The sequence below is a fragment of the Ensifer sp. Root278 genome (assembly GCF_001429285.1).
In the GTDB taxonomy this organism is placed as follows: Bacteria; Pseudomonadota; Alphaproteobacteria; order Rhizobiales; family Rhizobiaceae; genus Ensifer.
In genome coordinates this window covers 450,404-565,746 of the sequence record NZ_LMJJ01000023.1, presented here as the reverse complement: position 1 = coordinate 565,746, position 115,343 = coordinate 450,404, and the positions used below count along the sequence as shown (strand labels likewise).

The following is a 115,343-nucleotide window of genomic DNA, read 5'->3' as shown; positions in this document are numbered from 1 at the left end:
CTTGCGGTGATCGCGATCACAGCACTTGCCTTCTCGCCTTTTCCACTGCCCTGGTATCCGGGCACGGTTCTCCTGATGCCGCGGGTTTTGACCGCCGGCATCTGGTTTGCGATCGTCTCGATGACCGCCTTTGCCGCCTTCTACACCTACCGCGTCTCCCTGGAAGCGAGCGAACTGTCGGAGGCTCTGACGGCGACAGAACTCGTGCTGCAGCGGGAAAAGCACCTGTCGCAACTCGATGGACTGGCGGCAGCGGCCGCTCACGAACTCGGCACGCCGCTGGCGACCATCAGTGTCGTCGCCAAGGAGATGGAGCGCGAGCTTGGTAACGATCCACGCTTCGGCGAGGACGTGCATCTGCTGCGCAGCCAGAGCGAACGCTGCCGCGATATCCTGAAGCGGCTGACGACGCTCTCCTCCGAAAGCGAGGAGCACATGCGGATGCTGCCGCTGTCGTCGCTGATCGAAGAGGTGATGGCGCCGCACCGCGAGTTCGGCATCCACATCAATCTCGTCGAGAAAGGTGACCGCGCCACCGAGCCGGTCGGCAACCGCAATGCCGGCATCCTTTATGGGCTCGGCAACCTGCTCGAAAATGCTGTCGACTATGCCAAGAAGGAAGTTGCCGTGACGGTCGAGCACACCGCGGACCGCGTGAAAGTGACGATCGAGGACGATGGCGACGGCTTCGCCCCGGATATCCTGCAGCGCATCGGCGAGCCCTATGTGACGCGGCGGCAGAAGGACGACAGCGCCGGTGGCCTCGGGCTCGGCCTCTTCATCGCCAAGACCCTGCTTGAACGTTCGGGCGCGCGCCTGCGCTTCGAAAATGGCGGACCCGACAGGCCAGGCGCCCGGGTCAGCGTCGAATGGCCGCGCGCCCTGATGGATACGAAACTGGCGAAATGACATTTCGCAGTTTATTGAACGAGACCAGAAGAAACCTATAATCTCGGCGAAAGCGCAGGTTTTCGCTCAAGGATTCCAGAATGACCGACAAATCGACAGCTTCGCCCAGCACACCCGCACAGGACGCCGAACTGATCGGACCGGACCGCACCCTGCTGCTCGTCGACGACGACGCACCCTTCCTCAGGCGCCTTGCCCGCGCCATGGAAGCCCGCGGCTTTTCAGTCGACATTGCCGAATCAGTGGCTGAAGGCATTGCCAAGGCCAAGGGCAACCCGCCGAAATATGCCGTCATCGACCTTCGGCTCGGTGATGGCAGCGGTCTCGACGTGATCGAGGCGATCCGCGGACGGCGCGATGACACGCGCATGATCATGCTGACCGGCTACGGCAATATTGCCACCGCCGTAAACGCCGTGAAGCTCGGCGCCGTCGACTATCTTGCCAAGCCGGCCGATGCAGACGACATCTTTGCGGCGCTCGTTCAGCGCCAGGGCGAGCGCGTCGAGCCGCCGGAAAACCCGATGTCGGCCGATCGGGTTCGCTGGGAACACATCCAGCGTGTCTATGAGATGTGCGAGCGCAATGTTTCGGAAACGGCGCGCCGCCTCAACATGCATCGCCGGACGCTGCAACGCATTCTTGCAAAGCGCGCGCCGAAGTAACGGCGTCAGCCGCCGCTGTCGCGGTTGCCCGTGAGGATGTCGCCGATCTGATCGCCGAGTTCGCCGTTGCGCTCGGCTGCCCACTCCGCAAGCATCAGGCGCTGCGCCGCCGTGCGGGCAAAGAGCTGCAAGACCGATTTGCGCGTCGCCGGCGGCAGTTTGTGTTCGGGCGCCTCGCGAACGATGTGCCCTTCATAACCATCCGAAAGCAGCAAGCCGCATTCCTCGGGGAAGATATCGAGCGGCACGCCGGCATGGGTTGCGAAGAACAGCCGGTCGCAATGCTGCCGGTAATCCGGCCATTTGCGGTCGACGCGAAAGTCCTCGATCGAGGTCTTGATCTCGACAATCCAGATTTCGCCCTTGACCGACAGCGAGATCAGGTCGGCGCGCCTCCCGCTCGCCAGCGTCAGTTCAGGCAGGACGGAATGGCGCAGTTCAGCGAAAAGCCGCTGCACGCCGCGACGCACCATCATCGCGCGATTCGACTGTCGGCCGTCGATCAGCGGGTTGTCGTCATGGATGGAGAGGATGGTCATGCGCCCGGTGTCCCTTTGGGCCGGTCATTTTGTTGCAAAAAAACAAGGGTCATGGAATTTGCACTTTCCAGCCAAATTGTAGCCGCGCAATCTCTTGCATAGCACAGACTAATCGAAAATAACCGTAGTCACTGACGGTCGCGGCGACCCAGTTTTTACTTCGCTTCTTTTTTAAGAGACTCCCATGCGCTTCCGCAATGCCTTCCTCTTGTGCGGCCTCGCGGCGACACTCGCTGTTGCCGGCTGCTCGACGACATCGTCCAAGCCCGAAACGGCTGCGAACGAACCCGCTCCCGTAGCGCAAACGGTCGCTACGAATCAGATTTTCAACGGCGATTATGGCGCAGTTGAGGATCACGGTTACGCGCTGCCCGCCATTCCGATCAACAAGGTCGATACCCGGTTCCATCGCCAGATCGTCGACTACACCACCAGCGAGCGCCCTGGAACGATCGTCGTCAACACGCCGAATCGTTTCCTCTATTACGTGCTGCCCGGCGGCAAGGCCGTTCGTTACGGCATCGGCGTCGGCAAGGCCGGCTTTGCATGGGAAGGCGAAGCCTACATTGCCTGGAAGCAGGAATGGCCGATGTGGCATCCGCCGAAGGAAATGGCCGAGCGCAAGCCGGAAGTCGCCAAGTATGTCGAGGAAGGCATGGGTCCCGGCCTCAAGAACCCGCTCGGCGCCCGCGCACTCTATCTCTTCAACGACCAGGGCAAGGACACGCTGTTCCGCCTGCACGGTACGCCGGAATGGTCGTCGATCGGCACCGCCGCTTCGTCCGGCTGCATCCGCCTGATCAACCAGGACATCATCGATCTCTATTCGCGCGTTCGCCCCGGCAAGAACGCCCGCGTCGTCGTCCAGCAGTAACCGGGCTGCATCAGCCATCCGAAGCCGCCGACACCAGTCGGCGGCTTTTTTTACGTCGTTACTCAACCACCATTTGCCGGTGATGCGATGCTGCAACGGAGCGCTTCAACCACGCACAGTTGCCGTTCGAAAACACCCTCAAATCAGGGTCGCGAAAACCGGCTGCGTGACGCGGAAAAGTTCAAATTCGACTTAAATTCAGCCGCTTATTAAGTAAGCGTTATCTAAACAAACGAAAGAGTGTGCCCAGAAATTCCGCTCGGGAGGGACTGGCATGCTGATCAAGACCAAGCTTATCGGCGCGATTGCGCTTCTGTCATCCATAGCCATCGGCATCGCCATTTACAGTCAGAGCACGCTGTCGGAAACCGGCGACATGATGGATGCGGTCTATGCCGATCGCATCGTGCCGCTAAAGAACCTCAAGGCGACTTCCGATGCCTTTGCAGTCTCGATCGTCGATGCTGCACACAAGGTCCGCAACGGCAACGAAACGATGGAGAGCGGGCTTGCCTCGGTCAATGCCGCGCGAGAGACGATCAAGACCAACTGGGATGCCTATGCGGCAACCTCGATGACCGATGAGGAACGACGGCTCGTCGACAATGCGCGGAGCCAGATGGTCGTTGCGATGGATTCGATCATGGCGCTGACGCAAATTCTCTCAGCCAAGGACGAGAAGGCACTCGATGCCTTCGTGCGCGACAAGCTCTATGCGACAATCGATCCGCTGACGGCGACGATCTCCGAGATCTCGGACCTGCAGGTCGAACTTTCCGGCACGGCCTTTGAAGCCAAGCATCGCGAGTTCGAAACGGTGCAGACGCTCAGCATTGCCATCATCGTTCTCGTCATGGCGCTTGCCGGCGGCACCTTCCTTGTGGTGCTGCGCGGCGTCGTCGGACCGCTCGGGCGCCAGATCGCCGCCATGCGCCGGCTGATCGACGGCCACGTCGAAGATGCCGACGAGCCGGTAAACGGCAAGGACGAGATCGCCGACATGGCCCGTGCCATCCAGTCCTTCCGGGAGGCCGCGCGATCGAATCTGCGGCTGCAGGCGGAGGCCGAGGAGACTCGCCGCACCGGCGAGGCCGAGCGCGTTCGCGTGCAGAGACAGGCGGAACAGGACGCACAGCAGCGGCTGACGCAAGCGACCGCCGGTCTTGCCGCCGGGCTGCAGCGGCTTGCCAATGGCGATCTCGCCGTTCGGCTGCACGAGCCCTTCGCCGCCGAGTTCGAACAGCTGCGGCATGACCTCAACAAGGCCGCCGGACAGTTGAACGACGCGCTGCTGGCTGTCGCCGACAGCGCCGGCAACATCGGCATGGGCACGCGCGAGATCAGCCAGAGCGCCGACGATCTCTCCAAGCGGACCGAACAGCAGGCCGCGGCGCTCGAGGAGACAGCCGCCGCGCTCGACCAGATCACCGCCAATGTCAGCAACTCTTCGAGACGGACGGAGGAGGCGCGCGACGTCGCCGGCGAGGCGAAGACCAGCGCGGCCCAGTCGGCCGTCGTCGTCGCCAATGCCGTCGAGGCGATGCGGCGGATCGAAGAATCCTCCAGCCAGATATCCAGCATCATCGGCGTCATCGACGAGATCGCCTTCCAGACGAACCTCCTGGCGCTGAACGCCGGCGTCGAGGCGGCGCGGGCCGGCGAAGCGGGCAAAGGCTTTGCCGTGGTCGCCCAGGAAGTGCGCGAACTTGCCCAGCGCTCGGCCAAGGCCGCGAAGGAAATCAAGGATCTCATCCGCACATCGAGCCAGGAGGTCGAAAACGGCGTGCGCCTGGTGCGCGACACCGGCGAAGCGCTGCAAACGATCGAGGCGCATGTAATCACCATCAACGAACATATGGCTGCGATCGCCACGTCCGCCCGGGAACAGTCCGTGGGCTTGAGCGAGGTCAACACGGCCGTCAACCAAATGGATCAGGTGACGCAGAGGAACGCGGCGATGGTCGAGGAAGCCAATGCCGCCTCCGCCACCCTGGCGCAGGAAGGTACCAACCTGCGTAACCTGATCGGACGCTTCATCCTCGCCGGCGAGACGCAGGCAAAGGGCGGATCGAGGCCTCCTGCCCCGGCAGCCGCTGCAACCGCAGTCCGCGACCAGGGGCGGACTGTTGCCCAGGCAGCCCGGCGACCAGCCGTCTATGCAACACAGGGCAACGCCGCACTCGCCACAGACGGCTGGGCCGAATTTTAGGCCACCGGCGGAGACGACTGGCGGGCGCATGGAGGCTGGGACCGCGCTTGAAAAAACAGAGCCGTGCGTTCAGACGAACACACGGCCCTGCACCAATATTCAGACGTCAGGGATGAATCGGGCGGCGTTCAGCGCCTTCAGCTCCAGCCGACGGCGGTGGAGGACTGGCTCGGTGTAGCCGTTCGGCTGCTCGCGACCCTTGAGAACCAGGTCGAGGGCCGCCTGGAAGGCGATCGAGCCGTCGAAATTGCCGGCGATCGCGACATAGAGCGGATCGTCGGCGTTCTGTCCGTCGACGACGGCGGCCATGCGCTTCATCGTGTCGACGACCTGGGCTTCGGTGACGACGCCGTGGTGCAGCCAGTTGGCCATGTGCTGGGCGGAGATGCGCAGCGTCGCGCGGTCTTCCATCAGGCCGACATTGTTGATGTCGGGCACCTTCGAGCAGCCGACGCCCTGGTCGACCCAGCGCACGACGTAGCCCAGGATCCCTTGAGCGTTGTTGTCGAGTTCGCGCTGGATCTCCTCCGGCGTCCAGTTCGGCCGGACCGCAACCGGCACCGACAGAATGTCGGAGAGCTTGGCGCGGGTGCGGCTCTTCAGGCTTGCCTGGACCTCGGCGACATTGACGCGGTGGTAATGCGTCGCATGCAACGTCGCGGCCGTCGGCGACGGAACCCAGGCGGTGTTGGCGCCGGCCTTCGGGTGGGCGATCTTCTGCTCGAGCATCGCTGCCATCAGATCGGGCATGGCCCACATGCCCTTGCCGATCTGGGCGTGGCCGGAAAGGCCGCACTCGAGGCCGATATCGACGTTCCAGTTTTCGTACGCGCCGATCCAGGCGGCCTGCTTCATGTCGCCCTTGCGGATCATCGGGCCGGCTTCCATCGAGGTATGGATCTCGTCGCCGGTGCGATCGAGGAAGCCGGTGTTGATGAAGACGACGCGCTCGCGGGCAGCGCGGATGCATTCCTTGAGGTTGACCGTGGTGCGGCGCTCCTCGTCCATGATGCCCATCTTCATGGTGTTGGCTGGCATGCCGAGCGCCTTTTCGACGCGCGTGAAGATCTCGCAGGCAAAGGCGACTTCTTCCGGTCCGTGCATCTTCGGCTTGACGACATACATCGATCCCTCGCGGGAGTTCATGCGGCGGCCGCCGTTGCCGATATCGTGCAGGGCAATCAGCGCGGTGACCATGGCGTCCATGATACCCTCGGGCACTTCCTTGCCGTCGCGGTCGAGGATAGCCGGATTCGTCATGAGGTGTCCGACATTGCGGACCAGCATCAGCGACCGGCCGGGGAGCGACAGCGTGCCGCCTGAAGCGGCCTGATAGGTGCGGTCGGCATTGAGGCGGCGGGTGAAGGTCTTGCCGCCCTTGGCGACTTCTTCTTCGAGGTCGCCCTTCATCAGGCCGAGCCAGTTGCCGTAGACGACGACCTTGTCTTCGGCATCGACGGCCGCGACCGAATCTTCGCAATCCATGATCGTGGTGATCGCCGATTCGAGGATGACGTCCGAGATACCGGCCGGGTCCTCCTTGCCGATCGGCGTGGAGGCGTCGAGGACGACGATCGCATGCAGATTATTGTGCCGGAGAACGATCTCCGACCGCGTGCCTTCGGCGCCGGAATAGCCGGCGAATTGAGCGGCGTTGCGCAGCGTCGTGTTCGAGCCGTCCTTAAGGCCAATCTCCAGCGCGCCACCCGCAACCTTGAGCGAGGTGACGTCGGCCCAGTTACCCTTCGCCAGCGGGGCGCTGGCATCGAGGAAGTCGCGTGCCCAGGCGATGACCTTGGCGCCGCGCTTTGGATTGTAACCGCGGCCCTTCTCGGCGCCATCGGCGTCCGAAATCGCATCCGTGCCGTAGAGCGCGTCATAGAGCGAGCCCCAGCGCGCATTGGCAGCGTTGAGCGCATAGCGCGCATTCATGACCGGGACGACGAGCTGCGGACCGGCGATCGTCGCGATTTCCGGATCAACATTGGCGGTCGAAACGCTGAAGTCGCCACCTTCCGACAGCAGGTAGCCGATATCGCGGAGAAAGGCCTGGTAGGTCTCGATGTCGCTGGGGGCGCCGTTCTGCCTGTACCAGGCGTCGAGTTTGGCCTGCAGCTCGTCGCGCTTGGCGAGCAGCGCCCGGTTCTTCGGCGCCAGATCGTGCACGAGGGCGGAAAGCTGCTCGAAGAAATGTTCTGCATCGATGCCGGTGCCCGGCATCGCCTCTTCCACCAGGAAGCGATGGAGACCCGCATCTATCTTCAACCCAAACTTCTCAATGCGGTCCATCTGCCAACTCCTTGAAATAGACGTAAGGAGCGTCACCGATCCGGACGGATGCGATGAGAACGCCCCAACATGTTGATCTTGCGCCTGTAGCCGATCGCGGACCAGCCCATGCGCAACGCGCGCGTGAAACGGCCGCAGTTTCTCACCAATTCATTCCCTGTCAATTCTGCAAGGATGCGAAGAATTGTTTCCGAAATGGAAAAGATCAGTCGTGGGCAATGCGCGGACGTCCGCTGGCGGACGCGATGAACCGGGCCTCGATCAGCTTGCGGCTGCCCTCGACTTCCGGCGCATCGATTTCCTCGCGCAGCATCGAAGCGGGATCGTCCGCTCCATTGGTGCGCGCCGTTTCCAGCGCCACGGCTTCGGCTCGCCGCCGGGCGGCGCCGAAAGCCTGTTCCTGGTCGAGAAACCGTTCGCTGGCCCCGGCACCGTTGACGACGAAGATGCCTTCCTCCGGCATCGTCACGAAAACCGTGACCGTAGCGCTGACCTGGCCGACCACGGCGCCAACGGCATTGGCGACGCCGGCCTCTTCGGGAATGGCGGCATCCGTTCCGAGCATCTCGGCGATATCAGGGTAATAAACCGGCGCCGAAGCGCCGAGGCCGACGAGCGGACGGTCGAGACCAAGCGAGAAGCGGACGATGCCCGGCGTGCGCGTGAGCGCCCGGTCGACGGCCTGCGAAACGGCTGGATCGATGGCACCGGCACCATCCTCGCCGAGACAGGCCTGCAGGATGACCTCCGAGGATTGCCGCGTCAGCCGGTCGACGATCATCTGCGCCATGGCTTCCGGGGAGGAAGCGATTGGCTGACCGGAGCCGTCGCGGGTGCGCGCTGCAAGCTGAATGCCGAGCTGAGCCGCTTCAAGGTTCCATTGCGATTGCCGGCCGAGCACATGCATGGCGTCCGACGGCGTCAGGCCACAGATATGCACGAGTCCGCGCCCCACCAGCCGATCGAGCGTCGCCTTCTGCGGGGTCGAGACCAACAGGGTCTCCAACGCCAGCGGAACCGCACCGATGCGCTCATAGAGCGCCTGCTCCTGCGGTTGCAGGCCGCTGGCAAGATGATCCGGCAGGCCGGTGCGGACCGCAAACCGGCCATTGTTGCGCCCGGTATGCTGGGCGCGCATCTGCTTTTCGAGCACCGAGATGACGGCGTCGCCATGCAGGGCGGCCGCGAGGCTGAGCGGCATCAGCCGGCGCGGGCCGAGATCGATCTTCGCCTTCAAGCCGCGGTCGTTGATGCGCACTTCCGAATCGCCGCCCAGGCCGTAGGTCCGCATCGCCACCGCCTCGACCATGGTGCGGAAGCCGCCGACAACGGCGCCTTCGGCATCGAGCCGCGGACGCCCGCCCTCGAGTACCGCGACATCGGTCGTGGTGCCGCCGATGTCGGAGACCACCGCATTGTCGAGGCCGGTCAGATGCCGCGCGCCGACAAGGCTTGCGGCCGGACCGGAGAGGATCGTCTCGATCGGGCGCAGCCGCGCCTCCTCCGCCGAGATCAAGGCTCCGTCGCCGCGCACCACCATCATCGGCACGTCGATGCCGCGCGCCTTCAGGAAGCCTTCACAGGAGCCGATCAGCCGGTCGATCATCGACACCAGCCGGGCGTTGAGCAGGGTCGTCAAGGCACGGCGCGGGCCGCCGAGCTTCGAGGACAGTTCATGGCTGCAGGTCACCGGCAGATGCGAGACTTCACGAATGCGGTCGCGGACGCGCTTTTCATGATCCGGATTCCGAACGGCGAAGTAGCCGGCAATGGCGAAGGAGGAGACCTGGCCGGCAAGCGCCGGCAGCGTGGCATCGAGCTCGCTCATGTCGAGTGGGGTTTCGCCGCCGTGCACATTGTGGCCGCCCGGCAGGAAGATCACCGGATCGGAGCCCAGCGCCTCCAAGAGACCATCGCGCTTCAGATCGTCGGGGCCAAAGCCGATCATGACAAGACCGGCGCGGCCGCCCTGCCCTTCGACGAGCGCATTGGTCGCAAGCGTCGTCGACAGCGAGACCATGCTGATTGCAGAAACCGGCACTTTCGCCTGATCGAGCACCGCTTCGACCGCGCCGGAAATACCGACTGCGAGGTCGTGGCGGGTCGTCAGCGCCTTGGCTTTGGCGACCACCCCTTGCGTTTCCGAGAAGAGAGCGGCGTCGGTATAGGTGCCGCCGGTGTCGATGCCGAGAAGAAAATGAGAGGTCAATTCGCGCAGTCCGGAATTCGCGCGGGGCGCAAGGCCCCGGGTTCAATGGGGATCGATGCGGTGATATGACATATTTCAAGAGAAAACCATCGTGCCGCAGACATAGATGATCAACTGGGCGACACGGGTCAAAAGATGGGGACACCTGCGCATGCTCGAAGGCCGCCGTCCGTCTATTTTCGTCTGGCTCCCGTTTGCCGCTTTCATCTGGTTTCCGCTGAACCTGGCCCAAGCACAGGACGCGGAGGAAGAAGAGTACAAGCCGCAACTTCCGGATGTCGCGATCTACAAGGCGATGCTCGACGCCAACAAGCAGACCGGCTGGGTGCAGTTTCGCGACTATGACGACCGGCAACTGATCTACTTCACCGCATTGCAGACGATGCATTGCCGGCTATCGGAAATTCGATATTCGATCAATTCGGACACGCTCGATCAGCGCTTTCCGCTGGCGAAGTGCAATCCGCAGATCCCGTTCAACCTGCCGGCCGATGAGACGGCCGAGTATGTCTATATCTCGCTGCCGGCCGACACCGCGAAGACGCTGACGATCCAGGCGGTGTGGGACGATGGTGCCGGAAGCGAGATTGTCGTCTACAAACCGTGCGACAATGTCGGCGACGCCACCTGCGCCCAGATCAAGACGATCAAGAAACCGTCGAAGATACTGCAGCAGCCGAAGCCGGCCGACTCGCCGGTGCGCTCGGTACAGTCGCCGATCCCCGGCAAGACCTTCAGCGAACCGACACCTTCATCGGCAACCCGCCCCGCGGTTGAGTAGTGAGGCGCTGCACCGGCCAGGGATTTGTCTCCTCGGTCAGATCGAAACGGTAGCGATGCATCATCACGGCGAGCGCGATCACGGCTTCCTGTAGCGCGAAAGTGGCGCCGATGCAGACGCGCGGGCCGGCGCCGAAGGGCAAATATTGGTAACGATGCAGCTTCTCGCGGTTCTCCGGCAGGAAACGCTCGGGCATGAACGCGCGGGGCTTATCCCAGTAAAGAACGTGGCGGTGCAGCGTCCACGGCATGATCAGCACCGCGATGCCCTTGGGGATGCGTACCCGCTTTCCGGTGGGGGAAGTCCACTCGTCCTCTTCGATCGCGGCCCGGTTGATCGACGGCGCCGGCGGATAGAGCCGCATCGCCTCCTCGAAGGCGGCAAGGACATGCGGCATCAGGCCGAGCCATTCGACCGGATCGGCACCGCTTGCGATCGCGGCATCGATCTCGGCCTCCATCGTCTCGCGATAGGCCGGCGTGTTGGCGATGCAATAGAGCGTCCAGGCGAGCGCCCGGGCGGTTGTCTCGTGCCCGGCACCGATGAAGGTCAGGATGTTATCCTCGATCTCCGCAGTCGAAAGGCCCTGACTGCCCTCGATCTCCAAAAGCAGGGTCAGGAAATCCTTGGGCGTGCCCTCGGGATCCGCCGCCATCTTGCGCCGCCGGATCGCCATGGTCTCGGACACGATCGAGCGGAACCGGTTCATCACCTTCTTGCCGCCGATCCGGGTTGGGCGCGGTATCCATTCCGGCGCGAGCAGAATGTCCATGGGATCGACGCGGCCCATGCGGTGCAGGAGTTCCTCGACGCTCTGGACAAACCCTTCCCGCTCCACCGCCACCTCACCGGAAAACAGCGTTTCGGCAAGAATGTCGAAGGTGAGTTCCGTCATGTCGTTGGCGATGTTGGTCGTGAACGGAGCTGTCTTGGCGCCGGCATAGCGCTCGACGAATGCTTCCGAGCTTCGCAACATCTGGCCTGCGAAACCCTTGGCGTGGCGCGGTGTGAACACCGGCGCCATGGCTTTCCGCGAGCGCTTCCAGACCTCGCCTTCGGCCGTCAGCAAGCCGTCGCGCAGGATCGGCCTGAGGATCAGCCGGCGAACCTTCGACATTTCGTAGTTGCCGACATTGTCGACGAGGATGTGACGGATGAGACCGGGATCGTTGACGATCAAAGTGCGCTGGGTGACGAACTTCGTCTCGATCCAGGGCAAGGTGTAGGATGGCTCGCCCCACAGTTCGAGCGGATTGCGTAAGACCGTCCTGATGATCTGCAGGTAGGAAGGGATGCCCACTCGAGGAACGGGAGCCGGCGGTTCGAAGGGCTCCGGACGCATGTCCATGGTGATTGCCTTTCTCGATTGCGCCAATGATTTCAGGTTTTTACGGCGCAATCAAGGAAAGTGCTTCACGTGAATCACAACAGGCTTTCAAGCTCCGAAAGCTTGTCGTTGACGAGCCAGCCGTAATAATTCTCCTCCGGCCATTGCGCTTGTCCGCTCTGGATCTTGGCGGCAAGGGCAGCTGCGCGGCCGTCCGGATTGCCGACATTGTAGAGCGTCGCCGTGATGCCGGGATTGTCGGAAATGTCGAGGCCGGCGATCGACTTGTAGGCGTCGATCGAATGGCGGATCGAGGCCGCCATATAGGCGAGCGACACATCCGGATCCATGATCGCCTCATAGACGCCAGCGGCGTTGTTTTCATCGAGGCGGTCGTAGCCCGACGTCTTTGCGACGATGTCGGTCAGCATCAGCGCCGTCAGCGGGTTGATCTGGCCGAGGCCGAAGGTCTGGCCGGCAAAGAACGGCTGGAAGAAAACGGCGCTGAAGCGGTTGTTCGGGAAGGACTTGCCGCCAACCGACTTGCCGCGGAAGTCGTTGTCCCAGACCCGCTCGCGGCAGCTCCAGAGCGCATAGGCACCCTTCTTGGCACCGCATTCGGAAAATTGCGGCCGGGCGACGAACTCGGCGACCGTTTCGCCATCATAGCCGAACTGGAAGCTGTTGCCGGCGTAAGCGGCCGCCTTGACGTAATAGGACTGCAGCCGGTCATAGGCGTCGACATTGTAGGTATGCTCGCCGACGATGGCGCCGACCATGTGGATCGGCGCGATGCCATAGGCGCGCGACACGGACTTGATCTTGCTGATCAGCTGTTTGTCGGTCGCCAGCAGATCCCGGACTTTCTCGAACTTGGCATCGAAGGAGGTGCGGCCGGCCTTGGTTCGGCGCACGGAAGCGCCGGGGATACCGGGCTGCTCGACGTTGCGGTTGCCCGGCGGAACGGCGGTCGCCGCGATTGTCTGGCTTGCGGTCAGGCAAAACGTGGCGATAGCGAGCATGCAGGCGGTAAAACGCACGATCTCTTCTTCCTGTGACTGGTGGAGGCTGCCTCGGTCGGCGGGGCGGCTCTTACGCCAAGATCATGTCGGAAAGATGCCCGGGCCACGATCAATTTCCGTGTCCGTGTTAGAAAAAATGCGGGCGCCTGTCGAGAGACAGGCGCCCGGTCTATTCTGGGTTGCGGGCGTTTGCGCGCCTCGACGACCGAAATGTCACAGGATGTAGCGCGACAGATCGGTGTTGGCAGCGAGATCGCCGACATGCTTGCGCACATACTCCGCGTCGATCGTCACCGCCTGTCCGGCGCTGTCGGGCGCATTGAACGAGATCTCGTCCAGTACGCGCTCCATCACCGTCTGCAGGCGGCGGGCGCCGATGTTCTCGACACTGGCATTCAGCTGCACCGCGACATCGGCGAGCGCATCGATCGCGTCGTCGGTGAAGTCGAGCTTCACCTCTTCCGTGTCCAAGAGCGCCTTGTACTGGCGGATGAGGCTCGCTTCGGTTTCCGTCAGGATCCGGCGGAAATCTTCCTTGGTGAGCGCACGGAGCTCAACGCGGATCGGCAGACGGCCCTGCAATTCCGGAAGCAGGTCCGAGGGCTTTGCCACATGGAAGGCGCCGGAAGCGATGAACAGGATGTGGTCGGTCTTGACCGGTCCATACTTCGTCGCAACCGTCGTGCCTTCAACGAGCGGCAACAGGTCGCGCTGCACGCCTTCGCGCGACACGCCGGCGCCCATGCCGCCCTCACGCGAGGCGATCTTGTCGATCTCGTCGAGAAAGACGATGCCGTCGTCTTCGGCCGCGCGCATTGCCTCGCGCTGGATCTGCTCGTTGTCGAGCAGTTTGTCCGACTCGTCGTTGATGAGCAGCTCATAGGAGGCCTTGACCGTCGTCTTGACCTTCTTGGTGCGGGCACCCATCGCCTTGCCGAACATTTCCGAAAGGTTGAGCACACCGATATTGGCGCCCGGCATGCCCGGAATTTCGAAACCACCCGGCGCACCGGTCTCGGCGAGGTCGACCTCGATCTCCTTGTCGTCGAGTTCGTTGGCGCGCAGCTTCTTGCGGAACGAATCGCGCGTCGCCGGCGAGGCCGTGGCGCCGACCAGTGCATCGAGCACGCGCTCTTCGGCGTTCTGGTGCGCCTTGGCCTTGACTTCGGCGCGGCGTTTTTCGCGCACGAGGCCGATCCCGACCTCGACGAGGTCACGGATGATCTGCTCGACGTCGCGGCCGACATAGCCGACCTCGGTGAACTTGGTCGCCTCAACCTTGACGAAGGGCGCGCCGGCGAGCTTGGCCAGACGCCTGGAAATCTCGGTCTTGCCGACACCGGTCGGGCCGATCATCAGGATGTTCTTCGGCATGACCTCATCGCGCAGCTCGTCGCCGAGCTGCTGGCGGCGCCAACGGTTGCGTAGCGCAATGGCGACGGCGCGTTTAGCGTCGTTCTGGCCGATGATGAAACGGTCGAGTTCCGACACGATCTCTCTGGGTGAAAACGTACTCATGTAGTCCTCTCAAATTCGGTCCGCGTCAGTTCCATCAGGAGCGTGCGACCAGATACATCTATCCATTCTGCGTAGGGCACGAAGCCGGCCTTGGTGTAGGCGCTGACCGCCCGGCGGTTGCCCGCATCAGGGTCGATCACGATTCGGGGCGCGCCGGCGGCAAAGAGCCGTTCGGCAAAAGCTCGCAGCGCCAGCGAGGCGACACCCCTGCCCGTCAATTCCGCAGGGCCGACGAAGATATCGATACCGGGCACATCGGCCGGCAGATCCTTCGCCCAGGGCTCCTCGTCCGGGTACTGAAAAGGCATCCAGGACTGGATGTAGCCAGCCGGCTCGCCGGCCACGTGGAAGATGAAGCCCTCCACCTCTCCGGTCGCGCAGCCTTCGCGGATCAGTTCCACTTCCTTGTCCGGATCGCCCCACCATTGCCGCACATGCGGTTCACTCAGCCAGGCATGCAGCAGCGGCAGATGGTCATCAACCACCGGCGCGAAGCTGACATGCTTGGGCTCATTCGGCATCCAACGTCTCCACCACGATATTGTGGTTGGTATAGACGCAGATGTCCCCGGCGATCTGCAGCGCCCGCCGGGCGATATCCTCGGCCGACTTGTCGCTGTCCATCAGGGCGCGCGCTGCGGCAAAGGCGTAGTTGCCGCCGGAGCCGATGGCGATGGTGCCGTGTTCCGGCTCAAGTACGTCGCCATTGCCGGTGATCGCCAGGGTTATCGACTTGTCGGCGACCAGCATCATCGCTTCGAGATTGCGCAGATACTTGTTGGTGCGCCAGTCCTTGGCAAGTTCGACCGCCGCGCGCATCAGCTGGTCGGGGTACTGTTCAAGCTTGGCCTCGAGCCTTTCGAGCAGCGTGAAGGCGTCGGCGGTCGCGCCGGCAAAGCCGGCGATCACGTCGCCCTTCGCGAGACGCCGCACCTTGCGCGCATTGCTCTTCATCACGGTCTGGCCGAGGCTCACCTGGCCGTCGCCGGCCATCACCACCTTGCCATCCTTGCGTACCGTGATGATGGTCGTCGCATGCATCGTTCCGTAGGGATTGTGTTCACTCATGAAGATACCTGTCGGCCCCTGATACTTGGGGGCGTTTACTTGGGGCGTTGCGGCTCGTGACACGAGCCTGGTTGCTTGAGGCCTATGTAAGTACGGCAGACACATTTGCAAATGGCAACCGCCCGAGGGTGCAATCTTCGTTCAGGGCCCGGTGTCGGATGATTCGAATCAACGCTCAAGTTCTGGATATTTCAGCATTTGCCTGATAAGGAGCGGCCGAGATCGCAAGCGAGCGCGAGATGAGGAAACCGCACAGACTTTCCTCCCCCCGCACTGGCGCATACAGGAGAGCCCGATGGCAGAAGCCACGTCCAGCCGCACCGCACAGGTTTCGCGTAAAACCAACGAGACCGCGGTGTCCGTATCGGTCAACATCGACGGCACCGGCGTTTCGAAGATTTCGACCGGTGTCGGCTTCTTCGACCATATGCTGGACCAGCTCGCCCGCCATTCGCTCATCGACATGGAGATCAAGACCGACGGCGACCTGCATGTCGACGACCACCATACGGTCGAGGACACCGGCATTGCCATCGGCCAGGCGCTCGCCAAGGCGCTCGGCGACCGGCGCGGCATCGCCCGTTACGCCTCGCTCGACCTTGCCATGGACGAGACGATGACCCGCGCGGCAGTGGACGTTTCCGGCCGGCCGTTCCTCGTCTGGAACGTTGCCTTCAGCGCGCCGAAGATCGGCACCTTCGACACGGAACTCGTGCGTGAGTTCTTCCAGGCGCTCGCCCAGCATGCCGGGATCACGCTGCATATCCAGAACATCTACGGCGCCAACAACCATCATATCGCCGAGACCTGCTTCAAGTCCGTCGCCCGCGTGCTCCGCACCGCAACCGAAATCGACCCGCGCCAGGCCGGCCGCGTTCCCTCGACCAAGGGGACCCTTGCCTAAGCGGCCAGTCACTGGCTGAACCCATGGCTTCTTACCTGATCCTCACCCCGCCGGGTGCGCGCGCCGACGACGAGCGAACACGCTTCGTTGCCGACGGCTTCTCCTGGGGCGCCTTTCTCTTCCCGGCGCTCTGGCTTCTCTTCAAGCGGCAATGGGCAATCGGAATCGCAGTTGCTGTTCTGCAGATTTCGTTAATCTCCCTGTCGAGTCTCGCAGGCGGTTTCCTTGCATCGGTGCTGGTGCAGCTCGCGCTGCGGCTGCTCGTCGCGCTGGAAGGGCCAGTTCTGGTGGCACGCAGCCTGACGGCTCGTGACTGGACGCTTCGTTCCATCGTGCCGGCACCCAATCTGGAGACGGCGGAAGAGATCTATTTCACGAGCGTGGCACCGGGCGAGACAAAGCCCGCCACCCCTTCCCCGGCCGATTGGACCGCGCGCAAGCCCTCAAACGGCGGACCCGGCCTCGGCCTTTTTGATTCCTACGGAGAACGCTGATGCGCGTCGCCATCATCGACTACGGCTCGGGCAACCTGCGCTCAGCCACCAAGGCCTTCGAACGGGCCGCTCGCGAAGCCGGCATTTCAGCCGAGATCGACCTCACCGACAAGCCGGAGCGGGTGGCGAGCGCCGACCGCATCGTGCTTCCGGGTGTCGGTGCCTATGCCGACTGCCGCCGTGGCCTTGCCGCCGTCGACGGCATGGAGCAGGCGCTGACCGAAGCGGTGGAACAGGCCGCCCGGCCGTTCCTCGGCATCTGCGTCGGCATGCAGCTGATGTCGTCGCGCGGGCTCGAAAAGACCATCACCCACGGCTTCGGCTGGATCCCCGGCGATGTCGTCGAAATGGCGCCTGCCGACACCTCGCTGAAAATCCCGCAGATCGGCTGGAACACGCTCACGCTCAAGCGCGAACATCCGCTGTTTGACGGCATCCGGGTTGGCGAAGGCGGCCTGCACGCCTATTTCGTGCATTCGTACCATCTGGCCGCCGAGAACGCCGGCGACGTGGTCGCCGAAGCGGATTACGGCGGTCCGGTCACCGCCTTCGTCGCCAACGGCAACAAGGCCGGCTCGCAGTTCCACCCGGAAAAGAGCCAGGCCCTCGGCCTTGCCCTCATCTCGAATTTCCTGCGCTGGAAGCCCTGAGCTTTCGCCTCTCTCGATTGGACAGACCTATGATCCTATTTCCCGCCATCGACCTGAAAGACGGGCAATGCGTACGCCTGAAGCTCGGCGACATGGACCAGGCGACGGTTTACAACCCCGACCCGGCGGCCCAGGCCCGCGCCTTTGAAGAACAGGGCTTCGAATGGCTGCACGTGGTCGACCTCAACGGCGCCTTTGCCGGCGAGACGGTCAACGGCGCGGCCGTCGACGCCATCCTCAAGGCGACCCGTAACCCGGTGCAGCTCGGCGGCGGCATCCGCACGCTTGACCATATCGAAAACTGGCTGTCGCGCGGCCTTGCCCGCGTCATCCTCGGCACGGTCGCTGTGCGCGATCCGGCACTCGTCATAGAAGCCTGCCGCAAGTTCCCCGGCAAGGTCGCCGTCGGCATCGACGCCAAGGGCGGCAAGGTCGCCGTGGAGGGCTGGGCCGAGGCCTCCGAGCTCGGCGTGATCGAGCTTGCCAAGAAGTTCGAGGGCGCCGGCGTTTCGGCGATCATCTATACCGACATCGACCGCGACGGCATCCTGACCGGCATCAACTGGACCTCGACGCTGGAGCTGGCGGATGCGGTTTCCATTCCGGTCATCGCCTCGGGCGGTCTTGCCTCGATGGACGACATCCGCCGCATGGTTGCGCCGGACGCACACAAACTCGAAGGTGCCATCTCCGGCCGCGCGCTCTATGACGGCCGCATCGACCCGCAGGAAGCGTTGGATCTGATCCGCGCCGCGAGAAAGGCCTGACCATGTCCCTCAAAGCCCGCGTTATCCCCTGCCTCGACGTCAAGGACGGCCGTGTGGTCAAGGGTGTCAACTTCGTCGACCTGATCGACGCCGGCGACCCGGTTGAGGCGGCACGCGCCTATGATGCCGCCGGCGCCGACGAGCTCTGCTTCCTCGACATCACCGCGTCCTCCGACAATCGCGAGACGATCTTCGACGTCATCGCCCGCACCGCCGAACAGTGCTTCATGCCGCTGACCGTCGGCGGTGGCGTGCGCCAGGTCTCCGACATCCGCAAGCTGCTGCTTGCCGGCGCCGACAAGGTGTCGATCAATACCGCTGCCGTGAAGAACCCTGAATTCGTTGCGGAAGCCGCCGACAAGTTCGGCAACCAGTGCATCGTCGTTGCCATCGATGCCAAGAAGGTGTCGAAGGACGGCGAAACGGATCGCTGGGAGATCTTCACCCATGGCGGACGCCAGCCGACCGGCATCGACGCGATCGAGTTTGCCCGCCGCGTCGTCGATCTCGGCGCCGGCGAAATCCTTTTGACCTCGATGGACCGCGACGGCACGAAGAGCGGCTATGACATTGCGCTCACCCGCGCGGTCGCCGATGCCGTTCGTGCCCCGGTCATTGCATCGGGTGGCGTCGGAAACCTCGACCACATGGTAGCCGGCATCCGCGACGGTCATGCGACCGCCGTGCTCGCCGCCTCCATCTTCCACTTCGGCACCTATAGCATTGGCGAAACCAAGCGCTATATGGCGGAGCATGGCATCGCCATGCGCCTCGACTGAGCTTCAGGATCTTCCATGGCTGACTTCACACTTTCCGATCTCGAAGCCATCGTCGCGACGCGCGCGAAGGCGGCGCCGGACGAATCCTGGACGGCAAAGCTGGTCGCGAGCGGCCAGCCGAAGGCGGCCAAGAAACTCGGGGAAGAGGCGGTCGAGACGGTGATCGCGGCCGTCAGCAACGACCGCGCGAATCTCGTCGCCGAAAGCGCCGATCTCATCTATCATCTGATGGTCGTATTGAAGATCGCCGACGTTCCGTTGCAGGATGTGCTGAACGAGCTCGCGCGGCGAACCAACCAATCTGGCCTGCAGGAAAAGGCAAATCGGCAGACCCCATGACGATAGCGGCCAAAGACATCGAAGCGGCGGACCTGCCGGACAATCTGCAGCAGCGGGACTATTCGCCCTATCATTTCTTCACCGCCGAGGAATGGTCGCGCTTTCGCGCCGATACGCCGCTGACGCTGACGGCCGACGAAGTGCAGCGGCTGCGCTCGCTGAACGACCCCGTCGATCTCCGTGAAGTCCGGCAGATCTACCTGTCGCTGTCGCGCCTGCTCTCGACCCATGTGGAATCGTCCCAGATGCTCTTCGAGCAGCGCAAGCGCTTCCTCAGCATGTCCGAAACGAAGACGCCCTTCGTCATCGGCATTGCCGGATCGGTCGCCGTCGGCAAATCGACCACGGCCCGTATCCTTGCGCAACTCCTGTCGCGCTGGCCATCAAGCCCGAAGGTCGATCTGGTGACGACCGACGGCTTTCTCTACCCGAACGCCGTGCTCCAGCGCGAAAACATGATGGATCGCAAGGGCTTTCCGGAAAGCTACGACGTCGGCGCGCTCCTGCGCTTCCTGTCTGCGATCAAGGCGGGCCAACCGAACGTCAAGGCGCCGAGCTACTCGCACCTGACCTATGACGTGCTGCCGGACCAGTTCACCGTCATCGACCGCCCGGATATCCTGATCTTCGAGGGCATCAACGTGCTGCAGTCGCGCAACCTGCCGGCCGACGGCAAGATCGTGCCGATGGTCTCGGATTTCTTCGACTTCTCGATCTATATCGATGCCGAGGAGAGCCTGATCCATAGCTGGTACGTCAACCGCTTCATGCGGTTGCGCGAAACCGCCTTCAAGAACCCGGAATCCTACTTCCATCGTTATGCCACGATCAGCGAGGATGCGGCGCGCGCAATCGCCGAGGGCCTGTGGCACAACATCAACCTGAAGAACCTGCACCAGAACATCCTGCCGACGCGCCCGCGCGCCGACCTGATCCTGCAAAAGGGCCCGAACCACCTGACGGAAAAGGTGGCGCTCAGAAAACTCTGAGCGCTCGATAAGCCCGTCATGGATTGACGCGACGCAGCGTCAGGTTGACCCGACCACCGTTCTTCAGCAGCGTCGACGTGTTCGGATAGATCCGGTCGACGCCATGGAACGCGAGCCGCCCTTCTCCACCGAGCACGACGACATCGCCGCTTTCGAGCCGGAAGGACATGGTCTGTCCCCCGCGCTGATTGCTGCCGACGCGGAAAAGGCAGCTGTCGCCGAGCGAGATCGAGACGACGGCCGTTTCCAGATCACGCTCGTCGCGATCCTGGTGCAGACCCATGCGGGCCTCCTCGGAATAGAAGTTCACAAGACAGGCTTCCGGCATCTTTTGGCTGGCGGAAACCGCCTGCCAGATCTCGAGCACTATGTCCGGCATCGGCGGCCAGCGCCGGCCGGTCACCGGATGCTGAGCCTGGTAACGATAGCCGCGATCGCGATCCGTGACCCAGCCGAGCAAGCCGCAATTGGTCATGCGAACCGACATGGGTTTTCCGGTCTTCGGCATTTCCGGCACGAAGAGCGGTGCTTCGGCAACGACACGACGAATCGCTTCGACGAGTTGTTCCTGCCGGGTGCGATCGAGATAGCCCGGGATATGTCTGATCCCTTTCGGGAGCACCTGCATTGGAAGCCCCTATTGCTCCAGGCCGAGAAGTGCTGCCGGCACGCCGTAGCGAAGCGGCCAGCCGGCATAGGCGACATCCGTCGGCCCGACCACGTGATCGACGAGGTTCCAGCGGCTATTCTGGAAGCTGACCAGTGCAAACACCGTCAGACCATCCATCATGTCAGCCTCGTCACGCAACCCGGTTTGCGCAAGGTCGATAGTGCCGCCACCGGGACGTTGCGGCTCGACCTGCAGGAAGGCCCAGTTGGGTGCTGCACGTATCGTCGTGGCGACGAACTCGACCGGACCGCGCATTTCGGCCTCCACCGCCGGACGGATCGCGTCGAGGATGGCGGCACGCTCAGTACTGCCCTTGGCCGGTTCACGGAACGGTTGCGCCAGACAAGCGCCGGCAAGCCAAAGGCTCGCCAGCGTCGCGATTGCAAGAGGACGCGTGAACGACACGCTCAAGCGGCGTCCAGATCCGGAATGCGCAGAACCTGGCCGGGGTAGATCTTGTCCGGATGCGTCAGCATCGGCTTGTTGGCTTCGAAAATGACGGTGTGCTTGGCACCCTTGCCCTTGCCGTACTGTGCCTCGGCGATCTTCCAGAGGTTGTCGCCCTTTTTGACCGTATAGAAGACCGGCGCCTTGGCGGGTGCCGGTGCAGCACCAGCATCGGCAACCTTGAGCTCCGAGGCTTCAACCGCCGAGACGCCGAGCGTGTTGCCGACGGCGACCACGGCCTTTTCGAAGACGCTCTGGTCCTTCACGACACCCTTCAGCACGACCTTGTCACCGGCCACTTCGACCTGCACGTCCTTTGTGCCGAGATCGTGGGATGCAAGTTCCTTCTGAACGCTTTCGGCATCCGGGGCGTCATCGTCGCCGCCGATGCCAAGCTTCTTGCCGGCGTTCTTGATAAAGCTGAAAAGACCCATGAATATCTCCTTTTGCGAAAACACTGCTCGGTAAGAGAGGGCGCCGCCTGCCAAAGGCAAGGAGCGGCAAAAAAGAAATCAGTCGCCGGCCGGCCGCCCCCGAAGCTTCTTGATCTCGCCGCGCCCGGACTTCTCCTTGAGACGGCGCTCGACGGAGCCGCGGGTCGGTTTCGTCTTCTTGCGTGGCGGTGGTGGCGGCTCCGCGGCCTTGAGAATCAGTTCCTTCAGTCGCTCGCGCGCATCTTCGCGGTTGCGCTCCTGGCTGCGAAACCGGCTGGCCTCGATCATCAGCACGCCCTCTTTCGAGGCACGACGCCCAGCAATCTTCAGGGCGTTGGCCTTGATGCGATCGGAAAGCGCCGGAGAGGCCAGCACGTTGAAGAACAGCTGAACGGCGGTCGACACCTTGTTGACGTTTTGCCCACCCGGCCCGCCGGCCAGCACGAATTGCTCCGTCAGCTCCCAGCCGGCAATCATTATGTTGTCGTTTATGTAGAGCGGATCGCTAGCCATGGTTCACCTCGCCCCGATCTATGGCACAGAGCGAACCTCTTGAAAACATTCGCCACGAAAACGAAAAACCCGGCCGTGGGAGGCCGGGTTTCACGTGAATCATAGCTGACGATATTTATTCGGCGGCAAGCTTGGTGCCGGGAGCCGCATCGCGAACGCTGCCATCAACATGTTCTTCGAACTTGGCGAAGTTGGCGATGAACATATCGACGAGGCGGCGCGCCTGCGCGTCATAGGCCGCACCATCGGCCCAGGTCGAGCGCGGATCGAGGATGCCGTCGTCGACGCCGGGGACCGAGACCGGAACGGCGAAGCCGAAGTTGGCGTCGGTGCGCAGTTCAGCGGCGTTCAGCGAGCCGTCGAGTGCTGCGGCGAGCAGAGCGCGGGTCACCTTGATCGGCATGCGGCTGCCGGTGCCGTAGGCGCCGCCGGTCCAGCCGGTGTTGACCAGCCAGCAGGTGACGCCGTTCTTGGCGATCAGGTCCTTCAGGAGATTGCCGTATTCCGACGGATGCCGCGGCATGAACGGCGCGCCGAAGCAAGTCGAGAATGTGGCTTCCGGCTCGGTGACGCCCTTTTCCGTGCCGGCAACCTTGGCGGTGTAGCCGGAGAGGAAGTGGTACATCGCCTGTTCCGGCGTCAGCTTGGCAATCGGCGGCATCACGCCAAAGGCATCGGCCGTCAGCATGATGATCGTGCGCGGCTGCGGCGCGGTGCCGGTGGCGCTGGCATTCGGGATGAAGTCGAGCGGATAGGCGCAGCGGGTGTTTTCCGTCAGCGAACCGTCGTCGAAATCCGGAACGCGGCGCTCATCGAGCACGACGTTTTCCATGACCGTGCCGAAGCGGCGGGTCGTCGCGTAGATTTCCGGCTCGGCAGCTTCCGACAGACGGATCGCCTTGGCGTAGCAGCCGCCTTCGAAGTTGAAGACGCCGTGCTCGCCCCAGCCGTGCTCGTCGTCGCCGATCAGCGTGCGGGTCGGGTCGGCCGAAAGCGTCGTCTTGCCGGTGCCGGAGAGACCGAAGAAGATCGCCGTGTCGCCTGCCGGGCCGACATTGGCCGAGCAATGCATCGGCATCACGCCCTTCTTGGGCAGCAGGTAGTTGAGAACGGTGAAGACCGACTTCTTCATTTCGCCGGCATAGGACGTGCCGCCGATCAGGATCAGTCCGTTGGTGAAGTCGCAGGCAATGACGGTCTCCGTGCGGCAGCCGTAGCGCTCCGGGTCAGCCTTGAAGCTTGGGAGATCGATGATCGTCAGCTTCGGCAGGAAGGAGGCAAGCGCTTCGTGTGCCGGACGAATCAGGAGATTGCGGATGAACAGCGAGTGCCAGGCATATTCGGTGACAACGCGGGTCGGAAGGGCGTTGTCGGCATCGGCGCCGCCAACGAGATCCTGCACATAAAGCGACATGCCCTTGGCGTGATCGAGCATGTCCTTTCGCAGCAGGGCGAAATGCTCCGGAGACATCGGCTTGTTGTTGTCCCACCAGATCTGGTCGTCGGTGTTCGCATCGCGAACCACGAACTTGTCCTTCGGCGAACGACCGGTGTGCTGGCCGGTACGGGCAACAAGCGCCCCGTGTGCCGTCAGTTCAGCCTCGCCGCGGCGAAGAGCTTCCTCATAAAGCTCTGCGGCTTCGAGGTTGTACCGAACCGTTTCCAGGTCGGTAAAGCCGAGTTTTTCCAAGCCGTTCGCGAGATTGCGAGTGCCGAGTTGCTCCATGGTCAAGCTTCCTTCGTGTTTGGCCATTGGCGTTGAATTTCGCCGGACCATACTTGCATGCTCGCTCAAAAACAAGGCGGCGTCAAAAAAAGAATAATGATTTCAGTATATTAATCGATTTAAAGAAAATTATCGTTTTTTTAATCGGTTGAATTCGGCCTGCCGAACACCGATCTGACAGGACCTATCCTATCGTTACGACAGGTACTTTTTGGGCTTCGCCACAATTTGTTCCACCTTTATACTCACTAACGCACCCGTGACTCGCGAATGCCGGAGTTTTCGGGGACGAGACCGGCACCTCAAAAGACGGAGTTGAACACGATGCAGACCATCGCGCTTGTCGATGATGACCGGAATATTCTGACGTCCGTATCCATCGCCCTGGAGGCAGAAGGCTACAAGGTCGAGACCTATACCGACGGTGCTTCCGCGCTTGAGGGCCTGCTCGCCCGGCCGCCGCAGCTTGCGATCTTCGACATCAAGATGCCGCGCATGGACGGCATGGAATTGCTGCGCCGCCTGCGACAGAAGTCCGACCTGCCGGTGATCTTCCTCACCTCCAAGGATGAAGAGATCGATGAACTCTTCGGCCTGAAGATGGGTGCCGACGACTTCATCACCAAGCCCTTCTCGCAGCGCCTGCTGGTCGAACGCGTCAAGGCGATCCTGCGTCGCGCCGCAAACCGCGAAGCGGCTGCCGCCAACCCGACGAATCCCGCCAAGGCCTCCGACACGCCGTCGCGCTCGCTCGAGCGCGGGCAACTGGTGATGGACCAGGAGCGCCACACCTGCACCTGGAAGAGCGAGCCGGTAACGCTGACGGTGACCGAATTCCTCATCCTCCATTCGCTGGCGCAGCGCCCGGGCGTGGTGAAGAGCCGCGACGCGCTGATGGACGCCGCCTATGACGAGCAGGTCTATGTCGACGACCGCACCATCGACAGCCACATCAAGCGGCTGCGCAAGAAGTTCAAGATGGTCGACAACGACTTCGACATGATCGAGACCCTCTACGGTGTCGGCTATCGTTTCCGCGAGACAGCCTGAGCCGCGGGACTTGCCATCGCGCCGATTGTGGCGCATTCAGAAACGGCGCGACGGGAGCACGGCCAAGGCTGCCTTTGAAACCCCGCCGCGCCATCGGACCTCTGGGCCGGAACCACACAAAGTGAACGACGGCGTCGCGCCCGGCACTCGGGCCGTGTCAGCGTTGCAATCGAGAGAACGTGACGGAAGTCCGCGCGGGAGCGGGACATTTGGTAGAAGTCTTGCAGGGCGACATCGAAGACAGTGACGGACGTGCGCAGGCACATATGGGCCAGCGCCGCTGGGCACATCCTTTCACGCTGATTCGCCGCCTGTTCGGCAATGCCGTCTTCTCGAGCCTCACCCGCCGCATCGTCTTCTTCAACCTGGTGGCACTCGTCGTCCTCGTCGGCGGCATCATGTATCTCAACCAGTTCCGCGAGGGGCTGATCGACGCCCGCGTCGAAAGCCTGCTGACCCAGGGCGAAATCATCGCCGGCGCCATCTCAGCTTCCGCCTCGGTCGATACCAACTCGATCACCATCGATCCCGAAAAGCTGCTCGAACTGCAGGCCGGCCAGAGCATTACGCCGCTGCCCAGCGACGAGGATCTCGATTTCCCGATCATCCAGGAACGTGTTGCGCCGGTTCTCAGGCGGCTGATTTCGCCGACGCGCACCCGCGCCCGCCTCTTCGATGCCGATGCCGACCTGCTGCTCGATTCCCGACACCTTTATAGCGGCGGCCAGGTGCTGCGCTTCGACCTGCCGCCGATCGAGCCGGAATCGACGGGCATCGGCGGAAAGCTCAACAGCTGGCTGAACAAGCTGCTGCAGCCCGGCAATCTACCACTCTACAAGGAACCGCCCGGTGGCAACGGCTCGATCTATCCTGAGGTCACCAACGCGCTGACCGGCGTGCGCGGCTATGTCGAGCGCGTCACCGAGAAGGGCGAGCTCATCGTTTCGGTGGCCGTCCCGGTGCAGCGGTTCCGCGCCGTGCTCGGCGTTCTCTTGCTTTCGACGCAAGCCGGCGACATCGACAAGATCGTCCAGGCGGAGCGCCTTGCCATCATCCGCGTCTTCGGCGTGGCTGCCCTCGTCAACATCATCCTGTCGCTGCTTCTCTCCTCGACGATCGCCAATCCGCTTCGAAGGCTCGCAGCGGCGGCAGTCCGCGTGCGGCGCGGCGGTGCCAAGGAGCGCGAGGAGATCCCGGATTTCTCCTCTCGCCAAGACGAGATCGGCAACCTGTCCGTCGCGCTCCGGGAAATGACGACCGCGCTCTACGATCGGATCGCGGCGATCGAGAATTTCGCGGCCGATGTCAGTCACGAGCTGAAAAACCCCCTCACCTCGCTGCGCAGCGCCGTCGAGACCCTGCCGCTTGCGCGGACCGACGAATCGAAGAAGCGCTTGATGGACGTCATCCAGCATGACGTCCGCCGTCTCGACCGTCTGATCAGCGATATTTCGGACGCCTCGCGCCTCGACGCCGAGCTTGCCCGCAGCGATGCCAAGATCATCGACCTCGAAAGGCTTCTGGGCGACCTCGTCGATATTTCGCGCCAGATCCGCAGCAAGAAGAAGGCGGTGCTGCTCGACTTCGTCATCGACCGCAAGGACAGTCCCAGGGCCCGCTTCGCCGTCAACGGCCACGACCTGCGCATCGGCCAGATTATCACCAACCTGATCGAGAACGCCCGGTCCTTCGTTCCCGAAGACAGCGGGCGGATCGTCGTGCGCCTCACACGGTCGCGATCGCGCTGCCTCGTCTATGTCGAGGACAACGGCCCCGGCATCCAGGCGGAAGACATCGACCGCATTTTCGAACGCTTCTACACCGATCGGCCGGAAGGAGAGGATTTCGGCCAGAACTCCGGCCTCGGCCTGTCGATTTCCAGGCAGATCGCCGAAGCCCATGGCGGCACGCTGAAGGCGGAAAACATCGTCGCGCAGGACGGCCACGTCAGCGGCGCGCGCTTCATCCTGTCGCTACCCGCCGAGCCGCACGCGTGACGACGGGCGCCAATGTCCACGGCACTGCCATCGTGCTCGGGACGCGCGGCTTCCTGATCACGGGCCCTTCCGGCATCGGCAAATCCAGGCTGGCGCTTGCATGCATCACGGCCGCACGACAGGCCGGGCACTTCGCGGCACTCGTCGCCGACGATCGGGTGGATCTGAGCCTGGAACACGACAGGATCGTCGCCCGCTGTCCGCCCTCCATTCACGGCCTGATTGAAATACGCGGCGCCGGAATCGGCAAGATCGAAACCGTGCCTGCCGCGGTGATGGACTGGGCCATGCTGCCCGTGAGTGCGCCTTTCGACCCGCGGTTACCGCTGGAAGACGAGACGTTGCGCCTGCCACTCGGGCGAGTACTCCCGATTGTTCGCGTTCCCGTTGAAGAGGGGGCGTATGTTCTCAATATTTTGCATGCGCTCATCGCCGAAAAAATAGGATCCTAGCCCGATTTACCGTCAGCAAGGCTGGTTTTTCAGCATTTTTGGCTTGCACTTCCCCTTTTCCTTGCCAAGATGGCCGCCCCAACAGGTGGACGAAATTGCTGCATTGCGATATCTGGCCATCAGTGAATTGCGCGTGCAGTTGGAGCGAAGATACCCATGATCGGACTTGTGCTTGTCACCCATGGCAAGCTGGCTGAGGAATTTCGACTTGCACTCGAGCATGTCGTCGGTCCGCAAAAAGCTATAGAGACCGTCTGCATCGGTCCCGAGGACGACATGGACCAGCGTCGGCAGGATATCCTCGACGCGGTCACCAAGGTCGACGAGGGCCACGGCGTCATCATCCTGACCGACATGTTCGGCGGAACGCCCTCCAACCTTGCCATCTCGGTCATGCGCAGCGGCTCGGTCGAAGTGATAGCCGGCGTCAACCTGCCGATGCTGATCAAACTTGCCGGCGTGCGCGGCGAGAGCGACATGGACAAGGCGTTGGTCGAGGCCTCGGAAGCCGGACGGAAATACATCAACGTCGCCAGCCGTGTCCTGAGTGGCAAGTAATGGATCATCGCCCCGACATGTCGCTGACGCGCGAACTGCTGATCATCAACAAGCGAGGCCTGCACGCGAGGGCATCTGCGAAGTTCGTACAGACGGTCGAGGCCTATGAAGCCGAGATTACCGTGTCGAAGGACGGCATGACGGTCGGCGGAACGTCCATTATGGGCTTGATGATGCTGGCTGCCAGCACCGGCTGCAGCGTATGCGTGACCGCGAGCGGCGCGCAGGCCGAAGAGGCGTTGAACGCGCTTGATGCACTGGTCGCCGACAAGTTCGGCGAAGAAATGTGACGGACAATATAAAGATATAAAGACTTCTTTATATCGATATTGCCCTCTCCCCTGATTCCTGATAGATCGGTCGCACTCTCACCGCGTCGGTAGGCGCGGGAGGCATAATCGCGCCGCAGTTCGGTTGAAGCCATGCGGCTTGAAGAGATCAGCCCGGAGAATTCCATGACCACCACTCAGGACTATATCGTCGCCGACATCGGTCTCGCCGATTTCGGGCGCAAGGAAATTGCGATCGCCGAAACGGAAATGCCGGGCCTGATGGCCTGCCGCGAAGAGTTCGGCGCTGCAAAGCCGCTGAAGGGCGCGCGCATCACCGGCTCGCTGCACATGACCATCCAGACCGCCGTTCTGATCGAGACGCTGGTTGCCCTCGGCGCCGACGTGCGCTGGGCCTCGTGCAACATCTTCTCGACCCAGGATCACGCTGCCGCTGCCATCGCCGCAAGCGGCGTTCCGGTCTTCGCCGTCAAGGGCGAAACGCTCGAAGAATACTGGACCTACACGGACAAGATCTTCCAGTGGGCCGATGGCGGCGTCTCGAACATGATCCTCGACGATGGTGGCGACGCCACCATGTACATCCTGCTCGGCGCCCGCGCCGAAGCCGGTGAAGACGTGCTCTCCAACCCGGGCTCCGAAGAAGAAGAGATCCTCGTCGCACAGATCAAGAAGCGCCTCCAGGCTTCGCCGGGCTGGTTCACCAAGCAGCGCGACGCCATCAAGGGCGTGACCGAAGAAACCACCACCGGCGTCAACCGCCTGTACCAGCTTCAGGCCAAGGGCCTGCTGCCCTTCCCGGCGATCAACGTCAACGATTCGGTCACCAAGTCGAAGTTCGACAACAAGTACGGCTGCAAGGAATCGCTCGTTGACGGCATCCGCCGCGGCACCGACGTGATGATGGCCGGCAAGGTCGCCGTCGTCTGCGGTTACGGCGACGTCGGCAAGGGCTCGGCAGCTTCGCTTTCCGGCGCCGGCGCCCGCGTCAAGGTCACCGAAATCGACCCGATCTGCGCGCTCCAGGCGGCGATGGACGGTTTCGAAGTCGTTCAACTCGAAGACGTCGTCTCGTCGGCCGACATCTTCATCACGACGACCGGCAACAAGGACGTCATCCGCATGGACCACATGCGCGAGATGAAGGACATGGCGATCGTCGGCAACATCGGCCACTTCGACAACGAAATTCAGGTCTCCGCACTGCGTAACCTGAAGTGGACGAACATCAAGCCGCAGGTCGACATGATCGAGTTCCCGAAGGGCAACCGCATGATCCTGCTCTCGGAAGGCCGCCTGCTGAACCTCGGCAACGCCACCGGCCACCCGTCCTTCGTGATGTCGGCTTCGTTCTCCAACCAGGTCCTGGCGCAGATCGAGCTCTTCACCAAGGGTGAGAAGTACAAGAACGAAGTCTACGTCCTGCCGAAGGCGCTCGACGAGAAGGTCGCTCGCCTGCACCTGAAGAAGCTCGGCGCTAAGCTCTCCGAACTTTCCGAAGAGCAGGCCGACTACATCGGCGTGAAGACGCAGGGCCCGTTCAAGGCTGAGCACTACCGGTACTAATCCTTACCCGGGCAATCCACAACATCTTGTGGCCGCGTTCTTGACAAGAGAGCGCGGCCGCTTTTTTGGGCCTCTCCCTTCCCGACGATTCGACTAGGAAGTATGCTCTAACCCATTGATTCGTGATGTCGGTGCGGACCTTGGACATCGCGGATGGGATGTCTTGTCGATAAGCGGCAAACAGACGGAGACAGACCGGGGATGCAATCGGAACTGACGCAGGCCCTTGACCAGGGCCTCGATGGAACTGTGCAAGGCGCAACAAGGCCGGCAGCACCCTTCGGACAGACGGGGATGGCAGCGCCATGAACAGAGACCAAACAGCTATTCCGGGCACCCGCCGCAAGGGCCCGAAGTTCCTGCGCCACCTTCTGGCCGGTACCACTCTCTTTGCAGCAACAGATGCGCTCGCCCAGGTCGCGCCGCAGAAGGCAAATATCTTCGGCTCGTCGGAGGTCGTCACCTTCTCCGTGCTCATCGGCGTCGTTTCCGCAGCGATGATTTCGGCGATCTGGCTGATCCGCCAGCGCGGCAATATCGAAGCCGAGAACCGCGAATTGCGCTCCGATCTGTCGGACGCCAACCAGCGCCTCTCGCGCTATCAGGCGCTGGTGGCCGACAAGAACCGCCGGATCGTCGTCTGGGACGGGCTGCTCGAGCGGGCTGAGCTGCTCGGCCAGCTGCCGCCCGAAACCGGCGCGCCGGCAGACGACCGCGAGTTCCTGGCCTTCGGCCGCTGGATCAAGGCGCAATCCGCCGGGGAACTGGAAAATGCGATCGACGCGCTGCGCACCCAGGCGCGCAGCTTCGACCTGGTGCTCGAAACGCAGCGCAACGAAGTCCTGGAGGCCCAGGGACGGGTCTCGGGCGGGCGCGCTTTCGTACGCTTCATCGCTCTCAACAATATGCGCGCAGAACTCGCTGAGCTGAAGCTTGAGCACGATCGGCTCAATACTGCGCTCGTGTCCTTCCGCACCCTTCTCGACGCCATCGATCTGCCGGTGTGGCAACGCGGCACGGATGGCGCCCTCACCTGGGTCAACGAGGCCTATGCCGACGCCGTCGAGGCTCCTGATGTCGCGGTCGCGGTTGCCGAAGGGCGCGAGCTGCTCGCAACCGTCGCGCGCGAAAAGATCCGCGCGGTTTCCACCTTCGACACACCGTTCCGCGACAAGGTTTCGACCGTCGTCAGGGGTAACCGCACCTTCTTCGAAGTCGTCGATGCCCGCAGCCCTGCCGGCTCGGCCGGCGTCGCCGTCGACGTATCCGGCATCGAGGCCGTGCGCGAGGAACTCAACCGGACGCTCAAGAGCCATGCCGAAACGCTCGATCATCTGGCGACCCCCGTCGCGATCTTCGACGGCAATCAGCGCCTGCAGTTCTACAACCAGGCCTTCCAGCGTCTGTGGAACCTCGACATCGGCTTCCTCGAGCGCAAGCCCGACAACGGCGAAGTGCTTGACCGGCTGCGCGCCGGCGGCCAGCTGCCGGAGCAGCTCAACTGGAAACAGTGGAAGGCCACCGCGCTTTCCGTCTATCAGGCGCTCGACACGCAGAGCGACCTCTGGCACCTGCCGAACGGCCAGACGCTGCGCGTCTTCGCGACCGCCCGCCCACAGGGCGGGGTCACCTGGGTGTTCGAGAACCTGACCGAGAAGGTCGATCTCGAAACGCGCTACAATACGCTCGTTCAGGTTCAAGGCGAGACGATCGACCATCTCGCGGAAGGCGTAGCTGTGTTCGGGCCCGACGGCCGCATTCGTCTCTCGAACCCGGCGTTCCGGGCGATCTGGGGCATCAGCGAGGCGGAGGCCAAGCCCGGCACCCATATCCGGGCGATCGAGCAGGCCTGCCTCATCTCCTACGACCAGCCTGACGGGTGGAAACGTTTCACCCACATCATCACCAGCTTCGACGACGAACGGCCCTCCAGCCGCGGCATCCTTGAGCTTCGAACCGGACTGATCCTCGACTACGCCGTCATCCCGCTGCCGAACGCGCAGACGATGCTGACCTTCGTCAACATCACCGACAGCGTCCGGGTCGAGCGCGCGCTCACCGAAAAGAACGAGGCGCTGCGCAAGGCGGATGCGCTGAAGAACGACTTCGTGCACCACGTTTCCTATGAACTGCGTTCGCCGCTCACCAACATCATCGGCTTCGCCGACCTGTTGAAGACGCCGGCTTTCGGCGATCTCAACGAGCGGCAGGCGGAGTATGTCGACCACATCGCCACCTCCTCGTCGCTGCTGCTGACGATCGTCAACGACATCCTGGATCTCGCGACCGTCGATGCCGGCATCGTCCAGCTCGACATGTCCGAGATCAGTCTCACCGACTTCCTCGATGATATTGCCCACCAGATGGCCGACCGGCTGCTCGAGAGCGGCGTGACCCTCAGGATCGCCGCCCCTGACAATCTCGGCCGCATGGTCGCCGACCAGCAGCGGCTGAAGCAGATCTTCGTCAAGCTGCTCACCAATGCCGCAAACTTTGCGCCCGACGGCAGCGCCATCGACCTGAAGTGCCGCCGCGAGGGCAGCGACTTCATCTTCTCTGTCTCAGACAGCGGCCCCGGCATACCGCAGGACGTGCTCGATACAGTGTTCAACCGCTTCGAAAGCTACGGCCAGCGCGGCGGCGCAGGCCTCGGCCTTTCGATCGTCGAGAGCTTCGTCAGCCTGCACCACGGCACCGTCTCCATCCGCAGCAAGGAAGGCGAAGGCACGGAAGTGACCTGCCGCATACCCTCGGCCGAAGTGCCGGCGATCGTCGCGGCCGAATGATGTCGGCGATCGAACGCTTCCTGACGGACGAGGCGGCAACGATCGAGCTCGGCGAAGATCTGGCGCTGGCCCTGAAGCCCGGCGACTGCGTCGCGCTCTCGGGTGATCTCGGAGCCGGCAAGTCGACCTTGGCGCGCGCCTTCCTTCGGGCGCTTGCCGATGACGACGGGCTGGAGGTCCCCAGCCCGACCTTTACGCTGGTCCAATCCTATGAACTGCGCATTCCGGTCGCGCATTTCGATCTCTATCGGCTGGCTGATTCCAGCGAACTGGACGAACTCGGCTTCGACGAGGCGCTATCGCTAGGCGTCTGTCTCGTCGAATGGCCGGAACGGGCTGACGACGCCCTACCCACCAGCCGCATCACGCTGAGCATCACCCATGAAGGCGATGGTCGCCGCGTCGAAATTTCCGGTCCGGACGAAAAGCTGCAGCGCATCGCCCGCACGCTGGCGATCCGCGACTTCCTCGATCAGAACGATCACCCAAACGCACGGCGCCGGCACCTCAGCGGCGACGCCTCGATCCGGGCCTATGAGCGCATTTACCCGGCAGACGGCTCCGTTAGCCGGATTCTGATGGATTCGCCACGACACAAGCCCGGCCCCGTCCTCCAGGACGGAAAATACTACCAGCAGCTCGCGCATATCGCCGAAGACGTCGTTCCCTTCGTCGCGATCGACCAGCTGCTCATTGCACGCGGCTTTGCAGCGCCGACGATCTACGCCCGCGATCTCGACCAGGGCATCCTGCTGATCGAGGACCTTGGGTCGGATGGCGTTCTCGACGCGGCCGGCCAGCCGATCGACGAGCGCTACATCGAAAGCGTACGACTGCTCGCCCGCCTCCATGCCAAGCAGACCGACAGGGAGATCAACCTCGACAGAGCGGTCATCCACCGCATTCCGGATTTCGACCGGACGGCGATGAAGATCGAGACGCGGCTTTTGACCGACTGGTACCTGCCGTGGAAGCGCGGTGCGCCGGCAAGCGATGACGAAAAACGTGAATACGGAGAGATCTGGGACGGGCTGATTGATCTTCTCCAGACCTCCGAGACGAACCTGCTCTTGCGAGATTTTCACTCGCCGAACATCATCTGGCGCGGAGAGCGCCAGGGATTGGACCGGATTGGCCTCATCGATTTCCAGGACGCGATGATCGGCCCGACGGCCTATGACGTGGCATCGCTGGTGCAGGACGCGCGCGTGACCGTCGCGCCTCCGCTCGCCAACCGGATGATGGAAACCTATCTCGCCGAACGGCAGGCAAGCGGCAACTTCGACGAGGCGACTTTCTTGCGCGACTGGCATTTGATGTCGGCGCAGCGCAACTGCAAGCTCGTCGGCATCTGGGTGCGGCTGATGCAGCGGGACGGCAAACCCGGCTACATGAAACATATGCCCCGCACTTTCGCCTATCTTCAGGCGGCGCTCACACATGAATCGCTGAAACCCTTGCACGACTGGTGTATGAAGACCGGAATCCTAGATTCCGAATCAGCGAACTGACAGAGAAGCAATGTCGATCAGCAATGCGATGGTGCTCGCCGCGGGCCTCGGCACCCGGCTCCGCCCGATCACCAACACCATGCCGAAGCCGCTCGTAGAGATCGCGGGCAAGCCGATGATCGACTACGTGCTGGATCTGCTGGCAGAGGCCGGCATCACCAAGGCCGCGGTCAACGTGCATCATTTCGCCGACCAGATGGAAGGACATCTCAGCCAGAGAAGAAGCCCGGAGATCCTGATTTCCGACGAGCGCGATGCGCTGATGAATTCCGGCGGCGGCCTGGCCAAGGGCCTGAAACTGCTGCCGGAAGGCCCCGTACTGGTGATGAATGCCGACCTCTTCTGGGTCGGGGAACCGGTCGGCGTTCCCAGCAACCTGACGCGCCTCGCCGCAGCCTTCGATGCGGACCGCATGGACATGCTGCTCCTGTGCGTGCGCGATGAGGACACGACCGGTCACAACGGCAAGAAGGACTTTTCGCTCGGTGCCGACGGCAAGCTGACGCGATACACCGAAGGTCTGCCAAACCCGGTGGTCTATGCCGGCGCGATCGCGCTTCACTCCCGGCTCTTTGCCGACGCGCCTGATGATGCCTTCAACCTCAACATCTACTTCGATCGCGCTGCCCAAAAAGGGCGCCTCCACGGCCTCCTGCTCGATGGCCACTGGATGACGGTCGGCACGCCCGACGCGATCGGCGAAGCGGAAGCGGCGATCCGCCGCCACCAGCCAGGAGGATGAGCGTGCGCGGCCGCCGGTCCAACGTCTTCACGATCCCGCCTGGCCTCCCCTTCCTGAAGACGCTCGCCGAAAAGCTTTGCGACGGTATCCTGACTCCGGACTTCCGCTACGATCCGGCCGATCCCTTGCCGCTTGCCGGCGTCACGATCTTCGTGCCGACGCGGCGTTCGGCCCGTGTGCTCAGATCCGAATTCGTCGACCTGCTCGGCGGCCGCTCCACCATCCTGCCCACCATCAAGGCGCTCGGCGAGACCGATGATGACAGTGGCTTCTTCGACGCCGAAGTACCGGCAATCCTCGATCTCGCGCCGCCGCTGCCGGGCACGGCACGGCTGATCGAGCTTGGCCGGCTGATTCTCGCCTGGCGCAACCGGCTACCAAAGGTCGTGCTCGACATCCATGCGGAAAGCCCGCTGATCGCGCCGGCAAGTCCTGCCGATGCGATCTGGCTGGCACGCAATCTTGCCGATCTCATCGATGCGATGGAGACGGAAGAGCTGGACTGGGACGCGCTCGACCGGCTCGACGCCGGCGAGCATGCGCTGTGGTGGCAGCTGACGCTCGAATTCCTCAAGATCGCCCGAACCTACTGGCCGGAACGGCTCGAGGAACTCAAGCAATCCTCGCCCGCACGCCATCGCAACGCCATCCTTCAGGCCGAAACGCAGCGCATCGCCGGCGGCAAGATCGAAGGCCCGATCATCATCGCCGGCTCGACCGGTTCCATTCCCGCCACGGCCGCGCTGATTGCCGCCGTGCAGAAGCTTCAGAACGGCACGATCGTGTTGCCTGGTCTCGACCAGACGATGAGCGATGCCGAATGGGACATGATCGTCGCCGACGCTGCCTTTGACGGCAGGCCGGACCCGGCAAGCCGCAGCCACCCGCAATACGGCTTCTACAGGCTGCTGAAGCGCATGGGCGTCATCCGCTCGGATGTGGGCGCGCTAGCCGGCGCCCAAACCGACGTCGATTTCCGCGCGGCGATCCTCTCGCACGCCCTTTTGCCGGCAAAGGCCACCGATGCCTGGACCGAAATGCGCAGCGAACTCGACGGCGAATTGCTGCGCGCTGCCTTCGGCGATACGGCTCTCATCGAAACCGCCAACGAACGCGAGGAGGCGGCGGCGATTGCCGTTGCGCTAAGGCTTGCGCTGGAAGGCAGCGAGGATAGCCAGGCGGCGTTGATCACGCCCGACCGAAATCTCGCGCGGCGGGTCGGCGCCGAGCTCGCCCGCTTCGGCATCGAGGCGGACGATTCCGCCGGCACGCCTTTGTCCTCGACGCCCCAGGGCAGCTTCATGCGTCTGCTTCTGGAGGCAAGCCTGCGCCCCGGCGATCCCGTGCCCTTCGTTGCGCTGCTCAAGCACCCGCTGGCGCGCTTCGGGCTTTCGCGTGATGAGATGCGCCAGGGCGCCGACGCGCTCGAACGCATGGCGCTGCGCGGCAGCACCGCAACCGTCGATATCCTCGCCCTGGAGCCGTTGCTCGATGCGGCGATTGCCGGCCACAAGGTCGATCGCCACCCGCCGGAATGGCGTGCCGGCATCGGCGCCGAGGAGCTTCAGGCAGCACGCGATCTGGCGATCAAGATCGGCCTCGCGGTGGCGCCGCTGGCTTCCGCGCTCACGCGCAGCAAGGACGGCAGCCGCGTGTTCTCGGACGAATTCACCTTTGCCGACTGGGCGACGCGTACCGGCCAGGCGTTGGAAGCGGCCTCGGCCGACGAGCGCGGCGATCTCGGTGGGCTCTGGTCCGGCGAGGCGGCCGATACGCTGGCGACCCTGCTTCGCGGCATCATCGAAACCGATGGCCAGATGACGGCGGACGGGCCGCAATGGTGCGACGTCATGGAGGCGCTTGCTGCAGGTGCCGCGGTCAAGCCGCGGTCCATGCGCCATCCGCGGGTCTTCATCTTCGGCGCGCTGGAATCACGCCTGCAGAGCATGGATCTCGTGGTGCTCGGCGCCATGAACGAGGGCAATTGGCCAGGCCAGACCGCCAACGACCCGTTCCTGTCGCGCACGATGAAGACGGGCATCGGTCTCGAGCCCCCCGAGCGGCGCATCGGCCAGCTCGCGCATGACTTCCAGATGGCCTGCGGCACACGGCGGCTGATCTTCACCCGCTCGATGCGCCAGGGCGCAACACCCACCGTTGCCTCGCGCTGGCTACAGCGGCTGCTCGCGCTTGGCGGCGAACGGCTGACTGCGGCCTTGCAGGCCAATGGCGCCGACTATCTGGCCTGGGCCCGGATGCTCGACGACGGAGGGCGGCAGCCGCTTGCCGAACGCCCCGCGCCCAAGCCACCGGTGGACCTGCAGCCGCGCAAATATTCCTTCAGCGAGGTCTCGCGGCTGAGGCGCGACCCCTACGCGATCTACGCCCGGCGCATTCTTCGCCTGCATCCGCTGCTGCCGTTCAACAGCGATCCCGGTCCGGCGGAGCGCGGCACGCTCTATCACCAGATCGTCGAGCGCTTTATTCGCGGCGGCTTCGACCTCATGTCGCCCGCGGCCGAAGAAGCGATGCATCGGCTGCTGAACGAGGCTTTCGACGAGGCGCGGCTGCCCACGCATATCGACACGATCTGGCGGCCGCGCTTCGCCGCCGTCGGCTTGGCTTTCATCAAATGGGAGCGGGACCGCGCACGCTTCATCCGCCGCTCGCGCACGGAAGCTCCGGCATCGATGGAGCTCGGCGTCGCCGACATGCGGCTGACGGGCATTGCCGACCGGCTCGATATGCTGACCGACGGCAGCGTGGAGATCATCGACTACAAGACCGGCTCCAGCCCATCGGTCAAGGAAGCCCGTGTGCTGCTTGACCCGCAGCTCGCACTCGAAGCCGCAGCCCTCAAGGCCGGCGCCTTCAAGGACCTGCCGCCGAGCCATCCGCAATCGCTGCTCTATGTCCGGCTGAAGCCCGGATCGCGTTTCAAGCAGGAGACCGTGAACAACGAGGGCAGCAAGGCGAAGGAAACCAAATCCGCCGACCAGCTCGCGGACGAATCCCTCACCGAGCTCAGAAAACTGCTGAGTGCGCTGCTTTCGGGCAAGCATGGCTTTGCATCGCGCGTGATTGTTCAGAAAGAGCGCGACCACGGCGGCGAATACGACCATTTGGCACGCGTGGCCGAATGGTCGACGGCCGATAGCGAGGAGGAGGACGGCGATGAGGGATGACAGCCTCGGCCCCGAACAGGCGACGCCGCAAGCCTGGCTCGACTGGACCTCGCATCGGCAATCGCTAGCCTCCGATCCCGAGCGTTCTGCCTGGGTTTCGGCCAATGCCGGATCCGGCAAGACACATGTGCTGACCCAGCGGGTGATCCGGCTGCTGCTCGCCGGCTGTCGGCCGTCGGCGATCCTCTGCCTGACCTATACCAAGGCGGCGGCATCCGAAATGTCGAACCGCGTCTTCGAACGGCTGGCCGAATGGGTAACGCTCGACGACGCGACGCTCGAAAAACGGATCGAGGCAATCGAGGGCGAGCGGCCTGGTCTGCTGAAGCTGCAGGAGGCGCGGCGCCTGTTCGCCCGGGCGCTCGAGACGCCCGGCGGCCTCAAAATCCAGACGATCCACGCCTTCTGCGAGGCGCTGCTGCACCAGTTTCCACTGGAAGCCAATGTCGCCGGGCATTTTTCGGTTCTCGACGACCGCGCTGCCGCCGTGCTGCTTGCCGATGCGCGCCGCATGCTGCTGACGGCGACGGCCGCCAAGGACGATCCGGAACTGGCGCGCGCCTTCGCCATCGTGCTCGACCTTGCCGACGACACCGGGCTTGAAAAACTGCTCGCGGCGATCGTCGAGAACCGCACCGCGATCCAGACCTTTTTCGAACATGCCGACGCGCTCGGCGGCACCGAGGCCGAGTTGCGCCGCGCCCTGAAGCTGGCGCCGAGCGAAAGCGTCGACAGCGCCATGGCCGCGATCTGGCCGTTGGCGGGCCTGAACGGTGCGTCCCTGGAACGTTACTTCTCACTCGCCACGAGCGTCGGCGGAACGAAGGTTCTGGAATTTGCAGAGGGACTTCGGACCGTCTCCAAGCTCACGGACTTGGACGCGCGCTATGACGGTCTCAGGCATTTGTTCTTCACCGGCACCGGAAAACCCCGGGCACAATCCGCCTTCCTCAACAAGGCGATGCAGCAGGCGGCACCCGATCTCATAGACCTGGTGGACGAAGCCTACCGCCATGTCGTCGCCTGCATCGATCACATCAGCATTCTTAGGATGTTCGAGGCGACGCTGGCGGCTCTGACGCTCGCCGAACGGCTCAACGTCGACTACGAGGAGCTCAAGCGGCGACGCAGCCAGCTCGATTTCGAGGACCTGATCAACCGCACGGCGGCGCTCTTTGCCCGCGGCGATGTCAGCGCCTGGGTCCACTACAAGCTCGACCAGGGCATCGACCATATCCTCGTCGACGAGGCTCAGGATACCAGCCCGGCGCAATGGACCATCATCCAGGCGCTGGCGGCTGACTTCTTCTCCGGCGAAAGCGCCCGTGGAACCAACCGCACCATGTTCGCCGTCGGTGACGAGAAACAGTCGATCTACTCCTTCCAGGGCGCACGGCCGGAACGGTTCTCGCATGAGAGCCAGGAAACGGAACGGCGGGTGCGCGACGGCGGCAAGGCCTTCGAGCCCATCCGTCTTCAGCTCTCCTTCCGCTCGACCGTCGACGTGCTTTCGGCCGTCGATACGGTCTTCGCCAATCCGGCGCATGCACGCGGCCTCAGCGCCCGCAACGAGCCCGTCGTTCATGCTTCGAACCGTATCGGCCATCCCGGCGCCGTCGATATCTGGGACGTGATTGCCGCCGAACCGATCGATACGGACGAAGAATGGACCGCAGCCTTCGACGCAACGCCTGAGAGCGCACCGGTCAATATCCTCGCACGCCGGATCGCCGGCGTCTTGGAGAGCTGGATCGGCAAGGAAACGATCGTCGAGAAGGGTATTCGCCGACCGATGCGTCCGGGCGACGTGATCGTGCTGGTCCGTAAGCGCGACGCCTTCGTCAATGCGCTGACCCGGGCGCTCAAGCGCCGCAACAACATTCCGGTCGCCGGCGCCGACCGGCTGGTGCTCACCAAGCATATTGCCGTTCAGGACCTGCTCGCGCTCGGGCGCTTCGTCCTCTTGCCGCAGGACGACCTGTCACTCGCCGCGCTGCTGAAAAGCCCGCTGTTCAATCTCGGCGAAGACGCGCTGTTCGAGCTCGCGGCGCGGCGCAAGGAAGGCGAAAGCCTCTGGCAGAGGCTCCAGGCCGAGGCGGCCGAGGGCATCCTGTTCCACCAGGCAGCAAGGGCGCTGAAAAGCTATGTGGCGCTCGCGAACGCGCTTGCACCGCACGATTTTTATGCCCGCATCCTTGGCGTTCATGGCGGCCGGGCGGCCTTCCTGGCGCGGCTCGGCACCGAGGTCAGCGACATTCTTGACGAGTTCCTCACCTTCGCCCTCGATCAGGAAAGAAGCGGCCTCCCCGGTCTGCAGGCCTTCGTTTCGACGCTCGAAATGGAAGCGCCGACGGTCAAGCGCGAGCAGGACAAGGAACGCGACGAAGTCCGGATCATGACGGTGCACGCCGCCAAGGGTCTCGAAGCGCCGGTCGTCTTCCTCGTCGACGGCGGCGGTGCGCCGTTCAGCAACCAGCATGTCCCTTCCCTTCGCTTCCTCGAGCTCGCTCAAAGGGATGGCGCCGTCCTGTCGTTGCCGGTGTGGCGCGCACCGGGCTCGGAATCGAATACGCTCGTGACCGCCGACAGCGATCGTCTGAAGACGCTTGCCGAGGAAGAGTATCGACGCCTGCTCTATGTCGGCATGACCCGCGCCGCTGACCGCCTGATCGTCTGTGGCTATCGCGGACAGCGGGCCGTCGCCGAAACATGGCATGCCATGGTTCAGGCGAGCCTTGCCGGGGACGAAAATGGCCGCGGCCATCCGAAGACCTTTCACGCCGGCGGCGAGGAATGGTCCGGCCATGCCTGGCGCGAGAAGCAGCTCGAGCGCGACCTTCCCTCCAAGGAAGCGCCCACGCCGGACGCCAACCGCCCGGCCTCCGGCCTGCCGAAGGCGCTTTCGACGCCGCTGCCACCGCAAAAGCGGCTGCCGCGGCCGCTCAGCCCCTCCGGCGTCGGTATCGCCATCGACGAGGACGACGGCGATGGGCTTGTCGGATCCGCCCTGTTTTCTGAGAAGGCACCGGCAAATCTCTCGATGTTGCGCGGTGCCATCCTGCACCGCCTGCTGCAGGTCCTGCCCTCCATTGCGGGCAATGATCGCCGCGCCGCGGCCGAGCGCTATCTCGTGCGTTCGGTGCCCCGCTGGGCGCCCGCGCAGCGCGCCGCGCTGATTGACGCTGTCGAGAATGTGCTCGACCATCCCGATCTTCAGGCGCTCTTCTCGGTCGGCAGCCGCGCCGAAGTCTCGGTCATGGGCACACTGACCCTCGGCACGCGCGAGCACGCGGTCTCCGGCCGCATCGACCGGCTCGCCGTCAGCGACGGGATCGTGACCATTGCCGATTTCAAGACGAACCGGCAGGTGCCGGCTTCGCAGGGTGACATACCCTTCGCCTACAGGGCACAGCTTGCGATCTATCGCGAGCTGTTGCGGCCGCTCTATCCCGGGCACGCATTCCGATGCGTGCTGATCTTCACCGAAGGACCGGCAATCCACGTGGTTACGGATCAGGCGCTCGACAGGAGCCTTGAAGACCTCGCGACAAAGTGAGATACCGGATATTGAAAATCCAGCGGTGCCATCTCACATGAGACACAACATCTGGATACTGCCATTCCGAACGCAAGGAGCAGCCTATGGCTACTGTAAAGGTCGATACGTCCAATTTTCAGCAGGAAGTGCTGAACTCCGCCGAGCCGGTGGTTGTCGATTTCTGGGCTGAATGGTGCGGCCCGTGCAAGATGATCGCGCCGAGCCTCGAGGAAATCTCGAACGAGCTCGCCGGCAAGGTCAAGGTCGTCAAGCTCAACATCGACGAAAACCCGGAACTGGCTGCCCAGTACGGCGTTCGCTCGATCCCGACGCTCGCCATGTTCAAGGCCGGCGAAGTGGCCGACATCAAGGTTGGCGCTGCGCCGAAGACGGCCCTTTCCTCGTGGATCTCCACGGCGGTCGCCTGAGACCTTCGCTGACTACCGCAGCAGAAAGCCCGGCATGCCGGGCTTTTTTCTTGTCTTGAACTTGGCTGCTATCGGGATGGCGGCGCCACCTCCGGATCACTTCGGCGGCGTACCGTTGTCGGCGAGAACGTCGCCCACCAGATAGAGCGAGCCGCCGATCAGGATGCGCGGCGGCGCCGGATCCTCATCGACCAGATTGGCAACGATCGTCAACGCTTCGGCGACGGAAGAGACAGCCGAAGCCTCAAATCCGATAGCAGCCGCGTCGCTTGCAAGCGCCACCGGATCAAGACCTGCATCGGAACCACGGATCGGAACGGTGAAGACCTGTTCGGCAAGATCCACAAACGCCCGGAAATAGCCGACCGGATCCTTCGTGTTGATCATGCCAATGATCAGGAACAGGGGGCGCGATTCGCGTTCTTCGAAGGTCGCCATCGCTTCGGCGATCACCTGGCCGGCACCCGGATTATGGCCGCCGTCGACCCAGATTTCCGCATCGGCCGGGCCGTAACGCGTAAGTTTGCCGCTGGTCAGGCGCTGCAGGCGCCCGGGCCACTCGACGCCGGCAAGCCCCTTCTCGATCGCCGCCTCCGAAACGTCGAAGCCCGCAGCCCGCACCGCGCGAACGGCCGCGGCGGCATTGGCGTATTGGTGCCGTCCCGGCAGCTTCGGCAGCGGCAGGTCGGCGAGACCGCTTTCGTCCTGATAGACAAGGCGGCCGAATTCCTCATGCGCCATGAAGTCCTGGCCATAGACGAACATCGGGCAACCGAGCCGCTCGGCCGTCGAGATCAGCACATCGCGCGCAGCCTCTTCTTCCTGCTGACCGATCACGACGGAGCAGCCGCGCTTCATGATACCGGCTTTTTCCGCGGCGATCAGTTCCACCCGGTCGCCGAGATAGGCCTGGTGATCGAGCGAGATCGGCATGATGACGGATACGGCCGGTCGAGCAATGACATTGGTCGCGTCGAAGCGGCCGCCGAGGCCAACCTCGATGATCGCGACATCGGCCGGGTGCTCGGCAAAGAGAAGGAAGGTGACGGCGGTCAGGATTTCGAAGACGGTGATCTTCTCGCCGCCATTGGCTTCGGCGACGCGACGCACCGCATCGGCCAGAACGGGGTCGCTGACGAGCCGTCCCTTGCCGCCCTTGACGCCGAGGCGGTAACGCTCGTGCCAATTGACGAGATGCGGCGACGTGTGGACGTGAACGCTGAGACCGGCCGCTTCCAGGATCGCCCGCGAAAACGCGGTTGCCGAACCCTTGCCATTGGTGCCGGCGACATGGATCACCGGTGGCAGGCGGTCCTGCGGATTGCCGAGCGCGGCGAGCAGCCGGGTGATCCTGTCCAGCGACAGATCAAACCCCTTGGGGTGGAGGGCAAGGAGTTTTTCGATCTCATAGCCCGCTTCGCTGGCTTCCACCGCTGTCATCTCTCACCCCGACCCGACAAGCTTGACTGCCAAACATCTCCGGTCTGGCGGAGATGTTTCATTCTTGTTCTGCACAACTGCGGGAAAACCGGTTTACGCTTTTCCCGCAATAGCCTTTAAGCGCTTGCCGCGACCGGCAAGGCAGCCGGCTGCGTGCCGCCGTTGAGCTTCGAGGCTTCTGCCGGCTTCTTCATCAGGATCTTCAGGACCCGGGCAAGCGTCGACGGCAGATCATGGCGTTTGACGACCATGTCGACCATGCCGTGCTCCAGCAGGTATTCAGACGTCTGGAAACCTTCCGGCAGCTTCTCGCGCAGCGTCTGCTCGATCACGCGCTTGCCGGCAAAGCCGATTTCGGCGCCAGGCTCGGCCATATGGATATCGCCAAGCATCGCATAGGATGCGGTGACGCCACCGGTCGTCGGGTTGGTGAGCACGACGATATAGGGAAGACCGGCTTCCTTCAGCAGGTTGACGGCAACCGTGGTGCGCGGCAGCTGCATCAGCGACAGGATGCCTTCCTGCATGCGGGCGCCGCCCGATGCCGGGAAAATGACCAGCGGGCACTTCTCGGCGATCGCTCTTTCGAAGGCCTTGATAATCGCCTCGCCGGCAGCCATGCCGAGCGAACCGCCAATGAAGTTGAACTCGTGCACGACGGCGACGAGCTTGACGCCCTGAACGCGGCCGAGACCGGCGACGATCGTGTCTTCGAGCTCGGTCTTCACGCGGCTGTCGCGCAGACGGTCGGAGTACTTCTTGGAATCGCGGAACTTCAGCGGGTCCTGAGCAACCTTCGGCTGCGGAAACGCTTCATAGATGCCGCCGTCGAACAGGTCCTTCAGCCGAGCCTTGGCCGGCATCTTCATGTGGAAGCCGGACTGCGGGATGACCCACTTGTTTTCTTCGAGATCGCGGTGGAACACCATCTCGCCGGTTTCCGGGCACTTGATCCAGAGATTTTCCGGAACTTCCCGGCGGCCCAGCATCGAGTTGATCTTCGGCCGAACGTAGTTTGTGATCCAGTTCACTTAGTAACTCCTGAAGATTTCCTTCGGGTTGTGCGCGCTAATATAGGCAATTATTCGGCTGCTGCGAGGCGTGCGGACCGCACGCCTGCCGAGAGCCCTCTGACCAGCGCTTCAACACCCGGAACCGTCGCGTCCGTCGCCTTGCCCTCTTCGGTCAGGCTCGACGCGATCTGGTTGACGATCGCCGTACCGACGACCACGCCATCGGCGGATGCTCCGATGGCCCTTGCATGCTCCGCCGTCTTGACGCCGAAACCGACGCAAACCGGCAGGTTGGTGTGCGCCTTGATACGGCCGACTGCGCCGGCAATCAACGACGGATCGGGCAGAGCCGAACCTGTGATGCCGTTCATCGATACGTAATAGACGAAACCGGAGGTGTTTTCGAGCACCTTCGGCAGGCGACGGTCGTCCGTGGTCGGCGTCGCCAGGCGAATGAAGCTGATGCCCTTCGCAAGCGCCGGGATGCAGAGTTCATCATCCATCTCCGGCGGCAGATCGACGACGATCAGGCCGTCGATGCCGGCGGCGAGCGCATCCGTCAGGAAGCGGTCGACGCCGTAGATATAGATCGGATTGTAGTAGCCCATCAGCACGATCGGCGTGCGCTGGTCGTCCTCGCGGAAGCGGCGGGCGATCTCGAGCGTCTTGGCAAGCGTCTGGCAGCCCTTCAGCGCGCGTTGACCGGCAAGCTGGATGGCCGGGCCATCGGCCATCGGGTCAGAGAAGGGCATGCCGAGTTCGATGACGTCGGCGCCGGCCTTCGGCAACGCCTTCATGATCGAGAGCGACGTCTCGAAATCCGGATCACCGGCCATGAAATAGGTGACGAGGACCGGCCGTCCCTCGGCCGCCACATCGGCAAATCTCTTGTCCATGCGTGCGGTCATGATCTTACAGCCCCATTCCCAGTAACTTGCCGACGGTGAAGATGTCCTTGTCGCCGCGACCGGAGAGGTTCATCAGGATGATCTCGTCCTTGCCCATTTTCGGCGCACGCTTGATGACCTCGGCAAGCGCATGCGACGGCTCGAGCGCCGGGATAATGCCTTCGAGGCGGGTCAGCGTCTGGAACGCCTCGAGCGCTTCGTGGTCCATGATCGGCACGTATTCGACGCGGCCGACATCGTTCAGCCAGGCATGTTCCGGGCCGATGCCGGGGTAGTCGAGGCCGGCAGAAATCGAGTGGCCTTCCTTGATCTGGCCGTCGCCGTCCTGCAGCAGATAGGTGCGGTTGCCATGCAGCACGCCGGGCGAACCGGCGGTGATCGACGCGCAATGCTCGTCGCCCTCGATGCCCTTGCCGCCGGCTTCGACGCCGACGATCTTGACGCTTTCATCATCAAGGAACGGATGGAAGATGCCGATCGCGTTGGAGCCACCGCCGACGGCAGCAACGACGAGATCCGGCAGCCGGCCTTCGGCGGCGAGCATCTGTTCCTTGGCTTCCTGGCCGATGACCGCCTGGAAATCGCGGACCATTTCCGGATAGGGATGCGGGCCGGCGGCCGTACCGATCAGATAGTAAGTGTTGTCGACATTGGTGACCCAGTCACGCAGGGCCTCGTTCATCGCGTCCTTGAGCGTGCCGCTGCCGGCGGTTACCGGCTTGACCTCGGCACCGAGCAGCTTCATGCGGAAAACGTTCGGCGCCTGGCGCTCGACGTCGGTCGCGCCCATGTAGACGACGCAAGGCAGGCCGAAGCGGGCCGCGACTGTCGCCGAAGCAACGCCATGCTGGCCGGCACCGGTTTCGGCGATGATGCGCGTCTTGCCCATGCGCTTAGCCAGCAGGATCTGGCCGATGCAGTTGTTGATCTTGTGCGAACCGGTGTGGTTCAGCTCTTCGCGCTTGAAATAGATCTTGGCGCCGCCGAGCTCAGCCGTCAGCCGCTCGGCGAAATAAAGCGGGCTCGGCCGGCCGATATAGTGAGCGCCGAGATGCGCCAGTTCCGCCTTGAAGGCCGGATCGTCCTTTGCCTTGTTCCACTCGGCCTGCAGGTCGAGGATCAGGGGCATCAATGTCTCGGCCACGAAGCGACCGCCAAAAATGCCGAAACGGCCGTCCTCGTCGGGACCGCCCCGGAAAGAATTCAACTTTGGCGCCTGGTTCACGTCCTGCTCCCTGACCGTGGCATGCCCGCCTCCGCCTGGCGAACGGCATTGAAAAACGATTCCATGAGCTTCAGATCCTTGACGCCCGGCGCGCTCTCGACGCCGGAGGAGATATCGATGGCGCGGGCGCGGGTCTGCACCATGGCCTCGCCAATGTTACTGGCGTTGAGACCACCGGAAAGCATGTAATCGACGCTTCCGTCAAGCGCGTCGAGCAGCTTCCAGTCAAAGGAAACGCCGTTACCGCCGGGCAAATCGGAACCTTGAGGCGGCTTGGCATCAAAGAGGAAGCGATCGGCAATGCCGATGTAGGGGGCGATCCTTTCGAGGTCCGATGCATCGCGCACCGAAAGGGCCTTCATGATAGGAAGCCCGTACATCGCCTTGACCGTCAGCAACCGTTCCGGATCTTCACTGCCGTGGAGCTGCAGGATATCCGGGTTGAGCGCCGAAACGATCTCGTCGAGTTCGTCATTGTCGGCATTGACCGTGACCGCGACGATCTTCGCCTGGCCGCGAATGCGGTCTGCCAGACGGCCGGCATCGTCAGGCTCGATGTTCCTGGGACTCTTTGGAAAAAAGATGAAGCCGGTATGGGATGCACCGAGCGCGACAGCACGCTCAACCGCTTCCGCGGTCTTCAGCCCGCATATCTTCACTTCGGTTTTCATGAGAAGCGACCTTGCATGAAATGTCGCGCGAGTCGAGCCAAAAACCGACGCGCAAGGCCCAGCCAGCGCCCCCTGCAACGATGGCCCGACGGCCGTTGCGCCCCTTGCGCGACAGGCGAGCTTTCACCATATGCATTTTACCACAATGGAGAGACTGATGCGCCTGTTGCTCGCGCTAATCCTGCCCTGGCTGCAGTTTTTCACCATCGGCCGTCCCTTTGCCGGCCTCGGTTGGGTTCCGGCAGCGATCTGGTCGGTCTATGCGCTCAGCCAATACAAGACCGACGAGAAGATCCGCGACGCTCTGCGTTACCGCGCGTAACGCGCCATCGCTCTCCGCCTGGTTCAGTCGAAGTCGATCGCGTGAAGCATCGTGCCGTTGCGGCGGAGCCAGCGCTTGGCATCCTCCGTATCCGGGCACAGCCTCCCGCACAGCGTCCAAAAATCGGGGCCGTGGTTCATCTCCTGCAAATGTGCGACCTCGTGCGCTGCAAGATAGGCGATGACCTTCGGCGGCGCCATGACGATGCGCCAGGAGAAGCTCAGCGCCCCATCGGCCGAACAGGATCCCCAGCGGCTGCGGGTGTCCTTCAGCGACAGCGACTTCGCCCGTCGGCCGATGCGGCCGGTATAGATTGCCACCAGCCGATCAAGATCCTGACGGGCTTCCTTCTTGAGGAAATCGACGATGCGCCGATTCAGGTGCTCCTCGCCGCCGCTGACGCGCAGCACCGGTTCGTCATCGATCAAGACCGCTTCCGTCAGACCGCGGATATTGCCGGTCCGCTCGATCCGGTGGGAGATGCCTCGGATCAAGATGGAGCCGCCCTCCTCGATTTGGCTTTCGCCGGAGAAACGCGCGAGCTTCGTCATCAGCCAGCCCTGATGGCGGTTGAGAAAGGCGTTGACCTCACGCTCCGGCAAGCCTTGGGGGATCGTCATCTTTAGCGCCCGGCCGCCGGGCTCGATGCGCAGTGTCATGCGGGTCGCGCGCGCGTTCTGCTTGATCGTCAGCGGCAGGGACTTGCCGGCAACGTCGATCTGCCGCGTCATGGCGGGTGGAGCAGGTTGAATGCGCCGCTTGAAAGAAGGGAACATGCAGGCTTTCTAACCGATTCGCTGGGGCTTCGCCTACAGCGTCGAAAGGCGCGCAATGGATAATCCGGCGTTTCATGTGAAACGCCGGAAGCGTTGTCTTCGGATTAGTGAGCTTCGACCACCGGGCCGGAGCCGCCGTTCTTGCGGTCGCGCATGAAGCGGTCGAACTCTTCCTGGTCCTTGGCGCGGCGAAGCTCGCGCACATAGGTGTCGAACTCTTCGCGCATCGCGTCGAGCTTGCGGCGTTCCTCGTCGAGGCGGGCAAGCTCGGCTTCACGCCAGTCGTCGAAGGCGACGTTGCCGGTGCGATGCGTCCAGTTGGAACGGCGTCCATTGCGCTTGAATGCAGAGCACATGCCATCCACCGTGTCGTTGGCGTCTTTCTTGAAAGTCTTCAGCTTTTCGCCGAACAGGATGTAGGCGAGCATGGCCAGACCCAGTGGCCAGAAGACCACGAAGCCGAGCACCATCAGGGCGATGGTCGCGGGCGTCCAATCCGGACGGATCATTGCAGATTGGTTCATCTTCAGGATTCCTCGCAATCATCCGGGCCACCCATGCGGCCCGATGAAAACGATGTGGGAAGGCGCCCTTGGCTGTGCAAGACGCCCTCCCCCGGATTCGAACAAACCCTTGACTCTACGCGGTCAAAACGGCCCCGATCGCGAGGTTAGGCCAACTTGCCGCCCTTGATGAGCTGCTTCACCGGCTTCACGTGCCGCGAGTGCTCGCGGTGGAAAGCGACGATGCGCGGCGCGATTTCGCGGCGGAAGCGCGATCCGTTGAAGACGCCGTAGTGGCCGACATCCGGCTGCATGTAGTGCATGCGCATGTGATCAGGGATGTTGGTGCAGATCGTCTGCGCCGCCTTCGTCTGGCCAACGCCGGAAATGTCGTCGTTCTCGCCTTCGACGGTCAGCAGCGCGACCTTCTTGATCGCCGTCGTATCGACGCGCTTGCCGCGATGCATCATCTCGCCCTTCGGCAGCGCGTGCTGCATGAAGACCACCTGCACGGTCTGCAGGTAGAATTCGGCCGTCAGGTCCATGACGGCCAGATACTCGTCATAGAAGTCCCGGTGCTTCTCGGCGGCGTCACCATCGTTCTTCACCAGATGCGCGAAGAACTCTTTGTGGGCGATCAGGTGCCGGTCGAGGTTCATCGACATGAAGCCAGAGAGCTGCAGGAAGCCCGGATAGACCATGCGCATGAAGCCCGGCTGCGGCCACGGCACCGGCATGATGACGTTGTCGCGGAACCATTCGATCGGCCGCTGTTCGGCAAGCTGATTGACGCCCGTCGGATTGATGCGGGTGTCGATCGGTCCGCCCATCAGCGTCATCGTCGCCGGCGACAGCGGATCGTCCGCCGCTTCCATCAGGGCGACGGCGGCGAGCACAGGCACTGCCGGCTGACAGACGCCGATCACATGGGTGTTCGGGCCCAGGAAGTGCAGCATCTGGATGACGTAGTCGATGTAATCGTCGAGATCGAAAGTGCCTTCGCTGAGCGGCACCATGCGGGCGTCGATCCAGTCCGTGATGTAGATGTCGGAATGCGGCAGCAGGGCTTCCACGGTGCCGCGCAGCAGCGTCGCGTAGTGGCCGGACATCGGCGCCACGACCAGAACCTTCGGATCGGCGGCACGCCCCTTGGGCAAGGCGCGCTCGAAATGGATGAGGTTGCAGAAGGGTGAGCGCCAGACGATGCGCTCGTAGACGGAGACGGACATGCCGTCGACCTCTGTCGCGGGAAGTCCGAACTCCGGTTTGCCATAGCGGCGGGTGGAGCGCTCGAACACTTCGAGCCCGGCGGCAGCGGCACGGCCGAAATAGGTGTGCGAGATGGGGTTCATCGGATTGCTGAAGGCAAGCCGCATGGCATCGGCGGCCGTACGCCACGGCGCCATCATTGCATGGTTCAATTCATAGAGCTGGTAGAACATGGGAAGCGTACCCCTTGGTTCAATCGACGACAACGCCGCTCCCGGTCGGACGCAAGCTTGCGATTGTTTGTCTTGGTGTCCGCAATCTCTGCCAGACTACCACTTTTCTTGTGCAGTGCAACAAATATACCCGTCTCGCCTCGATACAAGGCCTCAGGCCAGAATGAATCTGGATTCCTGACGATTTGCAAACGAGCTTGTCCGAAACTGGCGGTTTTCCGCAATTTTCGTGCGTTGAGAACCGATGCCGGGCATTTTCAGGGAAAAAATGGCGACTCCGAAGAGCGAATGTCCGGTGCGGCCTCTGCGGCGATGCAGCAAAGCCGCCATCGCTCATGCCGCTGCCACCTTGACGATTGCCTTGACCAGACCCGACTTTTCTTCCGCCCATCGCGGCAGATCGGCGACCGCGCCATCCAGCGTCGTGCGGTGGGTGATCAGCGCCTCGACCGGCACGAGGCCGGAAGCAATCGATGCGACGACATGATCAAAGTCCTGGCGGGTCGCATTGCGGCTGCCGACCAAGGTCATCTCCCGCTTGTGAAACTCCGGATCGGAGAAGTGTATCTCGTCCTTGACAACGCTGACGAAGACCAGCGTGCCGCCATGGGCAACATAGGCGAAGGCGGCCTGCATCGAGCCACTATACCCCGTGGCATCGAAGACCACGTCGAAACCATCCCCTCCTGTCGCTTCGGCTATGCGTGACCCCATATCGGTTCCCGCGACGATGCCATTGGCAAAGCCGAGCTTCTCGGCAGCAAAATCCAGCCGTTCGTCGCTGGTATCGACAAGCGTCACTTGATGGCCGGCAATGCGCGAGAAGATCGCAGTGCCGAGGCCAATCGGCCCTGCGCCGATGACCAGCGCCCGTGAACCCGCATCCGCGGATGCTCGGCGCACCGCATGGGCACCGATCGCCAGGAACTCGACCGTTGCCGCAGCTTCGGCAGACAGACCATGCGCCGGATAAAGATTACCCTCCGGCACGATGATCTCTTCGCAGAAGGCGCCATCCGTATGTACGCCGAGAACCTTGATGGCGGTGCAGCAGTTCTGTTTGCCCTGGCGACAGGCAACGCAGTTGCCGCAGCTGAGATAAGGGTTGACCACGACAGGCGTACCAGGCGCGATCTCTGTGCCGCGGCCACCGGAAATGACCGTTGCCGAGATCTCGTGACCCATGACCCTCGGGTATTCGAGGAACGGATGTTTGCCGGCGAAGATATGGTAGTCGGTGCCGCAGATGCCGACATGGTTGACGGATAGACGCACCCACCCGTCAGGTACGTCTTCAGCCGGTAGGCGGTCGACGACCTCCAGGCGGCCGGGTTCGAGGCAGAGCACGGCTTTCATGGCAGTTCTCACGGAATGTTCGGCGGCAGCGCCTAGCGGGCGCTGCGGCGCCGGAGTTGGTCGAAATAGACGATGACGATGATCAGCGCGCCGGTGATGATGCGCTGCCAGAACGAGTTGACGTTGAGAAGATTGGCACCGTTGTTGATCGTCGCGAGGATGAAAGCGCCGAGCAGCGGCCCATGAACCGAGCCGACGGCCCCGAACAGACTGGTGCCGCCGATGACCGACGAGGCGATCGCCTGCAGTTCCCATCCCTCGGCTTGCGTCGCGTTGCCGATGCCGATGCGCGAGGCGAGCAGCAGGCCGACGAAGGCGGCGCAGGTCGATGACAGGATATAGGCGAGATAGATGGTGCGGTGCACGTTGACGCCGGAGAGGCGCGCCGCCTCGCTGTTGGAGCCGACCGCGAAGAGATAACGGCCGAAGCGGCTCAAGTGCAGGAAGACATAGGCCGGGATCGCCACCACGATCACCATCCAGAACAGGCTCGGCACACCGAGGAAATCCGCGCGAGAGAAGTTGGTGAAGGCTTCATTGGTAATCGAGATCGTCGAACCGTTGGTGATCAGCAGGCCGATCCCGCGCAGCGATGTCAGGGTCGCAAGTGTTATGATGAAGGGCGGCAGACCCATGCGCACGATGCCGAAGGCATGGAAGGCGCCGATCAGCACCCCGAAGGCGAGCGTGAGGATGATGGCGGCCCAGAGCGGCACGCCAGCCGCAAGCAGCCAGGCGACGATGACGCTGGTGAAGCCGACCACGGCCCCCACCGAAAGATCGATGCCGGCGGTGATGATGACGAAGGTTTGGCCAACCGCGAGGATGGCCGTCATCGCCCCCTGGCGCAACAGGTTGCTGATGTTGTTTGGCGTCCAAAAACTGTTGGTGGCAAGGCCCAGCAGTAGCCAGAGGAACAGAAGCAGCCCCAGGAGGGTGAGGCCGAACAGAATGCTCACGCCCTTGCGTGGCGCCGCGCTGGCGCCGCTTTCCACCGTTTCCGCACTCATCGTCTTCCTCCCTGCGTCCCTCAGATTTCTTTTTATGTGTTCAAACACCGATCGCCTGCGTCAGCACTTCCTCGTGGCTCGCGGCGCGATAGTCGTGGCTAGCAACCAGCCGGCCGCGCCGGAACACGTGCAACCTGTCCGCAAGCTCGTAGACTTCAGGCAGATAGGACGAGATCAGGATGATGCCTGCCCCGTTCTCCAGAAGCCGTGCGAACAGGCGGTAGATCTCGGCCTTGGTGCCCACATCGACGCCGACGGTCGGCTCGTCGAAGATGAAGAGCTTGGCGCCATGGCTCAGCCACTTGCCGATAACGATCTTCTGCTGGTTGCCGCCGGACATGGCCGACGTCAGGACTCGTCGCGACGGCGTCTTGATCTTCAGGTCGCGGATCTGCCGGTCGGCATTCTCCCGCTCCTGCTGGCCGTTGATCGTCAGGCCACGCGTCAGCCGGTTGAACACCGGCAGATTGATGTTGAGGCCGATCGGCAGATTGAGGCACAGGCCCTGATCGCGGCGGCTTTCCGGCGCGAGCGCGATGCCGAGATTCATGGCGACACGCTCGCTGGCGATCTCGACCTTGCGCCCCTTCCAATAGACCTCGCCGGCGCTTGGACGATGCCGACCATAGAGGCCGAGCGCAAACTCGCTGCGCCCCGCTCCGATCAGCCCATAAAGGCCGACGATCTCGCCGGCGCGAACGGTCAGCGATACATCCTGAAAACCGGGCCCACTCAAGTTCCGCGTTTCGACGATGACCTCGCCGGGCGGAAAATGCTCCTTGTGATAGATCTGCTCGATGGTGCGGTTAATCATCAACGCGATCAGCTCCGCCTCGTTCGTCTCCCCGATCTTGCGAGTGCCGACATGGGTGCCGTCGCGCAGCACCGAGACGCGGTCGGCAATCTCGAAGACCTCCTCCATTCGGTGGCTGATATAGACGATGGTCACGCCTTCGGCCTGAAGCCTCTGGATCAGCCGGAAGAGCTGCGCCGATTCCTGTCGGGTGAGATAGGCGGTCGGCTCATCGAAGATCAGGAACTGCGTGCCACGCATGGCGGCGCGCGCCGTGGCGACGAGCTGCTGCTGGCCAATGGTGAGACTGCCGAGCACCGCGCCGGCCGGCAGATTGAAGCCGAGATCGTCGAGCACGCGCTGCGCCGCATCGGTCATGGCGCGCTTGCGCATCAGGCCGTTACGATTGATCTCGTCGCCGAGGAACATGTTGGCCGCCACAGACAGCTGCGCACAGAGTACGACCTCCTGGTGCACGGCGTTGATGCCGCGCTCGATCGCCTCATGTGGCGTGCCGAGCTGAACGGGTTTGCCGCACCAGAAGATTTCGCCTGACGTGCGCTTGATGACACCGGTCAGAAGTTTGATCAGCGTCGATTTGCCGGCGCCGTTCTCGCCCACGATGGCGTGGATCTCGCCGGATAAGAACGTCAGCGAGGCAGGCTTCAGCGCTTCGACGGCGCCATATTTCTTCTGCAAAGCGCGCAGTTCCAGAATCGGCTCCCCTTTGGGAACCGGATGACGCGTCGCCACCTGCAGGCCCTGGGTCCTGGTGTCGCGCGCCTCTTGCAACTCGGTCATCTGCGCATTCCTCCCATCGCAGAGATCGCTTGCGACCGGTCCTCGTTCCCGGTCGCAAGCGGGTGCGGCGGGCAATGGGCCCGCCGCGGCCGTCGTCACTTGACCTTAGGGTTCAAGAGAGCGTCGATCTTCGGTTCGGCCATATTGGCTTTGGTCACCAGATTGGCACCGGTGTCGACATTCGCCTCGACTTTTTCGCCCTTGGAGACGGCCAGTGCCGTCTTCACGCCATCATAGCCCATCCGGTAGGGATCCTGAACGACGAGACCCGCCAGAACCCCTTCCTTGAGGAAGCCGACGGTCTTGTCGTCGCTGTCGAAGCCGATCACCTTGATCTTGTCGCCGAGTTTGTTTTCGGCGATCGCCTGACCGACGCCCTGCGCCATGATCAGGTTCGACGCGAACACACCGACAAGGTTCGGATTGGCGGTGATCAGGTCGGTCATGATGTTGAGGCCGGTGGTCGCCTGCCCGTCGGCGTATTTGTCGACGACGACCTTGAAGCCCGGGTACTTGGTCTTGACCTGATCGAGGAAGCCTTCACGGCGCTGGTCGAGCGAGCCGACACCCGGAAGGCTGGTAATGATGGCGATTTCGCCCTCTTCCTTGCCGCTCATTTCCTTCACGGCGGCCGCAAGACCGTCGGCGGCAATACGGCCGCCCTGGACGTTGTCGGTGGTCAGGAACGAGGAGAATGCCTTGGAGTCGGCGCCGGAGTCGATACCGATGATCGGGACGGCCTTGGCCGCCTCATCGATCGGCTTGCCGAGTGCCTTGAACTCCGTCGGCGAGATCACGACGGCAGCCGGCGCGCCGGCAACCGCGTTTTCGAGAATGCTGATCTGGCCGTTGATGTCGGACTCGGACTGGGCGCCGAGTTCAGGTACATTGACACCCAGATCCTTGCCGGCGGCGCGGGCACCAGCAAGCACGATTTGCCAGTAGAAGGACGTGGTGTCCTTGACGATGATCGGGATCGTCACGTCCTGCGCAAAGGACGCGGCCGGCGACATGCCGGCGATCATCGCGGCACCGGCCAAAGCGGTGAAGGCGCGACGGGTAAGGCTGCTTTTCAGAATGCTCATCCCAGGTTTCTCCTCTCAGTGCACCGTGTTCCATTTCTTGGAGATCGATCGCAGGTGCTAGCTATCGACCTTTTATCGATAAAAAACATATTGGAATGCTAATACGACAATTCCGGCTTGGCAAGCTGCCGGAACAGCATTTCAGACCGAAACGCGGCCCCCGCCCGCTAAACGCGAACAGCCTCGTCGCCGAGCTCCGGCGCGACCAGCGTGAACGGTTCAAAAGCCGCGAAATCGGCCGCGGAAAACCGGTGTTCGGTGAGCGCCATGTTGCGCCTCAGACTCTCCGGCTTGGCGGTGCCGACCAGCACGGAGGCGACCTTGGGATGGCTCAGCGGAAACTGCATGGCTGGCGCGGCAAGCGGCACGTTCATACCGCGCGCGACCACCTCCATGGCACCGACCTTTTGCCGGATATCTTCCGTTGCCGGCATGTAATCGAAATGCGCCCCCTCGACCGGGCCCGTTGCCAGAATGCCCGAGTTGAAGACCCCGCCGACGACAAGCGAGGTCTGCTTCTTTTCACAGAGCGGCAACAGTTCGGCGACGGCCGAGCGGTCGAGCAGTGTATAGCGGCCGGCAAGCAGGATGCAGTCGATATCGGCCCGCCGCATGACCTCCAGGCAGACCGGTACCTCGTTCACACCGAGACCATAGGCGACGATCGCTCCTGAGGATTTCAGCTCCTCCAGCGCCTTGAGGCCGCCGTCCAGCAACTGCCTGATATAGACGGCATTGCGGGCGGCACCGTGGGTGTAGCCGCCGATGTCGTGGACATAGAGGATGTCGATGCGGCTGAGTCCGAGCCGGGCGTAGCTGAACTCGACGGAGCGCATGATGCCGTCATAGCTGTAGTCGTATCTGACATCGAAATTGAGCGGCTTCACATAGGAATAGTCTGGCACCTTGTCTTCCGGCACCGGATGGAGGAGCCGGCCGACCTTGGTGGAGAGCACGAATTCGTCGCGCGGCTTTTCGCGCAGGAAGTCGCCGACCCGGCGTTCTCCAAGCCCGAGGCCGTAAAAAGGCGCCACATCAAAGTAGCGCATACCCGACTGCCAGGCCGCGTCCAGCGTCGCCATGGCAGCGTCGCGGGTGCACTCCCGGTAGAGCCCGCCGAGACCGGCGGCGCCGAAGCTGTACTCGGTCACCGATAGTCCGGTTCGACCGATCCGTCTCGTCTGCATTCCCTGTTCTCCTCCTCCAAGGATGCCAGTCGCCACATGTCTAGAGCGTCGCCCCCAGATGCCAGGGCACGAACTCGTTGTCGCCGTAGCCGAAAAGCTCGCTCTTGGTCTTGCGGCCAGAGGCGGTCTCGACGATCAGGTCGAAGATCTCCCGGCCAAGCCCGGCAATGCTCACCTCCCCCGAAGCGATCACCCCGCAATCGATGTCCATGTCCTCTTCCATCGCCCGAAACAGCGCCGTGTTGCTGGTAAGCTTGATCGACGGCGCCGGCCTACAGCCGAAACAGCTGCCGCGGCCGGTGGTAAAGGCAATGACGTTGGCACCGCCGGCAACCTGGCCGGTGGCAGATACCGGATCGTAGCCGGGCGTATCCATGAAGACGAGCCCGTGCTCGGTGACCCGTTCGGCATACCGATAGACTGCGTTCAGCGGCGACCGGCCACCCTTGGCGACAGCACCGAGTGATTTTTCAAGAATGGTGGTTAGTCCACCGCGTTTGTTGCCCGGCGAAGGATTGTTGTCGAGCGATGCGCCATGCATCGCCACATAGTTCTCCCACCAGGCAATCAGGCCGTCGAGTTTCACCGCTACGGCCTCATTCACCGCCCGGCTGCGTAGCAGGTGCTCGGCACCATAGATCTCAGAGGTCTCCGAGAGGATCGCCGTGCCGCCGGCTGCAGCAAGGATATCGACGGCGGCGCCAAGCGCCGGATTGGCGGTGATGCCCGAAAGCCCGTCCGACCCGCCACATTGCAAGCCGACGATGATCTCGCTGACCGGAATGGCAATACGGCGCTCTTTTCCGATTTCGGCCGCGATTTCTTCGAGAATGCCGAGTGCCTTTTCCACGGAGCGGCGCGAGCCGCCGGCCTCCTGAATGTTGAAATGACGTTTCTCCGCGCCGGCGCCGCTCTGGCCATAGAGCGTCAGCTGATTGACCTCGCAGCCGAGGCCCACCATCAGCACGCCGCCGAAATTGGCATGGCGGGCGTAGCCGGCAAGCGTGCGGTGCAGATTGGCCATTCCGTCGCCGGTCGACGACATGCCGCAGCCCTGATCGTGCACGATCGGCACGAAGCCGTCGATGCCTTCGTATTTGGGCAGGATGCGGCGGTTCGCCTCCTCGGCGATGGCACGGCAGACCGTGGTGGAACAGTTAACGCTGGCGACGACACCGATATAGTTTCGCGTCGCAGCCCGGCCATCTGCGCGGCGATAGCCCTTGAAGGTGCGTGCCTTGTCGGTATCGCTTGCCACCTCCGGCGTCCCTTGTGGCCCGATCGCCAGACGATCCCGGTCGAAGGCAAGATTGTGGGAATGCACATGGTCGCCCGGCGCGATGTCGGCGGTCGCCCGTCCGATCGCCTGGGCGTATTTGACGACCGGTTCGCCGGCGCGAATGGGACGGATCGCAATCTTGTGGCCGGCATCGACCTTTACTGCTGCGCGAGCGCCGTTCGGCAAGGCATCACCGGCGGCAATCGCCAATGTCGCCACGACGACGTTGTCCTCCGGTGCGAGCAGGATGGTGGACGGCGCAGACACCGATTTCTCCATGATTGTTATCGTCAGTTCTGTCTTTTATCTACAATAGACAGATCGTCGTCAATGGGTATTATAGCGAAAACATCGGCGACGACGCCGTGCCAACGACCGGGTGAACGGGAGGAACAGATGTTGACGACAGACGGAGACAAAACCGGATCGCCGCGATAGAGGAGCGTCCAAGCGCAGACAATTTCGAACCGGCCGGATCTTGCCATGGCAAAACAGAACACCGTCTTCAAGGATGCCTACAACCGCTGCCTGAAGCTTCTGGCGGAAACATCCTCGCTGCCCTCCGAGCCGGAACTTGGGCAAGTGCTCGGCGTCAGCCGGACGACGGTGCGCGCGATCCTCAGTCGCTTCGAGGAAGCACAGCTCATCGCCTGGGACAAGCGCAAGAAGAACGTGCTGCGGCAGCCCCGCCCCGACGACTACTTCCCAACGGAAGAGACCGATTCGCTCGCCGAAATCATCGAGCGCAGTTTCATGCGCCGGATTCTCGCCGGCGGCGCCGAGCCCGGCATGCAGATCAACGAGCTTGAACTGGCGCGCGAGATCGGCACCGGAACGACCAGTGTGCGCGAGTTCCTGATCCGCTTCAGCCGCTTCGGCCTGATCGAAAAACGGCCAAACAGCCACTGGATCCTGAAAGGCTTCACGCGTGAATTCGCGCTGGAGCTGACGGAAGTGCGCGAGATGTTCGAGCTGCGCTCGGCCGCACGTTTCGTCTCGCTTCCGGATGATCACCCGGCCTGGGAGGAGCTCAGGGAAATCGAGACCCTGCACCGGGAAATGCTTGCCGATATCGACAACCGCTACCGGGAGTTTTCCGAGTTAGACGAGCAGTTCCACCTGCTAGTGCACAAGGCATCCAGCAACCGCTTCATCGTCGATTTCTACGATATCATCGCGATCGTCTTCCACTATCACTACCAGTGGAACAAGACGAATGCCCGCCAGCGCAACGCCCGCGCGCTTGAAGAACACCTCGCCTATATCGAAGCGTTGCGCTCGCATGATCCCGCAAAGGCCGAACAGGCCTGCCGGCGGCATCTCCAGTCCGCGCGCGAAACTCTCCTTCAATCCATTCCATAGCCAGCTACCGGAGCCACAGATGCCGACGCCGATCGTGCAATTCGGAACCAGCCGCTTTCTTCAAGCGCATGCCGATCTCTTCGTCAGCGACGCGCTGAAGGCGGGAAAGGCACCAGGCCCGATCACGATCGTGCAGACAACCGGATCCAGCGAGCGTTCCGGACGTCTTGCGGCGCTCGCGCGCCCCGAAGGCTTTCACGTCATCATCCGCGGCATCCAAGACGGGGAGCGGATCGACGCGACGCAGCGGGTGACGAGCGTGACGCGGGCGCTTTCAACCGCTGAAAACTGGAGCGAGGTCCGGGAGATTGTTGCCCAGGAAGCGGAAATCCTGATCTCCAATACCGGCGATACGGGTTACCGGATCACCGACGACGACCTGGTCACGGACATTCCCCGTTCCTTTCCCGGCAAGCTGCTCCTGCTCCTGAAGGCCCGCTTTGAAGCGGGTGGGCGCGCCCTGACGATCCTTCCTTGCGAGCTCGTGTCACGCAACGGCGATGTGCTGAAGGCGCTGATGCTGGGGCTCGCGGCGGAGCGGGCCAAAGACACCGCTTTCACGAACTGGCTGAACACAGGTGTCGTCTGGGCAAACACATTGGTCGACCGCATCGTCTCCGAGCCTCTGGAGCCCGCCGGTGCGATTGCCGAACCCTATGCGCTCTGGGCGATCGAAAACCAGCCCGGCTTGCACCTTCCGTGCATTCATCCGTCCGTGAAGCTCGTTGATGACCTGACGCCTTACGAGAAGCTGAAGCTTCACATCCTCAATCTCGGCCACACCGTGCTGGCCGATCTCTGGCTGAGGGAGGGCCGTAACCCGCATGAGACCGTCCGGGAGACGCTCGCCGACGCCCGCGTAGCAGCATATCTCGACCGCATCTATCGATCCGAAGTCATTCCCGCTTTCGCCGCGAAGGACCTGCAAAGCGAAGCGACGGACTATGTCGCTGCGACGCTGGAGCGCTTCAGAAACCCGTTCCTCAATCATCGCCTAAGCGATATCGCCAACCATCACCGCGAAAAAATCGCGCGCCGGATCGGCGACCTCCGGCTCTGGAGCCCGGGCGTAGCAATGCCCGAGCTCACGGCAATCTCGGATCAGTAGCCGGATTCCTGCTTCTTTGGTGCCACCGCCACCTCGCCGAGAAACTCCTGGCGCAGCGCCGTCGTCGCGCGCACGAGCGACGTGACATCCGTGCCGATCGCCATGAAATCGGCGCCCATCTCGCGGTAGTCGCGTGCCTGACCGAGATCGAGCGTCATGATGCCCCTCGCCTTGCCGGCCTTCTTTATACGCTCGAACGCATCGGCGATTGCCGCGCGCACCTCCGGATGACCTGGCTTGCCGAGATAACCCATGTCGGCCGCCAGGTCGGAAGGGCCGATAAAGAGGCCGTCAACGCCATCAAGCGCGGCAATCTCATCGATCGCAGCAAGACCCGCGCGGCTCTCGATCTGCAGGATCAGGCAGATTTCATCACCGGCGGTCTGGAGATAGTCGCCGATGCGGCCGAATTGCGAGGCCCGACCGAGGGCGGCGCCGACGCCGCGAACGCCATGCGGCGGATAACGGGTGGCGCGCACCAGCTGCTGTGCCTGCGCCAGGCTCTCGACCATCGGGATCAGCAGGGTCTGCACACCGGTGTCGAGAATCTGCTTGATCAGCACCGTGTCGCCGACCGGCAGGCGAACCATCGGGTGGCTCGCCGATGCCGAGACCGCGCGAAACTGCGCCGACAGCAAGGGAATGTCATTCGGCGCATGCTCGCCGTCGATCAGCAGCCAGTCATAGCCGCTGCCGGAAACCACTTCCGCCGCGTATGGGCTGGCGAGCGCCACCCACAGCCCGAGCTGGAAGCGGTTTTCGCGCAGAGCCGCTTTAAAGGGGTTCTTCGGTGCCGGCATGCTGACTCTCCTTAAACTTAGCGTGGGATCGAGCTTCGCCCCTCATCCGCCTGCCGGCACCTTCGTCCTGGAAAAAGGAGGACGACGATGCCGCACCGACTCAAGTCCCCTCGCCCCGCTTGCGGGGAGAGGCTAGGGTGAGGGGCAATCTCACGCCATCGATGGATTCGACTGCGAAGACTAACGCCTTGCTGGCAAAAGAAAACCGGCCAAAACGTTGGCCGGTTTGTTGCAAGTCGGATTTTCGCCTGTTTCAGGCCACGCCGCCGAGGCAGACGTATTTGATCTCGGTGAACTCTTCGATGCCGTAGCGCGAGCCCTCGCGGCCGAGACCGGAGAGTTTCACGCCCCCGAACGGCGCTTCCGCCGTCGAGATCAGGCCGGTGTTGACGCCGACCATGCCGTATTCCAGGGCTTCGGCCACCCGAAAAACCCGCGCCAAATCCTTGGCATAGAAGTAGGAGGCAAGACCGAACTCAGTGTCGTTTGCCTGTTCGACCACATCCGCCTCATCGGCGAAGCGGAAGAGCGGCGCCACCGGGCCAAAGGTCTCTTCGCGCGCCACCGCCATCGCCTGGGTGACATCGGCCAGAACCGTCGCCTCATAGAAGGTGCCGCCGAGCGTGTGACGCTTGCCGCCCTGGATCACGCGTGCACCCTTGGAGGTGGCGTCGGCAATATGCTCCTCGACCTTCTCCAGCGCCGCCTTGTCGATCAGCGGCCCGAGGATCACGCCCTCGTCGAGGCCGTTGCCGATCTTCAGCTTGGCGACCGCCTTGGCGAGCTTGTCGGAAAAGGCGTCGTAGACCTTGTCCTGCACATAGATGCGGTTAGCACAGACGCAGGTCTGGCCGTTGTTGCGGAACTTGGCGATCAGCGCGCCCTCAACCGCCGCATCGAGATCGGCATCGTCGAAGACGATGAAGGGAGCATTGCCGCCAAGCTCGAGGCCGAGCTTCTTGATGGTGGCGGCGCTCTGGCGATAGAGCTCGGCACCGACCTCGGTCGAGCCGGTGAAGGTCAGCTTGCGCACGACGGGGTTGGAGGTCATCTCGGCACCGATCTCGCGGGCCGAGCCGGTGATGACGCTGAACAGGCCCTTCGGCAAGCCGGCGCGTTCGGCGAGAATGGCGATCGCGATTGCCGAGAACGGCGTCTGTGCCGCCGGCTTCAACACCATCGCGCAACCTGCAGCGAAAGCCGGGCCGGCCTTGCGGGTGATCATCGCATTGGGGAAGTTCCAGGGCGTGATTGCCGCGACGACGCCGATCGGCTGCTTCATCACCAGGATGCGCTTGTCGGGCTGATGGCCGGGGATGAGGTCGCCATAGATGCGGCGCGCCTCTTCGGCGAACCACTCGACGAAGCTTGCGCCGTAGACGATTTCGCCGGTCGCTTCGGCAAGCGGCTTGCCCTGCTCGAGCGTCAGGATGCGGCCGAGATCCTCCTTGTTCTCGATCATCAGCTCGAACCACTTGCGCAAGATCCCGGCGCGATCCTTGGCCGTGCGCGCCGCCCAGCCCTTCTGGGCCACGCGCGCCGCCTCGATCGCCGCCTTGGTTTCCTTGGCGCCAAGCTTCGGCACCCGGCCGATGATCTCACCGGTCGCCGGGTTGTTCACCTCGATCGCGTTCGCCGCGTCCGCCTCGATCCACTCGCCGCCGACGAGCGCTGCCTGGCGAAACAATGATGGGTCTTTAAACGACATGATCCGTCCTCTCTCAAAGTCTACAGAACTTATACAACTTTTTTCTTGGAAACGGCAATGACCCACGCGACCGTTTCTGCACTTTCCTGGCGCGCCTCGCGTACCGACCGCGCTCGCGTTCCCGTGCGTCCAACCCGGTTTCATCCACACCCGTCCTCATGTAGCGTCCGAAACGAATCGAGCCATAGGCGCAGGTGACAGATCAGGCACCGAAGATCGGCCGAGGATATAGAGAACACATAGAAGAGGCATGTCCATGACGGCGACCAACAACAGAAAAGCCGATTATCCCATCGATGCCATGTTCCTGGAGCGCTGGTCGCCCCGCGCTTTCACCAACGAGGAGATCGAGGAACGCGAACTGCTTTCCTTCTTCGAAGCGGCCCGATGGGCGCCGTCTGCGAGCAACCGACAGCCCTGGCGCTTCGTCTATGCCCGTCGCGGAACGGAGCACTTTCCGGTGCTGCTCGACACGCTCGATGAAGGCAACCAGCGCTGGGCGAAGAACGCTGCCGCGCTTCTGATCGTTATTTCAAGAACCCACAACCAGGCACAGAACGGCGAGATGCGGCCGGCCTATAACCACGCCTTCGACACGGGCTCGGCCTGGTACAGCCTCGCTCTGCAGGCTTCCCTTGGCGGCTGGCATACCCATGGCATGGCCGGCATCGACCGCGACAAGGCGATGCGCGTTCTGAACGTTCCCGAGCATCACCGGGTCGAGGCCGCCGTGGCGATCGGACGGCTGGCTGACCCCTCGACGCTACCGGACGACCTGCGCGCACGCGAAATCCCGAGCCAGCGCAAGCCGGTCAGCGAGTTCGCCTTCGAAGGCCAGTTCAAGGGCGAATAACGAAAAATCCCGGCGCCGCAAGGCACCGGGATTCCAAGTGGTCACGATATCCGAGAAGATCAGATGTCGAGGTTGGCGACGCTCAGTGCGTTTTCCTGGATGAAGTCGCGGCGCGGCTCGACCTCGTCGCCCATCAGGCGCGAAAACAGGCCGTCGGCATCGGTGGCGTCGGTGACGCGGACCTGCAGCAGCGAGCGGACGTTCGGATCGAGCGTCGTTTCCCAGAGCTGCTCGGCATTCATTTCACCGAGGCCCTTGTAGCGCTGCATCGAGAGACCCTTGCGACCGGCCGCGAAGATCGCATCGAGAAGCGCACGCGGTCCGCTGATCTCCAGGGTACCGTCGCGACGCCGCAGGACCGGCGGGGCAGCATAGACTTCCTTGAGCTTCGCGGTGAGCTGGTCGATGTAGCGGGCATCGGACGAGCCGATCAGCGCCATATCGAGCACCGCGACTTCCTTGACGCCGCGGACCATGCGCTCGAGGCGAAGACCGCCTTCTGCCGTGACCGCACCGCTCCAGCCGCGTTCGGTTTCCTCGGCGATGACGTCGAGGCGACGAGCAACCTCCGCAGCGACCGCCTCATAGGCATCACGCTGGCCGTTGAGCTCGACATTCAGCGCGCCGGCAATCGCTGCCTGCTCAACGATCGAGCGGTTGTAGCGCGAATGCAGCCCGTTCATCAGATTGCGCAGGCGGAGTGCATCATTGATGACTTCGCGCAGATCCTGGCCGGCGCGCACTTCGCCTGATTCCAGCTCCAGCGTGGCTTCTTCCAGACCCATCGTGATCAGGTAGTCTTCCAGTGCCTGCTCGTTCTTGAGGTACTGAGCCGACTTGCCACGCGTCACCTTATAGAGCGGCGGCTGGGCGATATAGAGATGCCCGCGCTCGATCAATTCCGGCATCTGGCGGAAGAAGAAGGTGAGCAGCAGGGTGCGGATATGGGCGCCGTCGACGTCGGCGTCCGTCATGATGATGATCTTGTGATAGCGCAGCTTGTCGGCGTTGAACTCGTCCTTGCCGATCGACGTGCCGAGCGCGGTGATCAGCGTACCGATTTCCTGACTCGACAGCATCTTGTCGAAGCGCGCACGCTCGACATTGAGGATCTTGCCGCGCAGCGGCAGGATCGCCTGGTTTTCGCGCGAGCGGCCCTGCTTGGCGGAGCCACCTGCCGAGTCACCCTCCACCAGGAAGACTTCGGACTTGGCCGGGTCACGCTCGGAGCAATCGGCAAGCTTTCCGGGCAGCGACGAGATATCGAGCGCACCCTTGCGGCGCGTCAGTTCGCGGGCCTTGCGGGCGGCTTCGCGGGCAGCAGCCGCTTCGACCACCTTGCCGACGAGGATCTTGGCTTCGCTCGGATGTTCTTCGAACCAGGTGCTGAGCGCTTCGTTGACGAGGCTTTCGACAACCGGGCGCACTTCTGAAGACACCAGCTTGTCCTTCGTCTGCGATGAGAACTTCGGATCTGGAACCTTGACCGAAAGAACAGCCGTCAGGCCTTCGCGGCAGTCCTCGCCCTGGAGCGTGACCTTTTCCCTCTTGGTGATGCCCGAGGAATCCGCGTAGGAGGTGACCTGGCGCGTCAGCGCGCCGCGGAAGCCCGCCATATGGGTGCCGCCGTCGCGCTGCGGGATGTTGTTGGTAAAGCAGAGCACGTTTTCGTGGTAGCTGTCGTTCCACCACATCGCCACTTCGACGGTGATGCCGTCCTTTTCGCCGCGGATCGATACGGGCTTGTGCACCAGCGGCTTCTTCGCCCGGTCGAGATAGGCGACAAAGGCCTCCAGCCCACCTTCATACATCAACTCGTCGCGGCGGATGTCTGAATGACGCTTGTCGGTCAAGACGATGCGAACGCCGGAATTCAGAAAGGCGAGTTCGCGCAGGCGATGTTCGAGCGTCGCATAATCGAATTCGATCTTCGAGAAGGTCTGCTCGCTCGGCATGAAGGTGACTTCGGTGCCCGTCTCCGTGCCGGCGTCGCCGGTAACGGCAAGAGCACCATCGGCGACGCCGTGCGTGAAGCTCATCTCGTGAATTTTGCCGGCGCGCCGGATTTTCAGCTTCAATGAAACCGACAGGGCGTTGACGACGGAGACGCCGACGCCGTGCAGACCGCCCGAAACCTTGTAGGAGTTCTGGTCGAATTTTCCGCCGGCGTGTAGCTGGGTCATGATGACCTCGGCTGCCGAGACGCCTTCTTCCTTGTGGATGTCGGTCGGGATGCCACGGCCATTGTCGGTCACCGTCACCGAGCCCTCCGGGTTGAGCGTCACCGTCACGATATCCGCGTGGCCGGCGAGCGCCTCGTCGATCGCGTTGTCGACGACCTCGTACACCATGTGGTGCAGACCGGAACCGTCATCCGTGTCGCCGATATACATGCCCGGCCGCTTGCGCACGGCATCCAGGCCCTTCAGCACCTTGATGGAATCGGCACCATATTCGGCGCTGGCGCCGGTTTCGGTCTCAGGATTGTCGGTCATTCAGCTACGGGTCTTTCCAGGTTGTTCGGACAGGGTGATTCGTTGCGAATCACGTCTCGGACGCCTCGCGGACTATAGAAAATTTGTCCACGGTTCCAAATCCCGGACCGCCGGGCAGCGGCCGGAAACAGGCATTCATCCCCTGTCATTATCAGGAAATGTGGCTTTTTCCAAAACATCTTCCAGGGCGCGGATCGTCTCAGGCGACAAAGCGCGGATTTGTTCGCTGAGGCGGTTGGCAAATGCCGTGTGCTCCGGCGTCAGGCCCGAGGTGTCCAGCACGACTTTCGGTGCGGAGACGTTGGCGACACGAAACAATTCCTCTGCCTCATCCCAGATCACATTGAAATAGCCGGCCACGCGCTGGAGAAAATCGAAGCTCGGCGCGCCGCGCTTTCCGTGTTCGAGGGCTGAAAGATAGGCGGCCGAAACGTTGATCGCCACTGCCATCTGTTTCTGCGACACGCCCTTCCTGCGCCTGAGTTCGCGCAGCGCCTCGCCGAAGGGTGTCATATCGCGCTTCCCCTCACGCGCGCCAGGCGGACATAGAGAGCACCCTCGCCGCCATGGTTGCGGGCGGCCTGCTCGTAGGATGAGATCAGCGGCCGGAACTCGGGCAAGGAGAACCAGAGCGGTACCGCCCGCTTCAAAGCACCGTCGCTGCCGAACGAGGTGCCCTTGCCGGTTATGACGAGCACATGGCGCAGCCCGCGCTCATGCGCCCTTAAGAGAAACTGCAACAGCAAACCATGCGCTTCGCTCTGGATCATGCCATGCAGGTCGATCCGGGCTTCGAGTGTCAGGCGCCCCTTGGCGAGCTTGCGCTTGACCGGCTTCTCAAGCGGATGATGCAGTTTCTCGCCCGTCTTTTTCGTCAGCGCGATACCCGGCTGTTCGACGGCGCCGGTCGATTTCTGCTGCTGCTGCTTGGCTTTCGGTTCTTCCTGCGTCTTTGGCTGTTCGTCTACGGCCAACATGTCCATCAGGTCGTCGAGCCGACCCGGCATCGGTCTCGTCGAGCGGGCAACCTTGCCCCAGAGAATGCGATCTTCGGACGAAAGCTCTTTTTTCTTAGGCATGGCCGTATCGTGCCGCGGCCGCCTTGGGAACGAAAACATAGAAGTCGGCCGGATTACGAACTGCCCCGGCCCGTTCGCCCGCCTCGAAGCCGGAACCGGTGAAGATGTCACCGCGCGCTGGACCGACGATCGCCGACCCCGTGTCGAGAGCCAGCATCAGGCGCTGGAAGGGCTTTCCGTCATCGAGGCGTGTCAGGCTCTCGCTCGCAATATAAAAGGGCACACCAAAGGTATGGATCAGCCGATCCACCGCCAAGGAACGTCCCGGCTCGAGCGAGACCTTGGCAGCGGCGATCGGACCCAGGTGCTCGTCCTCGACCGCGGCCTCGCGGAAGAAGATAAACGACCGGTTGTGCCAGAGGACCTCATCGACGTCGTCCGGATGCGCCTCCAGCCAGTCGCGAATGCTCATCATCGACACGGTCGCGGCATCGATCTTGCCGCGTTCGATCAGCAGCTTGCCGACGGCTGAGAAATAGTGGCCGGTCTTGGCGGCATAAGTCACGCGGCGACGCGAACCATTCGGGAATAGGAGCCGCGCCGCACCCTGGACATGAACGAAGAAAACTTCGACCTTGGACTTCGCATAGGCGATCTCCAGGCCGCGGCCGGCAAGGTAGCCCTGCTCGATTGCCCGCCTGTCCGGATACTCGCTGATCCGGCCATCCTCGGAAAGACCAAAGGCGAAATAGGGATCCATCCCGTCGGGCCGGTTGGTATCGTCGATATCGACCAGATCCGCAGGGCGTCGGTAGAGCGGATAGCGATAGGTCTCGTCCGCTTCGGCGCGAACCTCAATTTCCGGTTCGTAGAAGGCGGTGACAAAGCCGGAACCGGCTTCCGGTTCGATCCGGAACGGTACGAAGTGCTTCTCGAAGAAAGCCCGTGCGCCGTCAGCTGTGTCGACGTCGGCTGACGAAGCCGAAAAGGCCGGCATAAGATCATCGACCGAGATCCCCATCGACCCGGTGCGATAGGGCTTGGTCGAGACATGCTTCTGACAGCGGCGCATCGCCGCTATCACCTTGGTCGGGTCGTCGTCCCGCCAGCCCGGAAGATCGTCGAAACTGACGGGTTCAAGTCGAAAGGACATCGTCACCACGGCCGCTCAATTTTCGGATTCGGTGGCGATCAGCTTCCAGTTCGGATCCCGCGAACGGATGTCGCGCGCAAAGGTCCAGAGATCGTTGACCTCGGCAACCGACTCGGCGTCGCCGTCGATCAGGCCACCCTGCTTGTCATAGGTCGCCGAAATCAGCTGGCTGACGATACGGACCGTGATGTTCTCTTCGCTGTCCTTCACTTCGGCGTGAATGATGTCGGCCTTGTCAATGCCGACGAAGGTGGACTTGACGACTTCGCCCTTGCGCTCGCGGTCGGTGATCGCCGCGTCGAAGCCTTCATAGACCTCGCGGGACAACAGGTTCTTCAGCGTCTTGCGGTCACCGTCAGCAAAGGCCATGACGATCATCTCGTAGGCCATCTTGGCGCCGTTGACGAATTCCTTGGGATCGAAGCTCGGATCAGCGTCGCTCAGCGCCCGAAGCTGGGTGTTCAACGTTGTGCCAGCCTTGGCGAAGGCATCGATCGATTCGTAACGACCCGCTTCTTCTTCCGCGCTCTCGCGTCGCGGCAATTGCACGACCTTGCCCTTGTCGCCGTTTTCCGGCCCCTGGCTCATGTCACGCGGCGAATAGGGATCGAATGGCGGCCGTTCGCTTCCTGTCCGGCGGCCCAAAACGCTGCGCAGTTGCAGGAAGATGACCACCGCGGCGATCAGGAAAAAAAACGTGATAAAGTCAAAAGAGCCCATTTCCACCCGGAACCGCTGTTAGAATTTCTCGTGGCTATTCCATATAGTCCGCAAGAATAGATCATTCAAATGGCGATGTCGCACCCTTACAGCACCGAACGTCTTTTAAGACGCACAAAGGTCGCTGTGGCGCTTTAGAGTTGCTGCATGTTTTGCTCTTAAGTCGGAGACGATTTAAGAGAACACCAGGTTTCATTTTCGGGCAGATTGATGCGCTCATTGCTTATTCCCCTTGTCATCTTCGGGCTCCCGCTCGCCGAGATCGCCGGTTTCGTCGTCGTCGGCCGAGAGATCGGACTTTGGATGACGCTGCTTCTGGTGCTTGCAAGCGCATTTGTGGGTGTGATCCTGCTCCGAGTCCAGGGATTTACCGTCATCCGCAGGATGCAGGATGCCACTCGCACCGGCAGTGACCCGGGCCGGGAGGTGATCGGCGGCGCCTTGCTGTTCGTTGCGGCGATCCTGCTCGTCGTACCGGGCTTCGTCAGCGACGTGATCGGTCTCCTCCTGTTTCTGCCCTTTGTCCGCAACGCGGTGGCGGCCTATCTGCGCAAGAGGATGGCGATCGTGACGGCGGCATCCGGGACGAACTGGTACCCACAAGACGACCCGCGGCAGCCACGACCCTCGACGCGCGTCATCGACCTTAACGAAGGCGAATTTTCGCGGAAGGACGACGATGATCCGCCGCAAGGTGGGGACCGCGATCGCCCCTAGACGAGGAGCGTTTGGCGGAATGCGCATCCGGCACTCTGTCGCCCACATTCCGGAGCATAATCTCGGCTTGGCGCTTTGGAGCAAAGGTACGCGCATCCGCCTGAAAGCGCCGGGTCCGCAGGGTTGTAAGCCCTAGGCCGAAATGCTAGATGGCCTCACCGAATTGATGTCGAGGAACCCTTATGACGACTGATACCGCATCCAACGGCAACGGCAGCGCGCAGCAGAGCCCGTCGCTGAACATCCTCGCCCAGTATATCAAGGACCTTTCCTTCGAAAACCCGGGCGCTCCGCGTTCGCTGCAGGCTCGTGACAAGGCGCCGTCGATCAACATCAACGTCAATGTCAACGCCAATCCGCTCGCAGAGAACGATTTCGACGTCGTTCTGTCACTGAACGCCGAAGCCAAGGACGGCGACCGTGTTCTCTTCAATGTCGAGCTCGCCTATGGCGGCGTCTTCCGCGTTGCAGGCTTCCCGCAGGAGCACATGCTGCCGCTGCTCTTCATCGAGTGCCCGCGCCTGCTGTTCCCGTTCGCGCGCCAGATCGTTGCCGACGCGACCCGCAACGGTGGCTTCCCGCCGCTGATGATCGACCCGATCGACTTCGCGCAGATGTTCGCGCAGCGCATGGCAGAAGAAAAGGTCCGTGCTCAGGTTTCGAACTCGAACGAAACCGCGAACTGATCGAAAATCAGAACGCTGAAACAATGAAGCCCGGCTCACGCCGGGCTTTTTTGATGCCTGATTATTCCTGGGGATCGTATTTTGCCCAGATCGCCTTGGAGCCGATCTTGGCAATCAGCGCAGCGTGAGCCGCAAGTTCGTCCTCCGACAGCCGGCTCGGCAGCGGACGCGGACGCTGGCCGATGACGATCGGCACATCATCGAGCTCGATCGACTGCCCCGCCGATTTCGTCGAGACAAGGCCGAGCGCTGCCTGACGACCACCGATCATCTCAATATAGACTTCGGCGAGCAGTTCGGAGTCGAGAAGAGCGCCGTGTTTCGCGCGGTGCGAATTGTCGATGCCGTAACGACGGCAAAGCGCATCGAGCGAGTTCGGCCCCATCGGATGCTTGCGGCGAGCAAGCGCCAATGTGTCCGTCACCCGATCGATGGCGATCGGCGGCAGTCCCAGACGCGCGAACTCGGCGTTGACGAAGCCCATGTCGAAGGTGGCGTTGTGGGCGACCCAACGCGCATCACCGAAGAAATCTAGGATCTCATCGACGACATCGGCGAAGGGCGGCTTGTCCTTCAGGAAGTCGTCGCTGATCCCGTGGATGGCGAGCGCATCCGGATGAACCTTGCGGCTGCCGGGATTGATGAAGATATGCAGCGTGCGGCCGGTCGGAAACTGGTTCTCGAGTTCGACACCGCCGATTTCGATCACCCGGTCCTCGCGATTGTCGAGGCCCGTCGTTTCCGTATCGAAGATGATCTCACGCATCCGCGTCTCCGTTTCTGGCTGCGAGTTCGTCGACGACGGCCTTCACCTGGCCGCGGGTGACGTCGAAACTGTCGCTGGTATCGATGATGTAGTCGGCGCGTTTACGCTTTTCGCTGTCCGGCACCTGCCGCGCAAGGATCATTGCGAGTTTTTCCTCTGTCATTCCCGGGCGCTTCAGCGCCCTTTCGCGCTGGAGCTCGGCCGAGCAGGTCACCACGACGACGCGGTCGACCCGTTTTTCCGCTTCCGTTTCAAACAGCAGCGGGATATCCAGGACGACAAAAGGCGCAGCCGTGGCCGCGTACTTTGCAAGGAATTCCTGTTCCTTCTTGCGCACGAGCGGATGTACGATCGCCTCGAGTTCGGACAGCCGTCCCGGCGCCTCCATGAGCTGGCGCGACAGTTCGGCTCGGTCAATCTCGCCGTCTTTCGTCGTTCCGGGAAAAGCCGCTTCAACCGCTGCAACCGCCTCGCCGCGATAAAGTTGGTGCACGACCTCGTCGGCATCGTTCACCGGAACGCCGAAATCACGGAACATCTGGGCCGTCGTCGACTTGCCCATGGCGATCGATCCCGTGAGCCCAAGGACAATCATCAGTGTCTTTCCATGTCATCGATGATGCGTTGTCGAAGCGTGGCGTCGACCGTCGGCCGACAGCCGAACCAGAGCTCGAAGCCGGGCACGGCCTGGTGCAGGAGCATGCCCAAACCGTCGACGATCGCAAAACCTTGCGCCTCTGCCTGCGCAAGGATCGGCGTCTTCAGGGGAACATAGACAATGTCCGTGACGACGGCGCTGGAAGCCATGACGCCGAAATCGAGCGAGGGCGCTTCGCTGCCATCCATGCCTAGTGACGTGGTGTTGATGAACAGGCCGGCACCCGCCATCACGTCTTTGAGCGCGCCCATCGGATGCGCTTCGACCGCCGGACCGAAACGATCGGCGAGTTCCTTCGCCCGCTCGACCGTCCGATTGATGACGTGGATCGTCTTGATGCCGCGATCACGGACGGCCTGAATGATCGCACGGCTGGCGCCGCCTGCGCCGAGGATGACTGCGGTCGACGTCTTGTCCCAGCCAGCCGCCCGCTCATCGAGATTGGCAACGAAGCCGCGGCCATCGGTGTTGGTGGCGTGCACCTCTCCATCCCTGAGCCAAAGCGTGTTGGCGGCGCCGAGCTCCTGGCTCAGCTCATCCGGCCGATCCGCCAGGCGACAGGCGAGCTCCTTGTGCGGGATGGTGACATTGCCGCCACAGAAGCCGGACGTTCCGTCCTTGAGGCTTTCGATGAAAGCGGAAAAATCTTCCGGCCTGACCTCGTGCGCGCGATAGCTGCCGGGTAGACCGAGCTCATTCAGCCAATAACCATGGATCAGAGGCGACCGGGAGTGCTTGATCGGATAGCCGGTGACGAAGGCGTGGTTAACAAATGTTTCACGTGAATCACGCATCGATCGTTCCCAGTTCACGAAGTTTGGCGAGCAGCGGCAGCATCGGAAGACCGAGGATGGTGAAGTAGTCGCCTTCGATCTTTTCGAACAGCTGGATCCCCTCGCCCTCCAGCTGATAGGCGCCGACGCTCGAAAGCGCCTTTTCGCCAACACGCTGCAAGTGGCGATCGACGAAACCTGCCGTCAGCGGCCGCACCGTCATGTGGGCGGAAGAAACGTGCCGCCAGACAACCTCTTCACCGCGCAAAAGCACGATGGCGCTGTTCAGGCGATGGGTCTTTCCGGACAGAGACAGCAAATGCTGAGCCGCTTCCGCCATGTCCTTCGGCTTATGATAGACCCGTGCTTCCAGAGACATGGTCTGGTCGGAGCCGATCACCAACGCGTCGCCGAAATGGCCGGCGACGTCGCGCGCCTTTGCCTCCGCCAGCGCGAGCGCTACAGTTTCGGGTGCCACACCGGCTTCTTCGAGTGGCTTTTCCAGCGCACGTTCATCGATCTTGGCTGCCTTCGCCTCGAAAACGAGGCCGGCATTTTCCAGGAGCGCACGTCGAAACGGGCTTGCCGAGGCCAGGACGAGCGAAAGATTCATCATGCAGGTTCCCGTATTGTTCGATTCGGGTCTAGCGCAGACGCGGACGCAGGGCAACGATTGCCGCCGCGGTTTCCTCGATCGAACGGCGGGTGACGTCGATGACCGGCCAATTGTTGCGGGCGCAAAGCGACCGGGCATATTTCAGTTCCTCGGTAATCGAGGCCTTGTCCGTATATTGATCGCCGTGAAAGCCCTGCGTCGTTCCGAGCACCCGGTGCTGGCGCACCTGCGAGATACGGTCGGCCGTGGCGATCAGGCCGACGACGAGCGGCTTCGTCGCCTCCATCAATCTTTCGGGTAGCGGCACGCCCGGAACGATCGGGATGTTGACCGTCTTGATGCCGCGGTTGGCGAGATAGATGCTGGTCGGCGTCTTCGACGTCCGGCTGATGCCGACCAGAACGACATCCGCCTCGTCGAAATCGGCGGGCAACTGACCGTCGTCATGGTCCATCGTGAAATTGAGCGCGTCGATGCGGGCGAAATACTCCGCATCCATCACGTGCTGGGCGCCCGAACGGCGGCGCGACGGCGATCCCAGATAGGACTGGAAGAGGTCGATGATCGGATCGAGCACCGAGACGCAAGGGACACCCATCTCGCGGCAACGCCGATCGATGACATCGGCGAGTTCGCGGTCGACAATCGTATAGAGCACGATGCCGGGCGCACCATCGATGGCGTCGAGGACCTGCAGCAACTGTTTGCGGTTGCGGATCAACGGATAGACATGCTCCAGCGCATGCGAGCTCTGAAACTGAGCGGCGGCGGCGCGTCCGGCAGCAATCAGAGTCTCGCCCGTCGAGTCCGAAATCAGGTGAAGGTGGAAGTAGTTTTTCTTGTTCTCCACGCAATTCTCCTGGTGCTGTTGATAAGCCGGGATGAAAGACAGCTAACGACGGGGCGCCGACCCAGGCAAGTGGAAAACTGCCGACTTATTCACAATTGGCGCTGTCGCGGAAACCGTTTCGGGGCAAATGTGGAAAAGACTCGCGACGATGACAAAGTGTCACGCGTATCAACCGCTTGTCCACAAGCGTGACCAAATCCGTGGTTCCGCTAACCGACTGAATCCAAATGCCTTTATTCGTCTCTCTGCACTGTTTTTCCAGATTGCCCAGATACTGTCCCATCGCGCGTTGTCCCGAGCGACAGCCGTGGACAAGTCAGTGGCTTGTTTTAATCCTTGATACCCACCGACTCTAAGAAATAGAAACCTTCTAAATATCTTTGATTTTATATTGGGAGAGATGATCCGTGACCGAAACGCGCAGAAAGGTTCTGGAGGTTTTGGCAGGGAAGACGGTGTCTCCTCCTCCGATCTGGCTGATGCGCCAGGCAGGCCGTTACCTGCCGGAGTACAGGGCTACACGGGCTACGGCCGGGAGCTTCCTCGATCTCTGTTACACACCCGATCTCGCAGTCGAGGTGACGCTGCAGCCGATCCGTCGATACGCTTTCGACGCTGCCATCCTCTTCTCCGATATCCTGGTCATTCCCGATGCTCTGAAACGCAATGTGCGCTTCGAGGAAGGCCACGGGCCACGAATGGATCCGATCGATGTCGACGGTATTTTGCGCCTGAAGCCGGAGGGCATCGCTGAGCACCTCCAGCCTGTCTTTGAGACGGTATCGCGGTTGCGCGCTGAACTTCCCGTCGAAACGACCCTGCTCGGTTTCTGTGGCGCTCCCTGGACGGTTGCGACCTATATGATCGCCGGACACGGGACGCCGGACCAGGCCCCTGCCCGCCTTTTCGCCTACCGCAACCCGGAAGCCTTCGATCATCTGCTGTCCTTCCTGGCGGATGTCTCGGCCGATTATCTCGTGCGGCAGATCGATGCCGGCGCCGATGCCGTGCAGATCTTCGATTCCTGGGCCGGCGTTCTCGGCGAGGAGGAATTCGCCCGTTACGCGGTCAAGCCGGTGCAGCGCATGATCGCTTCGGTCAGGGCGCAGCGGCCGCATGCAAAGATTATCGCCTTTGCAAAAGGCGCCGGTCAGTTGTTGAAGACTTATCGCCAGGCGACGGGCGCCGACGCCATCGGCCTTGACTGGACCGTGCCGCTTTCCTTTGCGAAGGATCTGCAGAAGGAAGGGCCGGTCCAGGGCAATCTCGATCCGATGCGGGTCGTGGCGGGCGGCATGGCGCTCGAGGAAGGCATCGATCGTATTCTCGATGCGCTTGGCCATGGGCCGCTGATCTTCAATCTCGGCCATGGCATCACGCCGCAGGCCGATCCGGATCACGTGTCGGCGCTGGTTGCGCGGGTTCGTGGAGCGCAATGATGGCCGAGAAGCAGACCGACTTAGCGCCCGGCAACAGGGCGCGGCTCAGGGCAACGATCGCGCTTGGTGCTTTCGTGGCGCTTCTCGTCGGTCTCTTCGTCTGGCGGCCGGATGATTTCTATCTCTGGATCAAGGCGTTGCATGTCATCGCGGTGATGTCATGGATGGCAGCCCTGCTCTACATGCCGCGCCTTTTCATCTACCACACCGACGCCGCGCCGGGCTCCGCGCAATCGGAAACCTTCAAGATGATGGAGATGCGGCTGCTGAAGGTGATCATGAACCCGGCGATGATGATCTCCTGGGTGCTCGGCCTCTACCTCGCCTGGAGCGTCTATGGCTTCCACGGCGGGTGGCTGCACGCCAAGCTGCTGTTCGTGGTGCTTTTGACGGCAGTCCACATGCGCTTCAGCCGTGGCGTTCGCGAATTTCAGCGTGACGAAAACAAGCACGATGCGCGCTATTGGCGGCTGATGAACGAGGCCCCGACGCTGCTGATGATTCTCATCGTGATCATGGTCGTGGTGAAGCCGTTCTGAATTTAATCGATTCGTGATTTGCAATAGTCGTTTCTAATTTGCGACAGCCCCTTGCAGGGTTTCACGTGAATCGCTATTTTCTGCCATCTCCTCTTCATGGCTTGTGACAAAGACAAGAGCCTGCCTCTTCCAGCCGCAGCTCCCCAACGAATACTCGCCATCTCTCCACTACCCATACCAAACATGGATCCTTCATGGCTGAAATGAAGCTACAAGAACTCAAGAACAAGACGCCGACCGATCTGCTCGCCTTTGCCGAGGAGCTCGAGGTGGAGAACGCCAGCACGATGCGCAAGCAGGAGCTGATGTTCGCGATCCTCAAGATGCTCGCGGCTCAGGATATCGAAATCATCGGCGAAGGCGTTGTTGAAGTGCTGCAGGATGGGTTCGGCTTTCTCCGGTCCGCGAATGCAAACTACCTTCCCGGCCCTGATGATATCTACATCTCGCCTTCCCAGATCCGCCGCTTCTCGCTGAAGACCGGCGACACGGTCGAGGGCCCGATCCGCGGACCGAAAGAAGGCGAGCGCTACTTCGCTCTCCTCAAAGTCAACACCATCAATTTCGACGATCCGGAAAAGATCCGTCACAAGGTTCACTTCGACAACCTGACGCCGCTCTATCCTAACGAGCGCTTCAAGATGGAACTCGAGGTTCCGACGTCGAAAGATCTCTCCGCCCGCGTCATCGATCTGGTGGCGCCGCTCGGCAAAGGCCAGCGCGGTCTGATCGTCGCACCGCCGCGCACCGGCAAGACGGTTCTGTTGCAGAACATCGCGCACTCGATCACCGCCAATCATCCGGAATGCTATCTGATCGTTCTTCTGATCGACGAGCGTCCGGAAGAAGTGACGGACATGCAGCGCTCGGTGAAGGGCGAAGTCGTTTCATCGACCTTCGACGAGCCGGCGACGCGCCACGTCCAGGTCGCCGAAATGGTGATCGAAAAGGCGAAGCGTCTTGTCGAACACGGCCGCGACGTCGTCATCCTGCTCGACTCGATCACCCGCCTCGGCCGCGCCTACAACACGGTTGTTCCGTCATCGGGCAAGGTCCTGACCGGTGGTGTCGACGCCAATGCGCTGCAGCGTCCGAAGCGCTTCTTCGGTGCCGCCCGTAACATCGAAGAGGGTGGCTCGCTGACGATTATCGCGACCGCGCTGATCGATACCGGCAGCCGCATGGACGAAGTCATCTTCGAAGAATTCAAGGGCACCGGCAACTCGGAAATCGTGCTCGACCGCAAGGTCGCCGACAAGCGCATCTTCCCGGCGATGGACATTCTCAAGTCCGGCACGCGTAAGGAGGACCTGCTGGTGCCGCGCCAGGATCTGCAGAAGATCTTCGTGCTCCGCCGCATCCTGGCGCCGATGGGCACGACCGACGCGATCGAGTTCCTCATCGACAAGCTCAAGCAGACGAAGAACAATGGCGATTTCTTCGACTCGATGAACACGTAAGACCCGTTCGATATCCGATTTCAAAGACCGGTCGACCTATCGTCGACCGGTCTTTTGTTTTCCCAGAACCTTATCCGGATTCTTCTTCCTCATTGATTCGGCTTCGCAACAATCTCGTTCTCTCCGGGATCTGGGAGAGGTGATCGCTCCGGCTGATTCACGTGAAACACACCGACGCTGTGAAACATGAGCGTGGCGGGACCTTGATATTTCGGCGCCGTTTCGGCATAAGCTCCCCGACCCTTTGAGATGCCGTTTCCATTCTGCGTGAGCACGCTCCGCGAAGAAAAAACGATCCGGTCTGGAACTTCGACGATCCCCATTGTTTCGACCAGCGAGGCGCCCTGCCGTCTCGGCGGTCTTTCCAGGTGAGCCAATGACAGCGATGCACACGATATATGCGCTTTCCAGCGGAGCCCTTCCCGCTGGTGTCGCGGTTGTGCGTGTCAGCGGCCAGCACACCGCAGCGGTGCTTGAGGCATTGTGTGGCGAGGCCCCATCACCGCGGATAGCGACGCTCAAATCGATTCGCTCTCGCAACGGTTTCGTGATCGATAGCGGCCTCGTTCTCTATTTCCCTGGTCCTGCCTCTTTCACGGGCGAGGACTGCGCCGAGTTTCAAATCCACGGCGGCCGCGCTGCGGTGAACGCCCTGCTCGAGGAGCTTTCGAAGTTCGAAGGGCTGCGCCACGCCGAAGCGGGTGAGTTTTCACGGCGCGCCTTCCAGAACGGCAAGTTGGATCTGGTGGAAGTCGAGGGTCTCGCTGACCTGATCGTTGCCGAGACCGAAATGCAGCGCCGCCTGGCGATCGAACACTCCGGCGGCGGGCAATCAAAAGTCTACGCGGCCTGGGCGAAGCGCCTGACGCATGCGCGGGCGATGATCGAAGCTGAACTCGACTTTGCTGACGAGGACGATGTGCCGGGCTCGGTGAGCGAACGCATCTGGCAGGACATGTCCGTGCTTGCACAGGAGATCGCCGCACACATCGCCGATGCGCCGATTGCCGAGATCATCCGTGATGGGCTGAAGATCGTCATCGCCGGTGAGCCGAACGCCGGAAAGTCCAGCTTGCTCAATGCACTGGCGCAGAGAGATATCGCGATCGTCACGGAAATTGCCGGGACAACGCGTGACGTGCTCTCGGTGGATCTTTCATTAGCCGGATTCTCAGTCAAGCTTTATGACACCGCCGGTCTGCGTGAAACCGAGGAACGTGTCGAGCAAGAGGGCATACGTCGCGCGCGAGAAGTTATCGAGCGAGCAGATTTGATCCTCCTCCTTTCGGAGACGGCGAGCGGCTTTGATTCTCTGTCCGATATCACATCTGACGGCACTGCCGTCTTGCGTGTAGCAACGAAGATAGATCGAGATGATCGGCAATGGTCTCCTGATGAAGCCGATGTTTTGATCTCGACCCGGACGGGTGAAGGCATGGATCGCCTACTGGATGAGATCGCCGCCCATCTCCCCGACCTCAGCGGTCGAACGTCCCTTGCCTTGCCTTCACGTCGCCGTCACGTCGATAGTCTCCGGCAGGCTCTTCGGGCAATCGAAGAGAGCTTGGCGGGGCAACATTACGGCCTGGACATCCGAGCAGAGCAGCTTCGTCTTGCCGGAGACGCGATTGGACGGATTACCGGGCGGGTGGATGTCGAGAACCTTTTGGATGTGATATTTTCCGAATTCTGTATCGGAAAATAGTCTGTGGAAACAACGATACAACGTTTGCGAGTCCTTCGTTGTGTTTCACGTGAAACGATTCGTGCCGGTGCAAAGGTGTGCTGGCTTGGAGATATGAGCAATGACCCAGTATGATGTTATCGTCATTGGCGGTGGACATGCCGGTTGCGAGGCGGCTGCCGCGGCTGCACGTCTCGGCGCCAACACGGCACTGATCACGCACAAGGCGTCGACCATCGGCGTGATGTCCTGCAATCCAGCGATTGGTGGATTGGGCAAGGGCCATCTCGTGCGCGAGATCGATGCCATGGATGGTCTGATGGGTCGGGTCGCCGATGCCGGCGGGATTCAGTTTCGCCTGCTCAACCGTCGCAAGGGCCCGGCTGTCCGCGGTCCGCGCACGCAGGCCGACCGGCGCCTTTATCGCGAAGCCATGCAGCGCGAAATAAGCGGCATTGCCAACCTCACGGTGGTTGAGGGTGACGCCTTCGACTTGATCGAGAGCGATGGCAAGGTCAGCGGTGTCGTCATGAAGGACAGCCGGACGTTTGCATCGACGTCCGTGGTTTTGACGACCGGCACCTTTCTGAAGGGGCTGATCCATATCGGCGACCAGAAGATCCCGGCTGGCCGCGTTGGTGAAGAACCCTCTGTTGGGCTTTCGGCGACACTGCTGCGCTATGGTCTGAAGCTGGGACGTCTGAAGACCGGTACGCCGGCACGCCTGGATGGGCGCACGATCGATTGGGACAGTGTCGGCCGACAAGGTCCCGACGAGGATCCTGTACCGTTCTCCTTCATGACCGACCGCATTCTGAACCGTCAGATTGATTGCGGCGTGACGCGCACGACCGAGGCCACCCACAAGATCATCGCCGACAATATCGGAAAGTCCGCGATGTATTCGGGTCAGATCGAAGGCGTCGGTCCGCGCTATTGCCCGTCGATCGAAGATAAGATCGTGCGTTTTGGCGAGCGCGACGGTCATCAGATCTTCTTGGAGCCGGAAGGCCTCGACGATGACACCATCTATCCGAATGGGATCTCGACCTCATTGCCGGCTGATACCCAGGAGGCGTTCATTCGAACAATTCCGGGATTGGAGAATGTGGCGATCCTGCAGCCCGGCTATGCCATCGAGTATGACCATGTGGATCCGCGCGAGTTGAACGCGACGCTGGCGGTGCGCAAGATGCCCGGCCTGTTCCTGGCAGGGCAGATCAACGGGACGACAGGTTACGAAGAAGCCGGCGCCCAGGGGCTGGTCGCGGGCCTGAATGCGGCGCTGCTGGCGACCGGTCGGCCCGAGGTGATCTTCAGCCGCACCAACTCCTATATCGGCGTCATGATCGACGACCTGACGTCGCGCGGCATTACCGAGCCTTACCGCATGTTTACATCTCGAGCGGAGTATCGTTTGTCGCTGCGCGCTGATAATGCCGATGCGCGACTGACGCCATTGGCGATGGAACTCGGCTGTATTTCAGATGCGCGCCGCGACCGCTTTACCGACTGGCAAGTACAGTTCGATGATGGACGGCAACTGTTGAAGAGCCTCTCGGTGACGCCAGCCGAAGGCAATCGTCATGGCCTGAAGCTGAACCAGGATGGCCAGCGGCGCACCGCCTTTGAAATCCTCTCCTATCTGGATCAATCGATTTCCGCCTTGGTGCCGATCTGGCCGGAGCTGTCGTCGATTGGTTCACGGGTCGTCGAGGCGCTGGAAATTGACGCCGCCTATGCGGTCTATATGGACAGGCAGGCGGCGGATATTGCAGGCATTCGCCGCGAGGAAAATCTGGTGATCCCTGAAGGCTTTGACTTTGACAGGCTGTCGGGATTGTCCAATGAGTTGAAGCAGAAGCTGAAGCAGCATGCCCCGCGCAATCTGTCGCAGGTGATGAAGGTTGATGGCATGACGCCCGCCGCCGCATCGCTGATCCTTGCCTGGCTGAAGCGTCAAAACGGAAGCGCAGAACGCGAAGAAAAGGCAAGTGCACAATGAAAACGAGTCCAATCGATGTGTTGAACGGACTGCGTGTTTCACGTGAAACGAATGAACGCCTGGAGCACTTTGCCCGCCTTTTTCAGAAGTGGGCGAAGTCGATCAATCTCGTAGCGCCTTCGACGATTGAGGATCTATGGCGCCGCCATATCGTTGATAGCTTGCAGCTTGTACAGTTGTCGCCCGAGCCAAAGACCTGGGTTGATCTGGGAAGCGGCGGCGGCTTCCCGGGCATCATTACGGCGATCTATCTCTCGGAGTGCGCTGACGGCTGGGTGCATCTCGTCGAAAGCAACAAAAAGAAAGCCGCATTCTTGCGAGTCGCCTTGGCCGAAACGGGCGCGCGTGGCTCCGTTCACCCGATTCGAATCGAAGAAGCCGGCAAGGTGATTCCGCACGCCGACGCGGTTTCGGCGCGGGCCTTGGCCGATTTGACGCTCTTGCTCGACTACTCTGCGCCGTGGTTGCTGGCAGATGAGCGCAAAACGGTCGCCTATTTCCACAAAGGGCGGGATTACCAGCGCGAAATCGACAAAGCCATTGGCCGCTATCAGTTCGATCTGGTAAAACATCCAAGCGTCGTCGAGCCGGACTCTGTTGTGCTCGAGATCGCAAATCTATCACGCAAGGTTCAGTGATCGGCGAGCGGAAACATGTTTGGCGCAAGAAATCGGATCATCACAATCGCAAATCAGAAAGGTGGAGTCGGTAAAACGACGACCGCCATCAATCTGGCGACTGCTCTCGCGGCAATCGGCGAACGAGTCCTCATCGTCGATCTCGATCCGCAAGGCAATGCCAGCACCGGTCTGGGTATTCAGCGGCGCGATCGGAACCTCTCATCCTATGAGCTGATGATGGGCTCGCACGGGATCAACGAGATAGCACAGCAAACCGCTGTGCCGAATCTTTCGATTGTGCCTTCGACCATGGATCTTCTCGGCGTCGAGATGGAGATTTCTCAGGAACCGGACCGGGTCTTCCGCCTGCGCAAAGCTTTGGTCAGCCCGGCGGCGATGGAGTACTCCTATGTGCTCGTCGATTGCCCGCCGTCGTTCAATCTCCTGACGATGAATGCCATGGCCGCAGCGCATTCCGTGCTGGTGCCGTTGCAGTGCGAGTTCTTCGCGCTGGAAGGTCTCAGCCAGCTGTTGGAAACTGTGGATCAGGTTCGCCGATCGGTGAATCCGTCGCTGGATATACAGGGTATCGTGCTGACGATGTTCGACTCGCGCAACAATCTCGCCCAGCAGGTCGTCAGTGATGTCCGGACCCATCTTGGCGACAAGGTCTATCACACGCTCATTCCGCGCAATGTTCGCGTTTCCGAGGCGCCGTCCTATGGCAAGCCTGCGATTCTCTATGATCTGAAATGCGCTGGAAGCCAGGCCTATCTGCAGTTGGCATCGGAAGTGATTCAGCGTGAACGCCAGCGCAAGGCTGCATAATCATTTCGGTAGCGTAATTTAAATCGGGTGACGATATGAACGACGATAGCTCGAAGAGACGGCTTGGTCGCGGACTGGCCGCGTTGATCGGCGAGATGGATCAACCGCTGCAGGCAGGTGCTTCCGCCCCTGCCCCGGTCAACCCGGACCGGCGTGTGCCGATTGAGTTCGTGTCGCGCAACCCGCGCAACCCGCGCCGGCAGTTCGACGAAGCCGAACTTCAGGATCTCGCCAATTCGATTCGTCAGCACGGCATCGTTCAGCCTGTTGTCGCTCGCACGATCGGCGCCGACCGCTACGAGATCATCGCCGGCGAACGTCGTTGGCGGGCGGCACAGTTAGCCGGATTCACCGAGATTCCGGTCATTATCCGTGACGTTGACGATCGCACGGCGCTCGAGATCGCGATCGTCGAAAACGTTCAGCGCTCGGATCTCAACCCGCTCGACGAGGCGCTCGGCTATGAGCAGTTGATTGCCGAGCACGGTTATACGCAGAACGATCTCGGCGAAATTATCGGCAAGAGCCGCAGCCACGTCGCCAACAGCCTGAGACTGCTGAAATTGCCGGAACCGGTGCGCGACATGCTGTCGGAAGGCGCGCTGTCTGCCGGGCATGCGCGCGCGCTGATTCCCACGTCGGATCCGGCGGCGCTGGCCCGCACGATCGTCTCCAAGGGGCTTTCGGTGCGTGATGCCGAGCGCATCGCCCAGAACGATATCCGCGCACAGAACGACCCGAATTTCGGCAAGACGGCACGCCGCGACGAGAAGGATGCGGACACGCTGGCGCTTGAACGCACCCTGTCGGACAGCCTTGGCCTCGAGGTGACCGTCAATCACAAGGCTTCCGGCGGCCATCTTCGCATCGCTTACAAGACGCTCGATCAGCTTGAGGAAATCTGCCGGCTGCTCGAGCGCCGCTGAGCGCTTACAAACGGCATTGTGAGAACAATCGAGAGGCGCGCCCTGCAAACAAGGGCGCGCGCCTTAATATATTGATTTCTCTAATCTTTCTGCGCGAATGGACCAGATTCAAAGGGATCGCCTCCAAGGACGTGGATCCATGCGTGTAAAGAGGCAATTCCAGCTAGGAAATGAAGGAAGCAAGCGACCTCAGCCGGCTGAATTCCCCTGGGCCGAACGCATCAACGCCGTGCGGATTGCACCGCGATCGCCATGAGGTTCTGCAAGACCAGGCTTTCTTCGAGGCTGGCGCGGCTGCGGCTTTGGAAGATGGTTGTCTGCAGGCGATTGAGTTCACGGCGTATCGCCGGCGCCGTCCATTGCTTCAGCGCGGCCTCGACGATCGGTTTGCGTCGGAAATGCAGACCACGCCCGAGCGTCGCAATCACTTGCCCTGCCTGTTGACGACTGGCGTCCATTTCGGCGCGCATCACGTCGAGCTGCTGGAACTGTCGCAGACAGGCCTGCAGTACCAGAAACGCCGGGGTCTTCGAGGTCGTGATCTTTTGCATCGCGTGCAGCAGGCCATCGAGATCGCCCTTGAGCACCGCATCGACCGCGTCATCGACGGAAATGGCGCTGGCATCGCCGACGATGTCGAGCACGTCCTCCTCGTCCACGGCCGTCTTCCCACGGCAGTAAAGGGCGAGCTTGCGCAGCTCGTTGCGTGACGCCAGACGGTCGCCGCCGAGAGCGTCCACCAGGCGCGCACGGGCGGCCGGCGTGATTCCCAGCTTCTCGTCGCCAAGTTCCTTATCAATCAAGGCCTGCAGGCCGCGAACGTCATCACTGTAGCAGGCGATACAGGCAACAGAGCGGGCCGTCTCGCCGATCTTGCGAAGGGCGGCACCCTTCTTCAGGTCACCGGCCTCGACGATCACAGAGCTGCCTGAGGGCGGCTCGGCCGCCAAAAGCTGCATCGCGTCGACGAGTGACTTCTCGTTGGCTGCTCCCCGCACCCAGATGAGCTTCTCACCGCCAAACAGGCCGATGGAATTGACCTCGTCCAGCAGCCGGCCGGGCGATTGCGCCAGCTCGCTGACATCGAGCTTCAGGACGGAAAAGGGATCATCCAGTGGCACGCCGCAGCGCGCGGCGAGTGCGGACGCACGCTCGGATACGAGCCCGCGATCGGGCCCGTAGAGAATGAACAGCCGGTAGACCCCGACGGACTTCTGGAGGAAGGAGTCGAATTCGTGCGACTTGACTTCGCTCATCCCGACACCGGACTAGCGACTGAGGGCCGCGGCAACATCAGCCCGGATCAGCTCGGCCAATTCCTTTGCGGCGCGGTTTTCGCCATCGCGCACGGCGCGCACCTTGGCAAATTCCTGGACGGAGAAGTCGACAAGCGCGACCGCCGTGCGGTTGCCAGACTTGATCGTCTCGCCCGTTCCGATCTTCGTCAGGTTGTAGTCCGCCTTGACGACGATGCGTCCGGCGCTTGCCCGATCCACGCGGTCCTTGTTCTGATCATAGAGCACGCCCATGGCGCGGCTCGTGACGTCCAGCGACAGGTGATATTGCGGGTTTACCGGTTCGCCCTGCCCGCCCGCCACAAGGAAGATCAGCGCGTTGCGGACTTCCTGTTCGACGCGCTCGTCGGCATCGGAGATCTCGATCGCCGCCAGCGCCGTCGACGTACCGACAGGATCGGAGTAGAGCGGCCTGACCTGGCAGCCGGCGAGCGCGGTCAGCAAAAGAACACCTGCCAGCACCGGAAACGACCGGATACGGGAGCCAGCTCTATCAGACAACGACATTGACGATCCTCTGGGGCACGACGATGATTTTCTTGGGGCTGCTGCCGTTGAGCGCGGACTTGACGGCATCGAGCGCCAGGACGGCGCTTTCGATCGCACTCTGATCCGCATCGCGGGCGATTGTCAAATCGGCGCGCTTCTTGCCGTTGATCTGCACGGGAAGGGTAATTTCGTTCTCGACAACCAGCGCAGGATTGAACGTCGGCCAGCCGCGCTCCGCGATCAGCCCCCCGCCGCCGATTTCGCGCCAGCATTCCTCGGCGAGGTGCGGCGTCATCGGTGCAATCAGGCTGACCAGGATCGTCGTGGCGTCCTTTACAGCGCTCGCGAGCGCTGCGTCCGCCTTGCCGGCGGCAACCTGTGTCAGCGGTGCGGCAAGCGTGTTCACGAGCTCATAGATCCGCGCCACGGCCTTGTTGAAGGCCAGCTTGTCATAATCCGCCTCGACCGCGCGCAGCGTCTTGTGCGCGGCCTGAGAAACGGCAAGGGCCTCGCCTTCAAGCGCCGGTACGGCTTCGATCCCGCGCAGCTTTTCGGCCGCCTCGCTGATCAAGCGCCATACGCGCTGGACGAAGCGATGTGATCCTTCGACACCGGCTTCGGACCAGATGACGTCACGATCCGGCGGCGAATCGGAGAGAACGAAGAAGCGCGCGGTATCGGCGCCATAGGAAGCGATGATGTCGTCGGGATCGACGACGTTCTTCTTCGACTTCGACATCTTCTCGATCGAGCCGATGGCGATTTCCTCGCCGGTCTCGAGCAGCACGGCGCGGCGGCGTCCGTCGATTTCCTCGATGCGGATCTCGGCCGGGGTCACCCATTCGCGCTGGGCACCCTCGCCGCGGCTATAGGTTTCGTGCACGACCATGCCCTGGGTGAAGAGACCCTTGAACGGCTCGTCGAGCGCGACATGACCGGTCGCCTTCATCGCGCGGGTGAAGAAGCGCGAGTAGAGCAGGTGCAGGATCGCGTGCTCGATGCCGCCGATATATTGATCCACCGGCAGCCAATGGTTGGCGACCTTGGGGTCGGTCGGATTGTCTTCCCACGGCGCGGTGAAGCGGGTGAAGTACCAGGACGAATCGACGAAGGTGTCCATCGTGTCCGTCTCGCGCCGGGCATCCTTGCCGCAATGCGGGCAGGCAACGTGGCGCCAGGTCGGGTGACGGTCGAGCGGATTGCCCGGCTTGTCGAAGGTGACGTCCGGCGGCAGAATGACCGGCAGGTCGGCCTTCGGAACCGGCACGACACCGCAGTCATCACAATGGATGACGGGGATCGGGCAGCCCCAATAGCGCTGACGCGAAATGCCCCAGTCGCGCAGGCGGAAGTTCACCTTGCGCTCGGCGCTCGGCGCGCCGTCGAGCGTTTCCTGCTCGAGCTTCGAGGCGACTGTCTCAAATGCCTCTTCCGTCGACAGGCCGTCGAGGAAGCGCGAGTTGATCATCACGCCGTCGCCGATATAGGCCTCGTCGCCGATGGCGAAGGTTGCGGCATCGCCGTCCTTCGGCATAACGACCGGAACAACCGGCAGGTCGTATTTGCGGGCGAAGTCGAGGTCGCGCTGGTCACCGGAGGGGCAGCCGAAGATGGCGCCCGTGCCGTAGTCCATCAGTACGAAATTTGCGACATAAACAGGCAGTTCCCAGCTCGGATCGAGCGGGTGCTTGGCGCGAATGCCGGTATCGATGCCCTTCTTTTCTGCCGTTTCCAGCGCGGCGAGCGAGGTGCCGGCGCGGCGGCACTCCTCGCAGAAGGCATCGACTTCCGGATTGGTCGCCGCCGCCTGCCTAGCCAGCGGATGGTCGGCAGCGATCGCCAGGAAGGAAGCGCCGAAGAGCGTGTCCGGACGGGTCGTGTAGACGGTCAGCTCGGTCGCGTCACCGGCGGTGCCTTCGACCAGCTCCCAACGCAGCGACAGGCCTTCGGAGCGACCGATCCAGTTCTTCTGCATCAGGCGCACCTTCTCGGGCCACTGATCCAGCGTGTCCAGCGCGTCGAGCAGTTCCTGGCTGAAGTCGGTGATGCGGAAGAACCACTGCGTCAGTTCGCGCTGTTCGACCAGCGCGCCCGAGCGCCAGCCGCGGCCGTCGATCACCTGCTCGTTGGCGAGCACGGTGTTGTCGACCGGGTCCCAGTTGACCTTGGACTGCTTGCGGTAAACGAGGCCCTTTTCCAGGAAGTCCAGGAACAGATGCTGCTGGCGCTGGTAGTAGGCGGGGTCACAGGTCGCGAATTCGCGGTTCCAGTCGAGCGACAGGCCCATGACCTTAAGCTGCGCCTTCATCGAAGCGATGTTCTGGTAGGTCCAGCTCGCTGGATGCACACCACGCTCCATGGCGGCGTTCTCGGCCGGCATGCCGAAGGCGTCCCAGCCCATCGGGTGCAGCACGTTGAAGCCGCGGGCACGCTTGTACCGCGCCACCACGTCACCCATGGTGTAGTTGCGCACGTGGCCCATATGGATGCGGCCCGACGGATAGGGGAACATCTCTAGCACGTAGTACTTTTCGCGCGGATCGTCGTTCTCGGTCTGGAAGACCTCGTTCTTTTCCCATTCCTGCTGCCAACGGGGCTCGGCATCACGCGGATTGTATCGTTCGCTAGACATGTCTTTTCGATGTTCCGGAAGTTCTGCGGCGCATAGGGCGCGCCTCATGATAGTTGGGGTGACCTTCACCACGAAACCGTCTGACGGTCAAGTTTTTGAAGGGTTTGCCGCGACACTTTGGCGGATTTGCGCCCGTCATGAGGGTGGCGGTCTTGGCAAGCCGATCAACTTTGCCTAATCCGCTCGGTGAGTGGTTTGAGAAATCCGTTTCGGAGAAAAGGTCCATGGAAGTCCAAGAGCGATTGCAGGATGTCGTGAGCCGGATTCAGGCGGCAGAGAAGTCTGCTCATCGCGCCAAGGGTGCAGCCACGCTGGTCGCCGTGTCCAAAACCTTCGACGCCGATGCAATCCGGCTGGTGATTTCCGCAGGCCAGCGGGTCTTCGGAGAGAACCGGGTTCAGGAAGCGCAAGGCAAGTGGCCGGTGCTGAAGGCTGAAACGCCCAGCCTCGAACTGCACCTGATCGGCCCGCTGCAGTCGAACAAGGCGGCTGAGGCAGTCGCCCTTTTCGACGTCATCGAGACGGTCGATCGTGAGAAGATTGCCCGCGCGCTCTCCGCAGAGATGCAGAAGCAGGGCCGGAACCTCAGGCTCTACGTTCAGGTCAACACCGGGCTGGAGCCGCAGAAGGCCGGCATCCCACCGGAGGAGACGGTCGCTTTTGTCGATCTCTGCCGCCAGGAGCTGGGTCTGCAGATAGAGGGGCTGATGTGCATTCCGCCGGTCGAGGAAAATCCCGGCCCGCATTTCGCCCTGCTCGCCAAGCTGGCCGCCGCCTGCAAGCTCGAGAAGCTGTCGATGGGCATGTCCGGCGATTTCGAGACGGCGGTGCAGTTCGGCGCCACCAGCGTCCGTGTCGGTTCGGCCATTTTCGGCGCGCGATAACGCCATTTCGCCGCATTACGCTTTCGTCGGGGTTCCCCTGCCCACCCATTAGCCTATCCTTGTGCACGAGGAGGCCGGACATGTCCGGCAAATGCATAGGGAGGAACGGAAATGGCGAGTCGCTATTCCGAAGTGTACGCCGCCTGGAAGGCGGATCCGCAAGGCTTCTGGTCCGGTGCTGCCGACGCCATCGACTGGTACGAGCGTCCGCAGCGTGCATTCGATGCTGCGGCGGGGACCTACGGGCACTGGTATGCCGGTGGCTCGACGAACACCTGCTACAATTGTCTCGACCGTCATGTCGAAGCGGGGCGTGGCGAGCAGGTCGCCTTTATCTATGACAGTCCGGTCACCGGGCGGGTCGAGCGCATCTCCTATGCGGCATTGCTTGCCGATGTGGCGGCATTGGCTGCCGTCTATCGGAAGCTCGGTGTTGGCAAGGGTGATCGCATCATCATCTACATGCCGATGATCCCACAGGCGGCGGTTGCCATGCTGGCCGCCGCCCGGATCGGCGCCGTGCATTCCGTGGTCTTCGGCGGTTTTGCCGCCAACGAACTGGCGGTGCGCATCGACGATTGCCAGGCGAAGCTCGTGGTTTCCGCAAGCTGCGGCATCGAACCCGGTCGAACCGTCGCCTATAAGCCGCTGCTCGACGCGGCGCTGGAGATCGCGACCCACAAGCCGGCGCATTGCCTCGTCTTCCAACGGGAAATGGCGGAAGCGGAGATGATGGAGGGGCGCGACATTGATTTCGCATCGGCGCTGGCCTCCGCGAAGCAGGCGGGTGAAGAGGTCGGATGCACACCCGTCGCCTCCACCGATCCGCTTTATGTGCTTTATACGTCGGGCACGACCGGCCAGCCCAAGGGCGTGGTGCGCGACAATGGCGGCCACATGGTTGCGCTCAAATGGTCCATGGAGAACTTCTTCGGCGTCCAGCCGGGAGAGGTATTCTGGGCCGCCTCCGATATCGGCTGGGTCGTCGGCCACTCCTATATCGTCTATGGCCCGCTCCTCAACGGCAGCACCTCGATCCTCTTCGAGGGCAAGCCGGTCGGCACGCCTGACCCCGGAACCTATTGGCGGATCATTGCCGAGCATGGCGTCGTGGTGATGTTCACGGCGCCGACCGCTCTGCGCGCGATCCGCAAGGACGATCCCGACGCGTCCTATGTCGGCCGCTATGACCTGTCGCGCTTCCGCGCGTTGTTCCTTGCCGGTGAGCGGGCGGATCCGGATACGATCCGCTGGGCGGAGAAAGCGCTTGGGGTGCCTGTTATCGACCACTGGTGGCAGACGGAGACCGGTTGGCCCGTGGCCGGCAATCCCATGGGCCTCGGCCTGCTGCCGGTCAAGTACGGTTCTCCGGCGGTCCCACTGCCGGGGTATGATGTCCAGATTCTCGACGATGCCGGACATCCGGTCGGCCCGGGCACGCTCGGCAATGTCGTCGTAAAACTGCCGCTGCCGCCCGGCTGTCTGCCGACGCTCTGGAATGCCGACCATCGTTTCCGCGCGGCCTATCTCGAAGAATTCCCCGGTTACTACAAGACCGCCGATGCCGGCTATCTCGACGAGGATGGTTACATCTTCATCATGGCGCGCACCGACGACATCATCAACGTCGCCGGTCACCGCCTCTCGACCGGGGCAATGGAGGAAGTCTGCGCCAGCCATCCTGATGTCGCCGAATGCGCTGTGATCGGGATAGCCGATGATTTGAAGGGTCAGGTGCCAGCGGGCTTCCTCGTCATCAATTCCAATGTTTCCCGTGAAACGTCGGAGATCGAACGCGAAGTAATCAGCCTCGTGCGCGAGCGCATCGGGCCGGTGGCGGCCTTCCGCCTGGCGATTTGCGTCAAGCGACTACCGAAGACGCGGTCGGGCAAGATCCTGCGGGCGACGATCCAGAAGATTGCCGATCGCCAACCCTGGAAAATGCCGGCGACGATCGACGATCCGGTTATCCTGGACGAGATCACGTTGGCGCTGCATGGCCGGGGAATCGGCATCTAGCGACTTCCTGAGCCGGCTTATAATGTGAGCGCCACTGCGCTTGCATCAAGACCTGACGACGGTCGCGAACCAGTCGCTGAAGATTGACACTGCCTTTGAGCGCGCGGTCTTGGTGATGAGAAAATAGCTCTCGTCTTCGAGAGTGGCGATGTCGGAGAGGATCACGAGGTCGCTACTTTCGATTTCGCGCCGGAAGACCTCGACCGGACAAAGGGCCACGCCATGGCCGGCGATGACGGCCGTGGCGAGAAGGTTGAAGTCCTGGAAGATGGGGCCTCGCAGGCTTTGTCCCGTCGTCACCCCTGCCCTGGCGAACCAATCGCGCCAGCGCGAGGTTGTCTCGTCGTGCAGCAGATCGGCGGAAGCGATCGCCTGCACTGCCCTCAACTCACCTTTCCGTTCGATGTAACGGGGGCTCGCAACTGGCCGATTGATTCGCGAAAACAGCCGGTCTGACCGCGTCCCTTCGCTCGTATCGGCGCCGAGAGTGATGAGGATATCACAGCCGGTTTCGCGCAATTGCTGTTCGGCCATGGCGTAGACGACCTTGACGTCGACCTCGGGATGACGGCCGAGAAATTCACCGAGTGCCGGTATCAGCCAGCGGGTGGCGATCGAGGGAATACAGGCGACGCTCACTTGCGCCTTGGCATTCAGCCGCAGCAACTCGGTTTCCGCGGCGATGCGCTCGAATGCCGAGGTCAGCGCTGCTGCCAGGCTCTCGGCTTCCGCCGCCAGCCGCACACCACGTTTCTCCCGCACGAACAGCGGCCGGCCGAACCACTCCTCCAGCAGCCGGATCTGGTGGCTGACGGCCGCATGCGTCACGTGCAGTTCGTCGCCGGCACGGGAGAAACTTGCCAAACGCGCCGCGGCTTCGAAGGCGCGCAGCATGCCAAGTGGTGGCATCATCATCTGTAAATTTTCCTCATCAATCCCTTGAGGAATCGTCGTTTGATTGGGTGCCGCTGTCAACGGATACTGGGACTATCCCGGTAGCGGGTCGGAATCCTCACCCGAAAACATTAGAAATCCTTACAGATGGAGAGAGCCATGTTCGTGCGCAGCCTGCAGCAGATCGAAGCAACCGATCATTTCGTCGAATGGGGCAGCGGCACCAGTCATCGGCTGCTTACCGAGAAGGATGGCATGGGCTTCACCGTCTGCCACACCGTGGTGCGCGCCGGCACGGTGTCTCTGCTCGAGTACCGCAATCATCTGGAGGCCTGCTACTGCATCGCCGGCCACGGCGAGGTCGAGGACATGCAGGGCAAGATCTTCCCGATCAACAAGGGCGACATCTACGTGCTGGACCAGCACGACAAACACTATCTGCGCGGCGGCAAGGGCGAGGATCTGATCCTCGTCAGCATCTTCAATCCGCCGCTTAAAGGGACCGAGCGCCACAACCTCAACGATCCATCCGGTTCGGCTTACTGAACACATATTGAACGCTGGCCAACAAAAAAGCCCGGATCGACGATCCGGGCTTTTTTCATCGAGCTGGACGGCGATCAATAGTGATCGTCTTCGTCCTCGTCCTTGCGGTCCGACTTCAGCGACTTGAGCTTGGCGAAGACGGCATCGGCGTCGATTTCCTTCTCTTCCTCACGCTCGTAGCTGAAGCCCAGCTTTTCGGTCTCCTGAGCCGATTCCAGCGTCTGGCCGAGTTCGGCAGCTGTCGGCAGCGGGCGGCCCTTGGAGGCGCGTTCGACTTCGAGGTCGAGGTCGATCTGCGAGCAGAGGCCGAGGGTCACCGGATCCATCGGCGTCAAGTTGGCGGAGTTCCAGTGGGTGCGCTCGCGGATCTGTTCGATCGTCGACTTGGTCGTGCCGACGAGGCGCGAAATCTGCGCGTCCTTCAACTCGGGATGGTTGCGAACGAGCCAGAGAATGGCGTTGGGGCGATCCTGGCGCTTGGAAACCGGGGTGTACCGCGGACCTTTACGCTTCGAGTCGGGAACGCGGACCTTCGGCTCGGAAAGCTTCAGCTTGTGGTTGGGGTTTCCTTCTGCGCGAGCGATCTCGTCACGCGAAAGCTGGCCCGTGGCAATCGGGTCGAGGCCCTTGATGCCCTGCGCGGATTCACCGTCGGCGATCGCCTTTACTTCAAGCGGGTGCAGCTTGCAAAACTGCGCGATCTGGTCGAAGGACAGCGCGGTATTGTCAACGAGCCAGACGGCTGTTGCCTTGGGCATAAGCAGTTGCTGAGCCATGGATATAGTCCTTTTGTCCGCCGCGCCGGTGTCGCGGGCCGTGGAGTCTACCACTGATTTCCGGGAAATGTGGGCCTCTATACCGTCCTTGTCTCAAAATTGCAATTCTTCAGTTCCAAATGTCCTTTTGTCTAATTGCGGCGGGCATTTGACCTGCTATGTATGTCCGCGAAACGGGCTGGCCCTGGGAGTGGCGAGCCGCACTAGGAATGCGTAGGGAGGAAAATATGTCCGCCAAAATCTATCCGGTGTTGAAGTCTGCCAAGAGCCGGACGCTGCTCGACAATGCCACTTACCTGAAGTGGTATGAGGAGAGTGTTTCGGACCCGGCAAAGTTCTGGGGCAAACACGGCAAACGGATCGATTGGTTCAAGCCCTACACCAAGGTCAAGAACACCTCCTTCAAGGGCAAGGTTTCGATCAAGTGGTATGAAGACGGCCTCACCAACGTCTCCTACAACTGTATCGACCGCCACCTGAAGACGCATGGCGAGAAGACGGCGATTATCTGGGAAGGTGACAACCCCTATATCGACAAGAAGATCACCTACAACCAGCTCTACGAGCAGGTTTGTCGCCTCGCCAACGTGCTGAAGAAGCATGGCGTCAAGAAGGGCGACCGCGTCACCATCTACATGCCGATGATCCCGGAAGCGGCCTATGCGATGCTCGCCTGCGCCCGCATCGGTGCGATCCATTCGGTCGTCTTTGGCGGCTTCTCGCCGGACGCGCTTGCCGGCCGTATCGTCGACTGCGAATCCACCTTCGTCATCACCTGCGATGAGGGCGTGCGCGGCGGCAAGCCGGTACCGCTCAAGGAAAACACCGACACGGCGATCGACATCGCGGCCAAGCAGCATGTCATCGTCAACAAGGTGCTCGTGGTCCGCCGCACCGGCGGCAAGACCGCCTGGGCGCCGGGTCGCGACCTCTGGTATCACCAGGAAATCGCGACTGTGAAGCCGCATTGCGAGCCGGCGAAGATGAAGGCGGAAGATCCGTTGTTCATCCTCTATACCTCGGGTTCGACCGGCAAGCCGAAGGGCGTGCTGCACACGACCGGCGGTTACCTCGTCTATGCGTCGATGACGCATGAATATGTCTTCGACTACCGCGACGGCGAAGTCTACTGGTGCACGGCCGACGTCGGCTGGGTCACCGGCCACTCCTATATCGTCTACGGCCCGCTGGCGAATGCGGCGACGACCGTAATGTTCGAAGGTGTCCCGAATTTCCCGGATGCCGGGCGCTTCTGGGAAGTGGTCGAAAAGCACAAGGTCAACGTCTTCTACACGGCGCCGACGGCGATCCGCTCGCTGATGGGTGCCGGTGACGACTTCGTCAAGCGCTCGTCGCGCTCGTCGCTCCGCCTGCTCGGCTCGGTCGGCGAGCCGATCAACCCGGAAGCCTGGGAGTGGTACTACAACGTCGTCGGCGAGCAGAAGTCGCCGATCGTCGATACCTGGTGGCAGACGGAGACCGGTGGCATCCTGATCACGCCGCTGCCGGGCGCAACCGATCTGAAGCCCGGTTCCGCCACCCGGCCGTTCTTCGGCGTGCAGCCGCAGCTGGTCGACAATGAAGGAAACGTACTTGAGGGTGCTGCTGACGGCAACCTCTGCATCACCGACAGCTGGCCCGGCCAGATGCGCACGATCTACGGCGACCACGCGCGCTTCGGCCAGACCTACTTCGCCACCTACAAGGGCAAGTATTTCACCGGTGACGGCTGCCGTCGCGATGAGGACGGCTATTACTGGATCACCGGTCGCGTCGACGACGTTCTCAATGTTTCCGGCCACCGTCTCGGAACGGCAGAAGTCGAATCGGCGCTGGTATCGCATCACCTCGTCTCGGAAGCGGCAGTTGTCGGCTATCCGCATCCGATCAAGGGCCAGGGCATCTACTGCTATGTTTCGCTGATGGCCGGCGAAATCGGCAATGACGATCTTCGCGCTGCTTTGGTGAAGCACGTCCGTTCGGAAATCGGACCGATCGCCACGCCGGACAAGATCCAGTTCGCACCGGGCCTGCCGAAGACCCGCTCTGGCAAGATCATGCGACGCATCCTGCGCAAGATCGCCGAAGACGATTTCGGCGCGCTCGGCGATACTTCGACGCTCGCCGATCCGGCCGTCGTCGACGACCTCATCGCCAATCGTCAGAACAAGGCCTGATCTCTTGCGGCCGCTACGAGCCCACTGGGTGTGTAGCGGCCGTTTCGACTGAAACAAATAAGGTTTGCACGTGATTTGCGGTGTCGCTGCACGCAGTGCTCTGCACCTGTGGCGATTTAGTGAGCCGGATTCAGTTCGCAGCTAAGGGGCCGGCGGCTTGCCGCCTCAAGCTTAGAAGTCGATCGCCCGACCCTTGATCTCCCAGTCGCCGTAGCGGGCAGGATCTTCACCGCCGCGTCCGCCGATCTCTGGTGGCAATTCCTTCTTCTCTTCCGCCTGACGCCGCTCTTCGGCTTCCTTCAGCGCGCGCATGGCTGCGGGCGGCAGTGGCCGTTTCGGGCGATCGGGAGCGTTGTCATTGTCGTTCTGCATCTGAACGGTATCCGGATTCGAGCATCAATATTGAAGAACGGGGCATTTGCACCCATCATATAGGATGCCGTTCACACAACGGGAACCCTGATTCACGTGAAACATCGACGATCCGGAGACTTAGATGAACCTTGTCCGCACCGCCATGCTGCTTGCAGTCATGACCGCCCTGTTCATGGCGGTGGGCTTCGTCATCGGCGGACGCGGCGGCATGATGATCGCCTTCGTCATGGCCGCGGGCATGAACTTCTTCTCGTACTGGAACTCCGACAAGATGGTGCTGCGCATATATCGCGCCCAGGAAGTCGATGAGCGCAGTGCGCCGGAGTACTACGGCATCGTGCGTGACCTTGCCCGGAATGCCGGTCTGCCGATGCCGCGCGTCTATGTGATCGACAGCCCCCAGCCGAATGCCTTCGCCACCGGTCGCAATCCCGAAAATGCCGCGGTTGCCGCCTCCACCGGCCTGCTGCATGCGCTGAACTATGATGAAGTGGCGGGCGTCATGGCGCACGAACTGGCGCACGTGCAGAACCGTGATACGCTCACGATGACGCTGACGGCGACGCTTGCCGGCGCGATCTCGATGCTCGGCAACTTTGCCTTCTTCTTCGGCGGCAACCGTGAAAACAACAATCCGCTCGGTTTCATCGGCACGCTGGTCGCCATGATCGTGGCGCCGATGGCGGCGATGCTGGTGCAGATGGCGATCAGCCGTACCCGTGAATACTCGGCTGACCGGCGCGGCGCCGAGATCTGCGGCAAGCCCATGGCGCTGGCCTCGGCGCTGCAGAAGATTGCCGGTGCGGCGCAGCAGATTCACAATGACGACGCCGAACGCAATCCGGCGACGGCGCATATGTTCATCATCAACCCGCTCTCCGGCGAGCGGATGGACAACCTGTTCTCGACCCATCCGAACACCGAAAACCGGATTGCGGCCCTGCAGCAGATGGCCCAGGAAATGTCTTCGGTCTCGACGCCGCCGGTTCGGGCTGATAATCCGGTGCGCAAATCGCGCTCTGTACCCTCTACCGGTTGGGGTCGCGGTGGTTCCGAACCACCCAAAGGTCCCTGGTCCTGATGTCCGCAGATAACAAGAACGATTCACCCCCGAAACGATCGCACCGAAACGGCGCCGCAGCGAAATCGAAAAAAGCCGCCGATTCGCCTCGCGGCCCGGAAAAACCGGGGCTGAAAGCACGTCAGGCCGCCGCCAAGATTCTCGGCGCGGTGATCGACCGCAAGACGTCGCTCGACGGCATGCTCGACAGCGAGCACGGCAATCCGGCCTATCGCGAACTCAGTGAGGCCGACCGTGCTCTGGTGCGGGCGATCCTGAACTCAGGGCTTCGCCATCTCCCGCGCATCCAGGCCGCCATCAATTCGCTGCTGCAGACGCCTTTGCCGGAGGGCGCGCGCGCGCTTGATCATGTGCTTGCCGTCGCGACAGCGCAGATCCTCTATCTCGATGTGCCTGATCATTCGGCCGTCGACCTCGCCGTCGAGCAGGCGCAGGCGGATCCCCGCAATCGGCGTTTCGCCAATCTCGTGAATGCTGTTCTTCGGCGCCTGTCACGTGAAAAGGATGCCCTTCTCGAAGGTATGCGTGATGTCCCGGCGATGCCAGATTGGTTCTTCGAGCGCCTGGTCGCCCGCTATGGCGCTGGGCCAGCGCAACAGATCGCAGATGCGCAGCTGACGCCGGCGGCAATCGATTTGTCGGTCAAGTCTGAACCCGCAGCTTGGGCCGAGCGTCTTGGTGGCATCGTCTTGCCGACAGGTTCGGTCCGTCTCGGCGCATTCTCTGGCTCCATCCCTTCCTTAGCCGGATTCGACGATGGCGCCTGGTGGGTTCAGGATGCTGCAGCGTCGATACCGGCGCGGCTGTTCGGCGACCTCAGCGGCAAGCGGGTCGTCGATCTCTGTGCCGCGCCGGGCGGCAAGACCGCACAGCTCATCCTTGCCGGCGCCGAAGTGACGGCGCTTGATCAGTCCGGCAGCCGTCTGCGTCGGCTGAAGGGCAATCTGAAGCGGCTTGGCCTGGAGGCGGAGACGAAGGAAGTCAACATGGCCGACTTCCAGCCGGAAACGCTATTCGATGCGGCCCTGCTCGATGCACCCTGCTCTTCCACCGGCACGACACGTCGTCACCCCGACGTGCTGTGGACCAAGGGGCCGGAGGATATCGCAAAGCTCGCCGCCTTGCAGGAGCGGCTGCTCCGCCATGCGCTCACCGTCGTCAAGCCCGGCGGTGTCGTCGTCTTTTCCAATTGCTCTCTCGATCCGCTCGAAGGCGAAGAGGTTGTTGAGCGAGTTGTTGGTTCCAGTGCTCATTATGAGCGGGTTGCGATTTCGGCTGCGGACTGGCCGGGGCTGGAGGACGCAATCACGCCGCTCGGCGAAATGCGCACCACGCCGGCGATGTTCCCGCTCGACGCGCCCTTTGCCAGTGGTCTCGACGGCTTCTACGCGGCGGTGATTCGCCGCAAATAGCTGCGCCAACCGAAGTTGTGTCGGGCAAAACAGGGCTCAAGGCCCTGTTTTGCCGCGTCATTTGACGCTTTGGCGCCAGAGGCCTATCAAAGATGACAGGATTGATAAAAGTTTAACGGTCTCTCTGGCACCATGCGGCGGCTGGCGCGAGACCATCGCCCGTTCAGATGTTGAGCGGTCGTGCCAGAAATGAGGAAACCGGCGGCCTTGATGTTGTTTTCCGGCAGGCGGAGGCTTTCTTACCTGTATGTGCGTGAAGGCTGGCGCCGGGTGTCGCGCCGGCTGTCGATCGGCCGCGTCTCCACTTTGCGTTTTACTGGCTCGACGCCCAACCGCCTGATCGTCGCGCCGACCGATCTTAGAGCCGTCGATCCCTTTGTTGCCGAAGAAATTCTCGCCGGCCGTTTCCCGCTTGCCGGCCGCGTTGTCGATACGGAAGGCGAGTCGCCGTTCGAGATCGACCTGCCGTCGCGCGAGTTCGCGGCGCGTCTCCACTCCTTCGGCTGGCTGAGGCACCTGCGTGCGATCCGCGAGGATGCCGGCTATGTGCGTTTGCGCCAGATCGTCGACGACTGGATCGCCACCCACGGCCGCGATCTCGGCGGCATTGCCTGGGATCCGGATATCATCGCCCAGCGCATCATTGCCTGGCTTTCCCACTCGCCCGTTGTTTTGCGCAATGCGGAGCATGGTTTCTATCGCCGTTTCCTGAAGAGTCTGGCGCTTCAGGTGCGCTACCTGCGCCACATCGCAGAGACGGTGCGCGATGGCGAGGCGAGGCTTCGGGTGCGGCTTGCGCTTGCCATGGCGTCGGTCGCCATGCCAGCTTCGCCGAGCGCCATTCGCAAAGCCTCGCGCCATCTCGACCTCGAACTCGATCGCCAGATCCTGCCGGATGGCAGCCATTGCTCGCGCAGCCCGCGGGCCGGGCTCGAATTGCTGCTCGATCTGCTGCCGCTTCGGCAGACCTACGTCAATCTCGGCCATGACGTGCCGTCGCGGCTGATCCCCTGCATCGACCGCATGTATCCGGCCCTGCGCTTTTTCCGCCATCAGGGCGGCGAGCTCGCGCTGTTCAACGGCGCGACGTCGGTCCTGGCGCACGAACTGGCCTCGGTGCTGCGTTATGACGAGACCGCAGGCGAACCGTTCCGTTCGCTGCCCCATGCGCATTACGAGCGTCTGGCGATCGAGAACACGGTCGTCATCATGGATACCGGCCGGCCGCTTTCCGTCGATCTCTCGCGCAGCGCCCATGCCGGCTGCCTGTCCTTCGAAATGTCGTCGGGCAAGACGCGCTTCGTCGTCAATTCCGGTGCCCCGAAATTTGCCGGCGACCGTTTCCGGCAGATGTCGCGCACGACCGCAGCGCATTCCACTGTCACCGTCAACGACACGTCCTCTTCGCGCTTCTCGCAGTCCCGTTTCCTGGGGCCGATCATGACGACAGGCGTTTCGAAGGTAACGGTGGCACGGAAAGACGAGCCTGGCGGGCTGGAGTCGGTGACGGCAAGTCATGACGGTTATCTTGCGGCCTTCGACCTGGTCCACGAACGCGACATCGGCGTCCTGAACGGCGGCCGCATGATCCGTGGCCGCGACCGGCTGTCGCGGGCCGATGGCAGTGATCCGGACGACGGCAATACGGCAACGGCTGTCGCGCGTTTCCACATTCATCCGGCCGTGGGCATCCGCCAGAATAATGCGCGCGAGATCTTTCTGACCGCGCCGGATGGCGAAATCTGGCTCTTTGCCTGCCAGGACGGAGAGCTTGCGGTGGAGGAGGACATCTTCTTTGCCGATCCTTCGGGCATCCGCGCGTCGTCGCAACTGACCGTAACCTTCGCCGTCGCCCGTCAGCCGGAGATCCAGTGGACCTTCTCGCGCGCGAACTGAGGTGCTTATTTTAGCGCTACCGTCTCGTGGAGGTTCCTTCTCCAGACAAGCTATGCTAACGGGCAGCCATCCCAACCGCCGGAGCTTCTTCCCGGGCGTCCGGCGCCGCCAAAGGAGCATGGTGATGGCTGTCGCCTCGAAGAAAATCCCCGCACCGAACGAGGTTACGGTTCGCACCGCCCTCCTCTCCGTGTCCGATAAAGCAGGCGTCGTCGATCTGGCGCGTGCTCTTCACGAAAAGGGCATCCGGCTCGTATCGACCGGCGGCACGCACAAGGCGCTCTCGGAGGCCGGCCTACCGGTGAGCGACGTTTCCGAACTGACCGGCTTCCCCGAGGTCATGGATGGCCGCGTGAAGACGTTGCATCCGGGCGTTCACGGCGGTCTTCTGGCGATCCGCGACGACGCCGACCACGTTGCCGCCATGTCGACGCACGGTATCACTGCGATCGACCTCGCAATCATCAACCTCTATCCCTTTGAAGAGGTCCGCGCCAAGGGCGGCGATTATCCGACGACGGTCGAAAACATCGACATCGGCGGCCCGGCAATGATCCGCGCCTCGGCCAAGAACCATGCCTATGTGACGATCGTCACCGATCCGGCCGACTATCCGGTTCTTCTGGAAGAGCTTGCTGCCGGCAAGACGACCTATGCCTTCCGCCAGAAGATGGCGGCCAAGGCCTATGCCCGCACCGCGGCTTACGATGCAGCCATCTCCAACTGGTTCGCCGAGGCGCTCGATACGCCGATGCCGCGCCACCGGGTAATCGGCGGCGTGCTCAAGGAAGAGATGCGCTACGGCGAGAACCCGCATCAGAAGGCCGGGTTCTATCTCACCGGCGAGAACCGCCCGGGCGTCGCCACGGCAACGCTGCTGCAGGGCAAGCAGCTCTCCTACAACAACATCAACGACACGGACGCGGCCTTCGAACTGGTCGCCGAATTCCTACCCGAGAAGGCGCCGGCCTGCGCCATCATCAAGCACGCCAACCCCTGCGGCGTTGCGACGGCGCCGACGCTGGCGGAAGCCTATCGCCGGGCGCTTGCCTGCGATTCCACCTCGGCTTTTGGCGGCATCATTGCGCTCAACCAGGAGCTCGATGCCGAAACGGCGGAAGAAATCGTCAAGCTCTTCACCGAAGTGATCATCGCACCGTCTGTCAGCGATGCGGCCAAGGCGGTCATCGCCCGCAAGCCGAACCTGCGGCTGCTTTCGACCGGCGGCCTGCCGGACCCGCGCATCCCCGGTCTTGCCGCCAAAACCGTTTCCGGCGGCCTGCTGGTCCAGACGCGCGACAACGGCATGGTCGAAGATCTCGAGCTCAAGGTCGTGACCAAGCGCGCGCCGACGGCCCAGGAACTCGAGGACATGAAGTTCGCCTTCAAGGTGGCCAAGCACGTGAAGTCGAACGCGATCGTCTATGCCAAGGATGGCCAGACCGCCGGCATCGGCGCCGGCCAGATGAGCCGCGTCGATTCCGCCCGCATCGCTGCGATCAAGGCCGAGGAGGCGGCGAAGGCGCTCGGTCTCGCAACGCCGCTCACCAAGGGCTCCGCTGTCGCCTCCGAAGCCTTCCTGCCCTTTGCTGACGGTCTGCTGTCAGCGACCGCGGCGGGTGCCACCGCCGTCATCCAGCCGGGCGGCTCGATGCGTGACGAAGAGGTGATTGCCGCTGCCAACGAGCACGGCGTTGCCATGGTCTTCACCGGCATGCGCCACTTCCGCCACTAGAGCAGTTCCAGGAAAGTGTGAAACGGTTTTCCGTCCGGAATTGCGTAATTTCAAAGACTTAGATCACTTCAGTGTTTCGATGAAACAATGAAATGATCTAAGGCGCGTGAACGACAAGTCAGAGGCCGTCGCGTCCGAAGGATGCGGCGGTTTTTTTGCGCCCGTCGTCAGCCGGATAGGGCGTGCGCAGGAGGATCAACAGGCCAACGACCAGAAACGCGATGAGGGCCATCATGCCGATGCGGGCCGAACCGGTGGCAAGTGTGATCGTCGCGACCGAGGCAGGGGCAAGGAACGACGTGGCGCGGCCGGAAAGCGCATAGAGACCGAAGTAGCGCCCGGCCTCGTCCAGGCTGACGCTGCGGGCAAGATATGAACGCGACGAGGCCTGAACCGGGCCGAAGGCTATGCCAACCAAGAGGCCATAGAGGATGTAGGCCTTCTCAGCCGCCGTGCCGAACAGGCCCCCGGTATCCTCCGTCGACAGCGGCATGAGACCGAACAGGGTGAAGCCCGGGCCGGTCGAGACGATGCCGATCGTTGCCAATGTCAGGCAGATCAGGCTGGCAGTGACGATGACCTTGGAGCCGAGCCGCGTATCAAGCCTGCTTGCATAGAGGCAGCCGCCGATGGCGACGACGTTCAAGATGATGCCGTAGATGCCGAGTTCCAGCGTCCGCCAGCCAAACATTGCGGCGGCGAAGGTGCCGCCAAGCGCCAGAAGGCCGTTGACGCCATCCTGGAAGATCATGCGCGCGATGAGGAAGCGCAGAATGCCCGTTCTTTCCTTGAGTTCGCCGAGCGTGCCCTTCAATTCCCGAAGGCCGGTGACGGTTGCCTTGCCAAGCGACATGGTCGCCTTAGTCGCATCCGGGGTGAACAGGAACATCGGCAGGATGAAGACGAGGTACCAAAGCGCCGAGATCGGGCCGGTGATGCGCGCATCCTCTCCCTTGGCAGGATCGAGACCAAACAACGGATCGATGCCGGCTGCCGTCTTGCCGGTCTCGGGGCTGCCGGCAAGGAGTGCCACGACGGCGATCAACACGATCATGCCGCCGAGGTAGCCGAGCCCCCAGGCGATGTTGGAGATGCGGCCGACGTCTTTCTCCGGGACGAGGCGGGGCATCATCGAATCGTTGAAGACGATCGAGAACTCGGCCGCGATGCTTGCGAGGATCATGAAGATCGCCGGGTAGAGGATCGGCGAGCCTGGGGCTGCGAACCAAAGCATAGCCAGCGATATGATCTTGATGACCGCGAAGAAGGCGATCCAGGGTTTGCGCGGCCCGGTCGCGTCGGCAATCGAGCCGAGAACCGGTGAAAGGATCGCGATGATGATGCCGGAAACGGTGAGTGTGTAGCCCCACATCGCCTGGCCGACGGCGTGATCCTCCGTCAGTCGCGAGACGAAATAGGGGCCGAAGATGAAGGTGGTGATGACCGTGAAGAAGGGTTGCGCCGCCCAGTCGAACAGCATCCAGCCAGCGATGCCCGCGCGCGACGCCCGCGGTTGTTCCTCAGTCCTCTCGGCCGAAATCTGCAAGGTCCCCTCCCGAAACGACTGCGCCGCGCGTCCTCTCGAACGCGCGGCGCAGCCTATCTTCAATCCCACCGATTCCAAAAGGTCCAGAGCAGGATGCGGACGAAAAAACTGCCCGCATCTGCATTTGTCCCGTTCAGGCGGGTCGGTTCCATCCAACCCGCGCCGATCGGTACGGGATAAACTGTCTTACTTCGCCCTACCGCGTGCGAGGTCATTGAGCAGACCAGCAGCAACGGTGATCTTGGCGAGCGTCGTTTCGCCCTTCTCGGTCAGGAGCCGCAGCTGGCCCGTCGCCTGGGCGACACGGACGCGTTCGGCCTCTTCCCAGGCGGCTACCGGATTGCGGTCCTTCTTCTGCTCGCGCAGCGCTGCCGCGGTGATATCCCGCCGCGCGGCGGCGATATCGGATACGGCTCGCGATAGAGCCATTGCCTCGAACTGCTCCGTTGCCGGAACACGATCGGACGCCGCAAGCAGGCGGTTGATCCGAAGCGTATCGGTGACGGCGAAGTAGCCCTGGGCCGTGCGGCTCAGCGTTTCACCGGTTTCAGCGGCAATCTGCATGATCTCGGGCACGAGCGTCATCAACGCCAGTTCCGAAATCTCCTCGGCGAGCTTGACGGGTACCCCGCCCTCGACGAAGGCAGCCGTCTTCAACCGGGCCTCTTCAGCACTCTCGCCGGAGACAGCGGTCCGCATGGTAGCGCGCAGCTTCTGCAGGCCGTCGCCGAGGCGCGATACGGCTTCGGAGACCGAGCCGGTCGCTGCATGGGTCCGCAGCGCCCGCTCGGTGACGAGCGTGAAGATGCGGCCGACTTCCTGGTAGAGGATGTTCTGCAGGCCGCCGCCGATCTTGTTGTCGAGTGCGTCGATCTCGTCATAGATGCGCGGCAGGTCGAAGCCGTCGAGCGCCAGCACAGCGGCCTTGACGACGTCGGCCGAGAAGAAGCCGGTCGCATCCGTCAGCGTCGAGACGAAAGCCGGGCCACCGCGGTTGATGACCTCGTTGGCGAGGATCGTCGCGATGATTTCGCGGCGCAGGCGATGGCCGTGAATGTCGCCGGCATAGGTCTTGCGCATCTTCGCCGGGAAGTAGCGCTCCAGCGTTGCCGTGAAGTACGGATCGTCGGGCAGTTCGCTCGCGATCAGTTCATCGAAGAGAACGAGCTTGGAGTAGGAAAGCAACACGCCGATTTCCGCGCGGGTCAACGGCTTGCCTGCCTGGTAGCGCTCGGTCATCGCCTGGTCGGTCGGCAGCGTCTCGACCTTGCGGTTGAGATGGCCGTCGGCCTCGAGGCGCGTCATGAGCCGGCCAAGCGTCGTCCGGTTTCCGAGTCCTTGCATCGCGGTCAGCGAGATCGCCAGCGATTGCTCGTAGTTGTTGCGCAGCACCAGATGGCCCACTTCCTCGGTCATCGAGGCGAGCAGCGTATTGCGCTTCGGGCGGGTCAGGCGACCATCGCGCATGGCCGAAGCAAGCGCGATCTTGATGTTGACCTCGACGTCGGAGGAGTTGACGCCGGCCGAGTTGTCGATGGCGTCCGAGTTGCAGCGGCCGCCATTGAGGCCGAAGCCGATGCGGCCCTTCTGGGTAACGCCCAGGTTAGCGCCCTCGCCGATGACGCGGGCGCGGACCTCTTCGGCCGTCACACGGATGGCATCGTTGGCGCGGTCGCCGACTTCCGCATCCGTTTCGTTGCTGCCGCGGATGTAGGTGCCGATGCCGCCGAACCATAGCAGATCGACCTGGTTCTTCAGGATCGCATTCATGATCTCGAAGGGCGTTGCCTTCTGCTTGTCGAGGCCGATGGCGGCCATCGCCTGAGGCGTGAGCGTCACCGACTTTTCGGCACGCGAGATGATCATCGCGCCCTCGGAGAGCGTCTTGCGGTCATAGTCCTGCCAGCTCGAACGCGGCAGAGCGAACATGCGCGTGCGCTCGGCGAACGAGGCATCGATATCCGGATTCGGATCGATGAAGATGTCGCGGTGGTCGAAGGCCGCGATCAGGCGGATCTTCTCCGAGAGCAGCATGCCGTTGCCGAAGACGTCACCGGACATGTCGCCGACGCCGGCAACGGTGAAGGGCGTCGTCTGGATGTCGATGTCCATCTCGCGGAAGTGCCGCTTGACGGTCTCCCAGGCGCCGCGGGCGGTGATGCCCATCTTCTTGTGGTCGTAGCCGGCGGAGCCGCCCGAGGCGAAGGCGTCGTCAAGCCAGAAGCCCGCTTCCTGCGCCAGGCCGTTGGCCGTGTCGGAGAAGGTCGCAGTGCCCTTGTCGGCGGCAACGACGAAATAGGGGTCGTCGCCATCGCGGCGCAGCGTATCGGCGGGCGGCACGATATCCTGGCCGACGATGTTGTCAGTCACCGAAAGCAGAGTGCGGATGTAAGTCTTGTAGGCTTCGGTACCGGCCCTGAAGACCTCATCACGGGTGCCGCCGACCGGGAGTTGCTTCGGATAGAAGCCGCCCTTGGCGCCAACCGGCACGATGACGGCGTTCTTGACCTGCTGCGCCTTGACGAGGCCAAGCACTTCCGTGCGGTAGTCCTGGGCGCGGTCCGACCAACGCAGGCCGCCACGGGCGACCTTGCCGAAGCGCAGGTGCACGCCCTCGACCTCGGTGCCGTAGACGAAGATTTCGCGGAACGGACGCGGTTCCGGCAGGCCGTCGAGCTGCTTCGGGTCAAGCTTGAAAGCGAGAACCGCGCGCGGCTTGCCGTCGGCGCCATGCTGGAAGTAGTTGGTCCGGAGCGTTGCTTCGATCGCGTTGACGTAGCGGCGAAGGATGCGGTCCTCGTCGAGGCTCGGAACGGCAGACAGCGCGTCCTCGATCGCGGAAAGCAGGGCGCTGCACTTCTTGGCACGCGGCTTTTCCTCGAGCTTCGGATCCATCCGGGTCACGAACAGCTTGAAGATATCGGCGGCGATCGCCGGATACTTGTTCAGCGTGTCAGCGATATAGCCCTGCGAATAGGTGATGCCGGCCTGGCGCAGATAGCGGGAATAGGCGCGCAGCACCGTGACTTCGCGGGCATTGAGGCCCGCAAGCAGGATCAGCCGGTTGAAGTTGTCGTCCTCGATCGTGCCGTTCCAGGCGGCGAGGAAGGCTTCCTCCAGCGCCGCACCCGACTTTTCGAGATTGAGCGCATGCCCGTCGCGATGGATCAGCTCCATGTCGTGCAGCACGACGCGGTGCTTGTCCTCGCCGTGCCTGCCGACATTGAGGTCGTAGGTCTGTTCGCTGATGACCCGGAAGCCGAGGTTTTCCAGCAGCGGCACGCGGCGCGACAGCGACACGGGCTCGCCGGCATGGAAGATCTTCAGCTCGGCCGTGTCAGGACGGTTGACCGGGCGGTTATAGTTGTAGAACGAGATCCGGATCGGATCTTCCGCCTTGCAGGCGGCAATGTCTGCAAGGTCGGCATAGGCTTCCGCCGGCGTGAAGAACGACTGGTAGGCGCCGTCGACATCAAGCTCGATGCCGTCCTTACGGGCGAGAAGGTCGAACCGATCGATCCAGCGCGTGACGATGCCGCGAACGGCCTCTTCAAGCTTGGCCTGCGGAATGCGCGGGGTCTTGCCGCTGGTGCGGCCTATGATGAAGTGCACGCGCGCCAGTCCGCCTTCGGGGAAGGCCGGGTAATAGGCCGAAACGCGGCCGTCATAGGCGGTCTTCAGGTAGTCGCCGATCTTTTCGCGTACGTCGGAATCATATTGTTCGCGCGGCACGAAGACGATGACCGAGACAAAGCGGTCGAAATGGTCGATGCGCGGCAGGACGCGGATGCGCGGCCGGTCGCCGAGTTCGTTGATCTGTTCGCAGAAGGCGGCGAGCAGACCGACATCGATCTGGAAGAGGTCGTCGCGCGGATAGGATTCGAGCGTGTTGTCCAGCATCTTGCCGGAGTGGCTCTGCGGGTCGTAGCCGAAATGGTCGACGATCTTCTCGATCTTGTGGCGCAGCAACGGGATTTCAGCCGCCTGGCGGGTATAGGCCGAGGAAGTGAACAGGCCGACGATGCGCAACTCGCCGGCGACATTGCCGTCGGCATCGAAGCGCTTGATGCCGATATAGTCCATATAGGCCCGGCGATGGACGACCGATTTCACGTTGGCCTTGGTGACGATCAGGAAATCGGGGCCGTCGAGGAAGGCGAGGATTTCCGGCGTGGTCAGTACTGCGTCCTTGCCCTGGCGCAGAACGCGCACGTCGGGGTTGGAGAGGATGCCGAGGCCCCTGCCCTTGCCGCGCTCGACCGTCGCCTTTCCGCCCTTGCCCGAGTAGGTATACTCGCGCATGCCGATAAAGGTGAAGTTGTTGTCGCGCAGCCAGCGAAGGAAGGCGAGCGCCTCATCACGGTCGCTTTTCTTGCGCGAGGCGTTGTAGGCCTCGAGTTCCTGCACGGCCTGGTCGAGCAGCGCCGTCATCGCCGGCCAGTCGTGTACCGTCTGGTGTACCTGCTCCAGCACGTCGCGGATGCGGTTGCTGAGCTGCTCGGCTTCGACGGGCGCCAGCTTCGTCAAGTGGATCTGGATGTGGCTGACGCGGTGCGCCGGATCGCTTGCCTCTTCCGGATCGAAGAGTTTTACCGGCTTGCCCGGTTCCTTGACCAGGATGGGATGGATCGCAAGGTGGATATCGCGGTGCGTGCTGGTGATTTCCCCCATGACCGAATCATAGAGGAACGGCATGTTGTGTTCTGTGATCGCGATGATCGAAACCTCGGTGCCACCCGGCGCGACGCCGGCGACGGTTTCGACCGAAACTTGCGGCTTGCCGCCATCCCAGCGGGCGAGTTCACGATGCGCATGGGCTGCAATCAGCGCCAGCATGTCCGCCGAATAAAGATCGAGGTCATCGTTGCTGGCCCCACCGAAGAGGCTCTCCGGCGCCAGCGCGTCGACGCCCAGTTTGATGGCGGCCGCCTTTGCTGCGTCGATGTGTCTGTCCCGCTTCGGATTGTATTTCACGCCCATGAAGTCTCTCCCACTCATGATAGGCCAAACCCTATCAGAACCATGGCTAATGGCGACCGCTTTTTACGCCGATTTCGGCAAAATCGAGCCGAAAATTGGAGAATTTCACGTGAAAACAGCTTAAATCCATTTAAATCGAAGGCAATTTCGCGAAAATTGCTCGAAAATCGATGAAAAAGCACGAAAACGCCAGCGGCTTCCACCGGACCTATCTGCCATCGCCTGTTGACAGGGCGGTGACAGTCGGGTGATCAGAGTTTGTAGACCGAAGGATTGGACTCGTCGATGCCCGAAATGCCCTCCCTGCCCGGCGCCGTCATCGTCATCTCGAGCCATGTCGTGCGTGGCAAGGTCGGCAACCGGGCCGCGGTGTTCGCGTTGGAGACGCTGGGGCATCCGGTCTGGGCACTGCCGACAGTCATTCTTCCCTGGCATCCCGGACACGGGCGCTCGACCCGCGTCACCATTTCAGACGCGGATTTCCAGTCGATGATCGACGATCTCATTGCCGCGCCCTGGGTCGGGGAGGTGCGCGCCGTGCTTTCGGGCTATCTCGGATCGCCCGGTCAGGCCGAAGGTGTCGCGCGGTTGGTGACGGCTTTTAGGGAACGTAATCCCAAGCTGATCTACGCTTGCGATCCCGTCATTGGCGACGCCGGCGGGCTCTATGTTCCGGAGGCGACCGCGACGGCCATCCGTGACCAGCTGCTGCCGCTCGCCAACCTGGCGACGCCGAACCGCTTCGAGCTCGCCTGGCTCGCCGGCGCGACGCTGGAAACCAATACGGCGATCCTCGATGCCGCCCTCGGCCTCGGTCCGGCCCGCGTGCTGGTGACCTCAGCGGTGCCGATGATGAGCGGCGGTACCGGCAATCTCTTCCTTTCGGGCAATCACGCGCTGCTCGCCGAACATCGGCTCGTCGAGAACCCGCCGAATGGCACCGGAGACTTGCTGACTGCCCTGTTTCTCGCGCGGCTTCTCGAAGGACTATCGGAAGAGCGCGCATTGCAGATGGCGACCGCAAGCGTGTTCGAGATCATCGCGCGGAGCGTCAAACGCGGTGCCGACGAGTTGACGATCGAGCAGGACGCTTCGAGCCTTTCGACGCCGATGGCGATGGTGCAGATGCGCCGCCTGGTGCATCCGAATCAGATGCGGCGCAAATAGAAGAAACTGTTCATGGGCAGCAGCCCTTGTCGCATCGTGGATTGAACTTTAGGTCATGATGATATTCATGGCGGGGCGTGATGCGGGCGGAAGTCCGCTCATCCCGCTCGAAGCAGCAGCGGAGTAATCGATGGACAAGCAGCAACAGCGTTTTCCGGACCACCTTCTGAACGGCTACCACAACTTCATGAATGGCCGCTTCAGCGAACAGCAGAAGCGCTACAAGGTGCTGGCGGAAACCGGCCAGAAGCCGAGGACGATGGTTGTTGCCTGTTGCGATTCGCGGGCGGCGCCGGAAACGATCTTCGACAGCGGGCCGGGTGAACTCTTCGTCGTGCGCAACGTCGCCAATCTCATGCCGCCCTATGAGCCGGACGGCCATTACCATTCGACGTCGGCCGCGCTTGAGTTCGCCGTGCAGTCGCTCCGCGTCAGCGACATCGTCGTGATGGGGCATGGCCGCTGCGGCGGTATCAAGGCGGCGCTCGATCCGGATGCCGAGCCCTTGTCGTCGGGCGATTTCATCGGTCGCTGGATGAACCTCCTGAAGCCGGCCGCCGAGCAGATCCAAAGCAACGACGTCATGACCCAGGCGGAGCGGCAGCGTGCGCTCGAGCGGGTCTCGATCCGCAACTCGCTTGCCAACCTGCGCACCTTTCCTTGCGTTCAGATCCTCGAAGCCAAGGGCAAGCTGCATCTGCACGGCGCCTGGTTCGACATCTCGACCGGCGAGCTTTGGATCATGGATCCCACGACCGGCGACTTCTCCCGCCCGGGCATGTAACCGGCAAAAAAGCCCGGATCGACGATCCGGGCTTTGCAATCTTCCGAAAGGCATCGTGCATCCGGAGAGATGCGCGAATTGGGTTCGATCAGAGGCCGTCGATCTCGGCGCCGATGATGGCGATTGCCTGCTGGTAGACGGTTGCCGCGTTCCAGCCCTGGATCGCGCCGAAGTTCGCCTGGCCGGGCTGATAGCCGGCGCCAGGCTGCCAGCCATGGCCGCGCAGGAAGTTGGCGGTCGAGGCCAGCGCGTCGGCCTTGGAGCGAACCATGTCGATGTGGCCGTTGCCGTCGCCATCGACGCCGTATTTCAGGACGTTGGCCGGCAGGAACTGGGTCTGCCCGATCTCGCCGTGGGCAGCACCGCGCGCATCGGGGCTCAGGTCACCGCGCTGTACGAGCTGCAGGGCGGCATAGAGCTGGTCGGTGAAATAGTCCGAGCGGCGGCAGTCATAGGCGAGCGTCGAAACGGCCGAGAGCGTATGCTCCTTGCCCATGAAGCCGCCAAAGCCCGTTTCCATGCCCCAGATAGCGATCAGCGGGCCGGCAGGCACGCCGAAGCGGCGTTCAATGCTGGTGAAGAGCGCCGCATTCTGCTGCTTCATCTTCTTGCCGCGGGAAATGATCGTCTGACCGCCGCGCTTCTGCATGAACTGGTCGAGCGACAGCTTGAAGCTCTTCTGGCCGCGGTCGGCGCGGATCGTCGCCTTGTTGTAGGAGACGCTGGAAAGGGCGCGGTCGAGCACCGCAGGGCTGATGCCGCTGCCGGAGGCTTCCTGCTTGAAATTCTGCACCCAGGCCGCAAATCCGCTTCCGTCGTTGCCGCATTGGGCGGCGGAGGCCACCGCCGGAAAAACCACAGTCGAAACCAGGGCAGCAAGCCCCACCGCTACGCACTTTGCCCTGTGCATGAAATACCCCGTCATAGCCCGAATCTCATTGCTTTCAAAAATGCCAGCCTTGGCCGGCCATGTCACCTGCCGGAAGCGGCGGTAACTTTTTCGTGGTTTCACGTGAAGCCGGGGCGAAACGACCCGCGATTGTGAAACAGGAAACCCGCCAAGCCCGGATGGGCTCGGCGGGAACGAATTGCTCAATTGCCGTTTCAGGCGGCCTGCTTACGCGGCTTGATGAGACCGCGGTTGACCAGGAGCTCGGCAATCTGGATCGCGTTGAGTGCCGCACCCTTGCGCAGGTTGTCGGAAACGACCCAGATGTTGAGACCGTTTTCGACGGTTGCGTCCTCGCGGATGCGCGAGATGTAGGTCGCATCTTCGCCGGCGCATTCGTAAGGCGTGACGTAGCCACCGTTTTCGTGCTTGTCGACGACCAGGCAACCCGGTGCTTCGCGCAGGATGTCGCGGGCCTCGTCTGCGGTGATCTCGTTCTCGAACTCGATGTTGACCGATTCCGAATGGCCGATGAAGACGGGAACGCGCACAGCCGTGCAGGTCACCTTGATCTTCGGATCGAGCATCTTCTTGGTTTCGGCCAGGACCTTCCACTCTTCCTTCGTGTAGCCGTCTTCCATGAACACGTCGATGTGCGGGATGACGTTGAAGGCGATGCGCTTGGTGAACTTCTTCGATTCGATCGGATCAGCGACGAAGACGGCGCGGGTCTGGTTGAAGAGTTCGTCCATGCCGTCCTTGCCGGCGCCGGAAACCGACTGGTAGGTCGAGACGACGACGCGCTTGATCTTGGCATGGTCGTGCAGCGGCTTCAGCGCCACGACGAGCTGGGCCGTCGAGCAATTCGGGTTGGCGATGATGTTCTTCTTGGTGAAGAGCGAGATCGCGTCCGGGTTCACTTCCGGCACGATCAGCGGCACTTCGGCGTCGTAGCGCCAGGCCGAAGAGTTGTCGATGACGACGCAGCCCTGCTGGCCGATCTTCGGCGAATACTTGAGAGAAACAGCGCCGCCGGCCGACATCAGGCAGATATCGGTATCGGAAAAATCGTAGTTTTCGAGGTTCCTGACCTTGAGGGTCTTGTCGCCAAAGGAAACTTCCGTGCCCTGGGAGCGGGCGGAAGCAAGCGCGACCACTTCATCCGCGGGAAAGCCGCGTTCGGAAAGGATGTTCAGCATCTCCCGGCCGACATTGCCGGTGGCGCCTGCGACTGCAATCTTGAAACCCATGATCTAAGCTCTCTTTCTGTCTCTCCTCGTCGGGTGGAGGGGGAACCGCGCGCGTTGCCACGAAGGTTCCGGTCCCCGGCCTTACCGGGGAGAGAGCGGAGGGCCAGAGACGTCAGACGGTTTTCGTCGTCGTTTTGGCCGTTGTTTTGCAAGCGAACGAAAAATCGACATCCTGCCCCGCGGCAAGAGCCGGCAGGATCAAAGCAGCGATGGCTGGACCGATCGGTCGCATGGTGGTGATTTCCTCGTTCGTCGCTGCTCTTACGCGGTTTTGGGGAAGAGTCAAGACGCCGCTGCATCGTGGTGGCTTCCCCGGCGTGGTCCGCGGTCGATCGCCGCATTAGACGAAAGTCATAAGCCGAAAGCATCTCTGCCTGCGCCGCAGGTTTTCTGACATCCTCTTCAACAGGCGCACCACGTCCGGCGGTTCTAGGGAGGAATGCCGGACCAGCCAATGGGCGCTCCAACAAGCTGTTTTGGAGTGGAGGATAAACGAAATGGCAAATGTCGCGACAGTGGACGACGCAAAAACGCGTCCAATGACCGGCGAGGAGAAGAAGGTCATCTTCGCCTCGTCGCTTGGTACCGTGTTCGAATGGTACGATTTCTATCTTTACGGCTCGCTTGCCGTCTATATCGGCGCGACCTTCTTCAGTTCCTATCCGGAAACGACGCGTAACATTTTCGCGCTTCTGGCCTTTGCCGCGGGCTTCCTCGTTCGCCCGTTCGGCGCCCTGGTCTTCGGTCGCCTCGGTGACCTCGTCGGCCGCAAGTACACCTTCCTCGTGACGATCCTGATCATGGGTCTGTCGACCTTCCTGGTCGGCATCCTGCCCGGCGCTGCTTCGATCGGCATTGCCGCACCGATCCTGCTCATCGCGCTGCGCATGCTACAGGGCCTGGCGCTCGGCGGCGAATATGGCGGTGCCGCCACTTATGTGGCCGAGCATGCGCCGCACGGGCGCCGAGGTTACTTCACCTCCTGGATCCAGACGACGGCGACGCTCGGTCTGTTCCTGTCGCTGGTGGTGATCCTGCTCGTCCAGTTCCTGGTCGGCAAGGAAGCCTTTGCTGCCTGGGGTTGGCGCATTCCGTTCCTCGTCTCCGTCGTGCTTCTCGGTGTTTCCGTCTGGATTCGCCTGAAGATGAACGAATCGCCGGCCTTCAAGAAGATGAAGGAAGAGGGCAAGGGCTCCAAGGCACCGCTGTCGGAAGCTTTCGGCCAGTGGAAGAATGCCAAGATCGCGCTTCTGGCACTGTTTGGTGCCGTCGTCGGCCAGGCCGTCGTCTGGTACTCCGGTCAGTTCTACGCGCTGTTCTTCCTGACGGGCGTGCTCAAGGTGGACGGCCAGTCGGCAAATATCATGGTCGCCGCTTCGCTCTTGATCGGTACGGGCTTCTTCGTGCTCTTCGGCTGGCTCTCCGACAAGATCGGCCGCAAGCCGATCATCATGGCCGGCCTGCTGCTTGCCATGCTCACCTACTTCCCGCTGTTCAAGGCGCTGACCTGGGCCGGTAACCCGGCACTCGCTCAAGCCCAGGCAACCGTCCGCGCGACGGTGACCGCGGCCCCCGGCGATTGCAAATTCCAGTTCAACCCGACGGGCACGGCGAAGTTCACCACCTCGTGCGACATCGCAACCGCATTCCTCACCAAGAACTCGGTGCCCTACGACGTGGTAACGACGGCCGCCGCGGGTACGGCCGCAACGGTCAAGGTCGGCGAAACCACGATCAACAGCTACGACGCGGTCGCCGCAGGCGATGGCGCCAAGGCTGCCAATGCCGCCTTCGAAAAGCAAACCAACACGGCGCTTCACAATGCCGGCTACCCGCTGGTTCGTGGTGCGGCAAAGGTCCCGGAATCCAAGCTTGACGGCTTTGTCGCCGCCAACCCGGAACTGGCGCTTGATCCGGCTGCCGTTCGCGGCGGCGAGAAGACCATGGTTCCGGCCGACAAGCTCGTCGCCGACAAGCTGTTGACGAAGGATGAAGTCGGCACTGCCACCGAAATGGCCGTCTACACGATCGCCGGCGGCGGCACCTACGCGATGGTGGCGGATCCCGCCAATGTCAACTGGACGACGATCATCGCCGTTCTGACCGTGCTCGTCATCTACGTGACCATGGTCTACGGCCCGATCGCTGCGCTGCTGGTCGAACTCTTCCCGACCCGCATCCGCTACACCGGCATGTCGCTGCCCTACCACATCGGCAACGGCTGGTTCGGTGGCCTGCTTCCGGCAACGGCCTTCGCGATGAGCGCGGCCCAGGGCGATATCTACTACGGCCTCTGGTACCCGATCGTCTTCGCAGGCATCACGCTGGTCATCGGCCTCCTGTTCCTGCCGGAAACGAAGGACCGCGACATTCACGCGATGGACTAAGTCTGCAGTCACGCGCTCCCGGGAGAACCATTTCCCGGGAGCGCACCAAATCTTCCCCGAGCTACTATGGCTCTCCTGACTCCGGCGCGGCCTTCCGCGCCGGCTTTTTTATGGGCGTGGATCGCTGCGCCCCACGAGCGGCCATCCACCCTCGCTCAGATGAAACAGCCGGTTCTGCCGCGCGAAGAGAAACGCCACCATCACGGATGTCCAGAGACCGAGCAGCAGCCCGGCAGCGACGTCGCTTGGGTAGTGTGCGCCGACGATGACGCGGGAAACGCCGATCGTCAGCGCCAGGATCAGAAAGA

99 protein-coding genes (2 of these 99 running past the window's edge) are annotated in these 115,343 nt (G+C 62.3%); 49 read left to right on the top strand and 50 right to left on the bottom strand.

Annotated features, from left to right (window positions below; genetic code table 11):
- Both ASE60_RS19010 and ASE60_RS19005 read left to right on the top strand, forming a co-directional pair.
- Positions 1 to 909 carry the 3' portion of an ActS/PrrB/RegB family redox-sensitive histidine kinase gene (locus ASE60_RS19010; protein WP_057252081.1) on the top strand. The gene continues 399 nt to the left of window position 1, outside the view, so the window shows 909 of its 1,308 coding nt (coding positions 400-1,308); its start codon lies beyond the left edge, outside the window; its stop codon occupies positions 907 to 909.
- 80 nt (positions 910 to 989) lie between these two features.
- Positions 990 to 1,574 carry an ActR/PrrA/RegA family redox response regulator transcription factor gene (locus ASE60_RS19005; RefSeq protein WP_057252080.1) on the top strand — a complete coding sequence of 195 codons (585 nt, stop codon included), beginning with the start codon at positions 990 to 992 and terminating at the stop codon, positions 1,572 to 1,574.
- A 5-nt stretch (positions 1,575 to 1,579) separates the two neighbouring features.
- Here the strand turns inward: ASE60_RS19005 and ASE60_RS19000 are convergent, their stop codons facing one another.
- A complete protein-coding gene (locus tag ASE60_RS19000; protein WP_057252079.1) occupies positions 1,580 to 2,113 on the bottom strand; it encodes an MmcB family DNA repair protein in 534 nt (177 codons plus the stop codon).
- A 184-nt stretch (positions 2,114 to 2,297) separates the two neighbouring features.
- Between ASE60_RS19000 and ASE60_RS18995 the strand changes: the two genes are divergently transcribed.
- Positions 2,298 to 2,987: a L,D-transpeptidase gene (locus tag ASE60_RS18995; RefSeq protein WP_057252078.1), complete on the top strand. Its 690-nt coding sequence runs from the start codon at positions 2,298 to 2,300 to the stop codon at positions 2,985 to 2,987.
- 274 nt (positions 2,988 to 3,261) lie between these two features.
- A complete protein-coding gene (locus tag ASE60_RS18990; protein WP_057252077.1) occupies positions 3,262 to 5,196 on the top strand; it encodes a methyl-accepting chemotaxis protein in 1,935 nt (644 codons plus the stop codon).
- Positions 5,197 to 5,295: 99 nt separating this feature from the next.
- Here ASE60_RS18990 and ASE60_RS18985 read toward each other — a convergent pair whose 3' ends face one another.
- Both ASE60_RS18985 and ASE60_RS18980 read right to left on the bottom strand, forming a co-directional pair.
- Positions 5,296 to 7,485: a malate synthase G gene (locus ASE60_RS18985; protein ID WP_057252076.1), complete on the bottom strand. Its 2,190-nt coding sequence runs from the start codon at positions 7,483 to 7,485 to the stop codon at positions 5,296 to 5,298.
- 205 nt (positions 7,486 to 7,690) lie between these two features.
- Entirely contained in the window at positions 7,691 to 9,694 is a 2,004-nt protein-coding gene (locus ASE60_RS18980; RefSeq protein WP_057252075.1) for a hydantoinase/oxoprolinase family protein, read from the bottom strand.
- Between the two features lie 151 nt (positions 9,695 to 9,845).
- Here ASE60_RS18980 and ASE60_RS18975 point away from each other — a divergent pair, with 151 nt between their 5' ends.
- Complete coding sequence (locus ASE60_RS18975) at positions 9,846 to 10,475, top strand: hypothetical protein (protein ID WP_143032928.1); 630 nt, start codon at positions 9,846 to 9,848, stop codon at positions 10,473 to 10,475.
- Here the strand turns inward: ASE60_RS18975 and ASE60_RS18970 are convergent.
- From ASE60_RS18970 to hslV, 5 genes are all read right to left on the bottom strand, one after another.
- A complete protein-coding gene (locus ASE60_RS18970; RefSeq protein ID WP_057252073.1) occupies positions 10,429 to 11,823 on the bottom strand; it encodes a cytochrome P450 in 1,395 nt (464 codons plus the stop codon). The genes ASE60_RS18975 and ASE60_RS18970 overlap by 47 nt on opposite strands.
- 74 nt (positions 11,824 to 11,897) lie before the next feature.
- A complete protein-coding gene (locus ASE60_RS18965) occupies positions 11,898 to 12,842 on the bottom strand; it encodes a DUF1402 family protein (RefSeq protein WP_093233504.1) in 945 nt (314 codons plus the stop codon).
- 195 nt (positions 12,843 to 13,037) lie between these two features.
- Entirely contained in the window at positions 13,038 to 14,342 is a 1,305-nt protein-coding gene (hslU, locus tag ASE60_RS18960; RefSeq protein WP_057252071.1) for an ATP-dependent protease ATPase subunit HslU, read from the bottom strand.
- Positions 14,339 to 14,863 (bottom strand): GNAT family N-acetyltransferase, encoded by a 525-nt coding sequence (locus ASE60_RS18955; RefSeq protein WP_057252070.1) that lies wholly within the window; start codon positions 14,861 to 14,863, stop codon positions 14,339 to 14,341. Before ASE60_RS18955 ends, hslU begins: the two co-directional genes overlap by 4 nt.
- Positions 14,853 to 15,410, bottom strand: coding sequence for an ATP-dependent protease subunit HslV (hslV, locus tag ASE60_RS18950; RefSeq protein ID WP_057252069.1), 558 nt, complete (start codon positions 15,408 to 15,410; stop codon positions 14,853 to 14,855). Before hslV ends, ASE60_RS18955 begins: the two co-directional genes overlap by 11 nt.
- Before the next feature lie 295 nt (positions 15,411 to 15,705).
- Between hslV and hisB the strand changes: the two genes are divergently transcribed.
- From hisB to coaA, 7 genes are read left to right on the top strand one after another with little or no spacing between them, the layout of a single operon-like run.
- Complete coding sequence (hisB, locus tag ASE60_RS18945; RefSeq protein WP_057252068.1) at positions 15,706 to 16,314, top strand: imidazoleglycerol-phosphate dehydratase HisB; 609 nt, start codon at positions 15,706 to 15,708, stop codon at positions 16,312 to 16,314.
- Positions 16,315 to 16,337: 23 nt separating this feature from the next.
- Positions 16,338 to 16,808: a DUF2628 domain-containing protein gene (locus ASE60_RS18940; protein WP_057252067.1), complete on the top strand. Its 471-nt coding sequence runs from the start codon at positions 16,338 to 16,340 to the stop codon at positions 16,806 to 16,808.
- The gene (gene hisH, locus ASE60_RS18935; protein WP_057252066.1) at positions 16,808 to 17,458 is read left to right on the top strand and encodes an imidazole glycerol phosphate synthase subunit HisH; all 651 of its coding nucleotides are present in this window, start codon (positions 16,808 to 16,810) and stop codon (positions 17,456 to 17,458) included. The genes ASE60_RS18940 and hisH overlap by 1 nt, the downstream gene beginning before the upstream one ends.
- Positions 17,459 to 17,487: 29 nt before the next feature.
- Positions 17,488 to 18,225 (top strand): 1-(5-phosphoribosyl)-5-[(5-phosphoribosylamino)methylideneamino]imidazole-4-carboxamide isomerase, encoded by a 738-nt coding sequence (gene hisA, locus ASE60_RS18930; protein ID WP_057252065.1) that lies wholly within the window; start codon positions 17,488 to 17,490, stop codon positions 18,223 to 18,225.
- 2 nt (positions 18,226 to 18,227) lie between these two features.
- A complete protein-coding gene (gene hisF, locus ASE60_RS18925; RefSeq protein WP_057252064.1) occupies positions 18,228 to 19,004 on the top strand; it encodes an imidazole glycerol phosphate synthase subunit HisF in 777 nt (258 codons plus the stop codon).
- 15 nt (positions 19,005 to 19,019) lie between these two features.
- Positions 19,020 to 19,343, top strand: a complete 324-nt coding sequence (locus tag ASE60_RS18920) for a phosphoribosyl-ATP diphosphatase (RefSeq protein WP_057252063.1) — start codon at positions 19,020 to 19,022, stop codon at positions 19,341 to 19,343.
- Positions 19,340 to 20,332 (top strand): type I pantothenate kinase, encoded by a 993-nt coding sequence (gene coaA, locus ASE60_RS18915; RefSeq protein WP_057252062.1) that lies wholly within the window; start codon positions 19,340 to 19,342, stop codon positions 20,330 to 20,332. The genes ASE60_RS18920 and coaA overlap by 4 nt, the downstream gene beginning before the upstream one ends.
- A gap of 16 nt (positions 20,333 to 20,348) precedes the next feature.
- On the opposite strand, the gene ASE60_RS18910 is transcribed toward coaA, so the two are convergent.
- The 5 genes from ASE60_RS18910 to ASE60_RS18890 all read right to left on the bottom strand — a co-directional run bounded on the left by ASE60_RS18910 (position 20,349) and on the right by ASE60_RS18890 (position 24,122).
- Positions 20,349 to 20,960, bottom strand: coding sequence for an alpha-ketoglutarate-dependent dioxygenase AlkB (locus tag ASE60_RS18910; protein ID WP_057252061.1), 612 nt, complete (start codon positions 20,958 to 20,960; stop codon positions 20,349 to 20,351).
- 9 nt (positions 20,961 to 20,969) lie between these two features.
- Positions 20,970 to 21,407 (bottom strand): hypothetical protein, encoded by a 438-nt coding sequence (locus ASE60_RS18905; protein WP_057252060.1) that lies wholly within the window; start codon positions 21,405 to 21,407, stop codon positions 20,970 to 20,972.
- Positions 21,408 to 21,409: 2 nt separating this feature from the next.
- Positions 21,410 to 21,883: a peptidoglycan-binding protein LysM gene (lysM, locus tag ASE60_RS18900; protein WP_043616146.1), complete on the bottom strand. Its 474-nt coding sequence runs from the start codon at positions 21,881 to 21,883 to the stop codon at positions 21,410 to 21,412.
- 78 nt (positions 21,884 to 21,961) lie between these two features.
- Positions 21,962 to 22,396 carry an alternative ribosome rescue aminoacyl-tRNA hydrolase ArfB gene (gene arfB, locus ASE60_RS18895; RefSeq protein ID WP_057252059.1) on the bottom strand — a complete coding sequence of 145 codons (435 nt, stop codon included), beginning with the start codon at positions 22,394 to 22,396 and terminating at the stop codon, positions 21,962 to 21,964.
- A 115-nt stretch (positions 22,397 to 22,511) separates the two neighbouring features.
- Positions 22,512 to 24,122: a phosphoenolpyruvate carboxykinase gene (locus tag ASE60_RS18890; protein ID WP_057252128.1), complete on the bottom strand. Its 1,611-nt coding sequence runs from the start codon at positions 24,120 to 24,122 to the stop codon at positions 22,512 to 22,514.
- Positions 24,123 to 24,446: 324 nt separating this feature from the next.
- On the opposite strand from ASE60_RS18890, the gene chvI reads away from it, so the two are divergent.
- The 12 genes from chvI (at position 24,447) to trxA (ending at position 42,225) form a co-directional block, all read left to right on the top strand.
- Positions 24,447 to 25,172: a two-component system response regulator ChvI gene (gene chvI, locus ASE60_RS18885; RefSeq protein ID WP_057252058.1), complete on the top strand. Its 726-nt coding sequence runs from the start codon at positions 24,447 to 24,449 to the stop codon at positions 25,170 to 25,172.
- Positions 25,173 to 25,438: 266 nt separating this feature from the next.
- Entirely contained in the window at positions 25,439 to 27,169 is a 1,731-nt protein-coding gene (locus ASE60_RS18880) for a sensor histidine kinase (protein WP_244495662.1), read from the top strand.
- On the top strand, positions 27,166 to 27,621 hold the full coding sequence (locus ASE60_RS18875; protein WP_057252056.1) for a serine kinase: 456 nt from the start codon (positions 27,166 to 27,168) through the stop codon (positions 27,619 to 27,621). The genes ASE60_RS18880 and ASE60_RS18875 overlap by 4 nt, the downstream gene beginning before the upstream one ends.
- Before the next feature lie 156 nt (positions 27,622 to 27,777).
- Positions 27,778 to 28,179: a PTS sugar transporter subunit IIA gene (locus ASE60_RS18870; protein WP_057252055.1), complete on the top strand. Its 402-nt coding sequence runs from the start codon at positions 27,778 to 27,780 to the stop codon at positions 28,177 to 28,179.
- Entirely contained in the window at positions 28,179 to 28,469 is a 291-nt protein-coding gene (locus ASE60_RS18865; protein ID WP_057252054.1) for an HPr family phosphocarrier protein, read from the top strand. Before ASE60_RS18870 ends, ASE60_RS18865 begins: the two co-directional genes overlap by 1 nt.
- Before the next feature lie 165 nt (positions 28,470 to 28,634).
- On the top strand, positions 28,635 to 30,035 hold the full coding sequence (ahcY, locus tag ASE60_RS18860) for an adenosylhomocysteinase (RefSeq protein ID WP_057252127.1): 1,401 nt from the start codon (positions 28,635 to 28,637) through the stop codon (positions 30,033 to 30,035).
- Positions 30,036 to 30,340: 305 nt separating this feature from the next.
- Complete coding sequence (locus ASE60_RS18855; RefSeq protein WP_057252053.1) at positions 30,341 to 32,821, top strand: PAS domain-containing sensor histidine kinase; 2,481 nt, start codon at positions 30,341 to 30,343, stop codon at positions 32,819 to 32,821.
- Positions 32,821 to 34,332, top strand: coding sequence for a tRNA (adenosine(37)-N6)-threonylcarbamoyltransferase complex ATPase subunit type 1 TsaE (gene tsaE / locus ASE60_RS18850; RefSeq protein WP_057252126.1), 1,512 nt, complete (start codon positions 32,821 to 32,823; stop codon positions 34,330 to 34,332). Before ASE60_RS18855 ends, tsaE begins: the two co-directional genes overlap by 1 nt.
- Positions 34,333 to 34,342: 10 nt before the next feature.
- On the top strand, positions 34,343 to 35,074 hold the full coding sequence (locus tag ASE60_RS18845; protein ID WP_057252052.1) for a nucleotidyltransferase family protein: 732 nt from the start codon (positions 34,343 to 34,345) through the stop codon (positions 35,072 to 35,074).
- A gap of 2 nt (positions 35,075 to 35,076) precedes the next feature.
- Complete coding sequence (gene addB / locus ASE60_RS18840) at positions 35,077 to 38,259, top strand: double-strand break repair protein AddB (RefSeq protein WP_244495657.1); 3,183 nt, start codon at positions 35,077 to 35,079, stop codon at positions 38,257 to 38,259.
- Complete coding sequence (gene addA, locus ASE60_RS18835) at positions 38,249 to 41,815, top strand: double-strand break repair helicase AddA (RefSeq protein WP_057252050.1); 3,567 nt, start codon at positions 38,249 to 38,251, stop codon at positions 41,813 to 41,815. Before addB ends, addA begins: the two co-directional genes overlap by 11 nt.
- 86 nt (positions 41,816 to 41,901) lie before the next feature.
- Positions 41,902 to 42,225: a thioredoxin gene (gene trxA / locus ASE60_RS18830; protein WP_057252049.1), complete on the top strand. Its 324-nt coding sequence runs from the start codon at positions 41,902 to 41,904 to the stop codon at positions 42,223 to 42,225.
- 96 nt (positions 42,226 to 42,321) lie between these two features.
- On the opposite strand, the gene ASE60_RS18825 is transcribed toward trxA, so the two are convergent.
- The 5 genes from ASE60_RS18825 to ASE60_RS18805 all read right to left on the bottom strand — a co-directional run bounded on the left by ASE60_RS18825 (position 42,322) and on the right by ASE60_RS18805 (position 47,482).
- The gene (locus ASE60_RS18825; RefSeq protein WP_057252048.1) at positions 42,322 to 43,665 is read right to left on the bottom strand and encodes a folylpolyglutamate synthase/dihydrofolate synthase family protein; all 1,344 of its coding nucleotides are present in this window, start codon (positions 43,663 to 43,665) and stop codon (positions 42,322 to 42,324) included.
- A gap of 116 nt (positions 43,666 to 43,781) precedes the next feature.
- Positions 43,782 to 44,696, bottom strand: a complete 915-nt coding sequence (accD, locus tag ASE60_RS18820) for an acetyl-CoA carboxylase, carboxyltransferase subunit beta (protein ID WP_057252047.1) — start codon at positions 44,694 to 44,696, stop codon at positions 43,782 to 43,784.
- A gap of 50 nt (positions 44,697 to 44,746) precedes the next feature.
- Positions 44,747 to 45,586 carry a tryptophan synthase subunit alpha gene (trpA, locus tag ASE60_RS18815; protein WP_057252046.1) on the bottom strand — a complete coding sequence of 280 codons (840 nt, stop codon included), beginning with the start codon at positions 45,584 to 45,586 and terminating at the stop codon, positions 44,747 to 44,749.
- A 4-nt stretch (positions 45,587 to 45,590) separates the two neighbouring features.
- On the bottom strand, positions 45,591 to 46,811 hold the full coding sequence (trpB, locus tag ASE60_RS18810; protein ID WP_057252045.1) for a tryptophan synthase subunit beta: 1,221 nt from the start codon (positions 46,809 to 46,811) through the stop codon (positions 45,591 to 45,593).
- Positions 46,808 to 47,482, bottom strand: coding sequence for a phosphoribosylanthranilate isomerase (locus ASE60_RS18805; protein WP_057252044.1), 675 nt, complete (start codon positions 47,480 to 47,482; stop codon positions 46,808 to 46,810). Before ASE60_RS18805 ends, trpB begins: the two co-directional genes overlap by 4 nt.
- Positions 47,483 to 47,639: 157 nt before the next feature.
- Here ASE60_RS18805 and ASE60_RS33910 point away from each other — a divergent pair, with 157 nt between their 5' ends.
- Positions 47,640 to 47,804, top strand: a complete 165-nt coding sequence (locus ASE60_RS33910) for a proteolipid membrane potential modulator (RefSeq protein WP_082615915.1) — start codon at positions 47,640 to 47,642, stop codon at positions 47,802 to 47,804.
- Between the two features lie 23 nt (positions 47,805 to 47,827).
- Here ASE60_RS33910 and ASE60_RS18800 read toward each other — a convergent pair whose 3' ends face one another.
- The 9 genes from ASE60_RS18800 to ASE60_RS18760 form a co-directional block, all read right to left on the bottom strand.
- Complete coding sequence (locus tag ASE60_RS18800) at positions 47,828 to 48,580, bottom strand: M48 family metallopeptidase (protein WP_057252043.1); 753 nt, start codon at positions 48,578 to 48,580, stop codon at positions 47,828 to 47,830.
- A gap of 104 nt (positions 48,581 to 48,684) precedes the next feature.
- On the bottom strand, positions 48,685 to 49,104 hold the full coding sequence (locus ASE60_RS18795) for a DUF2852 domain-containing protein (RefSeq protein WP_057252042.1): 420 nt from the start codon (positions 49,102 to 49,104) through the stop codon (positions 48,685 to 48,687).
- Between the two features lie 146 nt (positions 49,105 to 49,250).
- The gene (gene phaZ, locus ASE60_RS18790) at positions 49,251 to 50,525 is read right to left on the bottom strand and encodes a polyhydroxyalkanoate depolymerase (RefSeq protein ID WP_057252041.1); all 1,275 of its coding nucleotides are present in this window, start codon (positions 50,523 to 50,525) and stop codon (positions 49,251 to 49,253) included.
- A 333-nt stretch (positions 50,526 to 50,858) separates the two neighbouring features.
- Positions 50,859 to 51,881, bottom strand: a complete 1,023-nt coding sequence (locus ASE60_RS18785; RefSeq protein WP_057252040.1) for a zinc-binding alcohol dehydrogenase family protein — start codon at positions 51,879 to 51,881, stop codon at positions 50,859 to 50,861.
- 32 nt (positions 51,882 to 51,913) lie between these two features.
- A complete protein-coding gene (locus ASE60_RS18780; RefSeq protein ID WP_057252039.1) occupies positions 51,914 to 52,891 on the bottom strand; it encodes an ABC transporter permease in 978 nt (325 codons plus the stop codon).
- Between the two features lie 40 nt (positions 52,892 to 52,931).
- On the bottom strand, positions 52,932 to 54,485 hold the full coding sequence (locus tag ASE60_RS18775; RefSeq protein ID WP_057252038.1) for a sugar ABC transporter ATP-binding protein: 1,554 nt from the start codon (positions 54,483 to 54,485) through the stop codon (positions 52,932 to 52,934).
- 95 nt (positions 54,486 to 54,580) lie between these two features.
- Entirely contained in the window at positions 54,581 to 55,570 is a 990-nt protein-coding gene (locus ASE60_RS18770) for an ABC transporter substrate-binding protein (RefSeq protein ID WP_057252037.1), read from the bottom strand.
- Positions 55,571 to 55,737: 167 nt separating this feature from the next.
- A complete protein-coding gene (locus ASE60_RS18765; protein ID WP_057252036.1) occupies positions 55,738 to 56,757 on the bottom strand; it encodes an aldo/keto reductase in 1,020 nt (339 codons plus the stop codon).
- A 40-nt stretch (positions 56,758 to 56,797) separates the two neighbouring features.
- Complete coding sequence (locus ASE60_RS18760) at positions 56,798 to 58,303, bottom strand: altronate dehydratase family protein (protein ID WP_057252125.1); 1,506 nt, start codon at positions 58,301 to 58,303, stop codon at positions 56,798 to 56,800.
- Positions 58,304 to 58,519: 216 nt separating this feature from the next.
- Here ASE60_RS18760 and ASE60_RS18755 point away from each other — a divergent pair, with 216 nt between their 5' ends.
- Together ASE60_RS18755 and ASE60_RS18750 are read left to right on the top strand one after the other, a co-directional pair.
- Positions 58,520 to 59,398: a GntR family transcriptional regulator gene (locus tag ASE60_RS18755; RefSeq protein WP_057252035.1), complete on the top strand. Its 879-nt coding sequence runs from the start codon at positions 58,520 to 58,522 to the stop codon at positions 59,396 to 59,398.
- 19 nt (positions 59,399 to 59,417) lie between these two features.
- Positions 59,418 to 60,506 (top strand): D-mannonate oxidoreductase, encoded by a 1,089-nt coding sequence (locus tag ASE60_RS18750; RefSeq protein WP_057252034.1) that lies wholly within the window; start codon positions 59,418 to 59,420, stop codon positions 60,504 to 60,506.
- Here ASE60_RS18750 and ASE60_RS18745 read toward each other — a convergent pair.
- Both ASE60_RS18745 and gabD read right to left on the bottom strand, forming a co-directional pair.
- On the bottom strand, positions 60,500 to 61,306 hold the full coding sequence (locus ASE60_RS18745) for an HpcH/HpaI aldolase/citrate lyase family protein (RefSeq protein WP_057252033.1): 807 nt from the start codon (positions 61,304 to 61,306) through the stop codon (positions 60,500 to 60,502). The genes ASE60_RS18750 and ASE60_RS18745 overlap by 7 nt on opposite strands.
- A 253-nt stretch (positions 61,307 to 61,559) precedes the next feature.
- Positions 61,560 to 63,014: an NADP-dependent succinate-semialdehyde dehydrogenase gene (gene gabD, locus ASE60_RS18740; RefSeq protein ID WP_057252032.1), complete on the bottom strand. Its 1,455-nt coding sequence runs from the start codon at positions 63,012 to 63,014 to the stop codon at positions 61,560 to 61,562.
- A gap of 256 nt (positions 63,015 to 63,270) precedes the next feature.
- Here gabD and ASE60_RS18735 point away from each other — a divergent pair, with 256 nt between their 5' ends.
- Entirely contained in the window at positions 63,271 to 63,867 is a 597-nt protein-coding gene (locus tag ASE60_RS18735) for a nitroreductase family protein (protein WP_057252124.1), read from the top strand.
- A 59-nt stretch (positions 63,868 to 63,926) separates the two neighbouring features.
- On the opposite strand, the gene gyrB is transcribed toward ASE60_RS18735, so the two are convergent.
- The 5 genes from gyrB to ASE60_RS18710 all read right to left on the bottom strand — a co-directional run bounded on the left by gyrB (position 63,927) and on the right by ASE60_RS18710 (position 69,254).
- Positions 63,927 to 66,362 carry a DNA topoisomerase (ATP-hydrolyzing) subunit B gene (gyrB, locus tag ASE60_RS18730; RefSeq protein ID WP_057252031.1) on the bottom strand — a complete coding sequence of 812 codons (2,436 nt, stop codon included), beginning with the start codon at positions 66,360 to 66,362 and terminating at the stop codon, positions 63,927 to 63,929.
- Positions 66,363 to 66,497: 135 nt separating this feature from the next.
- On the bottom strand, positions 66,498 to 66,875 hold the full coding sequence (locus ASE60_RS18725; protein ID WP_057252030.1) for a helix-turn-helix transcriptional regulator: 378 nt from the start codon (positions 66,873 to 66,875) through the stop codon (positions 66,498 to 66,500).
- Positions 66,872 to 67,441 carry a Smr/MutS family protein gene (locus ASE60_RS18720; protein ID WP_057252029.1) on the bottom strand — a complete coding sequence of 190 codons (570 nt, stop codon included), beginning with the start codon at positions 67,439 to 67,441 and terminating at the stop codon, positions 66,872 to 66,874. Before ASE60_RS18720 ends, ASE60_RS18725 begins: the two co-directional genes overlap by 4 nt.
- Positions 67,434 to 68,534 (bottom strand): murein transglycosylase A, encoded by a 1,101-nt coding sequence (locus ASE60_RS18715; protein WP_057252028.1) that lies wholly within the window; start codon positions 68,532 to 68,534, stop codon positions 67,434 to 67,436. Before ASE60_RS18715 ends, ASE60_RS18720 begins: the two co-directional genes overlap by 8 nt.
- Positions 68,535 to 68,549: 15 nt before the next feature.
- Positions 68,550 to 69,254 carry a Tim44/TimA family putative adaptor protein gene (locus tag ASE60_RS18710; protein WP_057252027.1) on the bottom strand — a complete coding sequence of 235 codons (705 nt, stop codon included), beginning with the start codon at positions 69,252 to 69,254 and terminating at the stop codon, positions 68,550 to 68,552.
- 210 nt (positions 69,255 to 69,464) lie between these two features.
- Between ASE60_RS18710 and ASE60_RS18705 the strand changes: the two genes are divergently transcribed.
- Together ASE60_RS18705 and secB are read left to right on the top strand one after the other, a co-directional pair.
- Positions 69,465 to 69,971, top strand: a complete 507-nt coding sequence (locus ASE60_RS18705; protein ID WP_057252026.1) for an FxsA family protein — start codon at positions 69,465 to 69,467, stop codon at positions 69,969 to 69,971.
- Between the two features lie 182 nt (positions 69,972 to 70,153).
- On the top strand, positions 70,154 to 70,657 hold the full coding sequence (secB, locus tag ASE60_RS18700; protein ID WP_057252025.1) for a protein-export chaperone SecB: 504 nt from the start codon (positions 70,154 to 70,156) through the stop codon (positions 70,655 to 70,657).
- Between the two features lie 61 nt (positions 70,658 to 70,718).
- Here secB and dnaQ read toward each other — a convergent pair whose 3' ends face one another.
- Genes dnaQ through ASE60_RS18675 form a run of 5 tightly spaced genes read right to left on the bottom strand, consistent with a single transcriptional unit; the run spans position 70,719 to position 74,320 of the window.
- Positions 70,719 to 71,423 (bottom strand): DNA polymerase III subunit epsilon, encoded by a 705-nt coding sequence (gene dnaQ / locus ASE60_RS18695; protein ID WP_057252024.1) that lies wholly within the window; start codon positions 71,421 to 71,423, stop codon positions 70,719 to 70,721.
- Positions 71,416 to 72,018, bottom strand: coding sequence for a dephospho-CoA kinase (gene coaE / locus ASE60_RS18690; protein ID WP_057252023.1), 603 nt, complete (start codon positions 72,016 to 72,018; stop codon positions 71,416 to 71,418). The genes dnaQ and coaE overlap by 8 nt, the downstream gene beginning before the upstream one ends.
- Complete coding sequence (locus ASE60_RS18685; protein ID WP_057252022.1) at positions 72,018 to 72,875, bottom strand: shikimate dehydrogenase; 858 nt, start codon at positions 72,873 to 72,875, stop codon at positions 72,018 to 72,020. The genes coaE and ASE60_RS18685 overlap by 1 nt, the downstream gene beginning before the upstream one ends.
- A complete protein-coding gene (locus ASE60_RS18680) occupies positions 72,868 to 73,467 on the bottom strand; it encodes a Maf-like protein (protein WP_057252123.1) in 600 nt (199 codons plus the stop codon). The genes ASE60_RS18685 and ASE60_RS18680 overlap by 8 nt, the downstream gene beginning before the upstream one ends.
- Positions 73,468 to 73,498: 31 nt before the next feature.
- Entirely contained in the window at positions 73,499 to 74,320 is an 822-nt protein-coding gene (locus tag ASE60_RS18675; protein ID WP_057252021.1) for a pyruvate, water dikinase regulatory protein, read from the bottom strand.
- Between the two features lie 407 nt (positions 74,321 to 74,727).
- Here ASE60_RS18675 and hemE point away from each other — a divergent pair, with 407 nt between their 5' ends.
- From hemE to ASE60_RS18635, 8 genes are all read left to right on the top strand, one after another.
- Positions 74,728 to 75,759 carry a uroporphyrinogen decarboxylase gene (gene hemE, locus ASE60_RS18670; protein ID WP_057252020.1) on the top strand — a complete coding sequence of 344 codons (1,032 nt, stop codon included), beginning with the start codon at positions 74,728 to 74,730 and terminating at the stop codon, positions 75,757 to 75,759.
- The gene (gene hemJ, locus ASE60_RS18665) at positions 75,756 to 76,298 is read left to right on the top strand and encodes a protoporphyrinogen oxidase HemJ (protein ID WP_057252019.1); all 543 of its coding nucleotides are present in this window, start codon (positions 75,756 to 75,758) and stop codon (positions 76,296 to 76,298) included. Before hemE ends, hemJ begins: the two co-directional genes overlap by 4 nt.
- 194 nt (positions 76,299 to 76,492) lie before the next feature.
- Entirely contained in the window at positions 76,493 to 77,758 is a 1,266-nt protein-coding gene (gene rho / locus ASE60_RS18660) for a transcription termination factor Rho (RefSeq protein ID WP_093233478.1), read from the top strand.
- Between the two features lie 376 nt (positions 77,759 to 78,134).
- Positions 78,135 to 79,463, top strand: coding sequence for a tRNA uridine-5-carboxymethylaminomethyl(34) synthesis GTPase MnmE (gene mnmE, locus ASE60_RS18655; protein ID WP_057252018.1), 1,329 nt, complete (start codon positions 78,135 to 78,137; stop codon positions 79,461 to 79,463).
- 100 nt (positions 79,464 to 79,563) lie between these two features.
- Positions 79,564 to 81,447 carry a tRNA uridine-5-carboxymethylaminomethyl(34) synthesis enzyme MnmG gene (gene mnmG, locus ASE60_RS18650; protein WP_057252017.1) on the top strand — a complete coding sequence of 628 codons (1,884 nt, stop codon included), beginning with the start codon at positions 79,564 to 79,566 and terminating at the stop codon, positions 81,445 to 81,447.
- Positions 81,444 to 82,085 carry a 16S rRNA (guanine(527)-N(7))-methyltransferase RsmG gene (gene rsmG / locus ASE60_RS18645; RefSeq protein ID WP_057252016.1) on the top strand — a complete coding sequence of 214 codons (642 nt, stop codon included), beginning with the start codon at positions 81,444 to 81,446 and terminating at the stop codon, positions 82,083 to 82,085. The genes mnmG and rsmG overlap by 4 nt, the downstream gene beginning before the upstream one ends.
- Before the next feature lie 15 nt (positions 82,086 to 82,100).
- Positions 82,101 to 82,895, top strand: a complete 795-nt coding sequence (locus ASE60_RS18640; protein WP_057252015.1) for a ParA family protein — start codon at positions 82,101 to 82,103, stop codon at positions 82,893 to 82,895.
- 35 nt (positions 82,896 to 82,930) lie between these two features.
- Positions 82,931 to 83,821 (top strand): ParB/RepB/Spo0J family partition protein, encoded by an 891-nt coding sequence (locus tag ASE60_RS18635; protein ID WP_057252014.1) that lies wholly within the window; start codon positions 82,931 to 82,933, stop codon positions 83,819 to 83,821.
- A 221-nt stretch (positions 83,822 to 84,042) separates the two neighbouring features.
- On the opposite strand, the gene holA is transcribed toward ASE60_RS18635, so the two are convergent.
- Genes holA through leuS form a run of 3 tightly spaced genes read right to left on the bottom strand, consistent with a single transcriptional unit; the run spans position 84,043 to position 88,237 of the window.
- On the bottom strand, positions 84,043 to 85,077 hold the full coding sequence (gene holA / locus ASE60_RS18630; RefSeq protein ID WP_057252013.1) for a DNA polymerase III subunit delta: 1,035 nt from the start codon (positions 85,075 to 85,077) through the stop codon (positions 84,043 to 84,045).
- A 12-nt stretch (positions 85,078 to 85,089) separates the two neighbouring features.
- Positions 85,090 to 85,623 carry an LPS assembly lipoprotein LptE gene (lptE, locus tag ASE60_RS18625; protein WP_057252012.1) on the bottom strand — a complete coding sequence of 178 codons (534 nt, stop codon included), beginning with the start codon at positions 85,621 to 85,623 and terminating at the stop codon, positions 85,090 to 85,092.
- A complete protein-coding gene (gene leuS, locus ASE60_RS18620) occupies positions 85,610 to 88,237 on the bottom strand; it encodes a leucine--tRNA ligase (RefSeq protein WP_057252011.1) in 2,628 nt (875 codons plus the stop codon). Before leuS ends, lptE begins: the two co-directional genes overlap by 14 nt.
- 224 nt (positions 88,238 to 88,461) lie before the next feature.
- Here leuS and ASE60_RS18615 point away from each other — a divergent pair, with 224 nt between their 5' ends.
- The gene (locus ASE60_RS18615) at positions 88,462 to 89,121 is read left to right on the top strand and encodes a YggS family pyridoxal phosphate-dependent enzyme (RefSeq protein WP_057252010.1); all 660 of its coding nucleotides are present in this window, start codon (positions 88,462 to 88,464) and stop codon (positions 89,119 to 89,121) included.
- Positions 89,122 to 89,232: 111 nt separating this feature from the next.
- The gene (locus ASE60_RS18610) at positions 89,233 to 91,140 is read left to right on the top strand and encodes an AMP-binding protein (protein ID WP_057252009.1); all 1,908 of its coding nucleotides are present in this window, start codon (positions 89,233 to 89,235) and stop codon (positions 91,138 to 91,140) included.
- A gap of 45 nt (positions 91,141 to 91,185) precedes the next feature.
- Here the strand turns inward: ASE60_RS18610 and ASE60_RS18605 are convergent, their stop codons facing one another.
- Entirely contained in the window at positions 91,186 to 92,052 is an 867-nt protein-coding gene (locus ASE60_RS18605; RefSeq protein WP_082615922.1) for a LysR substrate-binding domain-containing protein, read from the bottom strand.
- 141 nt (positions 92,053 to 92,193) lie between these two features.
- Here ASE60_RS18605 and ASE60_RS18600 point away from each other — a divergent pair, with 141 nt between their 5' ends.
- Positions 92,194 to 92,580: an ectoine synthase gene (locus ASE60_RS18600; RefSeq protein ID WP_057252007.1), complete on the top strand. Its 387-nt coding sequence runs from the start codon at positions 92,194 to 92,196 to the stop codon at positions 92,578 to 92,580.
- 74 nt (positions 92,581 to 92,654) lie between these two features.
- Here ASE60_RS18600 and ASE60_RS18595 read toward each other — a convergent pair whose 3' ends face one another.
- A complete protein-coding gene (locus tag ASE60_RS18595) occupies positions 92,655 to 93,356 on the bottom strand; it encodes a DUF1013 domain-containing protein (RefSeq protein WP_043624204.1) in 702 nt (233 codons plus the stop codon).
- Between the two features lie 227 nt (positions 93,357 to 93,583).
- Between ASE60_RS18595 and acs the strand changes: the two genes are divergently transcribed.
- Positions 93,584 to 95,533 (top strand): acetate--CoA ligase, encoded by a 1,950-nt coding sequence (gene acs / locus ASE60_RS18590; RefSeq protein ID WP_057252006.1) that lies wholly within the window; start codon positions 93,584 to 93,586, stop codon positions 95,531 to 95,533.
- Between the two features lie 171 nt (positions 95,534 to 95,704).
- Here acs and ASE60_RS18585 read toward each other — a convergent pair whose 3' ends face one another.
- Positions 95,705 to 95,905 (bottom strand): DUF1674 domain-containing protein, encoded by a 201-nt coding sequence (locus ASE60_RS18585; RefSeq protein ID WP_057252005.1) that lies wholly within the window; start codon positions 95,903 to 95,905, stop codon positions 95,705 to 95,707.
- 124 nt (positions 95,906 to 96,029) lie between these two features.
- On the opposite strand from ASE60_RS18585, the gene htpX reads away from it, so the two are divergent.
- The 4 genes from htpX (at position 96,030) to purH (ending at position 102,032) form a co-directional block, all read left to right on the top strand.
- Positions 96,030 to 96,989 carry a zinc metalloprotease HtpX gene (gene htpX, locus ASE60_RS18580; RefSeq protein ID WP_057252004.1) on the top strand — a complete coding sequence of 320 codons (960 nt, stop codon included), beginning with the start codon at positions 96,030 to 96,032 and terminating at the stop codon, positions 96,987 to 96,989.
- Complete coding sequence (locus ASE60_RS18575) at positions 96,989 to 98,401, top strand: RsmB/NOP family class I SAM-dependent RNA methyltransferase (protein ID WP_057252003.1); 1,413 nt, start codon at positions 96,989 to 96,991, stop codon at positions 98,399 to 98,401. The genes htpX and ASE60_RS18575 overlap by 1 nt, the downstream gene beginning before the upstream one ends.
- A 210-nt stretch (positions 98,402 to 98,611) precedes the next feature.
- Positions 98,612 to 100,297, top strand: coding sequence for a heparinase II/III family protein (locus ASE60_RS18570; protein ID WP_057252002.1), 1,686 nt, complete (start codon positions 98,612 to 98,614; stop codon positions 100,295 to 100,297).
- 124 nt (positions 100,298 to 100,421) lie between these two features.
- Positions 100,422 to 102,032 carry a bifunctional phosphoribosylaminoimidazolecarboxamide formyltransferase/IMP cyclohydrolase gene (purH, locus tag ASE60_RS18565; RefSeq protein ID WP_057252001.1) on the top strand — a complete coding sequence of 537 codons (1,611 nt, stop codon included), beginning with the start codon at positions 100,422 to 100,424 and terminating at the stop codon, positions 102,030 to 102,032.
- A gap of 118 nt (positions 102,033 to 102,150) precedes the next feature.
- Here the strand turns inward: purH and ASE60_RS18560 are convergent, their stop codons facing one another.
- Both ASE60_RS18560 and ASE60_RS18555 read right to left on the bottom strand, forming a co-directional pair.
- The gene (locus tag ASE60_RS18560; RefSeq protein WP_057252000.1) at positions 102,151 to 103,578 is read right to left on the bottom strand and encodes an MFS transporter; all 1,428 of its coding nucleotides are present in this window, start codon (positions 103,576 to 103,578) and stop codon (positions 102,151 to 102,153) included.
- Between the two features lie 186 nt (positions 103,579 to 103,764).
- The gene (locus ASE60_RS18555) at positions 103,765 to 108,558 is read right to left on the bottom strand and encodes an NAD-glutamate dehydrogenase (RefSeq protein WP_057251999.1); all 4,794 of its coding nucleotides are present in this window, start codon (positions 108,556 to 108,558) and stop codon (positions 103,765 to 103,767) included.
- 285 nt (positions 108,559 to 108,843) lie between these two features.
- Between ASE60_RS18555 and pdxY the strand changes: the two genes are divergently transcribed.
- The gene (gene pdxY, locus ASE60_RS18550; protein ID WP_057251998.1) at positions 108,844 to 109,725 is read left to right on the top strand and encodes a pyridoxal kinase PdxY; all 882 of its coding nucleotides are present in this window, start codon (positions 108,844 to 108,846) and stop codon (positions 109,723 to 109,725) included.
- A 130-nt stretch (positions 109,726 to 109,855) separates the two neighbouring features.
- On the top strand, positions 109,856 to 110,509 hold the full coding sequence (locus tag ASE60_RS18545) for a carbonic anhydrase (protein WP_057251997.1): 654 nt from the start codon (positions 109,856 to 109,858) through the stop codon (positions 110,507 to 110,509).
- 88 nt (positions 110,510 to 110,597) lie between these two features.
- Here ASE60_RS18545 and ASE60_RS18540 read toward each other — a convergent pair whose 3' ends face one another.
- Positions 110,598 to 111,419, bottom strand: coding sequence for a lytic transglycosylase domain-containing protein (locus tag ASE60_RS18540; protein WP_057252121.1), 822 nt, complete (start codon positions 111,417 to 111,419; stop codon positions 110,598 to 110,600).
- A gap of 194 nt (positions 111,420 to 111,613) precedes the next feature.
- Positions 111,614 to 112,648 (bottom strand): aspartate-semialdehyde dehydrogenase, encoded by a 1,035-nt coding sequence (locus ASE60_RS18535; RefSeq protein ID WP_057251996.1) that lies wholly within the window; start codon positions 112,646 to 112,648, stop codon positions 111,614 to 111,616.
- A 497-nt stretch (positions 112,649 to 113,145) separates the two neighbouring features.
- Between ASE60_RS18535 and ASE60_RS18530 the strand changes: the two genes are divergently transcribed.
- On the top strand, positions 113,146 to 115,035 hold the full coding sequence (locus ASE60_RS18530) for an MFS transporter (protein WP_057251995.1): 1,890 nt from the start codon (positions 113,146 to 113,148) through the stop codon (positions 115,033 to 115,035).
- A gap of 108 nt (positions 115,036 to 115,143) precedes the next feature.
- Here ASE60_RS18530 and ASE60_RS18525 read toward each other — a convergent pair whose 3' ends face one another.
- Positions 115,144 to 115,343, bottom strand: partial view of a phosphatase PAP2 family protein gene (locus tag ASE60_RS18525; protein ID WP_057251994.1) — the final stretch only. Its footprint extends 490 nt past the window's final position; the window shows 200 of its 690 coding nt (coding positions 491-690); its start codon lies beyond the right edge, outside the window — the gene reads right to left on this strand; the stop codon is at positions 115,144 to 115,146.

Coding starts and splice junctions, on each gene's coding strand:
- ASE60_RS18890 (WP_057252128.1), bottom strand. CDS start 24,122: ATGGAGCAACTCGGCACTCGCAATCTCGCGAACGGCTTGGAAAAACTC.
- gabD (WP_057252032.1), bottom strand. CDS start 63,014: ATGTCGTTTAAAGACCCATCATTGTTTCGCCAGGCAGCGCTCGTCGGC.
- arfB (WP_057252059.1), bottom strand. CDS start 22,396: ATGGCTAGCGATCCGCTCTACATAAACGACAACATAATGATTGCCGGC.
- ASE60_RS18910 (WP_057252061.1), bottom strand. CDS start 20,960: ATGCAGGTGCTCCCGAAAGGGATCAGACATATCCCGGGCTATCTCGAT.
- ASE60_RS18680 (WP_057252123.1), bottom strand. CDS start 73,467: ATGAATCTTTCGCTCGTCCTGGCCTCGGCAAGCCCGTTTCGACGTGCG.
- hslV (WP_057252069.1), bottom strand. CDS start 15,410: ATGAGTGAACACAATCCCTACGGAACGATGCATGCGACGACCATCATC.
- ASE60_RS18775 (WP_057252038.1), bottom strand. CDS start 54,485: ATGACCGAGTTGCAAGAGGCGCGCGACACCAGGACCCAGGGCCTGCAG.
- leuS (WP_057252011.1), bottom strand. CDS start 88,237: ATGTCTAGCGAACGATACAATCCGCGTGATGCCGAGCCCCGTTGGCAG.
- hslU (WP_057252071.1), bottom strand. CDS start 14,342: ATGAGTACGTTTTCACCCAGAGAGATCGTGTCGGAACTCGACCGTTTC.
- ASE60_RS18750 (WP_057252034.1), top strand. CDS start 59,418: ATGCCGACGCCGATCGTGCAATTCGGAACCAGCCGCTTTCTTCAAGCG.
- mnmE (WP_057252018.1), top strand. CDS start 78,135: ATGACAGCGATGCACACGATATATGCGCTTTCCAGCGGAGCCCTTCCC.
- ASE60_RS18530 (WP_057251995.1), top strand. CDS start 113,146: ATGGCAAATGTCGCGACAGTGGACGACGCAAAAACGCGTCCAATGACC.
- trpA (WP_057252046.1), bottom strand. CDS start 45,586: ATGACCGCACGCATGGACAAGAGATTTGCCGATGTGGCGGCCGAGGGA.
- ASE60_RS18845 (WP_057252052.1), top strand. CDS start 34,343: ATGTCGATCAGCAATGCGATGGTGCTCGCCGCGGGCCTCGGCACCCGG.
- ASE60_RS18710 (WP_057252027.1), bottom strand. CDS start 69,254: ATGGGCTCTTTTGACTTTATCACGTTTTTTTTCCTGATCGCCGCGGTG.
- hisH (WP_057252066.1), top strand. CDS start 16,808: ATGCGCGTCGCCATCATCGACTACGGCTCGGGCAACCTGCGCTCAGCC.
- ASE60_RS18985 (WP_057252076.1), bottom strand. CDS start 7,485: ATGGACCGCATTGAGAAGTTTGGGTTGAAGATAGATGCGGGTCTCCAT.
- tsaE (WP_057252126.1), top strand. CDS start 32,821: ATGTCGGCGATCGAACGCTTCCTGACGGACGAGGCGGCAACGATCGAG.
- ASE60_RS18610 (WP_057252009.1), top strand. CDS start 89,233: ATGGCGAGTCGCTATTCCGAAGTGTACGCCGCCTGGAAGGCGGATCCG.
- hemJ (WP_057252019.1), top strand. CDS start 75,756: ATGATGGCCGAGAAGCAGACCGACTTAGCGCCCGGCAACAGGGCGCGG.
- hisB (WP_057252068.1), top strand. CDS start 15,706: ATGGCAGAAGCCACGTCCAGCCGCACCGCACAGGTTTCGCGTAAAACC.
- ASE60_RS33910 (WP_082615915.1), top strand. CDS start 47,640: ATGCGCCTGTTGCTCGCGCTAATCCTGCCCTGGCTGCAGTTTTTCACC.
- ASE60_RS18600 (WP_057252007.1), top strand. CDS start 92,194: ATGTTCGTGCGCAGCCTGCAGCAGATCGAAGCAACCGATCATTTCGTC.
- ASE60_RS18735 (WP_057252124.1), top strand. CDS start 63,271: ATGACGGCGACCAACAACAGAAAAGCCGATTATCCCATCGATGCCATG.
- ASE60_RS18825 (WP_057252048.1), bottom strand. CDS start 43,665: ATGACAGCGGTGGAAGCCAGCGAAGCGGGCTATGAGATCGAAAAACTC.
- ASE60_RS18575 (WP_057252003.1), top strand. CDS start 96,989: ATGTCCGCAGATAACAAGAACGATTCACCCCCGAAACGATCGCACCGA.
- ASE60_RS19005 (WP_057252080.1), top strand. CDS start 990: ATGACCGACAAATCGACAGCTTCGCCCAGCACACCCGCACAGGACGCC.
- ASE60_RS18955 (WP_057252070.1), bottom strand. CDS start 14,863: ATGCCGAATGAGCCCAAGCATGTCAGCTTCGCGCCGGTGGTTGATGAC.
- htpX (WP_057252004.1), top strand. CDS start 96,030: ATGAACCTTGTCCGCACCGCCATGCTGCTTGCAGTCATGACCGCCCTG.
- ASE60_RS18555 (WP_057251999.1), bottom strand. CDS start 108,558: ATGGGCGTGAAATACAATCCGAAGCGGGACAGACACATCGACGCAGCA.
- acs (WP_057252006.1), top strand. CDS start 93,584: ATGTCCGCCAAAATCTATCCGGTGTTGAAGTCTGCCAAGAGCCGGACG.
- coaE (WP_057252023.1), bottom strand. CDS start 72,018: ATGATTGTCCTTGGGCTCACGGGATCGATCGCCATGGGCAAGTCGACG.
- ASE60_RS18880 (WP_244495662.1), top strand. CDS start 25,439: ATGGGCCAGCGCCGCTGGGCACATCCTTTCACGCTGATTCGCCGCCTG.
- ASE60_RS18785 (WP_057252040.1), bottom strand. CDS start 51,881: ATGAAAGCCGTGCTCTGCCTCGAACCCGGCCGCCTGGAGGTCGTCGAC.
- purH (WP_057252001.1), top strand. CDS start 100,422: ATGGCTGTCGCCTCGAAGAAAATCCCCGCACCGAACGAGGTTACGGTT.
- rsmG (WP_057252016.1), top strand. CDS start 81,444: ATGAAAACGAGTCCAATCGATGTGTTGAACGGACTGCGTGTTTCACGT.
- rho (WP_093233478.1), top strand. CDS start 76,493: ATGGCTGAAATGAAGCTACAAGAACTCAAGAACAAGACGCCGACCGAT.
- ASE60_RS19000 (WP_057252079.1), bottom strand. CDS start 2,113: ATGACCATCCTCTCCATCCATGACGACAACCCGCTGATCGACGGCCGA.
- ASE60_RS18805 (WP_057252044.1), bottom strand. CDS start 47,482: ATGAAAACCGAAGTGAAGATATGCGGGCTGAAGACCGCGGAAGCGGTT.
- ASE60_RS18605 (WP_082615922.1), bottom strand. CDS start 92,052: ATGATGCCACCACTTGGCATGCTGCGCGCCTTCGAAGCCGCGGCGCGT.
- addA (WP_057252050.1), top strand. CDS start 38,249: ATGAGGGATGACAGCCTCGGCCCCGAACAGGCGACGCCGCAAGCCTGG.
- ahcY (WP_057252127.1), top strand. CDS start 28,635: ATGACCACCACTCAGGACTATATCGTCGCCGACATCGGTCTCGCCGAT.
- ASE60_RS18570 (WP_057252002.1), top strand. CDS start 98,612: ATGTTGTTTTCCGGCAGGCGGAGGCTTTCTTACCTGTATGTGCGTGAA.
- ASE60_RS18870 (WP_057252055.1), top strand. CDS start 27,778: ATGATCGGACTTGTGCTTGTCACCCATGGCAAGCTGGCTGAGGAATTT.
- ASE60_RS18540 (WP_057252121.1), bottom strand. CDS start 111,419: ATGCACAGGGCAAAGTGCGTAGCGGTGGGGCTTGCTGCCCTGGTTTCG.
- ASE60_RS18535 (WP_057251996.1), bottom strand. CDS start 112,648: ATGGGTTTCAAGATTGCAGTCGCAGGCGCCACCGGCAATGTCGGCCGG.
- ASE60_RS18635 (WP_057252014.1), top strand. CDS start 82,931: ATGAACGACGATAGCTCGAAGAGACGGCTTGGTCGCGGACTGGCCGCG.
- lptE (WP_057252012.1), bottom strand. CDS start 85,623: ATGTCGTTGTCTGATAGAGCTGGCTCCCGTATCCGGTCGTTTCCGGTG.
- ASE60_RS18685 (WP_057252022.1), bottom strand. CDS start 72,875: ATGCGTGATTCACGTGAAACATTTGTTAACCACGCCTTCGTCACCGGC.
- ASE60_RS18865 (WP_057252054.1), top strand. CDS start 28,179: ATGGATCATCGCCCCGACATGTCGCTGACGCGCGAACTGCTGATCATC.
- ASE60_RS18765 (WP_057252036.1), bottom strand. CDS start 56,757: ATGCAGACGAGACGGATCGGTCGAACCGGACTATCGGTGACCGAGTAC.
- mnmG (WP_057252017.1), top strand. CDS start 79,564: ATGACCCAGTATGATGTTATCGTCATTGGCGGTGGACATGCCGGTTGC.
- ASE60_RS18780 (WP_057252039.1), bottom strand. CDS start 52,891: ATGAGTGCGGAAACGGTGGAAAGCGGCGCCAGCGCGGCGCCACGCAAG.
- phaZ (WP_057252041.1), bottom strand. CDS start 50,525: ATGTTCTACCAGCTCTATGAATTGAACCATGCAATGATGGCGCCGTGG.
- ASE60_RS18795 (WP_057252042.1), bottom strand. CDS start 49,104: ATGAACCAATCTGCAATGATCCGTCCGGATTGGACGCCCGCGACCATC.
- ASE60_RS18705 (WP_057252026.1), top strand. CDS start 69,465: ATGCGCTCATTGCTTATTCCCCTTGTCATCTTCGGGCTCCCGCTCGCC.
- trxA (WP_057252049.1), top strand. CDS start 41,902: ATGGCTACTGTAAAGGTCGATACGTCCAATTTTCAGCAGGAAGTGCTG.
- gyrB (WP_057252031.1), bottom strand. CDS start 66,362: ATGACCGACAATCCTGAGACCGAAACCGGCGCCAGCGCCGAATATGGT.
- lysM (WP_043616146.1), bottom strand. CDS start 21,883: ATGGGTCTTTTCAGCTTTATCAAGAACGCCGGCAAGAAGCTTGGCATC.
- holA (WP_057252013.1), bottom strand. CDS start 85,077: ATGAGCGAAGTCAAGTCGCACGAATTCGACTCCTTCCTCCAGAAGTCC.
- ASE60_RS18855 (WP_057252053.1), top strand. CDS start 30,341: ATGAACAGAGACCAAACAGCTATTCCGGGCACCCGCCGCAAGGGCCCG.
- ASE60_RS18975 (WP_143032928.1), top strand. CDS start 9,846: ATGCTCGAAGGCCGCCGTCCGTCTATTTTCGTCTGGCTCCCGTTTGCC.
- hisA (WP_057252065.1), top strand. CDS start 17,488: ATGATCCTATTTCCCGCCATCGACCTGAAAGACGGGCAATGCGTACGC.
- ASE60_RS18640 (WP_057252015.1), top strand. CDS start 82,101: ATGTTTGGCGCAAGAAATCGGATCATCACAATCGCAAATCAGAAAGGT.
- ASE60_RS18745 (WP_057252033.1), bottom strand. CDS start 61,306: ATGCCGGCACCGAAGAACCCCTTTAAAGCGGCTCTGCGCGAAAACCGC.
- ASE60_RS18995 (WP_057252078.1), top strand. CDS start 2,298: ATGCGCTTCCGCAATGCCTTCCTCTTGTGCGGCCTCGCGGCGACACTC.
- ASE60_RS18720 (WP_057252029.1), bottom strand. CDS start 67,441: ATGCCTAAGAAAAAAGAGCTTTCGTCCGAAGATCGCATTCTCTGGGGC.
- ASE60_RS18545 (WP_057251997.1), top strand. CDS start 109,856: ATGGACAAGCAGCAACAGCGTTTTCCGGACCACCTTCTGAACGGCTAC.
- ASE60_RS18715 (WP_057252028.1), bottom strand. CDS start 68,534: ATGTCCTTTCGACTTGAACCCGTCAGTTTCGACGATCTTCCGGGCTGG.
- ASE60_RS18725 (WP_057252030.1), bottom strand. CDS start 66,875: ATGACACCCTTCGGCGAGGCGCTGCGCGAACTCAGGCGCAGGAAGGGC.
- ASE60_RS18585 (WP_057252005.1), bottom strand. CDS start 95,905: ATGCAGAACGACAATGACAACGCTCCCGATCGCCCGAAACGGCCACTG.
- pdxY (WP_057251998.1), top strand. CDS start 108,844: ATGCCCGAAATGCCCTCCCTGCCCGGCGCCGTCATCGTCATCTCGAGC.
- ASE60_RS18970 (WP_057252073.1), bottom strand. CDS start 11,823: ATGGACATGCGTCCGGAGCCCTTCGAACCGCCGGCTCCCGTTCCTCGA.
- chvI (WP_057252058.1), top strand. CDS start 24,447: ATGCAGACCATCGCGCTTGTCGATGATGACCGGAATATTCTGACGTCC.
- dnaQ (WP_057252024.1), bottom strand. CDS start 71,423: ATGCGTGAGATCATCTTCGATACGGAAACGACGGGCCTCGACAATCGC.
- ASE60_RS18755 (WP_057252035.1), top strand. CDS start 58,520: ATGGCAAAACAGAACACCGTCTTCAAGGATGCCTACAACCGCTGCCTG.
- secB (WP_057252025.1), top strand. CDS start 70,154: ATGACGACTGATACCGCATCCAACGGCAACGGCAGCGCGCAGCAGAGC.
- ASE60_RS18920 (WP_057252063.1), top strand. CDS start 19,020: ATGGCTGACTTCACACTTTCCGATCTCGAAGCCATCGTCGCGACGCGC.
- ASE60_RS18800 (WP_057252043.1), bottom strand. CDS start 48,580: ATGTTCCCTTCTTTCAAGCGGCGCATTCAACCTGCTCCACCCGCCATG.
- ASE60_RS18990 (WP_057252077.1), top strand. CDS start 3,262: ATGCTGATCAAGACCAAGCTTATCGGCGCGATTGCGCTTCTGTCATCC.
- hisF (WP_057252064.1), top strand. CDS start 18,228: ATGTCCCTCAAAGCCCGCGTTATCCCCTGCCTCGACGTCAAGGACGGC.
- ASE60_RS18940 (WP_057252067.1), top strand. CDS start 16,338: ATGGCTTCTTACCTGATCCTCACCCCGCCGGGTGCGCGCGCCGACGAC.
- ASE60_RS18595 (WP_043624204.1), bottom strand. CDS start 93,356: ATGGCTCAGCAACTGCTTATGCCCAAGGCAACAGCCGTCTGGCTCGTT.
- coaA (WP_057252062.1), top strand. CDS start 19,340: ATGACGATAGCGGCCAAAGACATCGAAGCGGCGGACCTGCCGGACAAT.
- ASE60_RS18770 (WP_057252037.1), bottom strand. CDS start 55,570: ATGAGCATTCTGAAAAGCAGCCTTACCCGTCGCGCCTTCACCGCTTTG.
- ASE60_RS18615 (WP_057252010.1), top strand. CDS start 88,462: ATGGAAGTCCAAGAGCGATTGCAGGATGTCGTGAGCCGGATTCAGGCG.